The 114169-nt window shown below is 71.5% G+C and carries 101 protein-coding genes, 1 tRNA gene and 2 pseudogenes (2 of these 104 cut by a window edge); 41 read left to right on the plus strand and 63 right to left on the minus strand.

Annotated features, from left to right (window positions below; translation table 11 throughout):
* Positions 1-64: the 5' end (the start) of an SDR family NAD(P)-dependent oxidoreductase gene (locus ACZ7J0_RS00790; RefSeq protein WP_470882825.1), read on the minus strand. 1403 nt of this gene lie to the left of the window's left edge; the window shows 64 of its 1467 coding nt (coding positions 1-64); its start codon is at positions 62-64; its stop codon lies off the left edge, out of view.
* A gap of 129 nt (positions 65-193) precedes the next feature.
* Positions 194-973 (minus strand): (2Fe-2S)-binding protein, encoded by a 780-nt coding sequence (locus ACZ7J0_RS00795; RefSeq protein ID WP_470882826.1) that lies wholly within the window; start codon positions 971-973, stop codon positions 194-196.
* 136 nt (positions 974-1109) lie between these two features.
* Between ACZ7J0_RS00795 and ACZ7J0_RS00800 the strand changes: the two genes are divergently transcribed.
* Both ACZ7J0_RS00800 and ACZ7J0_RS00805 read left to right on the plus strand, forming a co-directional pair.
* Positions 1110-1799 carry a carbonic anhydrase gene (locus tag ACZ7J0_RS00800; protein WP_470882827.1) on the plus strand — a complete coding sequence of 230 codons (690 nt, stop codon included), beginning with the start codon at positions 1110-1112 and terminating at the stop codon, positions 1797-1799.
* A gap of 81 nt (positions 1800-1880) precedes the next feature.
* The gene (locus tag ACZ7J0_RS00805; RefSeq protein ID WP_470882828.1) at positions 1881-2870 is read left to right on the plus strand and encodes a DMT family transporter; all 990 of its coding nucleotides are present in this window, start codon (positions 1881-1883) and stop codon (positions 2868-2870) included.
* Here the strand turns inward: ACZ7J0_RS00805 and ACZ7J0_RS00810 are convergent.
* The 5 genes from ACZ7J0_RS00810 to ACZ7J0_RS00830 form a co-directional block, all read right to left on the minus strand.
* Positions 2751-4028, minus strand: coding sequence for a transglycosylase family protein (locus ACZ7J0_RS00810; protein WP_470882829.1), 1278 nt, complete (start codon positions 4026-4028; stop codon positions 2751-2753). The two genes, ACZ7J0_RS00805 and ACZ7J0_RS00810, sit on opposite strands and share 120 nt — an antisense overlap.
* Positions 4029-4588: 560 nt before the next feature.
* Positions 4589-5269: an aspartate/glutamate racemase family protein gene (locus tag ACZ7J0_RS00815; protein ID WP_470882830.1), complete on the minus strand. Its 681-nt coding sequence runs from the start codon at positions 5267-5269 to the stop codon at positions 4589-4591.
* Positions 5266-5610, minus strand: a complete 345-nt coding sequence (locus ACZ7J0_RS00820) for a GNAT family N-acetyltransferase (protein WP_470882831.1) — start codon at positions 5608-5610, stop codon at positions 5266-5268. The genes ACZ7J0_RS00815 and ACZ7J0_RS00820 overlap by 4 nt, the downstream gene beginning before the upstream one ends.
* A gap of 42 nt (positions 5611-5652) precedes the next feature.
* Entirely contained in the window at positions 5653-6081 is a 429-nt protein-coding gene (panD, locus tag ACZ7J0_RS00825) for an aspartate 1-decarboxylase (protein ID WP_470882832.1), read from the minus strand.
* 571 nt (positions 6082-6652) lie between these two features.
* Entirely contained in the window at positions 6653-7201 is a 549-nt protein-coding gene (locus ACZ7J0_RS00830) for a winged helix-turn-helix domain-containing protein (RefSeq protein WP_470882833.1), read from the minus strand.
* A 462-nt stretch (positions 7202-7663) separates the two neighbouring features.
* Between ACZ7J0_RS00830 and ACZ7J0_RS00835 the strand changes: the two genes are divergently transcribed.
* Together ACZ7J0_RS00835 and ACZ7J0_RS00840 are read left to right on the plus strand one after the other, a co-directional pair.
* Complete coding sequence (locus tag ACZ7J0_RS00835; RefSeq protein ID WP_470882834.1) at positions 7664-8122, plus strand: RrF2 family transcriptional regulator; 459 nt, start codon at positions 7664-7666, stop codon at positions 8120-8122.
* A 540-nt stretch (positions 8123-8662) separates the two neighbouring features.
* Complete coding sequence (locus ACZ7J0_RS00840; protein WP_470882835.1) at positions 8663-9769, plus strand: ABC transporter substrate-binding protein; 1107 nt, start codon at positions 8663-8665, stop codon at positions 9767-9769.
* A gap of 78 nt (positions 9770-9847) precedes the next feature.
* Here ACZ7J0_RS00840 and ACZ7J0_RS00845 read toward each other — a convergent pair whose 3' ends face one another.
* The 10 genes and pseudogenes from ACZ7J0_RS00845 to ACZ7J0_RS00890 form a co-directional block, all read right to left on the minus strand.
* On the minus strand, positions 9848-10750 hold the full coding sequence (locus ACZ7J0_RS00845; RefSeq protein WP_470882836.1) for a glutathione S-transferase C-terminal domain-containing protein: 903 nt from the start codon (positions 10748-10750) through the stop codon (positions 9848-9850).
* Between the two features lie 457 nt (positions 10751-11207).
* A pseudogene (locus ACZ7J0_RS00850) lies at positions 11208-11348 on the minus strand (TauD/TfdA family dioxygenase); the annotation flags it as partial.
* A gap of 152 nt (positions 11349-11500) precedes the next feature.
* Positions 11501-12058, minus strand: a complete 558-nt coding sequence (gene ssuE, locus ACZ7J0_RS00855; RefSeq protein ID WP_470882837.1) for an NADPH-dependent FMN reductase — start codon at positions 12056-12058, stop codon at positions 11501-11503.
* Positions 12059-12098: 40 nt separating this feature from the next.
* Positions 12099-13166 (minus strand): LLM class flavin-dependent oxidoreductase, encoded by a 1068-nt coding sequence (locus ACZ7J0_RS00860; RefSeq protein WP_470882838.1) that lies wholly within the window; start codon positions 13164-13166, stop codon positions 12099-12101.
* Positions 13167-13184: 18 nt separating this feature from the next.
* Positions 13185-14168 carry an ABC transporter substrate-binding protein gene (locus ACZ7J0_RS00865; protein WP_470882839.1) on the minus strand — a complete coding sequence of 328 codons (984 nt, stop codon included), beginning with the start codon at positions 14166-14168 and terminating at the stop codon, positions 13185-13187.
* Between the two features lie 47 nt (positions 14169-14215).
* Positions 14216-14983 (minus strand): amino acid ABC transporter ATP-binding protein, encoded by a 768-nt coding sequence (locus tag ACZ7J0_RS00870; RefSeq protein WP_470882840.1) that lies wholly within the window; start codon positions 14981-14983, stop codon positions 14216-14218.
* On the minus strand, positions 14980-15927 hold the full coding sequence (locus ACZ7J0_RS00875) for an amino acid ABC transporter permease (protein WP_470882841.1): 948 nt from the start codon (positions 15925-15927) through the stop codon (positions 14980-14982). The genes ACZ7J0_RS00870 and ACZ7J0_RS00875 overlap by 4 nt, the downstream gene beginning before the upstream one ends.
* Positions 15928-15930: 3 nt before the next feature.
* The gene (locus tag ACZ7J0_RS00880) at positions 15931-16884 is read right to left on the minus strand and encodes an ABC transporter substrate-binding protein (RefSeq protein ID WP_470882842.1); all 954 of its coding nucleotides are present in this window, start codon (positions 16882-16884) and stop codon (positions 15931-15933) included.
* Positions 16881-17405, minus strand: a complete 525-nt coding sequence (locus tag ACZ7J0_RS00885; RefSeq protein WP_470882843.1) for a GNAT family N-acetyltransferase — start codon at positions 17403-17405, stop codon at positions 16881-16883. The genes ACZ7J0_RS00880 and ACZ7J0_RS00885 overlap by 4 nt, the downstream gene beginning before the upstream one ends.
* On the minus strand, positions 17402-18529 hold the full coding sequence (locus ACZ7J0_RS00890) for an LLM class flavin-dependent oxidoreductase (RefSeq protein ID WP_470882844.1): 1128 nt from the start codon (positions 18527-18529) through the stop codon (positions 17402-17404). Before ACZ7J0_RS00890 ends, ACZ7J0_RS00885 begins: the two co-directional genes overlap by 4 nt.
* A gap of 577 nt (positions 18530-19106) precedes the next feature.
* Here ACZ7J0_RS00890 and ACZ7J0_RS00895 point away from each other — a divergent pair.
* From ACZ7J0_RS00895 to ACZ7J0_RS00930, 8 genes are all read left to right on the plus strand, one after another.
* A complete protein-coding gene (locus ACZ7J0_RS00895; RefSeq protein WP_470882845.1) occupies positions 19107-20120 on the plus strand; it encodes an amino acid ABC transporter permease in 1014 nt (337 codons plus the stop codon).
* Complete coding sequence (locus ACZ7J0_RS00900) at positions 20117-22156, plus strand: FAD/NAD(P)-binding protein (protein WP_470882846.1); 2040 nt, start codon at positions 20117-20119, stop codon at positions 22154-22156. Before ACZ7J0_RS00895 ends, ACZ7J0_RS00900 begins: the two co-directional genes overlap by 4 nt.
* A 267-nt stretch (positions 22157-22423) precedes the next feature.
* Positions 22424-23191, plus strand: a complete 768-nt coding sequence (locus ACZ7J0_RS00905) for a GntR family transcriptional regulator (RefSeq protein ID WP_470882847.1) — start codon at positions 22424-22426, stop codon at positions 23189-23191.
* Between the two features lie 82 nt (positions 23192-23273).
* Positions 23274-23501 carry a 4Fe-4S dicluster domain-containing protein gene (locus ACZ7J0_RS00910; RefSeq protein ID WP_125741086.1) on the plus strand — a complete coding sequence of 76 codons (228 nt, stop codon included), beginning with the start codon at positions 23274-23276 and terminating at the stop codon, positions 23499-23501.
* 14 nt (positions 23502-23515) lie between these two features.
* Positions 23516-24856, plus strand: coding sequence for an ABC transporter substrate-binding protein (locus ACZ7J0_RS00915; RefSeq protein WP_470882848.1), 1341 nt, complete (start codon positions 23516-23518; stop codon positions 24854-24856).
* The gene (locus tag ACZ7J0_RS00920) at positions 24853-25752 is read left to right on the plus strand and encodes an ABC transporter permease (RefSeq protein WP_470882849.1); all 900 of its coding nucleotides are present in this window, start codon (positions 24853-24855) and stop codon (positions 25750-25752) included. The genes ACZ7J0_RS00915 and ACZ7J0_RS00920 overlap by 4 nt, the downstream gene beginning before the upstream one ends.
* Positions 25749-26504 (plus strand): ABC transporter ATP-binding protein, encoded by a 756-nt coding sequence (locus ACZ7J0_RS00925; protein WP_470882850.1) that lies wholly within the window; start codon positions 25749-25751, stop codon positions 26502-26504. The genes ACZ7J0_RS00920 and ACZ7J0_RS00925 overlap by 4 nt, the downstream gene beginning before the upstream one ends.
* Before the next feature lie 24 nt (positions 26505-26528).
* Complete coding sequence (locus ACZ7J0_RS00930) at positions 26529-29261, plus strand: fumarate reductase/succinate dehydrogenase flavoprotein subunit (protein ID WP_470882851.1); 2733 nt, start codon at positions 26529-26531, stop codon at positions 29259-29261.
* 116 nt (positions 29262-29377) lie between these two features.
* Here the strand turns inward: ACZ7J0_RS00930 and ACZ7J0_RS00935 are convergent, their stop codons facing one another.
* The 15 genes from ACZ7J0_RS00935 to ACZ7J0_RS01005 form a co-directional block, all read right to left on the minus strand.
* Positions 29378-30007, minus strand: coding sequence for a hypothetical protein (locus ACZ7J0_RS00935; RefSeq protein ID WP_470882852.1), 630 nt, complete (start codon positions 30005-30007; stop codon positions 29378-29380).
* A gap of 14 nt (positions 30008-30021) precedes the next feature.
* Positions 30022-30537: a hypothetical protein gene (locus tag ACZ7J0_RS00940; RefSeq protein WP_470882853.1), complete on the minus strand. Its 516-nt coding sequence runs from the start codon at positions 30535-30537 to the stop codon at positions 30022-30024.
* A 5-nt stretch (positions 30538-30542) separates the two neighbouring features.
* On the minus strand, positions 30543-31739 hold the full coding sequence (locus ACZ7J0_RS00945) for an MCE family protein (protein WP_470882854.1): 1197 nt from the start codon (positions 31737-31739) through the stop codon (positions 30543-30545).
* Entirely contained in the window at positions 31736-33025 is a 1290-nt protein-coding gene (locus ACZ7J0_RS00950; protein WP_470882855.1) for an MCE family protein, read from the minus strand. Before ACZ7J0_RS00950 ends, ACZ7J0_RS00945 begins: the two co-directional genes overlap by 4 nt.
* A complete protein-coding gene (locus tag ACZ7J0_RS00955; protein WP_470882856.1) occupies positions 33022-34167 on the minus strand; it encodes an MCE family protein in 1146 nt (381 codons plus the stop codon). Before ACZ7J0_RS00955 ends, ACZ7J0_RS00950 begins: the two co-directional genes overlap by 4 nt.
* Positions 34164-35147 carry an MCE family protein gene (locus ACZ7J0_RS00960; RefSeq protein WP_470882857.1) on the minus strand — a complete coding sequence of 328 codons (984 nt, stop codon included), beginning with the start codon at positions 35145-35147 and terminating at the stop codon, positions 34164-34166. The genes ACZ7J0_RS00955 and ACZ7J0_RS00960 overlap by 4 nt, the downstream gene beginning before the upstream one ends.
* The gene (locus ACZ7J0_RS00965; RefSeq protein WP_470882858.1) at positions 35144-36190 is read right to left on the minus strand and encodes an MCE family protein; all 1047 of its coding nucleotides are present in this window, start codon (positions 36188-36190) and stop codon (positions 35144-35146) included. The genes ACZ7J0_RS00960 and ACZ7J0_RS00965 overlap by 4 nt, the downstream gene beginning before the upstream one ends.
* Entirely contained in the window at positions 36187-37419 is a 1233-nt protein-coding gene (locus ACZ7J0_RS00970; RefSeq protein WP_470882859.1) for an MCE family protein, read from the minus strand. The genes ACZ7J0_RS00965 and ACZ7J0_RS00970 overlap by 4 nt, the downstream gene beginning before the upstream one ends.
* A 6-nt stretch (positions 37420-37425) precedes the next feature.
* The gene (locus ACZ7J0_RS00975) at positions 37426-38244 is read right to left on the minus strand and encodes an MlaE family ABC transporter permease (protein WP_470882860.1); all 819 of its coding nucleotides are present in this window, start codon (positions 38242-38244) and stop codon (positions 37426-37428) included.
* Between the two features lie 2 nt (positions 38245-38246).
* Entirely contained in the window at positions 38247-39017 is a 771-nt protein-coding gene (locus ACZ7J0_RS00980; RefSeq protein WP_470882861.1) for an MlaE family ABC transporter permease, read from the minus strand.
* The gene (locus tag ACZ7J0_RS00985) at positions 39014-39946 is read right to left on the minus strand and encodes an ABC transporter ATP-binding protein (RefSeq protein ID WP_470882862.1); all 933 of its coding nucleotides are present in this window, start codon (positions 39944-39946) and stop codon (positions 39014-39016) included. The genes ACZ7J0_RS00980 and ACZ7J0_RS00985 overlap by 4 nt, the downstream gene beginning before the upstream one ends.
* Positions 39947-40044: 98 nt before the next feature.
* A complete protein-coding gene (locus ACZ7J0_RS00990; RefSeq protein ID WP_470882863.1) occupies positions 40045-41064 on the minus strand; it encodes an RNA polymerase sigma factor in 1020 nt (339 codons plus the stop codon).
* 60 nt (positions 41065-41124) lie between these two features.
* Positions 41125-42165 carry a lytic transglycosylase domain-containing protein gene (locus ACZ7J0_RS00995; RefSeq protein WP_470882864.1) on the minus strand — a complete coding sequence of 347 codons (1041 nt, stop codon included), beginning with the start codon at positions 42163-42165 and terminating at the stop codon, positions 41125-41127.
* Between the two features lie 333 nt (positions 42166-42498).
* Positions 42499-44145, minus strand: a complete 1647-nt coding sequence (locus ACZ7J0_RS01000) for a trypsin-like serine protease (protein WP_470882865.1) — start codon at positions 44143-44145, stop codon at positions 42499-42501.
* Positions 44146-44260: 115 nt separating this feature from the next.
* Entirely contained in the window at positions 44261-44785 is a 525-nt protein-coding gene (locus ACZ7J0_RS01005) for a hypothetical protein (RefSeq protein WP_470882866.1), read from the minus strand.
* Between the two features lie 616 nt (positions 44786-45401).
* Here ACZ7J0_RS01005 and ACZ7J0_RS01010 point away from each other — a divergent pair.
* Positions 45402-48770, plus strand: a complete 3369-nt coding sequence (locus ACZ7J0_RS01010; RefSeq protein WP_470882867.1) for an ALF repeat-containing protein — start codon at positions 45402-45404, stop codon at positions 48768-48770.
* 202 nt (positions 48771-48972) lie between these two features.
* Here the strand turns inward: ACZ7J0_RS01010 and ACZ7J0_RS01015 are convergent, their stop codons facing one another.
* From ACZ7J0_RS01015 to ACZ7J0_RS01030, 4 genes are all read right to left on the minus strand, one after another.
* Complete coding sequence (locus ACZ7J0_RS01015; protein ID WP_470882868.1) at positions 48973-50250, minus strand: DUF6545 domain-containing protein; 1278 nt, start codon at positions 50248-50250, stop codon at positions 48973-48975.
* A 13-nt stretch (positions 50251-50263) separates the two neighbouring features.
* Entirely contained in the window at positions 50264-50776 is a 513-nt protein-coding gene (locus ACZ7J0_RS01020) for a toxin-antitoxin system, toxin component (RefSeq protein WP_470882869.1), read from the minus strand.
* A 114-nt stretch (positions 50777-50890) separates the two neighbouring features.
* Positions 50891-51628 (minus strand): hypothetical protein, encoded by a 738-nt coding sequence (locus ACZ7J0_RS01025; protein ID WP_470882870.1) that lies wholly within the window; start codon positions 51626-51628, stop codon positions 50891-50893.
* 196 nt (positions 51629-51824) lie between these two features.
* Positions 51825-52682 (minus strand): SDR family oxidoreductase, encoded by an 858-nt coding sequence (locus ACZ7J0_RS01030; protein ID WP_470882871.1) that lies wholly within the window; start codon positions 52680-52682, stop codon positions 51825-51827.
* Positions 52683-52825: 143 nt separating this feature from the next.
* On the opposite strand from ACZ7J0_RS01030, the gene ACZ7J0_RS01035 reads away from it, so the two are divergent.
* The gene (locus ACZ7J0_RS01035; RefSeq protein WP_470884072.1) at positions 52826-53164 is read left to right on the plus strand and encodes a winged helix-turn-helix transcriptional regulator; all 339 of its coding nucleotides are present in this window, start codon (positions 52826-52828) and stop codon (positions 53162-53164) included.
* A 68-nt stretch (positions 53165-53232) separates the two neighbouring features.
* Here ACZ7J0_RS01035 and ACZ7J0_RS01040 read toward each other — a convergent pair whose 3' ends face one another.
* A complete protein-coding gene (locus tag ACZ7J0_RS01040) occupies positions 53233-54168 on the minus strand; it encodes a LysR family transcriptional regulator (RefSeq protein WP_470882872.1) in 936 nt (311 codons plus the stop codon).
* A gap of 139 nt (positions 54169-54307) precedes the next feature.
* Between ACZ7J0_RS01040 and ACZ7J0_RS01045 the strand changes: the two genes are divergently transcribed.
* On the plus strand, positions 54308-55552 hold the full coding sequence (locus ACZ7J0_RS01045) for an MFS transporter (RefSeq protein ID WP_470882873.1): 1245 nt from the start codon (positions 54308-54310) through the stop codon (positions 55550-55552).
* A 148-nt stretch (positions 55553-55700) separates the two neighbouring features.
* Here the strand turns inward: ACZ7J0_RS01045 and ACZ7J0_RS01050 are convergent, their stop codons facing one another.
* The 4 genes from ACZ7J0_RS01050 to ACZ7J0_RS01065 form a co-directional block, all read right to left on the minus strand.
* Positions 55701-57776: a SpoIIE family protein phosphatase gene (locus ACZ7J0_RS01050; RefSeq protein WP_470882874.1), complete on the minus strand. Its 2076-nt coding sequence runs from the start codon at positions 57774-57776 to the stop codon at positions 55701-55703.
* A gap of 200 nt (positions 57777-57976) precedes the next feature.
* Positions 57977-58228: a hypothetical protein gene (locus ACZ7J0_RS01055; RefSeq protein WP_469121843.1), complete on the minus strand. Its 252-nt coding sequence runs from the start codon at positions 58226-58228 to the stop codon at positions 57977-57979.
* 164 nt (positions 58229-58392) lie between these two features.
* On the minus strand, positions 58393-59352 hold the full coding sequence (locus tag ACZ7J0_RS01060; RefSeq protein WP_470882875.1) for a hypothetical protein: 960 nt from the start codon (positions 59350-59352) through the stop codon (positions 58393-58395).
* A gap of 299 nt (positions 59353-59651) precedes the next feature.
* Positions 59652-60182, minus strand: coding sequence for a DoxX family protein (locus ACZ7J0_RS01065; RefSeq protein WP_470882876.1), 531 nt, complete (start codon positions 60180-60182; stop codon positions 59652-59654).
* A gap of 169 nt (positions 60183-60351) precedes the next feature.
* On the opposite strand from ACZ7J0_RS01065, the gene ACZ7J0_RS01070 reads away from it, so the two are divergent.
* A complete protein-coding gene (locus tag ACZ7J0_RS01070) occupies positions 60352-61047 on the plus strand; it encodes an HdeD family acid-resistance protein (protein WP_470882877.1) in 696 nt (231 codons plus the stop codon).
* Between the two features lie 174 nt (positions 61048-61221).
* Positions 61222-61644 carry a DUF350 domain-containing protein gene (locus tag ACZ7J0_RS01075; RefSeq protein ID WP_470884074.1) on the plus strand — a complete coding sequence of 141 codons (423 nt, stop codon included), beginning with the start codon at positions 61222-61224 and terminating at the stop codon, positions 61642-61644.
* 191 nt (positions 61645-61835) lie between these two features.
* On the opposite strand, the gene ACZ7J0_RS01080 is transcribed toward ACZ7J0_RS01075, so the two are convergent.
* From ACZ7J0_RS01080 to ACZ7J0_RS01095, 4 genes are all read right to left on the minus strand, one after another.
* Entirely contained in the window at positions 61836-62333 is a 498-nt protein-coding gene (locus ACZ7J0_RS01080) for a hypothetical protein (RefSeq protein WP_470882878.1), read from the minus strand.
* Positions 62330-63763: a WGR domain-containing protein gene (locus tag ACZ7J0_RS01085; RefSeq protein ID WP_470882879.1), complete on the minus strand. Its 1434-nt coding sequence runs from the start codon at positions 63761-63763 to the stop codon at positions 62330-62332. Before ACZ7J0_RS01085 ends, ACZ7J0_RS01080 begins: the two co-directional genes overlap by 4 nt.
* Positions 63764-63870: 107 nt before the next feature.
* Positions 63871-65433: a glycoside hydrolase family 71 protein gene (locus tag ACZ7J0_RS01090; RefSeq protein WP_470882880.1), complete on the minus strand. Its 1563-nt coding sequence runs from the start codon at positions 65431-65433 to the stop codon at positions 63871-63873.
* A gap of 107 nt (positions 65434-65540) precedes the next feature.
* Positions 65541-66596 carry an LCP family protein gene (locus ACZ7J0_RS01095; protein ID WP_470882881.1) on the minus strand — a complete coding sequence of 352 codons (1056 nt, stop codon included), beginning with the start codon at positions 66594-66596 and terminating at the stop codon, positions 65541-65543.
* 342 nt (positions 66597-66938) lie between these two features.
* Here ACZ7J0_RS01095 and ACZ7J0_RS01100 point away from each other — a divergent pair, with 342 nt between their 5' ends.
* Complete coding sequence (locus ACZ7J0_RS01100; protein WP_470882882.1) at positions 66939-68318, plus strand: sugar transferase; 1380 nt, start codon at positions 66939-66941, stop codon at positions 68316-68318.
* 18 nt (positions 68319-68336) lie between these two features.
* On the opposite strand, the gene ACZ7J0_RS01105 is transcribed toward ACZ7J0_RS01100, so the two are convergent.
* The gene (locus ACZ7J0_RS01105; protein WP_470882883.1) at positions 68337-69281 is read right to left on the minus strand and encodes a GDP-L-fucose synthase family protein; all 945 of its coding nucleotides are present in this window, start codon (positions 69279-69281) and stop codon (positions 68337-68339) included.
* A gap of 89 nt (positions 69282-69370) precedes the next feature.
* Between ACZ7J0_RS01105 and gmd the strand changes: the two genes are divergently transcribed.
* From gmd to ACZ7J0_RS01120, 3 genes are all read left to right on the plus strand, one after another.
* Positions 69371-70384, plus strand: coding sequence for a GDP-mannose 4,6-dehydratase (gene gmd / locus ACZ7J0_RS01110; protein ID WP_468703318.1), 1014 nt, complete (start codon positions 69371-69373; stop codon positions 70382-70384).
* Between the two features lie 193 nt (positions 70385-70577).
* Entirely contained in the window at positions 70578-73304 is a 2727-nt protein-coding gene (locus ACZ7J0_RS01115; RefSeq protein ID WP_470882884.1) for a CBM96 family carbohydrate-binding protein, read from the plus strand.
* A gap of 81 nt (positions 73305-73385) precedes the next feature.
* The gene (locus ACZ7J0_RS01120) at positions 73386-74069 is read left to right on the plus strand and encodes a hypothetical protein (protein WP_470882885.1); all 684 of its coding nucleotides are present in this window, start codon (positions 73386-73388) and stop codon (positions 74067-74069) included.
* Positions 74070-74177: 108 nt separating this feature from the next.
* Here the strand turns inward: ACZ7J0_RS01120 and ACZ7J0_RS01125 are convergent, their stop codons facing one another.
* A complete protein-coding gene (locus ACZ7J0_RS01125; RefSeq protein WP_470882886.1) occupies positions 74178-75293 on the minus strand; it encodes a glycosyltransferase in 1116 nt (371 codons plus the stop codon).
* Complete coding sequence (locus ACZ7J0_RS01130; protein ID WP_470884075.1) at positions 75290-75826, minus strand: WcaF family extracellular polysaccharide biosynthesis acetyltransferase; 537 nt, start codon at positions 75824-75826, stop codon at positions 75290-75292. The genes ACZ7J0_RS01125 and ACZ7J0_RS01130 overlap by 4 nt, the downstream gene beginning before the upstream one ends.
* Before the next feature lie 113 nt (positions 75827-75939).
* Here ACZ7J0_RS01130 and ACZ7J0_RS01135 point away from each other — a divergent pair, with 113 nt between their 5' ends.
* Positions 75940-77460 (plus strand): hypothetical protein, encoded by a 1521-nt coding sequence (locus tag ACZ7J0_RS01135; protein ID WP_470882887.1) that lies wholly within the window; start codon positions 75940-75942, stop codon positions 77458-77460.
* Here ACZ7J0_RS01135 and ACZ7J0_RS01140 read toward each other — a convergent pair.
* From ACZ7J0_RS01140 to ACZ7J0_RS01150, 3 genes are read right to left on the minus strand one after another with little or no spacing between them, the layout of a single operon-like run.
* Complete coding sequence (locus tag ACZ7J0_RS01140; RefSeq protein WP_470882888.1) at positions 77433-78668, minus strand: MATE family efflux transporter; 1236 nt, start codon at positions 78666-78668, stop codon at positions 77433-77435. The genes ACZ7J0_RS01135 and ACZ7J0_RS01140 overlap by 28 nt on opposite strands.
* The gene (locus ACZ7J0_RS01145; RefSeq protein WP_470882889.1) at positions 78665-80359 is read right to left on the minus strand and encodes a tyrosine-protein kinase domain-containing protein; all 1695 of its coding nucleotides are present in this window, start codon (positions 80357-80359) and stop codon (positions 78665-78667) included. Before ACZ7J0_RS01145 ends, ACZ7J0_RS01140 begins: the two co-directional genes overlap by 4 nt.
* Positions 80356-81561 carry a glycosyltransferase family 4 protein gene (locus tag ACZ7J0_RS01150; protein ID WP_470884077.1) on the minus strand — a complete coding sequence of 402 codons (1206 nt, stop codon included), beginning with the start codon at positions 81559-81561 and terminating at the stop codon, positions 80356-80358. Before ACZ7J0_RS01150 ends, ACZ7J0_RS01145 begins: the two co-directional genes overlap by 4 nt.
* Before the next feature lie 186 nt (positions 81562-81747).
* On the opposite strand from ACZ7J0_RS01150, the gene ACZ7J0_RS01155 reads away from it, so the two are divergent.
* Positions 81748-82242: an FAD synthase family protein gene (locus ACZ7J0_RS01155; RefSeq protein WP_470882890.1), complete on the plus strand. Its 495-nt coding sequence runs from the start codon at positions 81748-81750 to the stop codon at positions 82240-82242.
* Here the strand turns inward: ACZ7J0_RS01155 and ACZ7J0_RS01160 are convergent.
* The 3 genes from ACZ7J0_RS01160 to ACZ7J0_RS01170 all read right to left on the minus strand — a co-directional run bounded on the left by ACZ7J0_RS01160 (position 82202) and on the right by ACZ7J0_RS01170 (position 85378).
* The gene (locus tag ACZ7J0_RS01160) at positions 82202-82924 is read right to left on the minus strand and encodes a CDP-alcohol phosphatidyltransferase family protein (RefSeq protein ID WP_470882891.1); all 723 of its coding nucleotides are present in this window, start codon (positions 82922-82924) and stop codon (positions 82202-82204) included. The two genes, ACZ7J0_RS01155 and ACZ7J0_RS01160, sit on opposite strands and share 41 nt — an antisense overlap.
* A gap of 90 nt (positions 82925-83014) precedes the next feature.
* Positions 83015-83887 carry an alpha/beta fold hydrolase gene (locus tag ACZ7J0_RS01165; RefSeq protein ID WP_470882892.1) on the minus strand — a complete coding sequence of 291 codons (873 nt, stop codon included), beginning with the start codon at positions 83885-83887 and terminating at the stop codon, positions 83015-83017.
* A gap of 360 nt (positions 83888-84247) precedes the next feature.
* Entirely contained in the window at positions 84248-85378 is a 1131-nt protein-coding gene (locus ACZ7J0_RS01170) for a DUF2235 domain-containing protein (protein ID WP_470882893.1), read from the minus strand.
* Between the two features lie 135 nt (positions 85379-85513).
* Between ACZ7J0_RS01170 and ACZ7J0_RS01175 the strand changes: the two genes are divergently transcribed.
* The 6 genes from ACZ7J0_RS01175 (at position 85514) to ACZ7J0_RS01200 (ending at position 94224) form a co-directional block, all read left to right on the plus strand.
* Positions 85514-86698: a caspase family protein gene (locus ACZ7J0_RS01175; protein WP_470882894.1), complete on the plus strand. Its 1185-nt coding sequence runs from the start codon at positions 85514-85516 to the stop codon at positions 86696-86698.
* Positions 86695-88032 (plus strand): hypothetical protein, encoded by a 1338-nt coding sequence (locus ACZ7J0_RS01180; RefSeq protein ID WP_470882895.1) that lies wholly within the window; start codon positions 86695-86697, stop codon positions 88030-88032. The genes ACZ7J0_RS01175 and ACZ7J0_RS01180 overlap by 4 nt, the downstream gene beginning before the upstream one ends.
* Positions 88029-89069: a ComEC/Rec2 family competence protein gene (locus ACZ7J0_RS01185; RefSeq protein ID WP_470882896.1), complete on the plus strand. Its 1041-nt coding sequence runs from the start codon at positions 88029-88031 to the stop codon at positions 89067-89069. The genes ACZ7J0_RS01180 and ACZ7J0_RS01185 overlap by 4 nt, the downstream gene beginning before the upstream one ends.
* A 110-nt stretch (positions 89070-89179) precedes the next feature.
* Positions 89180-91642 carry a SpoIIE family protein phosphatase gene (locus ACZ7J0_RS01190; protein ID WP_470882897.1) on the plus strand — a complete coding sequence of 821 codons (2463 nt, stop codon included), beginning with the start codon at positions 89180-89182 and terminating at the stop codon, positions 91640-91642.
* A complete protein-coding gene (locus tag ACZ7J0_RS01195; protein ID WP_470882898.1) occupies positions 91639-94071 on the plus strand; it encodes a SpoIIE family protein phosphatase in 2433 nt (810 codons plus the stop codon). The genes ACZ7J0_RS01190 and ACZ7J0_RS01195 overlap by 4 nt, the downstream gene beginning before the upstream one ends.
* Before the next feature lie 79 nt (positions 94072-94150).
* Positions 94151-94224: transfer RNA gene (locus tag ACZ7J0_RS01200), tRNA-Pro, on the plus strand.
* Positions 94225-94329: 105 nt separating this feature from the next.
* Here ACZ7J0_RS01200 and ACZ7J0_RS01205 read toward each other — a convergent pair.
* Together ACZ7J0_RS01205 and ACZ7J0_RS01210 are read right to left on the minus strand one after the other, a co-directional pair.
* On the minus strand, positions 94330-94545 hold the full coding sequence (locus ACZ7J0_RS01205; protein WP_470884139.1) for a hypothetical protein: 216 nt from the start codon (positions 94543-94545) through the stop codon (positions 94330-94332).
* A 163-nt stretch (positions 94546-94708) separates the two neighbouring features.
* Positions 94709-94831: pseudogene (locus ACZ7J0_RS01210) on the minus strand (helix-turn-helix domain-containing protein); the annotation flags it as partial.
* 176 nt (positions 94832-95007) lie between these two features.
* Here ACZ7J0_RS01210 and ACZ7J0_RS01215 point away from each other — a divergent pair.
* The 4 genes from ACZ7J0_RS01215 (at position 95008) to ACZ7J0_RS01230 (ending at position 99360) form a co-directional block, all read left to right on the plus strand.
* Positions 95008-95673 (plus strand): DUF4097 family beta strand repeat-containing protein, encoded by a 666-nt coding sequence (locus ACZ7J0_RS01215; protein ID WP_470882899.1) that lies wholly within the window; start codon positions 95008-95010, stop codon positions 95671-95673.
* 57 nt (positions 95674-95730) lie between these two features.
* Complete coding sequence (locus tag ACZ7J0_RS01220; protein WP_470882900.1) at positions 95731-96948, plus strand: serine hydrolase domain-containing protein; 1218 nt, start codon at positions 95731-95733, stop codon at positions 96946-96948.
* A gap of 383 nt (positions 96949-97331) precedes the next feature.
* On the plus strand, positions 97332-98642 hold the full coding sequence (locus tag ACZ7J0_RS01225; RefSeq protein ID WP_470882901.1) for an SgcJ/EcaC family oxidoreductase: 1311 nt from the start codon (positions 97332-97334) through the stop codon (positions 98640-98642).
* 226 nt (positions 98643-98868) lie between these two features.
* Complete coding sequence (locus tag ACZ7J0_RS01230) at positions 98869-99360, plus strand: DUF309 domain-containing protein (RefSeq protein ID WP_470882902.1); 492 nt, start codon at positions 98869-98871, stop codon at positions 99358-99360.
* A 27-nt stretch (positions 99361-99387) separates the two neighbouring features.
* Here the strand turns inward: ACZ7J0_RS01230 and ACZ7J0_RS01235 are convergent, their stop codons facing one another.
* The 7 genes from ACZ7J0_RS01235 to ACZ7J0_RS01265 form a co-directional block, all read right to left on the minus strand.
* Positions 99388-100020: a LutC/YkgG family protein gene (locus ACZ7J0_RS01235; RefSeq protein ID WP_470882903.1), complete on the minus strand. Its 633-nt coding sequence runs from the start codon at positions 100018-100020 to the stop codon at positions 99388-99390.
* Positions 100017-101435 (minus strand): LutB/LldF family L-lactate oxidation iron-sulfur protein, encoded by a 1419-nt coding sequence (locus tag ACZ7J0_RS01240; RefSeq protein WP_470882904.1) that lies wholly within the window; start codon positions 101433-101435, stop codon positions 100017-100019. Before ACZ7J0_RS01240 ends, ACZ7J0_RS01235 begins: the two co-directional genes overlap by 4 nt.
* Positions 101432-102148: a (Fe-S)-binding protein gene (locus ACZ7J0_RS01245; RefSeq protein WP_470882905.1), complete on the minus strand. Its 717-nt coding sequence runs from the start codon at positions 102146-102148 to the stop codon at positions 101432-101434. Before ACZ7J0_RS01245 ends, ACZ7J0_RS01240 begins: the two co-directional genes overlap by 4 nt.
* An 82-nt stretch (positions 102149-102230) precedes the next feature.
* A complete protein-coding gene (locus ACZ7J0_RS01250; RefSeq protein ID WP_470882906.1) occupies positions 102231-103448 on the minus strand; it encodes a cytochrome P450 in 1218 nt (405 codons plus the stop codon).
* A gap of 288 nt (positions 103449-103736) precedes the next feature.
* Positions 103737-104108: a DUF488 domain-containing protein gene (locus tag ACZ7J0_RS01255; protein ID WP_470882907.1), complete on the minus strand. Its 372-nt coding sequence runs from the start codon at positions 104106-104108 to the stop codon at positions 103737-103739.
* Between the two features lie 41 nt (positions 104109-104149).
* Positions 104150-104386, minus strand: a complete 237-nt coding sequence (locus ACZ7J0_RS01260; RefSeq protein ID WP_468703363.1) for a hypothetical protein — start codon at positions 104384-104386, stop codon at positions 104150-104152.
* Positions 104387-104569: 183 nt separating this feature from the next.
* A complete protein-coding gene (locus ACZ7J0_RS01265) occupies positions 104570-105184 on the minus strand; it encodes a TetR/AcrR family transcriptional regulator (RefSeq protein WP_470882908.1) in 615 nt (204 codons plus the stop codon).
* A gap of 156 nt (positions 105185-105340) precedes the next feature.
* Here ACZ7J0_RS01265 and ACZ7J0_RS01270 point away from each other — a divergent pair, with 156 nt between their 5' ends.
* From ACZ7J0_RS01270 to galE, 8 genes are all read left to right on the plus strand, one after another.
* Positions 105341-106165: a phosphatase PAP2 family protein gene (locus ACZ7J0_RS01270; RefSeq protein ID WP_470882909.1), complete on the plus strand. Its 825-nt coding sequence runs from the start codon at positions 105341-105343 to the stop codon at positions 106163-106165.
* Positions 106162-107202, plus strand: a complete 1041-nt coding sequence (locus ACZ7J0_RS01275; protein ID WP_470882910.1) for a DMT family transporter — start codon at positions 106162-106164, stop codon at positions 107200-107202. Before ACZ7J0_RS01270 ends, ACZ7J0_RS01275 begins: the two co-directional genes overlap by 4 nt.
* Positions 107203-107320: 118 nt before the next feature.
* Positions 107321-108331, plus strand: coding sequence for an SPFH domain-containing protein (locus tag ACZ7J0_RS01280; RefSeq protein WP_470882911.1), 1011 nt, complete (start codon positions 107321-107323; stop codon positions 108329-108331).
* Positions 108328-109227 (plus strand): hypothetical protein, encoded by a 900-nt coding sequence (locus tag ACZ7J0_RS01285; protein ID WP_470882912.1) that lies wholly within the window; start codon positions 108328-108330, stop codon positions 109225-109227. The genes ACZ7J0_RS01280 and ACZ7J0_RS01285 overlap by 4 nt, the downstream gene beginning before the upstream one ends.
* 170 nt (positions 109228-109397) lie before the next feature.
* Positions 109398-110267 carry a GNAT family N-acetyltransferase gene (locus tag ACZ7J0_RS01290; RefSeq protein WP_470882913.1) on the plus strand — a complete coding sequence of 290 codons (870 nt, stop codon included), beginning with the start codon at positions 109398-109400 and terminating at the stop codon, positions 110265-110267.
* Between the two features lie 472 nt (positions 110268-110739).
* Positions 110740-111732: a UDP-glucuronic acid decarboxylase family protein gene (locus ACZ7J0_RS01295; RefSeq protein ID WP_470882914.1), complete on the plus strand. Its 993-nt coding sequence runs from the start codon at positions 110740-110742 to the stop codon at positions 111730-111732.
* Between the two features lie 125 nt (positions 111733-111857).
* Positions 111858-113714, plus strand: coding sequence for a glycosyltransferase family 2 protein (locus ACZ7J0_RS01300; protein WP_470882915.1), 1857 nt, complete (start codon positions 111858-111860; stop codon positions 113712-113714).
* 49 nt (positions 113715-113763) lie between these two features.
* A protein-coding gene (gene galE, locus ACZ7J0_RS01305) for a UDP-glucose 4-epimerase GalE (RefSeq protein WP_470882916.1) crosses the window boundary here: on the plus strand, positions 113764-114169 show its beginning. It continues 623 nt past the right edge of the window; 406 of the gene's 1029 nt are visible here — the first part of the coding sequence; its start codon is at positions 113764-113766; its stop codon lies beyond the right edge, outside the window.

The raw sequence follows: 114169 nt of genomic DNA on the forward strand, positions 1-114169 counted from the left end.
AGACGGCCAGGCGCTCGGGGTCGATGCCCGGCCCGTACACCTGGGTCTCTTCTGTCACCGTCATGGCTGTCGCGTTCCTCGATCACTCGTACGTGCGCACATCACACACTTCAAAAGCGGAACTTTACGTGAGCGGGGGCCCTGGACGCCAAACGGAAAAGGGAGCGGGGTTCCGGCGGGCCCGTCGGCCCGCTCAGGCGCCTGTGCGGTGCGGCGGCCGGTCGAAGACGCAGTCGCCGCAGAGGCCGCCGCCCGGACTGCGGTAGAAGAGGCAGCAGGTCGTGCGCCGGAGGGCGGGGCCCTGGACCGTACCGGCCAGATCGGGGTGGGCGAACAGCTCGGTGGCGAGCGACGCGGCCCGCTCGGCGACCTCCGGGCGGTGCCGCGCGCGGGACCAGCGCGTCAGCTCCCGTACGGATCCGGCGAGGGCGGAGCCCGCGTTGCCCCAGAGCAGCCGGGGCGAGATCCGGTCGTCGCGCCGCAGGGCCTCCCCGAGCGGGACGAGATGGCCGTACTGGACCACGGCGCGGATCTCCTCGGCGGTCCCGGGCCTGCTCGCCCGGCCCGACCACCACAGGTCGTCCGGAGAGGTGAGCCGCCCGTCCCAGTGGAGGGTGTCCGGCTCGATGTCGGGAACGACACCGTGGAGCACCGCGGAGCCCAGAGCGACCGACCAGAGCCGCGCGGCGAGCCCGAGGTGCGCGAGCGAGGCCCCGACGCGACGCTCGGGGACGCCCAGCCGGTCGACGACGGTATCGACACGGGCGGCCAGGGGGCCGGACGGGCCGCCGGGCGCGACCTGCGACGCGGTGCCGGGCGGGGGGCCCGGCGGGGCGCCTGGTACGCCCGGAGGGCGAGCGCCGGGCGCGTAGACCTCCGACAGCGGGACGTGTGCGTCGGCCTCCGGAGGGGTCGTGCGCAGGGCGAAGAAGCCGCCGACGGAGGCCGTTTCCGCGAGATCCTCCTCGTGCACTTGTTCTCCTCCTCCGCAAGCCGGACACGCGTCCGATAACGATCCGGTAAAGGCCGGGCCAAAGCCTCACGTCCGGACACCGGCGGCCCGTGACGCTGACGGCGTGAATCATCGCAGCCGACGTTCCGTCCTGACCATGACCGCCACCGCCGCACTCGCCGCCACCGTGCCCGCCGCACGGGCGGCGGCCCCGGCGCCCACGACACCCCCGGCCACGCCGTCCGGCGTCCCGGGGGCCGATCCCGCCCGCGCGCTCGCCGCGTTACGGGCGGGCAACGCCCGCTTCGCCGCCCTGCGCCAGCGCCATCCGCACGAGGACGCCCACCGGCGCCGCGAGGTGGCGACGGCGCAGCACCCCTTCGCGATCGTCATGGGGTGCGTCGACTCGCGCGTCCCGCCGGAGCTCGTCTTCGACCAGGGGCTCGGCGATCTGCTCGTCATCCGCTCCGCGGGACAGGCCCTGGACGAAGCGGTCCTGGGCAGCATCCAGTTCGGCGTGGAGGAGCTCGCCGTACGGCTCGTCGTCGTCCTCGGCCACGAACGCTGCGGCGCCGCGGCCGCCGCCGTGGAGTACGTGCGCACCGGCATACCCGCCGAAGGCCATCTGGCGCGGGTGGTGGAGGAGGTGGCCCCGGCCGCCCGGGAGACCCGGGACCTGCCCGGCGACTGGGTGGAGAACACCGTGCGAGCCAATGTGGCCCGGATACAGCGGCGACTGGAATCCGATCACGCGTTCGACGACGCCGTCGTGGTCGGCGCCCGGTTCGACCTCGACACCGGCCGGGTCGCCTTCGGCCCCGCGCCACACCCCCACCCCCGGACGTAGTCCCGTACTCCTACGGCAGTACGACCGATTGCGTGCTCAGGGACGACGACGTCCAGGCGCGTCACGCGTCACAGTTGACCCATGAGCCCCCTCGCGCTGTCCGTGCTTCTCGCCCTGGTCTCCGCGGTCGCCTACGCGGCCGGGGCGATCGTCCAGGAGCGCGTCGCGGCCACCGCGGGCAGTAGGGCGTACGCGCCCTTGCGCAACGGCTTCTGGTGGGTGTCGGTCCTGCTCAACGGAGTGGGAGCGGCCCTGCACGTGGCGGCGCTCGCCTACGGGCCGCTCAGCGTCGTCCAGCCGCTCGGCGCCCTGACGATCGTGTTCGCGCTGCCGATGGCCGCGCTCTTCGTCGGGCGCCGGGCGGGCGCCCCCGCCTGGCGCGGCGCGATCATGGCGACCGTGGGCCTGGCCGGGATGCTGACCCTGACCGGCCCCTCCCACTCGCGCACGCTCGACGGCGACGAGCGGCTGGTACTGGCCGTCTCGGCCTTCGCGGCGGTGGGCCTGCTCTTCCTGGCCGCGCTGCGCACGCGCCGCCCGGTGGTGCGCAGCGTGATCCTGGCCGGCGCGGCGGGCGTGGCGTTCGGCAACGCCTCGGTGTTCACCAAGATCGTCGCGGTGGACTGGACGGCGCGCGCCCCCCTGGGGCAGTGGCCGAGCATGCTGGTGACGGCCGGCTTCGCCGTCTCGGGACTGCTGCTCTCCCAGGCGTCCTACCGGGGCGCCGGACTCGCCGCCCCGCTCGCCACCGTCACCGTCGTGAACCCGGTGGTGGCCGCGGCGATCGGCCTGACCCTGTTCGGCGAGGAATTCCGCTACGGGTCGGGCGGCAGCGTCATCGCGCTGAGCTTCGGGGTGGTCGCGGCGAGCGGGCTGGTCCTGCTCACGACGGAGCGGCTCTCCGCCCCCCGCGACGCACCCGCCAGGACACCCTTCGGCGACCGGGCCGGCTCAGAGCGAGACGCCCCCCGACCGGAGATAGGCGACGGGGTCGATGTCGGACCCGTATCCGGGACCCGTCCGCACCTCGAAATGGAGATGCGGTCCGGTGCTGTTGCCGGTGGAGCCTGAACGGCCTATCCGCTGCCCGCTGTTGACCGTCTGCCCCGCACGGACGTTCAGCGCGGAGAGATGCGCGTACTGGCTGTACTTGCCGTCGTCGTGCCGGATGACGATCTGGTAGCCGTACGCTCCGCCCCAGCCGGCGGAGACCACCCGGCCCGGGGCGACGGCCTTGACCGACGTGCCGGTGGGGACGGGGAAGTCGACCCCGGTGTGATAGCCGCTGGACCAGGAGGAACCGCTCTTGTGGTAGGGCGTTCCGGTGCGCGCGTCCACGGGGGCGCTGAAGCCGGTCCGGTGTGTCTCCCGGGGTTTCTGTGGCGCCGGTTTGGTGACCGGCTTGGCGACGGGACGGGTCTGCGTGACCGGCTTCGTCACGGGCTTGGTGCTCGTGGGCGGCTTCGTGGTCGTCTTCGGCTTCGGCGACGGCCCGGGCCTGGTCCCGGGGGGCGTGGTGCCCGTTCCGGGCGCGGGCGGGCGGGGCGCCGCGATCCTCAGCGTCAGCTTCTGGCCGGGGTGAATCAGATCGGGGTCGCTGCCGACGACGGTCCGGTTCGCCTCGTACAGCGGCTGCCAACCGCCCTTGACCCGCTTCCTCTCGGCGATGGCGGAGAGCGAGTCACCGGGCGCCACGGTGTAGCTCTGCCGGACGGTCGGCACGGTGGTCGGCGTCGCCGGCGGCGGGGTCGTGGCGGGTCTCTTGGGCTGCGAGGAGCTGCCCGAGCGCGTCTGGCGCGGCACCGACGTGGTCCCCCGGCGCTTCTCGGGCGCGATCTCGGGGGCGCTCCCGCCGCGGGTCAGGCCGGCGCGCGTCGAACAGACCGGCCAGGCACGCGGGCCCTGCCCCTTGAGGACCTTCTCGGCTATCGCGATCTGCTGGTCCTTGGAGGCGAGATCGGCACGGGGCGCGTAGTGGGTACCGCCGTACTGCTCCCAGGTGGACTGGCTGAACTGGAGTCCGCCGTAGTACCCGTTGCCGGTGTTGATCTTCCAGTTGTTGGTGGACTCGCAGGCCGCGACCTTCTCCCAGACGTCCACGGACGCGGCGTGGGCGGTGCCCGCGCCGATCAGGGGAAGCGCCATACCCGCGCCACCCGCGGTGAGGGTGAGCGACGCCCGGTTGATGCGGCTCGGCTGGTACCGGCGGTGTCGTCCGCGTAAGGCCATTGGGACCCCCCTATTACGCCTCGGCAGCCGCCAAACCTAGGCGCTCGGAACGGGCCATGACAAGGGGGCGGACGGAGCGTCAGGCTCCGTCCGTCTGTACTTCCTTGGGCCCAGGAGGCCCTCCGCCGGCTGCCTCCGCGCCGGTCGCCGCCGGGGCGTCGCGACCGTTACGGCTCGGGTGCGGGCGACGGAGTGGGGGTGGGTTCGGGTTCGGGGACGGGGGTCGGCTCCGGCGGCTGCGGAATCGGGTCGGGCGTCGGTACCGGCGGCGGGGTGGGCGTCGGCACGGGCCCTGGCGTCGGCGGACCCGGTTTCGGCGGCGGAGTGGGGGCGGGCCCCGGGGGCGCGGGGGTCGGCGGCCCGGGGGTGGGCGGGGGCGGCACCGGTCCCGGCGTGGGGCCGGGGGGAACCGGTCCCGGAGGCGGGACGGGCGACGGGGGCATGGGATTGGGGTCGGGCTGGGTCATGAGAGGCCCCTCAGATTGGTCGGCCACGTCTCTCGGCAGGCCGTGCGTCTCCAGGTTCTCCCGTTGCGGCTTCCCCGGCGCGCCGGGTTCCACTCATCGGCGTACGGCTTCGGCCCCCGCCGCGAGACCGAGGCGCGGGCTGGACAGCACGGGGATCGTGGTCCGCGCCCGGCCGGCCGCGTCCGCCATCGAGGCCTGCGCCAGGACGACGACATCGGCCTCACCCAGCGGCACGGAGTCGACGGCGGCGGCCACGGCGTCCAGGTAACCGTCCCGGTCACCGGCCTCGAACAGCGTCCAGGCACCCTCGACCAGCAGGGTGCTGATGCGCGGAGTGCGGAGCCGCGCGGGGCTGGTCCCCCTCATGCGGTCCCCCGGCGCGCGCCGGCCCGCCTCTTCCTGGATCAGGGCCACCGTGGGCCCGAAGGTGCTCTCCACCGAGGCGACCACCACGACCCGCCCCGCTCGGGCGGCCCGCTCGGCCATCGGCCGGTCCACCCGCAGCACGGGCACACCGAGCCCGCGCGAGGCGGCCTCCGCCACCCCGCCGATCGTGGAGCAGGTGCACAGCACCGCCGAGGCCCCTTCCGCCACGACGCCCGCGAGGGCCGCCGCGACCTGGTCCTCGACGGCGCCCGGGCCCCTCTCCCGGGCCCGTACGAGCAGTCCCTCGGCGACGACGTGCCGCAGGACGAGTCCGGGATGCTCCCGGTCGCGCAGCGCGTCGAAGACCGGCACGTGCACCGGTGAGGTGTGCAGCAGCGCGAGCGTCACCAGAGCTCCGGCGTCGCCTTCAGCTCACTCTTGGCGGCTTGGACCACGTCCTCGGCCGGCCACGGAGCCTCGTCGGGATGGCGCTCGGCCCAGGCCGCGGCGTACGGGCAGAGGGGCACGACGGGGACGCCCTCGCGGGCGGCGATCCGGTAGAACTCCCTGACCAGGGACCCGGCGATGCCCTTGCCCTCGTTGCCCTCCTCGACCACCGTGTGGACGGCGACCAGCGCGTGCGGCTCGGCGCCGAGCACGAAGTAGACGACGCCGCCCACATAGGTGTCGTTCGCGTACGCCTCCAGCCGCCCCTTCGCCCGGTCGTCGCGGATGTCGAGATCTGTCATACCGTCCCCCTCATGCCTCGCGGCCCTGCCGGGCCCCGCGTCTCAGACCCGCGACGCCGCAACGGCGTGCGGGCTGCGCGCCGTGTCGCTTCCGGGCACCGGCTCGGATGCGTCGGCTCCCAGCTCCACGATCTCGTTGTCCGCGTCGACGTGTACCACACGGGGCACGAGCGACCGCGCCTCGGCGTCCTCGACTTGGGCGTAACTGATGAGAATCACCAGATCACCGGGGTGGACGAGATGAGCGGCGGCGCCATTGATCCCGATGACTCCGGAGCCGCGCTCGCCCTCGATGACGTACGTCTCCAGGCGGGCGCCGTTGTCGATGTCGACGATGTGGACGAGCTCGCCGGGGAGGAGGTCGGCGGCCTCCATGAGATCGGCGTCGACGGTGACGGATCCGACGTAGTGCAGGTCGGCCTGGGTCACGGTGGCCCGGTGGATCTTGGATTTGAACATTGTACGCATCATCGAGGTACTCCTGGAGCTAGGCTCCCTGCCTGCGTTTTTGCAGGTCAAGGGCGGTTTCCCTACCTTACAACGAGTCGCATGTCCGGTCAGCTTTCACCAGATTTTTAGGACTGACGCTGACCAATCGCTGACTTTTCTGACGCACCGTCAGGTGTTGCGGGAGAGCTCGCCTGCCCTCCTGGACCTCACCGCGACGACTGCCCAAGCCTACGCAGCAGCCTCCGAAGGATGTCCGTGATCACCGTCACTCTGGCGGCCTGGGCCGAGGTCGGGAGGTTCAACAGGAATCCGAGGGGCCGAAGCGGCGCGGCAACCTAGCCGCACCGCGACGAGCACCGCCTCGTACGTGCCGGTCTGCTCGGCAACTACCGCCGGGACATCGGCTGGGGCCGCGGCCGCACGCCCGGCGCCCGCCTCGCGGTCGGCGCGCCCCTCGCCGCCCAGGCAACGAAGGCCGTGCCCTGCCCATCACCTCCTGAAGGAGCCGGAGAGACCACCCCAACCCGACCGAGCGCGGCGGCCCGGCGCACTGGACGCCGGACCGCCGCGCTCGACGGTGCGTGGTGAGTGGCTACCGGTGGTCGGGGACGTACTTGTAGCCGACCCTGCGGATGGTGACGATCCGGTCCCGGTACGCGGGGCCGAGCTTGCGGCGAAGCCGGGCGACGTGGACGTCGACGGTCCGGCCGTCGCCGATGTGGTCGTAGCCCCAGATGGCGGCCATGAGTGCCTCGCGCGTGTGCACGGCGTGGGGATGCGCCAGAAGGTGGGCGATGAGGCCGAACTCCAGGTAGGTGAGGTCGAGTTCACGTCCGTCGACCTCGATGGTCCGGCGCGTCTCGTCGACACGGATGCCGTCGACCGAGTCGGGGGCCGCGCTGGGAGCCGGTTCCGGTTCGGGGGCCGGGCGGGGTGGCGTCCTGGCGACGAGCGGATGCACCTCCGGGCGTACGCCATGGGCACGGAGCAGTGCCACAGGGTCGACGGTCTCCGGCAGGTACACGAGATACCCGACCGTCCCGGAGCCGGGCGCGGCGGGCACGATCCGCGGTCGGTCGCCGACGAGGCGGAGGCGCGGTTCGGGAACGGGACGCGTGGAGGTGGGGACGGCGGTGGTCACGTGAAGCCCCTTCGGCTGGTCAGGGTGGAGTGCGATCGGGCACCGGGAACGTCGGGCCCGCCCGCACGCATGCAGCATGGAAGCGCCGACATCGGCGGCGACGCGTGAGAGTCGAGCCCGTGCCGCCTCGCAGGAGGCCGGCCGGTCGCGAAAAGGAGAAAGGTGAAGAAAGAGGCACAGGGAAGGAGGAGCGGGACGCAAGCGCCGCCGCGCGGGGAGACACCCCGGTGAGGATCCCTGGCGAAGAAACCCTAGCCGCGTCGGCAGACCGCACTGGCCACGAGACGGAAGTCAACGTGCCTGCGGCGTACGAGCAACGGCTGCGAAGGGGACATGCCGCCATCGTGGTGCGCGCCACGGCGACTCGTCAATACTTCCCTACCGATTACATGGGAAAACGTGGGGACGCGCACCGATCGGGCCCGGCGGAATCACCGCCGGACCGTACGAGATAATGCCCGCATGCGGATCTCAGCCCGAGCGGACTACGCGGTACGCGCAGCCCTCCTCCTCGCCGGCGCCCAGAAGGGCACGCCCCTGAAGGCGGAGGCCCTCGCCGAGGCGCAGGAGATTCCGCACAAGTTCCTGGAGAGCATCCTCAACGACATGCGCCGCGACGGGCTGGTGGTCAGCCAGCGCGGCGCCAGCGGCGGGTACCGGCTGGCGAAAGCACCGGAGGACATCTCGGTCGCCGACGTGGTGCGCGCGGTCGAGGGACCGCTCGTCTCGGTACGGGGCGTGCGGCCGCCGGACCTGACGTACCAGGGCCCCGCCGAGGCGCTGCTCCCGCTGTGGATCGCCCTGCGGGCGAACGTGCGCCAGATCCTCGAAGGGGTCTCGCTCGCGGACATCGCGTCGGGCCGACTGCCGGCCTTCATCCACACCCTGGCGGAAGACCCCGCCGCCTGGTCCAACCCCTGAGACGTCGGCGGGCTCAGCCCGCTGCGAGTCTTGCATCGTGAGGCCGGACCGTCCGGCATGTGAGCCATCGGGGACCACTACCTCGACAGTCCCCACCGCGCGATGGCCGCGGCCTGCCCCTGAGAGGCGTCACGCACGAGGGGAACGCGTTGCGATCCGCCAACGCATCCCACGAAGCGAGATGCTGCGGTCCATCATCCGAACACCCTCTTGGGGCGACCGTCCCTTTCTGCCACCATCCCTAGCAACCGACTGGGAAAACTAGGGATTGCGAGGGAGTCATGCGAACGGCCCATCACGCGACCCTCCCCCGTCTCACGTCGCGTCGCCACATCGACCTCGGCCATACGTCCAGCGCCATCTGTCGCCGCGCCTGAGACCGTCCCAGGGAACCGGCACCCGGCCATGCCCGTGCCTCACGCCTTCAGCAGGGCATGGGGTGACACAGGCATGCGACTTCCGCGCCTTTGCCGTTCTCGTCGGCTTCACCCCCCGCATTCACCGCACCTGCCGATCGCCTCATCCTCGAGAGGACACCCCGTGTCTGCCGCAAGACCGCTCTCCACCCTGCGCACCCTCGCCGCCCTGTCCGCTCTCCCCCTGCTTCTGACCGCCTGCGGCTACGGATCCGCGTCCACCGACAACGACAAGAAGGCCGAGGTCGCGGCGGACGGCAAGAAGCTCTCCGCCGACAAGGTGCGCATCGGCTACTTCCCCAACCTCACGCACGCCACCGCCTTGATCGGCGACCAGCAGGGCATCTTCCAGAAGGAGCTCGGCGGCACCCAGCTGAAGGTCTCGACCTTCAACGCCGGCCCCTCCGAGATCGAGGCGCTCAACGCCGACTCCATCGACATCGGCTTCATCGGTCCCTCCCCTGCCATCAACGGCTACACCAAGTCCAAGGGCAAGAACCTGCGCATCATCGGCGGTTCGGCCTCCGGCGGGGTGAAGCTGGTCGTGAACCCCGACAAGATCAAGACCCTGGACGACGTCAAGGGCAAGAAGATCGCCACCCCGCAGCTCAGCAACACCCAGGACGTCGCCTTCCTCAACTGGATCTCCGAGAAGGGCTGGAAGGTCGACGCCCAGAGCGGCAAGGGCGACGTCTCCGTGGTGCGCACGGACAACAAGGTGACCCCGAACGCCTACAAGTCCGGCTCGATCGACGGTGCCTGGGTGCCGGAGCCGACCGCGTCCAAGCTGGTCAGCGAGGGCGCGAAGGTGCTCCTCGACGAGGCCGACCTGTGGCCGGACAAGAAGTTCGTCATCACCAACATCATCGTGTCGCAGAAGTTCCTCAAAGAGCACCCGGACGTCGTCGAGGCGGTCCTGCGCGGCTCGGTGAAGACCAACACCTGGATCAACGCCAACCCCGACAAGGCGAAGACCGCCGCCAACGCCAAGCTGAAGGAACTCACCGGCAAGCCGCTCGGCGACGCGGTGATCAACGGCGCCTGGCCGTCCATCACGTTCCTCGACGACCCGCTGGCCGCCACCCTCGACGCACAGGCGCAACACGCCGTGAAGGCCGGCCTCCTCAAGCAGCCGGAGCTGAAGGGGATCTACGATCTCAGCACGCTCAACAAGGTCCTCAAGGCCGAGGGCAAGCCCGGGGTCGCGGACGCCGGACTCGGCGTGAACTAGGCTTCTACGAAAGCGAATCCCTGGAGGGTGACGGCGAGTTCGTCACCCTCCTGGCGTTCTCGGGCCGCGATCGAGTTCTCATCGACCGGCGTTCTCTTCGAGTGGGTCGAGGCGTTCGAGGACCCGCCGGCCCGCGCCCAGGGCTCGCTCCGCCTCCCAGTCCACGATCCGGATCGCCGCGCCGGCGGCCTCCCGGCCCCGGCAGTGGACGTGGTGTCGCAGCACAATCGCCTCCAGGTCGAGGTGGGCGCCGAAGGCGTGGTGCCGCGCGAGGCGGCGCGCGTAGGCCCACACGTGAGGGTGGTCGGTGATGCGGTGCACCGCGGCGGCGTCCAAGTGCCAGCGGTGCACGGTGTCCAGTTGTACGAGCGTCACCCACACCTGCACGTCCGCGAGGGTGAGGTCGCCGCCGAGTACGTGATCGTGTCGGGACAGGCGGCGCTCGAGCACGTCCAGGGCGTGCAGCAGGGTCCGCAGTGCCTCGCCCCGCGACCCGGCGTCCGTGTCGACTCGACCGGCGCGCTGCGCGGCGCCGTTGATCCCCTGCTCGCAGAGTCGGCCGACGGCTGCGATCTCGTCGTCGACCCCGTGGGGATGGAGATCGAGCCCGTGGCCGGCGAACTTCCGGGCCAGGTCGCTGAGGATGTCGGCAACATGCGTACTGACGATCCGTCCGGTCCAGTCATCGCTGAGCACCGGCGCCACCGCCGGGCCGGGATGCCGGTGCGCGCTCGCGTCGTACAGCGGACGCAGCGCCAGGTGTCCGCCCTCGCATGCGTCGGGCACGGCCGGCAGCAGCCTGACGGGAAGAACGCCGTCGAGGCCGATCAGGCTGTGGGTGACGGCGATCTGAAGGCAGTACGGACAGGACAACGCGAGGTGAAGCCGGTACCGGTGCGGCTGGGCGGGGTAGCCGCTGCGGGCGTCACCGCCGATCCTGCCTCGGAAGGACGGCACGGCGGTCGGATACGTGGCGGGCATGCGTCTCCCTTGGGGTGGTTGCGCTGGGGGCGTACGGCGGTGGAGCACGACGGCGTCGGCGTGTGCTCACCGAGAGGGACGGGGAGTTCCGGAGCAGACCGATTCCGACCCAAGAAAGGAACGACAACGACGTGGAGTTCAGGCTCCGTCGGCCGAAGGGGAGTCCGCGACTCGGGTGCGCTGCGGATCCGCCGCGCTGCATACGCGCAACAGGTCGATGTGACGCCGGGACGTCAGCAACGTCAGCGAGCGGAGTACGAGGGCGCCCGCGGCGGGGTTCGGCACCGAGCAGCCCATGATTTCCCACCTCTTCGCTAGGAATCTCATTCCGCAGTGTCGGGGCGCTGCGCAACCACGTCAAGAGCGCACCCCGCAGGCACGTTTCCACGCACGCGACCGCCCGGCGCGCGCCTCGGATCGGGTGCGCACCGGGCGGTCGTGGTGTGGGTCGGACTTCCGCGAGCGCGGTGTCGGTGGATGCGCCCGATGCGATGCCGTAGGCCGACTCGGGCACCGTCTCCGGGGACAGCAGAACCGAGGGTCGGCCGTCCACGCCGATCGGGACGTCTCCGTCGACGGTGACGCGGCGCAGGCGACGGCGACGGCGACGGCGACGGGAGGTTCGCCCCAGGGAAATCGCCGTAAGCGCGCTGTTCGCGGCTCTCGCCGCCCGTGACGACGTTGATGAGCAGCCGTCCTCTCGTCTGCCGCCGGAAGGTGGCGGCCATCTGCGCGGCCGGGCCGGCGTGCTCAGCCGACGGCGGCCAGCAGGGCCGTACGACCGCCGAGGGCGGCGGAGAACTGGTCCGTGACATGGGCGAGCCCCTCGGCCGGGCCCGGCGCGACGGTCAAGGTGCCGTCGTCCCCCACGGAGAGGTCCTTGTCGAGCGTGAACCAGCCCTGGACGATGTGCGCGGCGCCCATGGAGCTCAGCACCGGGCGCAGCGCGTAGTCGATGGCCAGGACGTGGGCCGTGCTGCCGCCCGTGGCCAGCGGCAGCACCGTCTTGCCGGTCAGGGCGTACTGCGGGAGGAGGTCGAGCAGCGACTTGAGCAGGCCGGAATAGGCGGCCTTGTAGACGGGCGTGCCGATCACGACGCCGTCCGCTCGCGCGAAGAGCGCGGCGGCCTCGGTGATCGCCGGGTGGCGCACGTCGGCGCCGAGCAGGGCCTCGGGAGGCAGAGTGCGGACATCCAGCGGGATCACCTCGTGACCCTCAGCAGCGAGACGGCGGTCCAGGTGACGCAGGAGGCGTGCGGTGCGGGAGGTGGCGGAGGGACTTCCGGAGACGGACAGGACGGTGGCCATGGGCGGACCTTTCAGTACCGGGCGGGACTTTCAGATGGGTCTACGGCTGCTGCCACAGAGTGGTGGGAGCCTCGCGCCGCACGACCGGAGCGATCTCCTCAGCGAATCGGCGCAGTTGGTCGATCTGCTCGGACGACGAAAGACCCGAGCTGTCGACGGTGATGGACTGCAGGTCGTGGCGGTACGCCTGGTGGAAGCCGAGGATCTTGTCGATGATCTGCTGCGGGCTGCCGATGAGATGAGGGCCGTCCGCGACGGCCTCCTCGATGGTGCGGAAGGGTGTGTTGTAGCCGGGCTTGCCCTCCAGCTGCGGCTTGTAGGTCTGACGGACCCGGGCCTCGTAGAAGTCCCTGAAGCGGGAGATCGCCTCCTGGGTGGTGTCGGCGATGAACAGTCCTCCCGATCCCGCACCGACGTGGGCGGTGCGCGGGTCGTGACCGTATGCCTCGAAGCGTTCGCGGTAGTGCTCGATGAGCCGGGTGTACGCCGCACGGGGCTGGATGGCGTTGGCGCTGAACAACGGGTCGCCATGCCTGGCGGCCAGCTCAGGGGAGTTGAGACTGGTGGCCGAGCCGTGCCAGACGCGCGGCGGGCGGCCTTCGTAGGGCCGGGGCACGGTGGTCGTATCCGATAGCGGTGGGCGGAACTTGCCCTGCCACGTGACCTTCTCCTCGCGCCAGAGCCTGCGCAGCAACTCGTACTTCTCGGTCTGGTAGTCCCACTGGAGGCCCTCGTCGAGGCCGAAGAGGTCGAAGTGGCCCGCTTCCGCGCCCTTGCCGATGACGAGTTCGAGCCGGCCGCGGGAGAGCTGGTGCAGAGTGGCGTAGTCCTCGGCGATGCGCACCGGGTCCGCGATGGCCAGGACGGTGACACCGGTGAACAGCCGGATGCGGGACGTGCGGGCGGCCAGGGCGCCGAGCAGCGCCGTGGGGCTGGACGACAGGAACGCCCCGGCGTGCCGTTCACCGACCGCGTACGCGTCGAAGCCGAGCTCCTCGGCGGCGACGCCCGTCTCCACGACCTCCGCCAGCCGGTCTGCGGCGGAGCCGAGTTCACCGGTCAGCGCGTGCGGGGCGTGGCCGACGATCGTGAGGACCTGGAACCTCATGCGAAACCTCCCTGGTGCCTACTTGTTGATCTTGGGCAGTCCGGGCGGGTTGATCTGCGACGAGGTCACGGCCTCATCGGACAGTCCCCACCGCTCGAGGACCTTGGCGTAGGTGCCGTTCTCGATGACCTCGTTGAGGGCCTCGGCGAGCGGCTTGGCCAGGCCGTTGTCCCTCTTCGTGGTGGCGGCGATGAGGCCCTGGAGAGTGGCGCCGGCCCCGGAGTAGGTGCCGACGACCTCCGTCTTGCCGGTGGTGGCGGCGTGGTACGCGGCGGTCGGATTGGGCCCGAGGTAGAGGTCGATGCGGCCGGACTGGAGGGCGAGGTAGGTGTCGCTGTCGTTCTGGTAGTACTTGATGTCCACCGGCTTGCGGCCGGCCCTCTCGTTCTCCTGGCTCCACTCGACGAGCAGCTTCTCCTGGTTGGTGCCGCTGCCGACGGCGACGCTCCGGCCCGCCACGTCCGCCGGTCCGGTGATCTTCAAGCCGCTGCCCTTCTTCGCCTCGAAGCCGAGGTTGTCCTCGCGGTAGGTGGCGAAGTCGTACTTCTCCTTGCGCTCCTCGGTGACGGTGATGTTGCTGAAGCCGACGTCGTACTTGCCGCTGTCGAGGCCGACGAAGATGTTCTCCCAGGAGACGGTGTTGATGTCCGGCTTGAGGCCGAGGACGTCGGCGACCAGATGGGCGAGGTCGGTCTCGACGCCGATCACGGTCTTGTTGTCGGTGGCGCGGAAGGTGAGCGGCGCGGCGGATCCGGAGGAGTCGACGATCTCCAGGGTGCCTCGCTTGCGGATCTCCTCCGGGACCTGGGCTGCGATGGAGTCGACCTTGGCGGTGGTCACGCGGTTCTGGTCCGGGCTCAGGTTGATCTTCGTCGTGCCGCCCTTCGCGGCCGCGACCTCTGTGGTGCCGCCGTCGGAAGGGTTGGCGCAGGCGGCGAGGACGAGGGCCGAGGCGAGTCCGAGCACGGCGGCGACGGTGCGGCGGGCGAGGGCGGTGGACACGGTGGTTCTCCTTGCGTTGCGTGGGGTGGTGCGTCGGCGCGGGCTGGTCAGAGGACCTTGGAGAGGAAGGCGCGGGTACGGGCGTGCCGCGGGTCGTCCAGGACGGCCGCGGGCGGACCCTGTTCCACGACGATTCCGTCATCCATGAACACGACCGTGTCGGCGACCTCGCGGGCGAAGCCGATCTCGTGGGTGACGACGATCATGGTGGTGCCGGTGCGGGCCAGGTCCTTGATGACGTCGAGGACCTCGCCGACGAGTTCCGGGTCGAGTGCCGAGGTGGGCTCGTCGAAGAGCAGCACCTTCGGTTCCAGGGCGAGTGCGCGGGCGATGGCCACGCGCTGCTGCTGGCCGCCGGAGAGCTGCCGCGGGTAGGCGTCGGCCTTGTCGGCGAGGCCGACCCGCGCGAGGAGCCGGCGGGCGGTCTCCTCCGCCTCCTTGCGCGGGCGGCGCAGTGCGGAGACGGGGGCCTCGATCAGGTTGTCCAGCACGGTCAAGTGCGGGAAGAGGTTGAAGTTCTGGAAGACGAACCCGATGTGGGTGCGCTGTTTGAGGACGTCCTTCTCCTTCAGCTCGTGCAGCCTGTCGCCGTGGCGGCGGTAGCCGATGAGCTCGCCGTCGACGCTGATCCAGCCCCGGTCGACCTTCTCCAGGTGGTTGATGGTGCGCAGCAGGGTGGACTTGCCGGAGCCGGACGGGCCGAGGATCACGGTGACCTCGCCGGCGCGGACCCTGAGGTCGACTCCGCGCAGCACCTCCAGCGGGCCGAAGCTCTTGTGGACGGCGCGGACGTCCACCATCACGTCGGTGCTCATCGGCTCTCTCCCAGGGACAGGTGGTGGACGAAGCGCCGGGCGCGCTGGAGTTGGGTGGGCGGCGGGGTGCGGTCGGTGCCTCGGGCGTAGCGGCGCTCCACGTAGTACTGGGCGACCGAGAGCAGGGTGGTCAGGACGACGTACCAGGCGGTGGCGACCAGCAGCAGCGGGATCACCCGGCCGTTGCGGCCGTAGACGACCTGCACCTGGTAGAACAGCTCGCCGATGGACATCACGTAGACCACCGAGGTGCCCTTGAGGAGGCCGATGGTCTCGTTGCCGGCGGTGGGCAGGATGGCGCGCATGGCCTGCGGCAGCACGATGCGGCGGATCTGCCGCAGCCGGGGGATGCCGAGTGCCGCGGCGGCTTCGAGCTGTCCGTGGTCGACCGCGAGGACACCGCCGCGGACGATCTCGGCCGCGTAAGCCGCCTGATGCAGCGTCAGGCCGATGATCGCGGCGCCGATGGTGCCGATGAGGGTGTTGCTGTCGACGGACCAGAACACCGGCCCGAAGGGGATGCCGATGCCCAACTCCTCATACAGCGCACTGAGGTTGAACCAGAACACCAGCTGGACGATCATCGGTATGGACCGGAAGATCCAGACGTATCCCCAGGCGACGGTCCTGAGCACCGGGCTGTGCGACAGCCGCATGAAGGCCAGGACGGTGCCCAGCAGGAATCCCAGGACGGTGGCGTAGGCGGTGAGCTGGAGAGTCACCCAGACGGCCTGGACGATGGTCTCGGACAGGACGTAATCGCGGAAGACGTGCCATTCCCAGACGGGATTGGTGGCCAGGCCGTGCGCGAACTGGGCGAGCAGCACGATCACGGCGGCGGCTGCGACCCAGCGGGCGTAGTGGCGGGCGGGCACGACCTTGAGGGTGGTGGCCGGGTTTTCGGCCGCTCTCGCGGCCGGTTCGACGATGGTGTCGCTGCTCATGGGTCACCTGTGCTCGGGCGGGTTGATCTTCGACGCGTCGATCGCGGAGGCGGTGGTTCCCCACTTCTTCAGGATCCTGGCGTAAGTCCCGTCGCTGATCAGCTGGTTGACAGCAGCCTGGAAGGCCGTGGTGAGGGGGGAGCCCTTCGTGAAGGCGAAGCCGACGTCGAGCCGGTGGTATTCGCCGAGGAAGACGGTCTGGGCGGCGGGCTGGGCCGCCTGGTAGCGCAGGCCGTTGATGGTCGACATCACGACGTCGATGCGGCCCTGCTGGAGCGCGGTGAGGGTGGCCGCGTTCTCCGAGTAGACCTTCACCTCGTAGGGCTTCTTGCCGGCCCCCGCGCAGACCCCCTTACGCGCGGTGAGGGTGGCCGCGAAGGTCGTGCCGGCGCCTGTGCCGATCGTCAGCCCGCACAGCTGAGTGAGGTCGGTGACCCTGTCGCCCAGGGTCGCATTGCCCTTCTTCACGGCGAATCCCTGGCCGTCGTTGATGTACGTGACGAAGTCGATCGTCTTCAGGCGCTCGGCGGTCACGCCGAAGTTGCCGGTGCCGACGTCGTACTTGCCGCTGCCGAGCGCCGGCAGGATCGTCTCGAAGGAAGCGTCCTGGCGCTCCAGCTTCACGCCGAGGACCTTCGCCACCGCGTCGGCGAGGTCGATGTCCTGGCCGGCGGGTGCCTTGTCCGTGCCGTTGGGGTAGTACGCACCAGGCGGGAATCCGATCGAGCTGCCCACCCTCAGCGTCCCCGCCTTACGGACGTCCGCGGGCAGCAGGGCGGCGACGGCGTCCACCTTCCGTACGCCGGCCACCGGGTCGTCGGCCGGTGCGGCGGGTGCCTGGGCTCCCACCGTCGCCGTGCCGTCGGTGCCGCCGGAGCCGCAGGCGGTCAGGGCCAGGAGCGGCAGCAGTGCGAGGGCGGCCGCGCTGCGGAGACGGCCTCTGGTCGCGGTTTTCACAGGTCGACGGCCTTTCCTGTACGTGCCTGGGCGGGAAGGTGCTTCTCGAACGGGAGCGGTCCGATGGACTCCGGATCGGCATCGGTGGCGAACAGCGGTGTGTAGCCGGTGGCCAGGTACAGGCTGCGCGCCTCCGGCTGGCGCGGGCCGGTGGTGAGATGGATCCGCCGGTAGCCGCGCGTGGTCGCCTCCCACTCCAGCTCGGCCACGACCTGCCGGGCGAGGCCCCGGCGGCGGTGGGCGGAGTGCGTCCAGATCCTCTTCAGCTCGGCCGTGGTCGTGTCGTACCGGCGGAAGGCGCCGCCCGCGACAGCCTGGCCGCGCTCCAGGAGGAGGAGCAGGACACCCCCGTACGGAGCGGTGAACTCCTCGTCGGGATAACGGGCGAGCTCGGCGTGGGCGTCCTTGCCGTAGCGAGCCGAATACTCGTCGCCGAGCTCCCGTAGCAGGGGCTCCACACGTGGGTCGGAGACCAAGACGTGGACGACCGTCAGCTCGGGGAGCGGTGCCGCGGAGCTCACTCGCCCACCGCCGCAAGGGCCTTGGGGCCGCGTGCCGCCCGCTCGGCATCGCGCTTGGCGACCTCCTCGCGGACGAGGGGGATCACGTACCGGCCGAAGTCGATCGCGTCGTCCAGCAGGTCGTAGCCACGGGCGGAGAGGATGTCGACGCCGAGGTCGTAGTAGTCAAGGAGCGCCTGGGCGACCGTCTCGGGGGTGCCGACCAAGGCGTTGGAGTTGCCGGCTCCGCCGGTCGCGGCGGCGGTCGGGGTCCACAGGGCGCGGTCGTAGCGCTCCCCCGCCTCGGCGATGGCGATCAACCGCTGCGAACCAGTGTTCTCGGGAGCGCTGTCGCGGTGGTGCCGTACCAGCCCCGTCTCGCGCCGCTCCCGGATGGCGCCGACCGTGCGACGGGCCTTCTCCCACGCCAGTTCCTCGGTCGGGGCGATGATCGGGCGGAAGGCCACCTGGATGCGCGGCACGTCAATCCGGCCGGCCGCCCGAGCTGCGGCCTTCACGGCCTCGATCTGCTCGGCGGTCTTCGCCAGGGGCTCGCCCCACAGGCAGTAGATGTCGGCCTCGGCGCCTCCGGCGGCGTACGCGGCGGGTGAGGATCCACCGAACGAGACGCCGGGGCGCGGCTGCTGGACGGGGAAGACGTCGCTGACGAAGTCATGGAAGCGGTAGTGCTCGCCCTCGTGGTCGAAGGGTTCGTGAGTGGTCCAGATCTTCTTGATGAGCTGGATGTACTCGCGTGTGCGGGCGTACCGCTCGTCCTTGGTGAGGGTGTCGCCCTCACGGCCCTGCTCGTGGTCGTTGCCACCGGTGATGAAGTGAACGGTGAGCCGGCCCTCACTGATCTGGTCAAGGGTGGCGAAGGTCTTGGCGGCGAAGGTCGGGTAGGAGACGTTGGGCCGGTGAGCGAGCAGGATCCGCAGCCGCTCGGTCCGGCTCGCGATGTACGCGGCGGCCGGCGCGGGGTCCGGGGAACTGGAGCCGTAGGCGAACAGCACCCGGTCCCAGCCGTGGTCCTCGTGCGCCCGGGCGAGCCGGAGCGTGTACTCCTTGTCGAAGGCGGCGCCGGAGCGCGGGGTGGTTTCGGATCCATCGTTGGTGGCGGCGATGCCGAGGAACTCCACGGGCATGACAGAGAGGGCCTTTCGGAAGCGTTGCCGGACGCGAGCAGGACGAAGCGGCCTGCCGCGAGGCATGAGTGATGGATCGTCAGTAAGACGGGGCGCAACGGTGAGCCGGCGTGACGACGTCGGGCGTCGGAATCAGGGAGCTGCGGCAGCGCGCGTGAAGGGAGAACTCGGCCCGCGACGGGGTCACCGAGGGAGGGAAGGGCCGGTCAGACGGCCCGCTGCCGAGTCAGGCGCAACAGGAGGCGGACCACACCCGACCGAAGTCGATGTGGTCACGCGAGACCAAGCGCTGCTGGGCATCCATGCGATTACTTGAGCAGTACATCGTGTGTCTCGTCAACCAGCGACCGGCTACCGAACCGGTGTTCACAGGCCCGTCATACGTGGTTGACAGATCCGCGAGCCATCCACACATACGATCGATGGAGGGCGGGCCCGCTGTGCGCGTGGCTCTCTCCGGCCGCGTTGAGGGACGCGGCGAGCGTGACGACACCGGCCCCGGCGCACCGTACCCGCGTACGGATGCCACCGGCATGGTCACCCACGCCCACACCTCCCTCCCCCGGAGCGCCTCACGATGGTCACGCCCGCCGATGTCACGTCCACCACCACTCCTGCTCAGAAGCCCCTCAAGGCAGTCGACCCGCCCGGCACCGACCTGCCGCGGATCGTGCCGCGCCGGCGCGTCGGGCGCTGGGGCACCGCCGCCGTGGCGCCGCTGGCCTTCGCCATGGTGCTCAACTCCGTCATTCGCAACGACGCGTTCCAATGGGACGTGGTCGGCCGGTACTTCACCACCGCCGCCGTGCTCGACGGACTGCTGCTGACGCTATGGCTGACCGCCGTGGTAATGGTGCTCGGCTTTCTGCTCGGCATCCCGCTCGCGGTGATGCGGCTGTCAGGCAACCCGGTGCTGCGCACGCTCAGTTGGGGTTACGTGTGGATCTTCCGGTCCACGCCGCTGCTCGTGCAGCTGCTGTTCTGGTTCAACATCGGTGCCCTCTATCCGACGCTCGGTCTCGGCATCCCGTTCGGGCCGCGGTTCCTCACCGTCCAGACGGTGAACCTGCTCGGTCCCACCCTCACCGCCGTCATCGGCCTGACCCTGCACGAGGCCGCGTACGCCGCCGAGGTGGTGCGCGGCGGCATCCTCTCCGTGGACTCGGGCCAGACCGAGGCCGCCCAGGCACTCGGTCTGAGCAGGCTCCGTACGCTGCGCCGGATCGTCATCCCGCAGGCGATGCGCTCCATCGTCCCCACCGCCGGGAACATGCTGATCGGCACGCTCAAGGGCACCAGCATCGTCAGCGTCCTGGCCGTGCACGACCTGCTGTACTCGGTACAGCTGGTCTACAACCAGACCTACCAGGTGATCCCCCTGCTGATGGTCGCCACGCTCTGGTACGTCGCGGTGACCTCCGTGCTCGGCGTCGGTCAGTACTACGTCGAGCGGTACTACGCGCGGGGCTCCGCGCGCAGGCTTCCGCCCACTCCGCTGGAGCGGCTGCGTGCCCGTATGACCGCCCTGCGCCGGCAGTCGCGCCGGGCGACCGCCGCCGACACACGACCCGCGCCCGGCGGTGACCGATGAGGGCGAGGCCCGCGGCCGCACTGGTCGTCGTCGGCGCGGGACCGCGCGCCACCGGGCTGCTGGAACGCATCGCCGCCAACGCCCCCGAGCTGTGGCAGGGCGACAAGGACTTGCACATCCATCTCGTCGACCCGCATCCCCCGGGCCCGGGGCGGATCTGGCGGCACGAGCAGTCCCCGCTGCTGCGGATGAACTCCATGGCCGAGGACGTCACCATGTTCACCGACGAGACGTCCACCCTCGACGGCCCCGTCCGACCGGGACCCTCCTTGGCGGAGTGGGCCGCCCAGTTCACCGACGCGGGCAACCCGCGCTTCGCGCCGTACGCGGAACCGGCCGACCCGCAGGTTCTGGCCGAGCTGCGCACGCTCACCGGGACCGACTTCCCCACCCGACGGGCTCAGAGCGCCTACCTCGACTGGGTGTTCCGGCGAGTGCTGGCCGAACTCCCGGCGTCGGTCACCGTCGAGTGGCACCGCACGACCGCGACCGCCGTCACGGGCCTCCCGGATGGCCTCCAGCACGTGCACCTGGCGGACCGCGTCTCTCCGCTGAGCGCGGACCTCGTGGTCCTCGCGCAGGGCCACCTGGCGTCCGCGCCGAGCCCGTCGCACCGTGCCCACGCGGCCTTCGCCCGCCGGCACGGCCTCTTCCATCTCCCGCCGGACTTCTCCGCCGACACCGACCTGTCCGCACTGCGGCCCGGCGAGCACGTCGTCCTGCGCGGATTCGGTCTTGCCTTCATCGACCTGATGGTCCTGCTCACCGAGGGCCGGGGCGGCTCCTACCGCACGGAGCCTGACGGCACGCTGCATTACCTCCCCTCCGGCCGCGAGCCGATCCTGCACGTCGGGTCACGACGCGGGGTGCCCTACCACGCCAAGACCGGCTACCGGCTCCAAGGCCCCCGGGCTTCGCTGCCCCGGTACTTCGGCCCCCAGGCGATCGACGCCCTTTGCGCCGAAGAGCGTCCGCTGGACCTGCGCCGCGATGTATGGCCGCTGATGGCCAAGGAGATCGGCTTCGGCCACTACCACGAGCTGTTCCACGCCCACACGGAGCGGACGGCCGTGCCCTGGGACGAGTTCCTGACCGCGTACGACCGCCTCGACTGGTATTCCGACGCGATGACGGACCTGGTCGCCACCGCGGTCCCCGACCCGGCGGACCGCCTGGACTTCGAGGCCCTGGACCGTCCCCTTGACGGCCTCGACTTCCCCACGGCGGACGCCTTCCAGGCCCATCTGCGCGACTACATCGCCCAGGACGTCGCCCGCCGCGAGGACGCCGAGTTCAGCGCCGACCTCGGGGCCTTCCTCGCCCTGCTCTCGGTCTACGGGCAGCTGCCGCGGCTGGTGTCCACGGGCCGGCTCACGGCCCGCTCGCTCGGCGACGGCCTCGACGGCTGGTGGCACGGCTTCTTCAGCTTCCTCGCCTCCGGTCCTCCCGGCCTCCGGCTGCGCCAGCTCCTCGCCCTCTCCCGTGCGGGGATCGTCCGATTCCTCGGTGCCGACGTCCGCGTCGACACCGACGAGACCACGGGCACGTTCTCCGCGACGAGCCCCACGGTGCCCGGCCACTCGGTCCGCACCACAGCACTGGTCGAGGCGTACCTGCCCGGCCCGGAACTCGACCGCACGGAGGATCCGCTGCTGCGGCATCTGCACCGCGTGGGCGCGCTCGCCGAGGAGGTCGTCACCGATCCGGACCACACCCACCGCTCCGGCCGGTTCACCGTCGTCGCCGCGGACGCCCACGTCATCGACCCGGGGCTCGGCGGCCCCCACCCCCGCCGCCTCGCCCTCGGCGCCCCCACCGACAGCCGCGCCGTGGCCGCCTTCACCCGCCCCCGCACCAACGCTCCCGCCTTCCGCCAGAACGACGCGGTCGCCCGGGCCCTGCTGCGGGCGCTCGACGCGGATCCGTTCCCCGGCTCCCCGGGAAGCGGACCGGAAGCCGAACACCGTCGTCAGGGGGAGACGGCCCGGTCCGGCGCCGACCGTGTGCTGACCACGAACCGAGCGCCACGGCTCTGACCGGCACACCTGTCCCTCGCCTGCCATGACCCCACCGGCCTCCGCCGCCTCCTGCCCCGGGCCCGCCCACCAGAGGCCCGTCGGAGGCCGGTGGGCGAGTCACCGTTCGCATCGTGGTCGCCGGGCCGTCCACGTAGTGGGCGGCCCGGTGGCGTTTCTCGCTCCTCTTCCTCCGAAACCGCAGGTCAGAGCTGGCACACGCGGTCCATCAGGTGGCGCAATACTGCGGCAACACCGTGGGGACCGCCGGCCCGCTACGTTCCTGCCATGCCATCCGAACCCGCCCCCGCCGCCCTCCCGGTCGCCGCCGCGCGCCGCCGTCGGCTGCGTGCGGACCAGGCCCGGCAGCTCGCCGACCTCCTGCGCCACCAGATCCTGGCGGGCGGCTTCCCCGGCGGAATCCTGCCGCTCGAGGACGTGATCGCCACCGACTACCGGACCAGCCGCAACACCGTCCGGCAGGCCCTGGACCTGCTGCGCGGCGAGCAGCTCATCGACCGGCAGCCGGGCGTCGGCACCGTGGTGGTCTGTGAGAAGTACCCACACGGCCTGGACCGCCTCCAGGGACTGGCCGAGACCCTGCACGAGCACGGCCGGGTCACGAACGAGGTCCGTACGGTCGGGCCGGTGACCGCCCCAGGCCCGGTGGCACACCGGCTGGGCCTGCCGGAGCACACCGATGTGCTCTGTATCGAGCGGCTGCGTCGCCTGGGCGGCCTGCCGCTGTCCCTCGACTTGTCCTACCTGCCCATGGACGTGGGCGGTGAGCTGCTCGGCTGCGACCTCGAGAACACGGACGTGTTCCGGCTCCTGGAGTCCCTGACCGGCGGCCCACTGGGCCATGCCGAGATCACACTCGAGGCGGTCAACGCCGACGCACACTCCGCCGCGGTGCTCCAGGCCCCGCGCGGGGCCGCCGTACTGATGCTCGAACGGCTGACCCATCTGCCCGACGGGCGGCCGGTGGACCTGGAGTTCATCCGGTTCCGCGGCGACCGCATCACCATGAGCGGTGTGCTGCGCCGCTCCCTCTGAGCACCTGAGCCCTTCCCTCGTTCCCTTCTTCCTTTCCTTCCTCCTTCTCCGTTCCCCGCCCTCCGGGCCCTTGGAGCCAGCCATGCCTCTTGTTCCTCAGCGCGCCGACGTGCCCGTGACCATCGACGAGTCCAAGTGCATCGACGGCTGCACGCTCTGCGTCGACATGTGTCCGCTCGACTCGCTCGCGATCCGCGAGGACAACGGCAAGGCGTACATGCACGTGGACGAGTGCTGGTACTGCGGCCCGTGCGCCGCGCGCTGCCCCACCGGCGCGGTGACCGTCAACATGCCCTACCTGCTCCGGTGAAAGGCCCCCATCCCATGCGTCGCAGAATCATCTCCCCCGCCGTACCCATCGCCCTGCTTCTCCCCTTGGCCACTGCCTGCGGCGGCGACGGCGAGGCGGGTGGAGCGTCGAAGACGGTGACGGTGACCGTCGGCTACCAGTCCAAGACCATCAACACCGTCACCGCCGGCACCCTGCTGCGCTCCCTCGGCTACTTCGAGGAGGAGCTGGCGGCGCGTGGCAAGAAGGAGGGCGTGACATACAAGGTCGAGTGGCAGGACTACGCGACCGGCGCCCCCATCACGGCCCAGATGACCGCGGGGAAGGTCGACATCGGTTCGATGGGCGACTTCCCGCTGCTGATCAACGCCGCTCGGGGCAAGGAGCTGAAGCAGCCGACCCGGCTGGTCTCGGTCACCGGCTACAACCTTCGCGGCGGCCTCAACACCGTGGTGACCGCGCCGGGCTCCACGCTGGAGTCGCTGGCCGACCTGCGCGGCAAGAAGGTGTCCACCAGCGTGGGCTCCGCCGCTGACGGAACGCTCGTACGGGCCCTGCAGCGCGCGGGAATCGACCCCGACAAGGGCATCCAGAAGCTCAACCAGCAGCCCAGCGTGGGCGCTTCCGCCCTGCAGGCGGGCAGCGCGGACGCCCTGTCGCAGTTCGTGGCCTGGCCCGGCCAGTTGGCCTTCGAGGGCCGGGCGAAGGCTGTGTACGACGGGGCCGAGCTGAATCTGCCGACCTTCCACGGAGTGACCGTGCGGCAGAAGTTCGCCGGCGAACGGCCAGGTGTGCTCGACGACTTCCTGAAGGCGCAGAAGCGGGCGACCGACCACCTGCGGGCGAAGCCGGTAGCGGCCGCCGAGGCGGTGGCGAAGGAGACCGGGCTGCCGGCCGAAGTGGTCTACCTCTACAACGGCGCGAACGGCATCGCCACCTTCGACCCGGCCCTGCGCCCGGAGCTGATCGCCGCACTGAAGGAGGACGTGCCGGTGCTGAAGGCTGCCGGGCTGGTGGGTGACGTCGACGTGGACGCCTTCGTCGACCCGGCGCCGCTGAAGCGGGCCGTTCAGGCCACCGGGTACCCGAAGGCGAGCGCCGCCAAGCCCGAACTGTGGCTGAAGGGCCAGACCACCACCCGCACCTTCGACAGCCCCAAGGAGCTGCTGAAGGCCGCCAAGGGCGCGGACGTGCGGGCCGCGTACGTGCCGGACGCGCTGACCGGCACCCTGTGGTTCGCCGACAGGGCGGTGTGGGTGGCGGATGGCGCCGAGCTGCGCGCCTTCGTCACGCCTGCCAGTGCCAAGCGGTACGTCGACGGTCATGCCGGGGCACGGATCATCCGGTACGCGGAAGCCGTGGGGCTCGCGTCATGAGCACGGGCCGTTGGCTGATCCGCGCCGCCTCGCTGGCCGCGGCCCTTGGGCTCTGGCAGCTGCTGACCTCGCTGGACGTCAACCTGTGGCTGCGGTTCGAGCAGTTCCCGACGGTGGACGAGGTGGCCTCCGCCTTCGCCGACCGCCTCGGCACCGGCCCGTACTGGCAGGACCTCGGCCACAGCCTCCGCCGGATCGCGTTCGGCTTTCTGCTGGCCGCGGTGTCGGGGGTGGCCGTCGGTACCGCGATCGCCCGGTCCCGGTGGGCCGCCGACCTGCTGGGCCCGCTGGTGGAGGTGGTACGTCCGGTGCCGGCCATCGCCCTGGTTCCGGTCGCCATCCTGCTCCTGCCCACCAACGAGCAGGGCATCGTGTTCATCACGTTCACCGCCGCCTTCTTCCCTGTGGTGGTGTCGACCCGGCACGCGGTCCGGGCCCTCACACCAGCCTGGGAAGAGGCCGTGCTCACCATGGGCGGCGGCCGGCTACGGGTGCTGTTCTCGGTGGTACTACCCGGCGCCCTGCCGGGCATCTTCGGTGGCCTCTCGGTGGGCATCGGCGTCTCGTGGATCTGCGTGATCTCCGCGGAGATGATCTCCGGCGAGTACGGAGTGGGCTACCGCACCTGGCAGGACTACACGATCGTCGACTACCGGGGCGTCTTCGTCGGCATGGCCACCATCGGAGCCCTGGGATGGCTCACCTCGACAGCGGTGGAACTGCTGGGCCGCCGCGCCACCGCCTGGCTGCCCCGTCCGGCCGGACGGGGCGCCGCCGGGGCGAAGCGTCCGGCGCTCCGCGGGGCTGGTCGCACCCCCGCGCAGACCGGTTCCGGACACGCCGCCACGCCCACCTCGACAGTCACCGCCGTTCCCCGGAAGGAGCCGGTCCCATGAGTACCGCGACCCTGCCCACCACCCCCGCCCGGCCGGGCGCCGAACTCGCCCTGCACGACGTACGGCTCGGCCACCCGGACGGCGCGGCTCTGCCGGGCAAGGTCACGCTGCGCATCGCGCCGGGGGAGCTGCTGGCCGTGGTCGGGCCGTCCGGCTGCGGGAAGTCCACCCTGCTGCGCACCCTCGCCGGCCTCCTGCCCCCGCTGGAGGGGCAGGTCACCCAGGACGGTGAACCGGTCGCCCGGCCCGTCGCCGACCGGGCGCTGGTCTTCCAGCACGACGCCCTCCTGCCCTGGCGCACTGTCCGCGCCAACGTGGAACTGCCGCTGGCGATCCGCCGGGTCCCCCGGGCCGAGCGGCGGCGTACCGCGGCCGCGTGGCTGGACCGGGTCGGGCTGGCCGAGCACGCCCACAAGCTGCCGCACCAGCTGTCCGGCGGTCAGCGGCAGCGGGTCCAGCTGGCCCGCGCGCTGGCCGGCCGGCCCCGCGCGGTCCTGATGGACGAACCTTTCGGCGCACTCGACGCGCACACCCGGGCCGAGATGCAGGACCTGCTGGTGGACATCCTGCGGGGCACGGGCGCGACCGTCGTCTTCGTCACCCACGACGTGGACGAGGCCCTCCACCTCGGCGACCGGGTCGCGCTGCTGAGCTCCGGCCGGGTGCTGGACGTCCCGCACCCGCGCCTGCGCGACGCTCAGCACGCCCCCGCGACCGCCGACCTGCGCCGCCGCATCCTCGAATCCCTCTGAAAGGCACTTCCCGTGGAGACCCTGGTGGACACTCCCCTGCCCGTTCCCGCCCTCGCCGACGCGACCGAGCTGTCCTGCGACGTTCTCGTCATCGGAGGCGGGACCGCCGGCACCATGGCCGCACTGACCGCGGCCGGACGCGGTGCGCAGGTCCTGCTGCTGGAAAAGGCGCACGTACGGCACTCCGGCGCACTCGCCATGGGCATGGACGGGGTCAACAACGCGATCATTCCGGGACGGGCCGAACCCGACGACTACGTCGCCGAGATCACGCGCGCCAACGACGGCGTCGTCGACCAGTCCACCGTCCGGCAGACCGCGACCCGCGGCTTCGAGATGGTCAAGCGCCTGGAGTCGTACGGGGTGAAGTTCGAGAAGGACGAACACGGCGAGTACGCGGTCCGCCAGGTGCACCGTTCCGGGTCCTACGTCCTGCCCATGCCGGAGGGCAAGGACGTCAAGAAGGTCCTCTACCGGCAGCTGCGGCGGCGCGAGATGCGGGAGCGGATCCGCATCGAGAACCGGGTCATGCCGGTCAGGGTCCTCACCCACCCGGACGACGGCCGGGCCGTCGGCGCGGCCGGGTTCAACACCCGCACCGGGGAGTTCGTCACCGTCCGGGCGGGCGCCGTGGTCCTGGCCACCGGGGCCTGCGGCCGGCTCGGCCTGCCCGCCTCCGGCTACCTGTACGGGACGTACGAGAACCCGACGAACGCGGGCGACGGCTACGCCATGGCGTACCACGCGGGGGCCGCGCTCACCGGCATCGAATGCTTCCAGATCAACCCGCTGATCAAGGACTACAACGGGCCCGCCTGCGCGTACGTCGCCAACCCCTTCGGCGGCTACCAGGTGAACCGGCACGGCGAGCGGTTCGTGGAGTCGGACTACTGGTCCGGGCAGATGATGTCCGAGTTCGCGGAGGAACTCGCCTCCGACCGGGGCCCGGTGTTCCTGAAGCTGAGCCATCTGCCCGAGGAGACGATCGGCGCCGTCGAGACGATCCTGCACTCGACGGAACGGCCCACCCGCGGCACCTTCCACGCGAACCGCGGCCACGACTACCGCACCCACGACATCGAGATGCACATCTCGGAGATCGGACTGTGCGGAGGACACTCCGCCTCCGGCGTACGGGTGGACGCACACGCCCGCACCACCGTGCCCCGGCTGTACGCGGCCGGCGACCTCGCCTGCGTACCGCACAACTACATGATCGGCGCGTTCGTCTTCGGCGACCTGGCCGGCGAGGACGCCGCACAGTACCGGGCATACGAGGGAGAGCTGCCCCCCGACCAGCTGGCCGCCGCCCACGAGCTCGTCTACCGGCCGCTGCGCAATCCCGACGGGCCGCCACAGCCACAGGTGGAGTACAAGCTGAGGCGGTTCGTCAACGACTACGTGGCGCCGCCGAAGTCGGGGGCGAAGCTGTCCCTTGCCGTGGAGACGTTCACCCGCATGTCGCGGGAGATCGCCGGGATGGGCGCGCGCACGCCGCACGAGCTGATGCGGTGCGCGGAGGTCACCTTCATCCGGGACTGCGCGGAGATGGCCGCCCGGGCCTCGCTGGCCCGGACCGAGTCCCGGTGGGGGCTTTACCACGAGCGGATGGACCACCCGGAGCGCGACGACGCGGGCTGGCTGCACCATCTCGACCTGCGCAAGTCGCCTTCCGGGGCGATGGAGTTCACCGCCCGGCCCGTAGAGCCGTACGCGGTCCCGGTGCCGGAGTTCGCGCCGGCACCGGGGCCGGAGCGCCATCTGGGCGAGGTCACGCTGGTGCCGGTGGCCACGGCCGGTCCTCGGGACGCCGCCCCAGCCGCCCGCCCGGCCGCACCCGCGGCGGAACCCGTCCCGGCCTCGGTCCCGGAGGTCTCCGCGCCCAGCCCGGCCCTGCTCCGCCTCCTCGCCCTCGCCGAGGAGTCCCCCGACCTGGACGCGCTCCGCCCCTATTTGGCCGATGTCGACCCCGGGGTGCGGGCGGCGGCCGTGGCGGCGCTCAGCGAGACCATGCCCGCCGGTGTCGGCCCCGCGCTCGCCGCGTGCCTGCGGGACGCCGCGCCACGAGTCCGGGCCGCCGCCGCGGCCGCGCTGCGCGAGCTCGTCGAAGTGCTTCCTGCCGAGCCGGAGCTGGGGGCCGCGTTGCGGGCGGCGCTTGATGTCGCCGACCCGGTCGTCCGCGCCGCCGCGCTCGACGTGCTGCGGGCGCTACGGCTGGGCGACGCCGGGGTGTACGCCGCCGCGCTCGACGACCCCGACATCGAGGTCCGCACCACCGCCGTCCGTGCCCTCGTCTCGGTGGACGCGGTGCCGGAACTGGCGGTGGCGACCGCCGACCCGGCCCGTGAGGTCCGGGTCGCGCTGGCCCGCGGCCTCGCGGCCGTGCAGGACCCGGCCCCGGCCCCGCTCGACCCGCTCCTTGACGACGCCGACCCGCTGGTCCGGGGCGCCGCCCTGGCCGCGCTGGCCGCCACCGGCTGCCCGCCCCGCTACGCCGCGCGGGCCGCGGCGGCGCTCGCCGACCCGACGTGGCAGGTCCGAGCCGGCGCCGCGACCGCCCTGCGGTCAGCCCTGCCCGCCGAGGCAGTCCCCGCCCTCGCCAAGACCTTGGCCGACCCGAACGCGGATGTCCGCAAGGCCGCCGTCCTGTCCCTCCTCCACCACCGCGCCGTCCCGGAAGCACGCACCGCCCTCGCCACGGCTACAACGGACCCAGACGCCGACATCCGCGCTTACGCATCCCGCGCGGCCGGCTGACCCCACGGTGGCACGGCTGGAGTGACCGCCTCCCTGCGGATCACTCCAGCCAGCCCACGGCCGCCGAAGCGCAGCCGAGGACGACATGGTCCGCCCGGTCCCCCACGTTCTTCGGGCTACAGCGCGTCCAGGGCGCTGACCTTCCAGCCCTGTGGGGTGGGGATGAGCGTCATCCGCACGCGGTTGAGGTCGAGGCGCGGGGTGGAGACCTGTGTGCTGGTGGTGAGCTGGTTCACGAAGAGCAGGACGACGACCTCGTCCGGGGAGGCCGACACGACCGACGCCGCCGGGGCGGCGTCGCCGCTCGGGGGCTTCGCGACCGTGGCCCTGACCACGCCGCGGTACTGCTTGGCGGTGGGGGCGACCACGGTCTGGGTGGTCTTGGCGTACTCGTCGAGGAACGGGTTGGTGAGATGGGAGCGAGCCGCGGCGAAGTCGCGGTCCAGGTGGCGGTAGTCGTACGACAGGACGGCCGGGGCAGCCTTGTGCGCCGCGGTGAGCGCGGCCGTGCGTGCCTGGGCCGTGTGTTCGGCCTCTCGGTACTTCCAGCCGAGCGTGGCGGTGGCGGCCACACCCAGTACGACCAGGACGGCGAGCACCGCGCCGAGCCGGCCGTGGCGACCGCCCCTCTGGGAGGTCGGCTCGGGGTCGGGGGTGGCCTCGGGCTCGTTCGGCTGCCGTGCGGCCTTCTCGGCGCGTTTGGCGGCGGCGCGGAGGGTCGCCGCTCGCAGGGTGGGGTTCGCCACGGTTCTGTCTCCTGTCAGCCGACGAATTCGACGTTGGACGTCAGCCATCGGCCGTCCTCGAGGACGAGGTCGAGCTGAAGGCGGTAGTTACGGGACGTGCCCCCGGGGGCCGCGACGTTGGTGACCTTGCTGTCGGCCACCACCAGGACGCGGGCGGTCCGTTCGTCGGCCCGCGCGATGCCCGCGTCGAGGATCTGTCCTTCGGACACCGACTTGTTGTCGGCGACGATCTTCGTCAGCTGCGTGGTCTGGGCCGCGAACTGCTTCTTGAAGTCCCCGGTCGCGCCATTGAGGACGTTCTTGCTGTCACGGTCGTAGTGCCGGTAGTCGAGCGAGGTGAAGTTGAGCGCCGACTGGCGGGCGGCGGCCAGGATGTCCTGGTGCCGCCCGTCCTCCTCGTGGCGCTCGTACAGCCGAACACCCAGCCAGCCCGAGGCGGCCGTCAGGACGGCGGCCAGGACGGCGAGTGCCGCCCCGGCCCGCCGGTGGCGCAGCGGCCGGGCCGCGTGGGTGAGGAGTGCACGGGTCATGCCGTTCATGCCATGGGTCCCACGAGCAGCCATTGCCAGGAGTCCTTTCCGAATACCGTCTGTGCTCCGCCCGTCGAGCCGATCTGAACGGACCTTCCGGGAGCGGGAGCGTTCTGGGCGCCGCGTACGGAGGTCTTGCCGCCACGCGGGGCCGCGCAGTGGGCGTCGGTGTTGGCCCGCCGGTCGGAGGTGTCGGCGGGGTCGCGGCGCTGGGTGGTGCCGTATCCCTGACGGCAGGGCGGCGGGTCGTCGGCGTTGACGACCATGCCGAAGTGAGTGGTGCCGTCGCCGGGGACCACGGTGTAGCTGCCCGCGACGACCACGGGGAAGGTGACCAGGGTCTGTTCCACGCCGGGCAGCCGGGCGAGGGTGATCTGGCCGCCGCTGATCAGGTTGCCGAGGAGGACCGGGAGGTGGGGCCTGTTGTCCTTCATCAGCGCGTCGACCTCCCGGGCGGCGGAGGTGCCGCTTGCCATCAGGGATCGGAGGTCCCCGTCGCTCGCTTTCAACTGTGCGGTGAGCACGGCCAGATCACGGGAGAAGGAGGTGATCGCCGAGCCCTGGTCGGCCTGCGTCTTGAGGACCTTCCTGGAGTCCTCGATCAGCGCGATCGTCTCGGGAAGCGCGCCGGACGCCGACTCGACGAGAGCGTTGCCCGAGTCCACGAGCCGGGTCAGATGCGGGCCGGTGCCGGAGAACGCCTTGCCGAGTTCGTCGACAGAGATCCGAAGGTCCTGCTTGTCCACCGATTCGACCAGCCGGTCCAGGCTCAGGATCATCTCGGTGGTGGGCACCGGCACCCGGGTGTTCCGGCGCGGGATGGTGCTGCCGTCGCGCAGTTCGGGGCCGTTCGCGGAGCGCGGCTGCAGGTCCACGTACTGCTCGCCGACGGCCGAGCGGTTCGCCACCACGGCCAGGCTGTCCGCCGGGATGGTGGGTGAGTCCTCCAGGCGGAGCGCTACCGACACGCCGCCGGACGCGGTCAGCCGCAGCTCGCCCACGCGGCCCACGGGTACCCCCCGGTAGGTGACCTCGGCGCCGGAGTAGATGCCTCCGGAGTCGGCGAATTCGGCCCGTACGGTGTACCCGCGGTTCAGGAGGCGGTCCACGAGGCCGGTGTATTCGGCACCGACGTAGGACACGCCGACGGCGGTGATGAGCGCGAAGGCGAGCAACTGGGCTCTGACCGTACGGGTGATCACGGCACCAGTCCCTTCATCAGCAGCTCGGCGAGGGCCAGGCTGACGCCGGGCGGGAAGGGGCTGTCGCCCTGACGGTGGTACGAGACGGGATCGGCCGGTGTGCAGAGCGGCAGGCACTCCAGGTCGGCGTCGCCGCGGGGAGCTTCCGGAGCGCTGGGGGTCCCCGAAGGGAGAGGGGCCTTGGGGAGCGCGGGGGTGGGGACGCCGGGGAGCGAGGGAGCGGTGGGCAGCCCGGGAGCCACGGGGCTTCCCGGCTGCTGTCCGGGCGTCCCGGGCTTCGCGGGCTCGTCGGCCAGGTTGCCGTAGACGCTGCGCACGTCGAGATCGGCGGTGACCTTGAGGTTGACGAAGTCCCCCTTGATCGCGTCGACGACGTTCCGCGGGAAGGGATAAGTCGTCAGGAGTTCGAGGGCGTTGGGCAGATCGGCGCCCGCCTTGTTCAACTGGCGGAGGGTCGGCTGAAGTGCGCGGAGATTGGCGATCACGTCGGCCCGCGACGCGTTGATCACCTTCGTACCGGTCTTGCCGAGCTCGGACAACGACGTGAGCATGGTGGTCAGCTTGGTCCGCTGGTCGGCAAGCACCTTCAGCGCAGGCGGCACAGTGGTGAGGGCCTGGCCGATGGTCTTCTTCTCCTTGGCGAGGGTGGCGGACAGCTTGTCGATGCCCTCCAGTGCGCGGACGATCTCCTTCTTCTGGGCGTCGAGGCCACCGATGAAGGTGGTCAGCTCGCCGAGCAGGGACTTGACCCGGTCCTCCCGGCCCTCCAGCGCCTTGTTCAGCTCCGTGGTGATGGTCTTGAGCTGAGCGACGCCACCGCCGTTGAGCAGCGCCGACAGGGCCGACAGAACCTCCTCGATCTCCGGGTTGCGGCCGGAGCGGGACAGCGGGATCCTCGCGCCGTCGTCGAGTCTGCCGACCGGCTTCTCGGCTCTCGGTGCCGACAGCGACACGTACTTCTCGCCGAGCATGCTGGTCTGCCGCAGTTCGGCGATCGCGTTGCCGGGCAGCTTGACCGAGTCGGCGACGCGCAGCCGGACACGGGCGTGCCAGCCGACCAGTTCGACCTTCTCGACGGCGCCGACGGTGACGTTGTTCACCTTCACCGTGGACTGCGGTACGAGATCGAGGACGTCCCGGAATTCGACCGTGACCCGGTAGCTGCTGCCGTCGGCGGCCGCGCCGCCTGGCAGCGGAACGTCGTAGAGGCCGTTGAACTCGCAGCCGGTGGTCAGCAGGAGTGAGCCGGCGGCGCCCCACAGCGCGGCCTTGCGGGGAGCTCTCATGTACGGGCCTCCAGGATGCCGCCGAGCGTCTTGTCCATCGAGGGCGCTCCGGTCACAGGAAGCGCCGCTCCAGTGACCGGGTCGCCCTCGGGCAGCTCGGGCAGGGAGTCGAAGAGCTTCTTCAGGTTCCGGCAGTCCGTGCCCTTCTCTCCGGTCGTCTTCAACAAGGAGCACAGCAATGCGGCCGGGTCCTGGAGCTGCTCGGGGTTGCCGCGGGTGTCGAGGGTGCCGGAGGCCGGGTTGTACGCGTTCTGCAGATTGGAGAGACCGGCGGGGACGACGTCGAGGAGCTCTTCGAGGGCGGCGCGCTGTGTGACCAGCACCTTCGTCACCTTGGAGAGGCCCTTCACATCGGCGGTCAGTGCCTTCCTGTTCTTCTTCACGAAGTCGGACACGTCGGCGAGTGCCGCCGCCAGGTGCGTGATCGCCGCGGCGAGGTCCTTGCGCTCCCCGGCCAGCTGCTCGGCCACCTTGGCCAGGCTGCCGTTGAACGACCGGACGGAGGCGTCGTCGGCCGCCAGCGCGGCGGTGAAGACCTGGAGGTTCCGTACGGTCCCGAACAGGTCCTGCCTGCCGTCGGACAGGGTGGTGACGGCCTGCGAGAGGTCCTCGACCGTCTGGTGGAGCCGCGTGCCCTGTCCCTGGAGGTTGTCCGCGCTGACGGCGAGCAGCCGGGACAGCGAACCGTCCTTGTTGGCCCCCTGGGGGCCGAGCGCGTCCGAGGTCGTTCGGAGGCTGTCGAAGACGCGGTCCAGTTCGACGGGCACGGCCGTGCGGTGCAGCGGGATGACGTCGCCGCTCTTCATCGCCGGGCCGCCGCGGTGCACCGGGAGCAGCTGGAGGTAACGGTCACTGACCACCGAGGAGTTGATGATCGCGGCCTTGGCGTCGGGCGGCACCTTGTATGCGGCCGCGTACTCCAGCTCGACGCGGACCCGGTCGCCCTCCGGCATGATCTCCTTGACCTCGCCGATGCGGACGCCGAGTACGCGCACGTCGGAGCCGGGGTAGATGCCGACCGTGCGGGGGAAGTAGGCGGTCACCTGGACCGTGGGCTCCTGGGGCAGGCACACGACGGTGAGTACCCCGGCCACGGCGAGGAGAGTGGCGAGCGCGATACCGCGGATGATCCGCCTGTTCATCGTGATCCTCCTGTCCGTGGGGTCACCGGTGTGGGGGCGACCAGGTTCTGGATGTAGCTGTCGAACCAACGGCCGTTGCCGAGGGTGTTGGTGAAGACCCTGGCGAAGGGGCCGAGGAGCTGCACGCTGCGGTCGAGGCTCGCCTGATTGCGTTCCAGCATCTTGACCACGGTGTTCAGGCGGGTGAGTGCCGGTCCGATCGCCGCGCCGTTGTCGGTGACCAGCCCGGAGAGCTGGACGCCGAGCGCGACGGAGCTCTTGAGCAGCGCGTGGATGACCTTCCGCCGGGACTCGATCTCCTTGAACAGCTTGTCGCCGTCCTTGAACAGCTTGCTGAACTCCCCCTTCCGGGCGGCGAGTACTCCGGTGACGCCGTTCGCGTGGTCGAGGAGTTCGCGCAGCGCCTCGTCGCGGGAAGCCACGGTGCGGGAGATCTTCGAAAGCCCCTGGATGGAGGCTTTGACCTCGGCGGGCGAGTCCTCGAAGGTGGTGGAGAGGGTGTCGAGGGCCGTGGCCAGTTGCTGCTTGTCGATCTGTTCGGTGGTGGTGGTGAGGTCGCTGAAGGCCTGCACCACGTCGTACGCCGGGACGGTCCGGCTCAGCGGGATCTCGCTTCCCGGCTTCAGCCGGCCGGTGCCTTCCGGCTCAAGGGCGAGGTACTTGGCGCCCAGGATCGTCTTGATGCGGATGGACGCGCCGGTGCTGGTCCCGAGCTCCGGGTCTCCCTCGACCCGGAAGGTCACTTTGACGTGGTCGCCGGCCAGCTCGACCTCGTCGACCTTGCCCGTCTTGACGCCGGCGATCCGCACCTCGTCGCCGGGCCGCAGTCCGCCTGCTTCGGAGAAGGCCGCGCTGTACGTGTCGCCACCGCCGATCAGCGGAAGGCTCTCCACGTTGAACGCGGCCGCGATCAACAGCGCGAGGGTCGTGAGGCCGACCGCCCCGATCGTCGCAGCATTATGTTCGCGGAAGGGGATCACCGGCCGCACCTCGCCCGGGCGACGTGGAGTTCGGGCGTGATGACCTCGTTCGTCTTCGGGAGCACGATCCGGCCGTCGAAGTCGCAGAGGTAGAAGTTGAACCAGGAGCCGTACGACGCGGTGCCGGTCAGCTTGTCGAGCTTGTTCGGCAGCCTCTGCAGGACGCCCTCCACGGTCTTCTCGTGGTCGTTCAGCGTTCCGGTGAGCTTGGCCAGCTCGGCGATATCGGTCTTCAGCGGCGGCCGGGCGTCCTTGAGGAGACCTGAGGTGGCCTCCGTGAGGCCGTTGATGCCCGCCAGCGACTCCCCGATGGGCTTGCGGTCGGCCGAGAGACCCGAGATCAGCCGTTGCAACTGGGTGATCAGGCCGGAGAAGCGGGTGCTGCGCTGGTCCACCGTCTTCAGGACGGTGTTGAGGTTGGTGATCACGGACCCGATCAGCTTGTCGCGTTCGGCCAGGGTCGTGGTGAGCGAGGCCGTGTGCGCGAGCAGGCTGCGGACCGTACCGCCCTCGCCCTGGAGGGTCTTGACGATCTCGGTGGCGAGCTGGTTCACGTCCTCGGGGCCGAGCGCGGCGAACAGTGGTTTGAACCCGTTGAGCAGCGCGTTGAGGTCGAGCGCCGGTTCGGTACGGGAGAGGGGAATCCGGCCTCCGGGAGCGAGCCGCTTCCCGTTCCCCGCGCCTTCGGTGAGGGCGACGTACCGTTGCCCGACCAGGCTGCGGTAGCGGATGACGGCGCGGGTGCTGGTGAGCAGGGGCCGGTCGCGGGAGACACTGAAGGTGATTTCGGCGAGCGCCCGGTCCGTGATCCGGATCTCTTCCACCTCCCCGACCCGCACGCCCGCGACCCGGATGTCGTCGCCCTCCTCCAGGCTGGTGACATCGCTGAACACGGCGGTGTACGTCTCCCGTGGGGTGAAGGAGAGGTTGACGATGGTGGCCGCGAGGACGGCGGTCGCCGCGATGGTCACCACGGCGAAGATGCTCAGCTTGATCAACTGGGGCGCTGTGGCCCGGGCGTTCGTACGTGTCCTGGGACTCATGCGTGGCTCACCGCCGTCCCTCGTGCCAGCGGTCCGAAGAGCAGGGTCGTGACGGCCGGGACCTCGTCGGCGGGCACGCCCATGACCGGGGCCACGAGCGAGGCGACGGCGTGCTGTTCGGCCGGTGTCCCGGATACAGGGACGGCTGCACTCTGTGCCGACGTACCGTCGTTGAGCTTGATCGGCGGTGCCGGGATGTGCGGGTGGGGCAGACCTCTGCAGTTCGGGCCTGAGCGGTCGGCATAGCGCGGTTCCTCGCCGGGTCGGTAGGAGGGTCGGGGGCGGACGAACTCCAGGGTGATGCGCATCTTTCCGCCCCTGAAGGCCTCTTCGGACGCCGCTTCCTGGCGCACCAGACCGGCCAGCAGGCACGGATACTCCGGCGAGTAGCGGGCGAAGAGGGACAGCGTGGGACGGGAGACGCGGCCCAGGGTGATGAGCCGGGCGGTGTTCTCGTCGAGTACGCCCTCCGTGGTCTCCGCGGCGGTGGCGGTCCAGGTGAGGAGCGAGGAGAGCTGCTCCTGCTTCTCGACGATCGTCCGGCTGGTGGTCAGGGTGTTGTCCAGGATGCGCAGCAGGTCGGGGGCGGCCTCGCCGTACACCTCGGCCACATCGGCGAACCGGGAGATGTCCTCCTTGAGGGAGGGCAGATGCGGATTGAGCCGACGCAGGTAGGTGTCGAGGCGGGTGAGGTTGTCGCCGATGCCCTCGCCCCGCCCTTCGAGCGCGGTGGAGAACGCGGAGAGTGTGGCGTTCAGCTTCGCGGGCTGCACGGTGCGGAGCAGCGGCAGCAGGTCGTTCATCAGCCGCTGGAGTTCGATGCCGACCGTGGTGCGGTCCTGGGTGATGACGTCACCGGCGCGGATGGGCCGGGTGGACGACGTGGGTGGCGCGACCAGGTCGACGTACTTCTCGCCGAACAGGGTCTTGGGCAGCAGCCGTGCGTGGACGTCGGCCGGGATGAGGGAGACGTGCTCCGGCTTGAGCGCGATGCCGAGCGTGGCCTTCTCGCCGTCGGCCCGCACCTCGCGCACCTCGCCGACGAGCAGCCCGCGCAGCTTGACGTCGGCGCGCGGTTCCAGCTGGTTGCCGAGGGTGTCTGCCTCCAGGGTGATCCGTACGACAGAGGTGAACGCCTGCTGGTAGACGGCGACGGACAGCGAGAGCAGCAGGGCGACGACGACGATGAAGACGATCCCGTACAGCCTCAGTCTGATGGTGCGACGCATCGGCCCCTACCCCGCTATCCGTACGGTCGTGTGGGCGCCCCAGATCGCCAGGCTGAGGAAGAAGTCGAGGACGTTGATGGCCACGATGGACGTCCGTACACCGCGCCCGACCGCGACGCCGACGCCCGCCGGGCCGCCGCTCGCGTAGTAGCCGTAGTAGCAGTGGACCAGGATGATCACGAGGGCGAAGACGATGACCTTGCCGAAGGACCACAGCACGTCGACCGGCGGCAGGTACTGCTGGAAGTAGTGGTCGTACGTCCCGCTGGACTGGCCGTAGTAGCCGGTGGTGATGGTCCGGGCGGCGAAGTAGGAGGACAGCAGCCCGATCACGTACAGCGGGATCACCGCCACGAAGCCGGCGATCATCCGGGTGGTGACCAGGAACGGCAGCGAGGGGACGCCCATCACCTCCAGCGCGTCGGTCTCCTCGCTGATCCGCATCGCGCCGAGCTGGGCGGTGAATCCGGCGCCGACCGTCGCCGAGAGTGCGAGCCCTGCGACGAGTGGGGCGATTTCGCGGGTGTTGAAGTACGCGGAGAGAAAGGCCACGAAGTTGGAGGTGCCGAGCTGGTTGAGGGCGGCGTAGCCCTGGAGGCCGACCTCGGTACCGGTGAAGAAGGAGAGGAAGGCGATGACGCCGACCGTGCCGCCGACGACGGCCAGCGCGCCGCGGCCGAAGCTCACCTCGGCCAGCAGGCGGAGGACTTCCTTTTTGTAGCGGCGCAGGGTGCGGCCGGTCCAGGCGAGGGAGCGGCCGTAGAAGACCAGTTGCGTGCCCAGCTCCTCCAGGGAGTGGAGTGGGCGGTCGAGAAGTCGTCGCACAACTAACCCCTCTGCGGAACGATTTGGAAGTACACGGCGGTCAGGACGAAATTCGTCACGAACAGCAACATGAAGGTGATGACTACGGACTGGTTCACGGCGTCGCCGACGCCCTTTGGACCACCCTTGGCGGTCAGACCCTTGTACGAGGCAACGATCGCGGCGATGGCGCCGAAGACGAGCGCCTTCAGTTCGGCCGCCCACAGGTCCGACAGCTGGGCGAGGGTGGTGAAGGAGGCCAGATAGGCGCCGGGAGTGCCGTGCTGCAGGACGACGTTGAAGAAGTAGCCGCCGGCCACGCCGACCACTGAGACCAGACCGTTGAGCAGCACCGCCACCAGCATGGTGGCCAGCACCCGGGGTACGACGAGGCGGTGGATCGGGTCGATGCCGAGGACCTGCATCGCGTCGATCTCCTCTCGGATCTTGCGCGCCCCGAGGTCGGCGCAGATCGCGGTGCCGCCGGCGCCCGCGATGAGCAGCGCCGTGACGATGGGGGACGCCTCGCGCAGTACGGCGAGTACGGAGGCGGCGCCGGAGAACGACTGGGCGCCGAGCTGCCGGGTCAGGCCGCCGATCTGGAGCGCGATGACGGCGCCGAAGGGAATGGACACCAGGGCGGTGGGGAGGATGGTGACGCTCGCGATGAACCACGCCTGCTGGATGAACTCCCTTACCTGGAAAGGGCGTCGGGGGAGGGTTCGCAGAACGTCGAGGGCCATGGCGAAGAGGTTGCCGGAGTGGCGGAGGGCACCTGTCGGGGAGAGGCTCATGCGTCAGCCGCCTCCGTTGCGCGGAGCTTCGCCTCACGGTCGGCGATCGCCTGCCAGCGGGGCCGCCGGGTGATCCCGGGGCTCGGCAGCAGACGCGGGGTCATGGCGGGGGTGGGGTGGTCACCGTCGCCCAGGTCGGCAAGCTCCTGCTCGACCTGGGCGGCGTCCTTCTCCTCGGCCATGCCGATCGGCCCCTGCATACGGCCGTTGAGGAACTGCCGCACGACGGGCTCGTCGCTGGTGAGCAGCTGCTCGCGCGGGCCGAACATCACCAACTCGCGGCGGAAGAGCAGCCCGATGTTGTCCGGGACCTGGCGGGCCGAGGCGATGTCGTGGGTGACGATCAGGAAGGTCGCGTCGATCTGCGCGTTGAGGTCCACGATCAGCTGGTTGAGGTAGGCCACCCGCACCGGGTCGAGCCCCGAGTCCGGCTCGTCGAACAGGATGATCTCCGGGTCGAGCACCAGTGCCCGTGCCAGCCCCGCCCGCTTGCGCATGCCGCCGGATATCTCGCCGGGCAGCTTCTCCTCTGCCCCGATCAGACCGACCATGTCCATTTTCTCCAGGACGATCCGTCGGACCTCGCTCTCCGGTTTGCGGGTGTGTTCGCGCAGCGGGAAGGCGATGTTGTCGTAGAGATTCATCGACCCGAACAGGGCGCCGTCCTGGAACAGCACGCCGAAGAGCTTGCGCACCTCGTACAGGTCGTGTTCGCGGAGCTTGGTGATGTCCTGCCCGGCGATCCGGATCGATCCCCGTTCCGGCTTGAGCAGGCCCACGAGTGTCTTCAGGAACACCGACTTGCCTGTCCCCGAGGGGCCGAGCATGACGGACACCTCGCCGGCGGGCAGTGTCAGCGACACGTCCTGCCAGATGACCTGGTGGCCGAAGGACTTGGTCAATCCTTCCACGCAGATCTCGACACCCATCCGGTTCACCCTTCAGCGGGAGCAGCTCGTACGACTGCTCTACGGGGAGGGGCGGCGGGTCCGTCGCGGAGAATCGAAGATTTTTTACGCGTCGGACATCAGGGGCGTACCGAGGTGTGGGGCACGGCGTCCGAGATGGCCTCCGCGGCAGCACCGGCGTCGGGGAGCGTGAGCGGAAGCGACGGTGCCGATACGGCGTGGGTGGCCGGCAGGGACGGCAACGGGGCAGACACTTCGGGCACGGCGACTTCCGGCAGGGCCACCTCGGGCACTGTCACCGTCACCGGAGCCGGCGAGGGCTTGTGCGGGAGGGCTGTCGGCAACGGCGAGGCCTCGGCGGACGGCGGCGTCGGCTCTACGGAGGGGGCGGCGGCCGGCAGCTCGTAACCGGCCTTCGCCTCCCCCACCTCCACCGCCCCCGAGGCGGGGCGGGCGGGGCGCGCCGCATCCGTCTCGTACGCGAACGGGATGATCAGGCCCACCACGGCCAGGGTCGCCGCCGCCGATGTCGCGACCAGGGCCTGGGCGGACATACCCGCCTGGCCCGCCTGGTCCCGGCCGCGCCCGATCAGCCACAGGCCGAGCGCCAGGGTGCCGGCCAGCGAGTTGCGCAGGGTACGACGTGCCCTGGCCAGCAGGGACTCGACCGCACGACAGCTGAGACCCATCTCGCGGGCGATCTGCTCGACGTCCCGATCCTCCGACCTCAGCCTCAGCGCCTCCGCCTGACGGGCGGGCAGTTCCCTGCTGCGGAACGCCACCCACCGCGCCTCCGCCCGGTCGCACACCACCTCCTCGACGGGCACCGGGCCAGGAGCGGTCAGCTTCGGAGCGCTGCCCACCTCGGCCTCGCGGTGGACCTGCCGGTACCGGTCGACGCACAGGCGCATGGTCACCGTCGTCAGCCACGCGCCGAGCCGCGCCTCGTCCAGGTGTGTGTTCTGCGCGCCGCGCAGCATCGCCTCCTGGACGGCGTCCTCGGCGTCCTCCACGCTCATGGACCTGCGGCGCGCCACCTTGAGCAGCTGCTCGCGATGGGTCCACATGCGCTGCCACCGCAGGTGGGCCGCCTGGTCCCCCGGTCCGGTCGAGTGGGCAGGATGCCTGTCCGTCGTCATGACCGGGGACGTTACCGCCGGGTATCCAGTGGTGGGGAGGGGGCGGCGGCCGAGTGAGTCCTAACCGTTGCCGGAAGGCTGCCCGGCGTCGGGAAGGACACCGTCACCGGGAAGCCCGACGTCGGGGCCAGGGGTCGTGACCAGGGAGGGCAGAGGCTTAGGCGCGTTCGTCGGCGCGGGTGTCGGCGAGGGCTTGGGGTTCGGCTCGCGCGTCGGCCCGGGAGCGGACGAGGGCGTGGACGCCGACACGGAGGGCGACGCGCCGGAACGCGGCCCGGCCGTCCCGGTCCGTGCCCTGTCCGGGAACGACCCGGACGAAGTACCCGTGCCGGAGTCCGCAGAGACATCGGTACCGCTCGGATCCGGCACCACCCGGTGTCCGTCCCGGAAGTAGCCGTACCAGGACAGAACGACACTCAGGTACTCCTGGGACCGGTTGTAGGCGAGGATCGCGCGGTCGAGGTCGTGCGGCCGGGAGAGGTCGCGGCCGCCCGCGCACAAGTAGCGCCCGGCCGCGAGCGCCGCGTCGTGCACGTTGTGGGGATCGGCCCTCCCGTCGCCGTTGCCGTCGGCGGCCCACCTGGCCCAGGTGGAGGGGATGAACTGCATCGGGCCGACGGCGTGGTCATAGGACCGGTCGCCGTCGTACGCGCCACCGTCGGTGTCGCGGATCAGGGCGAAGCCCCGGCCGTTCAGCTGCGGTCCGATGATGGGCGTGTACGTCGTGCCGTCCACGTTCACCCTTCCGCCGCGCGCCTGGCCGGACTCCACCTGCCCGATCGCCGCGAGCAGTTGCCAGCGCAGGGCACAGCCCGGCGCGCTCCGCGCGAGCGCCGCTTCCGCCCGCCGGTACGCGGCGAAGACCGTGGCCGGCAGCGCCCCGCGGTCGGCGTCCGCCAGGAAGGGGGCGCGGGCCGGCGAGGTGCCGAGGGGGTTGTGCACCCGCAGCGGGGGCAGTTCGCTCAGATAGTGCCCATCACCCGAAGTATCCCGATCCGGTGCCGTTTCAGCCTCGGTGGCGGCAGCCCGCCCCGCGACACCCGGCGCCTGTGAGCCGGTCAGCGCCGCCATGGCCATCGCGGCGACCGCCGTGGCCGTCACCCCTCTGTGTACTCGTCCTGAAAACCGCCGCGCCATTCGCCGGTCCCCTCCCACTCGCGCCGTTTCTGCCGACTGCTCTACGGGGCGAGGGGGCGGGTCCGTCGCGTCGATCGCCGGATCTTTTTCATGGGATCGCGCCGCCCACGGCCTGCGCAGCGGAGTTCGGCGAAGGGGGTCCGGTATCCCGGCCCTGGCGCAGATGAATGGGGGCTGCCCGGGCATTCCGTCACGTCGCGTCCTGGTCGCAGCCGGGCAGTCCAGGCATGGCTGTGCCCCGCCCACCGCCCCCGAAGGGGACGGGGCGGTGGGCGGGAGCGGGGAGCCGGCTCGGTATCAGAGCGTGCCGGCGAGGGCGATGGAGCCGAGCGGGGTGGCGGCGATGCCCTTGATCGTGGGCACGGTGACCGGAGTCGTGAAGATGGCGCCGGCGGTGTTGCGGCTGGTGAACACGACGCGGTTGTCGCTGGTGGTGAAGGCGATGTCGACGTCGCGGTCGACGCCGGCCGCACCCACCGACTTGACGGTGATGTTGCCGAGGTGCGCGGTCAGGTCCTTGACCGGGCTCCAGGAGCCGCTGCCGAGGCGGGCGGTGTAGTACTGGCGGGTGCCGTTGTCGGTGGCGAAGATGATGTGGGCGTTGCTGCCCATGCCGGCCATGGCCACGGACGTGATCGGGCCGGTGGCGCCGGCGACCTGGGCGACGTCGCCCCAGACGGTCCACTGCCCGGCGGTGGAGCGCAGGGTGTGGTAGGCCTTGCCGCCGGTGACGGCGATGACCTGGAGCTCGCCGCCGGTGTTGGCGGTGGCGATCGAGGTCACGCCGCTGATGGGGCTGCTCACGGAGGCGACGTCACCGAAGGGGGCCCAAGTGCCGTTCGCGCGGCGCACGGTGTGGAAGACCTTGCCGTTGGAGACCGCGATCACCTGGATCTCGGTGCCGGTGGACACGGCGGACACCTGGGTGACGTTGGTGAGCGCGCCGGCCTCGCCGAAGACGTCCCCGAAGGTGCCCCACGTGCCGTCCGCCTTGCGGATGGTGTGGTAGATCCGGCCGTTGGTGCCGAGCGCCACCACGTGGGTGTCGCCGTTGATCCCGGCGACGGTGGCCGTGCGGATACCGCCGATGTCGCCGGCCTTGGTCTGGACGTCGGTGAAGCCGGTCCATGCGCCGTCATCCATGCGGATGCCCTGATAGAGGGAGGTGCCCGCCTGGACGACGGCCTCGGTCTTCCAGCCGGCGGTCAGCGAGCGGACCTCCGCGGACCACGCGCTCAGGTTCTCGGCCCGTGCGGCGATGGCCCCGGTGCGGGTCTCGGTGGCGGGAGCGCCGAGGCAACCACCCTGCCAGGAGCGGCTGTTGACGCCGACGAGCTGGCCGGCCGCGTTGAGGAGGGGACCGCCGGTGTCGCCCTTGCAGATGGCGTCGGTGCCCTTGCCGGTGACGGTGACGGTGCCGTTGTCGGACGCGTTGGTGGTGAAGGTGCCCGTGTGGACCTTGTCGGGGACCCACTCGGTCTTCGTACGCCCGAACCCGGCCGCGGTGAGGTCGGTGCCGGCCGCGGGAACCGCGGGGGCGAACCTGGTCCACGGGAGACCGGTGGCGGCGGTGGCCAGGCGGGCCAGGACCAGGTCGCGGTCGGTACGGGGCACGAGGTCGACGACCTCGACGGCCTTGCCGTCGGAGAGCGTGGCGATGGACTTCAGCGCCGGCTTGCCGGCCGGGACCGAGGTACCGGGGGTGGTGGCGAAGCAGCTGGCGGCCGTGATGATCCAGTTCGCGTCGACCAGGGTCGCCGTGCAGCCACGGGAGTTGGCCTCGTCGCCGATGGTCAGCTTGACGACGGACTTGTACGTGTCGGCCGGGGCCTCGGGGCCGGTGACCGCCACGGCGGGGACGGCCGAGATCAGGCCTGCGGCGACCGTGGTGGCGGCGACGAGCAGACCGGTTGTCCGCGCCGGGCGCAGACGGGGTGCGAGCATGGTTTTTCCTTCGGTGAACAGTGCCTGGGGAAGCGATCGAGTGCCGTCCGGACGCACGTCCGGACGCCGTTCCTGCCGGCGGTCCTGGCTGACCTCTGCCAGTGCCGTACAGGCGTTACTTGGTGGTCCGGATCTCCATGAGCATGAACTCGCGGCCCTGCTCGTCGGCGCTCTCACCGACCGCGGTCCAGGAGTTCTTGTTCACGTCCCACGTCTTCTCCTCCGCGCCGACCTTCATGTCGACCTGGGCGGAGTAGTCGTTGCCCTTGACGGCGAAGACCGAGGGGATCTCCAGAGTCAGGTAGCCGCTGGTTCCGGTGACCCGGAAGCAGATCTTCTCCTTCTCGCGGGACCAGACCTCCAGGAGGTCGGTCGCGCTCGCGCAGTCGGCGAGGAGGATGTGGCCGTCGCCGCGCTTGAGGGTGATGTTCCGCTCGGCGAGGATCTTGTCGGCGTTCGGGTAGCCGAAGTCCTCGATGGCGTAGCCCGGGCCTTCCTCGGCGATGGCCTTCAGCGCGGTGGCGTCCGTGACGGCCCCGCCCTCGGTGGCACCGCCGGCTCCCGTGATCGCCATCCATGCGAGGGCGCCGGCCGCCGTGGCCGCGGCCACCGTGCGGACGAGTGTCTTACGTGCCTTCATCCCTACCCCAGTCGTAAGTTCCGGTCACTGCCCGGAAGATGCCATACGGATGCGAAGGCTCATGTTCAACCAACAAGAGATGCGCCAAAGACGGGTGGTCTCTTCTTGGAAGCCCCCAACTTCCTCCGGGATCCTAACCGAACACCTGGAGCAGAAATCAAGCCCCGAAAAACGAATGTGACCGCCCGCCAGTTCATTTACCTCATAGGTGACCGCGCGAGGATTTCCGTTCACCGGTGCCGTGCGGTTGGACTCATCGGCAGTGAAGGGCCGTCGGCGAACCCCTCGGGCATGTGATCCAACCCACACGGGATCGAAGCGGTCACCAGGGAATATGCGCCGTTCAGGGAGTTGATGCCCGCTTTGGGTGGCGCGTGGGGCCACCCCGAGGCCCGTCGGAGCTGGGCCAGATAAACGGAAGTTGATTCTCCATCATCTACCGTCTGGTCAAAGCCGCGTGTCCCGCGTAGGGTCATGCTGCGCGCCTCTCGGACCTCGCAATGCGTTCCATGCAATGCGTTCCATGGTTCGGCGAATGAAACGCGACCCACACCTTGCTGCCCTGGCCACGCCGCAGTTTTTGCGGCGTGCCGTGCGCCGATAGCGAAGGACCGTTTTGGACACCATTTATTGGAGTAGGCGGCGCATTCTTGGCGCCATCGCGGCCACTGCTGCCGTCGTCACCACTTCCAGCCTCGTTCTCAACCCCACGGCAGCCTGGGCCGAGACTCCGCCTCCGCAGGACGACCCGTTCCTGCTGCCGGACACCGACCGCGCCAAGGTCGTCAAGGCATGGGTGTTGGGCGGGAAGGCCGTTCGTGCCGCCGCCGCTGCCGCCCTGACCGGGTCCGACGCCGACGTGCAGAACTTCCTGGCCATCAGACTCGCGTCGGAGACCGCGGTGGACAACCGCGCCGCGCTCCTGAGCAGCCTCGCCGTTGCGGGCAAGGGGACCCGTCGTGAGGCGACCGCCGCGCTCAACGGTGGGGACTCCGCCATCTCCGCGTTCCTCGCGGGCGGCTTCAAGACCGCCCACGTGGAGGACCTGCGAGTCGCCACCGCCACGGTGATGTCCACGAGTGGGAAGGCCGTGACCAAGGCGGGCAACGCCGCCCTCACCGACGGCTCCCCGGCCGCGCTGGAGAAGTTCCTCACCACGGACCAGTTCACGGCCCGGTTGGAGGACATGCGCGTCGAGGCCTCCAAGCTCTTGATGCTGGCGGGTCCGGAGGTGCAGAAGTACGCCAACAGGGCGCTGTCCGGTACGGAAGCCGAGGTCGAGTGGTTCCTCGACACCGGCCAGCACATCGCCCGCGCCCGCGACCAGGAGCGGTCCAAGATCGAGGAGCTCCTCGCCGTCGCCCAACGCGAGGGCAGGACAGCCGAATCGAAGACGAAGCAGGCCGAAGAGGCCTCCGCCCGGGCCGTGGAGGCCGCGGCCAAGGCCAAGCAAGCCGCGGAGACCGCGGAGGCCGAGGCCCGCCTGGCGGAGAACGACGTCGTCAAGGCCGCCCAGGCGGCCCGCAAGGCGGCCGAGGCCGCGAGGGGAGCGTCCGACGCGGCGCGGATGGCCACCAACGCCGCCCATGCCGCCATTCAGGCTTCCCGTCGCGCCGCGAACGCCGCCATGGCCGCGAGCCAGGCGGCAGCCGCCGCGGGCACCGCCGCGTCAACGGCGTACAGGGCGGCCATCGGCGCCTCCAAGGACGCCGCTCTGTCCGGCAAGGCCAAGGATGCCGCCGTCTTCGCCCGGAACGTCGCCGCCAAGGCCCGGGCCACGGCGGATCAGGCCGAGCAGGCCGCCAACGCCGCGCAGCAGTGCGCCGACATCGGTGCCAACGCCGCCGGCGCGGCACGCCAGGCCGCCGCCACCGCGGAGGCAGCCCAGAGGTCCGCGGAGCAGTCGGCCGGTGTGGCCCAGTCGCAGGCCGCGGAAGCCACGCGTCAGGCACAGATCGCCACCACGAACGCCCGGATCGCCACCAACGCCGCCGGGACGGCGCAGGCGCTCGCGAGCGCGGCCGCGACCGCGGCGCGTAACGCCCGGAACGCCGCCTACAGTGCGGCCGCCCATGCGATCAAGGCCGCGGAGGCCTGCGACTGGGCCGTCACGTACGCCGGCCAGGCGGTGGACTACGCGAACAAGTCCACCGAGTTCGCCAACGAGGCCACCAAGGCCGCCGACAACGCCACGGCAGCGGTCGTCGAGGCGATCAAGGTGGAGAAGGACGCGCGCGAGGCCGAACAGCAGCGGCTGGACCACGAGGTGCAGCGGGCCATCGAGGAAATGCGCCTGTTCGCCGAGGCCGAGGTCCGTTGGAAGGCGGAGACCGAGGCGAAGCGAGGCCAGGCCGAGCAGACTTCCCAGGCGACGAAGAACCTCATCGCTCAGGCGGAATCGGCGCTGCGGGCCGGAAATCTGACAGCGGCCGCCGCCGTGGGCCGCAAGGCGGCTCTGGCCGTCATGGACTCCCACGGCGTCTGGTCCCGGGAGGCCGCCCAGTTCGCCCTGGCCGGTACGGACGCGGACGTCCACGCCTGGGTCGACAGCGACCGGCAGATCGCACAACGGCAGGACGACCGGGAGTCCACCGTCCACCTCGCCCGGGTCTCCCCCTCGAAGGTCGCCTTCGCCGCGACCGCGGCGCTGAAGAGCAGCGATCCCGAAGCTGCCGCGACGTTCCTCCGCACCGGCGCCATCCAGGCGGCGGGGCCGGACAACCGCGTCCTCGTCACGCGCCTGCTGGCCCAGAAGCCCGGCCGCGCGGTGACCGAGGCGGCCAACGCCGCGCTGGACGCGGGGACGCCCGAGGCGCTGCACCAGTTCCTCGCCGTCACGTTCGAGAAGGCGCAGCGGGAGGACGACGCGGTGGCCACCGCGACCCTCCTCCAGACCGCCGGTCCGTACACCAAGGCCCATGCCCAGGCAGCTCTCGAGGGTCCCGCTTGGATGCGCCGGAAGTTCATCGCCTCCGCCCAGTACGAGACCGCGCAGCTGGACCACGACTTCGCCACCCACGTCGCGGCCATGCAGGGTGCCATCGCCGCCGCCGCGAAGATCGCCGACAAGGCGCAGGAGGATGCCGCCCGCGCCCAGGAAGCGGCGGCCACGGCTCGCAAGGCCGGCGAGGAAGCCGAGGTGTGGGCAGGAAAGGCGCAGCAGGCGGCCACTCGAGCCGCCACCTCCGCCGAGCAGGCGAACGCATACGCGGACCAGGCCGAAGCGTCCGCCCGCAAGGCGCAGGCCTCGGCCGACCAGGCGAAGCAGGCAGCGGTCGCCGCCCGCTTCGCCGCCCGCTCGGCGAACTTCTCCGCCAACCAGGCCATCACGTCCGCCCGCACCGCGATCACCTCCGCCGCCAACGCGAAGGCCTGGGCGACTCAGGCCCGTGCCTCCGCGATCCTGGCGGGCAAGAACGCGGCAGAGGCAGCCGGCGCGGCCGGTGAGGCTCGCCTGGAGGCGGTGCACAAGCGGGAGGCGCAGGACAGGGCAGAGGCCCAGCTGGCCGCGGAAGTGATGGCGGCGGCCGAGGCCGCCAGGACGAACCTGGCCGACGCCTCCGAGCACGACGAGGTCAGGTGGGGTATACCCAAGTCGGAGTGGAAGGCTGCTGCCCACCGCAGCCATGAAATGGCCTTCTACGCCGGCGTGGGCAGCATCGTGGCCGGTCTTGGCGGTGTGGCCGTCGGCTTCACCGGAGTCGGTCTTCCCCTCACCATGGCTCTTGAGACAGTGGCACTCGTCCTGAGTGTGACCGCGGTCGTCTTCGACTTCGCGGCCGCGTTCTACACCGGGATGGGCTACGGATTCAACAGCGAGGAGTTCTACAGCTCCCTCGGCGTCGCAGGGCTCAGCCTCATCACCATGGGGAAGGCGAGGGTGATCGCCACGCTGGCGAAGGACGTCCCCCACGTAGCCAAGGAGCTCACGAGCGCCGCATATGACGGCTTCAGCGCGATCGTCAACCGGCTGACCGCACACTGACGTGGTGACGGACTGAAACGCCCTGTGGGGCCGGCGGCAGAGATGCCGCCGGCCCCACAGGGCGTCAGCACCGGAGCATTCTCGTCCGTGCCTCGTGTGCGCGCGCCGGTACGGCCGGGAGCCACCTGACGGCGGCATCCCCACCAAGTGGCTCCGTCCCTGCCCTTCTGACGAGGTGGCGGCCCGACCCACAAGCCACCACCTAGGCGGCCTCCATGCCGACGGCCCCGTCCGGCGACTGTCCGGAGGGGTGCCGGTCCGGACTCGGGGAATCCGCCGCTCCGGCAGGAGCCCCGTGCGGCGTGACGGCCAGGGCCGGAAGAGCCCGGGAGATGCCGACCAGAAGGTCGCCGTACTCGGCTTCGGCGGCCCGCAGCGCCCGAACCGCCGCCACGCCCTGCTCCCTGTCGGCGGGCATCCCGAGGGCGCGGGCGTCCGCCGCGGCCCTGAACATGGCGGCCAGGCCGAAGGCGACACTCTCGGCCTCCGTCCTGCCCTCGCGGGCGCGGGCGTAGGCGGCCGCCCGTACCTCCTCCGAGCAGTACGCCCCCAGCTCCAGCATCCGGTCGTGGATGTCGGTCATCCGGTCCGTGAGGCGCCGGCCGGGGCCGGCGTACCAGGGAGTGGGGAGCCGCATCCGGCCACGGGGACCACTGACACGACATATCGTCCGCCGCAAGGGGCCCAGGGAGCGCAGAGTCCGCAGAGGCCCGAACAGCCGTGCGGTGATCCAGGGTCCGGCGATGGGCATGAGGAAGCCGACGGCCACGAGGAGGGTGCCGAGACAGGCGAAGGACATGGCCGCCTGGTTGAGCGGTTCCCAGTCACGGCCGGTCCAGGCGGCTACGACCGCGGCGAGCTTCGCCACACCGTAAGTGACGTTGGTGAGGAAGCCGATGGCCAGCACGGTGAGCCCGATGCGCAGCAAGCCTCCGGCCGGTGTCCTCGGCTCGGGGGACTCCCGGCGGATGTCGCGCGCCCAGTTCCAGCACGCGGCTGCCGCCGCGATCGCGGCGGCGGTGGTGGCGAGCAGGCAGAGCAGCACCATCTCGCGCATGAACGGGGTGTTGGCGTAATACGTCTCGAAGTCACGCTGCCGTTCGACCGGCGCCTCGCCCCATGCGAAACAGCCGATGAGCAGGATGGTCACGACACCGTGGCCCCAGATCCAACGCCTGACGCGGCGGCGGGTGTGAGGGAGGACCTCCACGTCCTCGCGCCAGTTCTCCATGAGGACCCGGCAGGCACAGGAGTAGGCGGAGAGAATGCAGTAGACCAGTACCGCCGAGAAGTTGCTGACGCCGGTCATCTCGTTGACGACCGTGATGGTCGGAGGCGCCGAGAAGAAGAACGCCGCGGCCTGCAGGAAGATCACGGCGTTGACGCTGCGGACCACGGGACTGTGCCAGCGCCTCACCAACGAGGGAAGTTTGACGACCAGCACGATGCCGAGCGCGGCCGCCGGGATGTAGAGATTCACGCCTTCTCGCCCGTCATCCTCTGAGCGACGCCCAGATGCGGCCGGGCACCCCGCCGGAGGGTGTCGTGCTACGCCCGCGCGCCAGGTAGGGCCTCACCCGGTCGGCCAGCATCCGGCCGAACTTTTCCGCACTCCGCTCCTCTTCGAGGTCCGGTTCCGTACGGGCGGCGACATAGGTGACCGCGTCGGCAAGGCTCCAGCGGTCACCGAGCATACGGGCCGCGGCCATCGCGCCGGCCGCGCTGCCATGACCGCGGTGCCCCTCCTTGAGATGCCACAACTCATGTCCCAGAATCACGACTTGGTGCAGAGGAGAGGTGTTCTCCTCGAGGGCGATCAGGTCGTAGTCGCCCATGTCCAGCCACAGGCCCGTCACCGTGTCCGGCGGGAACTCTTCGAGCATCAGGCGCACTTCGCGCCCGCTGCTCCGTTCCGCACACGCGCAGAACGCCTTCAGCAGCTCCACGGGTCGGTCGGGAACCGGCTGCGGCAGACCCGTGAACAGCGCGTCGCGATACCGTCTCATCTCGCGCGAGACCCCCACCCCGTGCCACCCGTCCCTCGTGCCGGATGCACAGCCCCCCATGCATCGATCGTTACGCGTTACCGCTGGTGAGACGCGATCCGCACGCCGCCGCGGTCAATCGACGTCATTGTGCACCACCCCGGCCTCGAGGGCCGTGCGGGCCTCCCGGGCGCGCTCCTCCCGGGAACGCCGTGCGACGGACTCGATCAGGGCGATCAGCGGCTGGGCGGTGTCGTCCGGTACGTCGGCCAGAGCCCGGGCAGCGTACGCGACAACGCCGAGTGAGGGATCCACCTCGCTCGCGGGCCCCGCGGTCCGCAGGCGCCGCAGGTCCTGGTCCTGGCGCTCCACGGTCCGCTGCAGCAGGTCCTTGTGGATCTGCTGCAGGACCCGGTCCAGCGCCTCGGCCGGCTCGGCGACCAGAAACTCGATCTTCTCTCCGAAGAAAGCCGCGATCCCGGCGGCGTGGTCGAGGTTCGGCGCCCTGCCCGTCTTGATCATCTTGTCGAGCCACTGCGCGCTGGTTCCCGCGCCGGCCGCGATCTCCGCGATGGAGTAGGCCCGCCTGCTGCCGTCCGGGGCCGCGCGCAGCCGCGTCGCGCGCAGGAACAGGATCCGCTCGACCACGCGCCGGTGGCGCGCCTCCACCACGTCCACACCCGGGCCGGGCTCGGCGGACCCCTCGCCACTCAGCAACTGCCGTACGTCCTCCACGGCCACCCCGGAGGCGTACGACAGTCCGCCCTCGCCCTCCACCCGCAGCACGTCCCCACGGTTCAGTCCCATGCGGTCCAACAGCGAGTCGATCTGACGCACCGTGCCCATCAGGTCCTGAGCAGGCCCATCACTCACAAGTACTCCCGCGGTCATCGGACGAGGCCCTCAAGGCTAGCAACCACCGTTGATCCGTCATCATCCGTCCCCCGGTCACGCCGGCTCCGGGCTCGTTCGGCGCGGCAAGGTCGACGGTGCCATGAACGCAACCGCCCCGGAAGAAGGTCATGACCGCCGTCACTCCGACCACCAAGACCTTCGCGGTCCCCGGGTGTCAGGACGCCAGGGCGGCCTTGATCGACTCCGTGACCGGGGTGGTCGGGCGGCCGATGAGGCGGGCCAGGTCGCCGTTGGTGCCCGCGAGCCGGCCGCGGGCGATGGCCGCGTCCACGTCGACGAGGATCGCCGCGAAGCCCTCGGGGAGTCCGGCGCCGGTGAGGATGGAGAGGTGAGCGTCCGCAGGGACCTCGGTGTACGTGATGGCGCGGCCGGTGTGCGTGGCGACCTCGGCCGCGTACTCCGCGAGGCTCCAGGCGGTGTCGCCGGAGAGTTCGTACGCCTTGTTCAGGTGGCCCTCGCCGGTCAGCACCGCGGCCGCGGCTGCCGCGTAGTCGGCGCGCGCCGCGGACGCGATCCGGCCTTCGCCGGCGCTGGCCACGACGGCACCGTGCTCCAGGACGCTGCCCAGCTGCGCCGTGTAGTTCTCGTGGTACCAGCCGTTGCGCAGGAACGTGTACGGCAGGCCCGCGTCCAGGATCGCCTGCTCGGTGGCCTTGTGCTCGGCGGCCAGGTCGAAGTCGGCCGCCGGGCCCCCGAGGACGCCGGTGTAGGCGAGCTGCGCCACGCCCGCGGCCTTGGCGGCCTCGACCACGGCGATGTGCTGCGGGACGCGGCGCCCGACCTCGTTGCCGGAGATCAGCAGCACGCGGTCGCCGGCGTGGAAGGCACCGGCCAGGCTCGCCGGGTCGTCGTAGTCCGCCGGACGCAGCTCGACCCCGCGGGCCGCCAGATCGGCGGCCTTGGCCTCGTCCCGGACCACGGCGGCGATCTGCCCGGCGGGCACCCGGGCAAGCAGTTCTTCCACAACGAGGCGGCCGAGCGCTCCGGTGGCTCCCGTGACGACGATGCTCATGATTCTTCTCCTGGGTGGGTCGGCAGCTGTGAGGCCACCCTAGGGAGAGCGCTGTGGATTCGTAAGTACCCACTTTGAAGTAAGGTACAGGTGTGGACGTAAGTAACCAGGTCAAGCCGGTACCACCCGCCGTACGCGAGCCGATGTGCCCCTCACGCGGAGTGTTGGAGCACGTCACCAGCCGCTGGGGCGTGCTCATCCTCGCCGCCCTGGTGGAGCGCTCCTACCGGTTCAGCGAGCTGCGCAGGGAGGTCGGCGGCGTCAGCGAGAAGATGCTTGCCCAGACCCTGCAGACCCTGGAGCGGGACGGCTTCGTCGTACGGGACGCCCAGCCCGTGATCCCCCCACGCGTCGACTATTCGCTCACCCCGCTGGGCCGCGAGGCCGCGGAGCAGGTCTGGGCACTCGCGCGCTGGACCGAGCGCCGTACGCCGGATGTCCTGGCCGCCCGCACCGCGTACGACGAGGCCCGGACCGCCTAGCCCGGCCGTCGGGCCCAGCGCTGGATCGTTCGACGAATCCGCCGTCATGATCGAAGACGCGGCGTCGTTCAGCGCGGAATCACCCACCCCGGCGCCCAGGTCCCGGCGGCGTCGTGGCCGGCCGCTGTGGCGGCGAGGTGGGCGCGGAGGGTGGCCAGCGCGGGGTGGGGGTTGTCGCGGTGCAAGAGGAGCGAGTGCGGGTAGACGGGCGTCGGGTCGGTCACCGGGATGCGGCGCAGGCCGTGGCCGGCGGGCCAGACGAGGCGGGTCTGCTCGCTCATGAAGGTGGCCAGGGCCGGGGTGTCGGCGATGGTGTCGAGGAGCGCGTCGGAGCCGAAGTTGGGGCCTGTCGCCTCGATGGTGAGGCCGAACTCGGCGACGAGGTCGTCGTAGTAGGCGCCCCACTCGGTGCCGGGGACGATGCCGGGCATCCAGATCCGGTGCCCGACCAACTCGGCGACGGTCACCGACCTGGCGCCCGCCAACGCGTGGGCGGGGCCGGTGAGGAGCTGGAGCGGCTCGTCGAGCACCCGGACGGACTCGATGTCCTCGGGAAGCGGCCGGCCGGGCGCGGCGACGGCACGGAAGGACGCGTCGATCGCACCGGAGCGGATGGCGGTGACGGCCGTCTCGACGTCGAACAGCATCATCACGTCGAGGTCGATCTCGGGGCGCGCGCGGTGGAAGCCGCGCAGCAGGCCCGAGGCGGCGCCGCGCGAGTTGATCACGTCGACGCGCAGGGGGCGGTGGCCGGTGCGCACGGACGTGATCGCGCGCTCGGCGACGCGCAGCAGCTCGCGCGCGTGGGGCAGGAACGCCTGCCCGTCGATGGTGAGTTCGGCGCCGCGCGGCGTGCGGGTGAACAGCCGCACGCCGAGGTCACGCTCCAGCGCGGCGACGCGCTTGGAGACGGCCTGCTGGGTGACCGACAGGTCGACGGCGGCCTTCTGGAACTGGCCGGCTTCCGCGATGGCGGCGAAGGTGCGCACTGCTTCGAGATCCACGTCGGCCACCTTAGTGAACAACCCATGGTTGTACGTAGCTGACAGATTGGTTGTTTGACCTGCTGTTGTGCCGCCGGATTAGCTCTCACCGGTCAACGTCGGCTTGTTCGGTTGGGACGTCGAGGGGAGCGCGCCGCGCATGGTGGGCAGGAGACGGCTGGGCCGGCAGTTCGGCTGGCTGTGGGCGGCGTACGCGGTGAGCGCGTACGGGTCCGGGCTGGGGTTCGGGGCATTGCCGCTGATCGCCGTACTGGTGCTGCACGCCGGCCCCGCCGAGGTGTCCGCACTGTCCGCGGTGGGGCCGGCGGTGGGCGCGCTGATCGCGGTGCCGCTCGCGCCGTGGGTGGAGTTCCGGCGCAAGCGCCCGGTCATGATCGCGATGGACCTGACCCGGTTCGCGGCCATGGCGACGATCCCGGTCGCCTACGCCTTCGGCCGGCTCGGCTTCGTCCAGCTGATCGTGGTCTCGATCGTGGTCGCCGCGGCCAAGATCACGTTCGGCGCGGCCGGCGGCGCCTATCTCAAGACCCTCGTCCGGCCGGACGACCTGCTCGTGGCCAACGCGCGGTTCGAGTCCACGAACTGGAGCTCCATCGCGGTCGGACCACCGCTGGGCGGGGCGGCGATCGGCCTGTTCGGGCCGGTCACGACCCTGGTGGCCGACGCGCTCAGCCACCTGCTCTCCGCCCTGGGCATCATCGCGATCCGCGGCCGGGAGGAAGCACCGCAACCAACCGGCAGGAGCCCCGCCCTGGCGGGCGCGGTGTTCGACGGCTGGCGACACATCATGGGCGATCCCGGGCTGCGGACCCTCTACCTCAACAACATGCTCGTCTCCGGTCTGATCATGGCCACCGAGCCGGTGCTCGCCGTGCTCCTGCTTCGCCAACTCGGCTTCGCCCCCTGGCAGTACGGCCTCGCCTTCGCCGCCCCCTGCCTCGGCGGACTCATCGGTTCCCGGCTGGCCCAGCGAGTCGTGGCCCGCTACGGCCGGGACCGGGTCTTCCGGACCGTCGGCACCCTGCGCGCCATCTGGCTGATCGGCCTGGTCTTCGTCCGCCCCGGCGTCGTCGGCCTCGTCACCGTGATGGCCGTCGAGCTGGCGATCATCATCAACATGAGCCTGTACACACCGGTGCTCGCCACCTATCGGCTCGAACGCACGCCCAAGCATCTCGTCGCCCGCACCCTGACGGCCTGGTCGATCGGCCAGCAGGCGTCCATCGCCGTCCTCACCGCGCTCGGGGGGCTGCTCGCCGACCACACCAGCCCACGCGCCGCTCTCACGGTCGCGGGACTGCTCATCCTGACCACCCCGCTCCTGCTTCCCCGACACGACCAGACGTCACGGCACGAGCCGGAATCGGCCCGTAGCCACTCCTGAACCGCACGCGCAGCTCCAGCCCGCGGACCGCGGCTGGTCCGCCGATGCGCGTCCGCGTCGACCAGGCGCACAAGCACGAGCAGGCAGGACACTCGCGGGAGCACTGCTCCCGCTCCTCGATGCCCGACCCCGCCGGGCAGCGTCTGCTTCACCGGGCGTGTGGTGGGGCGCGGTGGACCTCGGCCAGCACGATCACCGTGTCGTCGGTCGGTGCCTCGGGGAGCAGGTTCGCCAGGATCCGGTCCGCCGCCGCCTCCAACTCCTCCGGAAGCGCGTGGAGTTGGGTGCGAAGTGCGTCCATCCCCTCATCGATGTCCCGGCCGCGCGACTCGATGAGACCGTCGGTGTACAGGGCGAGGACCGCGCCGTCGGGCAGCTCGACGTCGGTCGTCCGGAAGGGTACGCCCCCGACACCGAGCGGGACTCCCAGTACGTCTCCGATGACCGTGACCGTGCCGTCCGGGTGGCGTACCAGCGGCGGCGGGTGGCCCGCGTTGGCGAGGCGGGCGCGGCCGGTCGCGGGGTCGTAGAGGAGGTAGAGGCAGGTCGCCAACTCGATGCCGGCCTCATGGGCGCAGGTGTCGAGTTCGGTGAGCAGCTTGGCCGGGTCCTGGACATGGCGGGCCAGCGCCTTGGTGGTGATGCGCAACCGTCCCATGGCGGCGGCGGCCGGCACCCCGTGCCCCATGACATCGCCGACGACGAGTGCCACCCGGTCGCCGGGCAGGGTGATCACGTCGTACCAGTCGCCGCCGACCTCGGTGTGGTGGCTGCCCGGGAGATAGCGGTGCGCGATCCGTACGGAGGGGCTGGTCGCCAGCGCGGTGGGGAGCAGCGCGCGTTGCAGAGTCAGCGCGATGTCCTGGATCCGGCTGTAGAGACGGGCGTTGTCCAGACAGAGCGCGGCGCGGGAAGCGAGCTCGCCGGCGAGGCTCAGATCGTCTTCGGTGAAGGGCGGTCGGGCGGCGGAGCGGCCGAACATGATGATGCCCTGGACCGTGCCCCGTGCGATGAGCGGGGCGAGGAGCAGGTCCGTCAGGCCGCTGCCGATCAGCAGCCGGGCGCGCGCCTGGTGGATGACGGTCCGGGTCATGAACTCGTCGTTCACCGGGACGGACACGGCGTGTCCCGTGTGGAGCATCTGATGGATGCTGGAGCCCGCCGGGTAGGTGACGGTCTCCAGTCCGCCGACGAGTTCGGGAGCCGGAGGGGGCAGGCTGGTGCCGGAGGCGATCCGGCGGGTGACCAGAGGGACATCCGGGTCGAACACCTCCGGTTCGTCCATCCAGTCGACGACTTCCACCACCGACGCGTCGGCGAAGTCCGGCACCGCCGCGTCGACCAGCTCGCGAGCGGTGACGCCGATGTCCAGGGTGGTGCCGATCCGGGCGGCGGCCCGGTCGAGGAACGCCAGCCGCTGCCGGGCGGCCGTCGCTTCCACGATGGCCTGCTCGCGGTCGGTCACGTCCACCAACAGGCCGCCCACTCCCGGCCTGGTGTCGCCTGCCTGACTCAGCGGGAAGAAACTCACCGACCGCACCTGGTCCCGGTCCGGATGGCCGGGGGTACGCAGCCCCACCAGCGTGCTCACCACGGGGCGGCCCTCCACGGCGACGGCCCGCAGCATCCGCTGGTACTCGCCGCCGTCGGAGGTGACCATGAACTCGTCCACGTGCCGCCCGACGTGGTCCTCGATCGGGCTGCCGTCCATGTCGGCGAGCGCCTGATTGAGGTGGACATACCGCAGGTCCTCGTCGAGCATCACCAGGCCGATGGGGCACGTCTCGAAGAGGGCGTCCAGGAAGGCGAGGTTGGTCTTCACCCGGTCGAGCTCGTCACCGCGGCTCGCCAGGCCCACGATCACCGAACGGCCGCTGCCGCCGGTGACGGGGAAGACCCTGAAGCCGCAGTCGAAGACCGTGCCGTCCCGGTACAGCGCCGGAAGGCGGACGCGCCAGTACCCCAGCGTCCGGCCCCGCTCCGCCAGCCGCGCGGCCGCTGCGGGCTCGCCCTTCGGCGGCCCGGGGAAGAGAACGGCGGCGGGCCGGGAGAGCACCGCCGCCGCTTCGTAGCCGAAGAGCCGCTGCGCGCCGGGCCCCCAGTAGCAGATCCGCTCGTCCTCGTCGATGCCGAAGACGGCCACGGACACGTGCTCAAGCAGCGTTCCCGGCTCCGACCAGAGCGGCCCCGGAGCAGGCACGCCCCCCGGCCGATCCGATGGCACGAGATGTCCCCTTCCACGCGAGGCACGCGGCAGCGGGTCCGTCCCAGGAGGGCGGACGGGCTCCTTCAGCAATTCTGCCCGTCATTCCCGGGCCGGACATCACGATGGGGCGACATATCGGGCGCCCTGGTCACAGTGGGTCACGGCAGGTCCGGCTGTGCTTCGGTACGACCTGTTCGACCCGTTCCTCGACAGCGGACTCAGCCCTGGTCCTCCGTGGCCTGCTCGATGAAGTCGACGTCCATCGCGTCGGCCAGCTCCTCCACGCTGGCCGCCACCGCCTCCAGGGTGGGCGCGTCCAGCTCTCCCGGGTCGGCGGCAGCCGCCAGGAGCGCCCTCCCGAGGCCGCGTACCAGGTCGACGGCCTCGTCGGCGGGGATGAAGATGCGGCCGTCGTCGTCCGTGAGCATCGCCGTGATCTGCCCGATGGGCTCCTTGCCGTCGTCGCTCATCGCGTCGGTTCCTTCGGTTCGATCATGGTGTGATCCCCTGTTCGCCCGACTTCTGGGAAGCAGACACTATCCAGCGGCGGCCGGTCCGAAGCGTCCGGCGCGATCATCCGCACGCCCATCGAACCCGGGAGCGCCGGTCCTCACGCACGGCCGCGTGGAGTGGGTCATGCGTCCTCTCCTCCGAGCCGCCGCACCTCGCGGGCAGCCGCGTCGGCGGCCTGGCGGGCCTTCTTCGCCGCGCGTTCGGCGTCACGCAGCAGCTCCGCGGCCCTGTTCGCCTCCCCGCGTGAGCCGCGCTGCTCCTCCTTCGCCTCGCGCAGCAGGCGCTGGAGGTCCGCGACCCGCTCGTCGAACTCGTCGGCCCGCGCGTGCGCCTGCTCCCGCGTCACCTCGGCTGCTCGCAGCGCCTCGTCCCGGGTCTCCGCCTCGCGTCGCGCCTCCTCGGCCGTCGTACGTGCCTTGTCGAGGCGGGCCCGTCGCCGCTCCTCCTCACGGGAGACCGTCTTCGCGGGCGCTTTCGCAGTGGGTTCCGGGGATTTCGGGGATTCCGGGGCGTGCGGGGATGCCGTCGTGGCGGCCTTCGCTGGGGTGCCGGTGGTGGCGTCGACGCTCCGGCGGGGCGGCAGCGCGTCGGGGTCGATTCCGACGAAGCCGACCGGCGCCTCGGGCGTCTTCGACAGCGTCCCGGCCGCCCACTCCTCGGCGGTTTCCGGATCGGAGAGCGCCGCGCGCAGGATCTGCTCGACCTCCTGCCGCACGTCGTCGCTCACGGTCTGGCCGGCCTCCTGGGCCAGCTTGCGCGCCTCGCGCGCGAGAGCCGCGATCACCGCGTACTGCTGGTGCCCGAGCTCCTTCAACTGCGTCCCGTCCAGCGTCTGATGGGCCTCGCGCAACGCCCGGCCGAGCTCAAGGAGCTGCTTGGTCTCGGCGGGTCGCTGGCGGACGAGCAGGTTGGACGCCCATGCCGCGCGCGTCGGCTTGCGCAGCGCCGCGATCCGCTTGGCCGCGGCCGAGTCCCCGGCCTTACGGGCCTCGGCGGCCCGCGCGTCCCGGGCGGCGGTGAATTCCGCCGGGGGCAGCCCGTACAGCTCCTTGACGACCGCGTCCGCGTCTACCCCGGCCATGCGCCATCACCCCCCGCCCGCGAAGGCGGACCACAATCCGCTCGGGCGTCGCCCCTGATGCCCTCGGCGCTCGTGCCCGCGCCCGCGCCCGGGGAGCCGGTGATGCGGGGGGCCGGGGCGGAGGAGGTCGTGGCGGAGGGGCCTGCGGCTCGGGCTCCCGGAGCGCAGGCGGCCGTGGCTGCGGGGCTCGGGCCGCAATAGCCCTTCACGTCGGCGGTCGGGACGCAAGAGCCCGTGACGCCGGCGGTCGGGACGCTGGGGGCCGAGCAGGCCCAGTCGCCCGTACGAGCCTCCCGCACTCATGCGTCGTCCGCGGCGGCCGCCTGTTCCTTCGCCCGCCGGCCGACCACGACGGCGGCCGCGAGCGCGCTCCCCAGGAAGGCGACGGCCACGGTCCACGGCTGGTCGAAGCGGTGGGCCGTGGCGTGGTCGACGGAGTAGCGGCCGGCGCCCGTGATGCCGACGGCGGCCGCGGTGAAGCCGAGGAACGCGGGGTATTCGAAGCCGCCGCCCTGGGCGAAGAACCCGGCCGGAGCGTGGACGGAGACGGCGCCGGCCATGGCTCCGGCCGCGGCGGCGCCGGCCGCCGGGGTCGCCATACCGAGCGCGAGCAGCAGACCGCCGCCGGCCTCGCCGAGCCCGGCGGCGACCGCGCTCACCCGCCCTGGCCGGAAGCCCATGGCTTCCATGGCCTTGGACGTGCCCTCCAGGCCGCCACCTCCGAACCAGCCGAACAGCTTCTGGGCGCCGTGCGCGGCGAGGACCGCGCCGGTGCCGGTCCGTAGAACGAGCAGGCCGAGGTCACGTCGGTTCAGAGGTGCGGGTGCCATGAGGGGTCTCCCGGTACTGGAGGCGTGGGCGTACGGCTTCCACTCTCCGCCGCCCCGCCCGCGGGGCCGGTGCGTTGCTGGTCCACATGGGTGTGCGCGGCCGCCCGCCGCGGCACTCCGACGGACTTGAGCGGTGGCGGTAGCGGGGCCCCCGATCGAACAATCCTTCATGAGCGACATTCACGGCAGCAGGCACGAGACGTTTCCGCGCGACCCGCATTCCGGGCCCGACGCCACATCCCCGCGGTCGCCCACCTCGCCGGGCGACCGCGGGCCGTCGCCCACGACTCCGCCGGAGGGGCCGTTCGGGCTCCTCGGGCTGCTGGCCCACCGCGCCTGGCAGGTCCTGCTCCTCGCGGGGATCGCCGCGTTGGTCCTGGGCGTCCTGATCCTGCTGTGGCCGGGCGCCTCGCTGGTCGCCGCCGGTGTCCTGTTCGGTCTGTATCTGCTGGCCAGTGGGGTGACACAGCTCGTCGCCGCGTTCGGCACCCATGTCTCCACCGCGCTGCGCGTGATGGCGTTCATCAGCGGCGCCCTCTCGATTCTGCTGGGGCTCTTCTGCTTCCGGGGCGCGATGCAGTCGATTCTGCTGCTCGCCCTGTGGATCGGTATCGGGTGGCTGTTCCGCGGGATCACCCAGGTGATCGCGGCGGCGTCGGACCCGGGGGCGCCGGCCAGGGGCTGGCAGGTCTTCCTCGGTGTGCTGAGCGCGCTGGCCGGACTCGTACTGATCGTGTCGCCGTTCGCGTCGGTGGCGGTGCTGACGCTGGTGGGCGGATGCTGGCTGCTGGCCCTGGGAGTCGTCGAGATCGTCACCGCCTTCCAGGTCCGGTCGCGGGTGCGGCGTCTGCGGTCGGACGTCTGAACGCCCCGGCCCCCGACCGGTCCCGGGCGAGCCCCAGCCAGATCCCGAGCCTGCCCCCGAGCCCGAGCCCCGGCCGTCTGATCCGTGCGCTAGATTTTGCCTCTCCCTGACCACGATCGTTTCGGTTCACGATCGATCTCTTCTGCACACGGAGTCGGCATCCCCATGAGCGACATAGGCGACATCGTCAATGGACTTGGCCGCACAACGGCCTACGGCGCTCTCGGGGTCGTGCTGTTGATCCTCGGCATCGTCCTCGTCGACGCGCTCACGCCGGGCAAGCTCGGGCGGCAGATCTGGGAGGAGCGCAACCGCAACGCCGCGGTTCTGCTGAGCTCCGCGCTGCTCGGGATCGGCGGCATCGTCTTCACCTCGATCTGGACGACCTACGACCATTTCGGCAAGGGCCTCGTGTCCACCGCCGCGTTCGGTCTGCTGGGCCTGGTGCTGATGGCGGTGGCCTTCTGGTTCGTCGATCTCGTCACGCCCGGAAAGCTGGGCGCCACGCTGGTGGAGCAGGAGCCGCACCCGGCGGTGTGGGTGACGGCGTCGTGCAACATCGCGGTGGCCGCGATCGTTTCGGCCTCCATCGCCTGAGGGTCCGAGCCACACCGCACGACCCCGGCCCGCCTCGCCCTGCCCCGCCCGGGCCCGCCCCGGCCCGCCCCGGCCCGCCCCGGCCCGCCCCGGCCCGCCCCGGGCAGGCTCCCTCCCCTCTCGGGCCCGGCGCACCCACCGACCTCGGCACGCTCACTGACCCGGCGCACCCACCGACTCGGCGCGCTCACTTACTCGGCGCTCATGGGCTCGACCTCCAGAAAGCGGCGCTTGCGCGGGCCCCGGTAGAGCAGTGCCTCCCAGCCCAGCGCCTCCAGTACCCGGGCGCAGGCGCCCAGTTCCCTCTCCTCCTCCTGCGCGGCCCCGCTGCCGGGCGGCCCCAGCCACTCGACCAGGACCGCTCCCTGCCTGTCGGCGGCGCTCACCCGGTACCCCGTGGCCGTCCGCTGCCCGTCCTCGTCGACCGCGGAGGGAGTGATCCCCGCGGCCTCCAGGGCCAGGGCGACCGCCCGCACCGGACGCGTACGCTCCCAGGCCGCCGGTACCGAGACGGGCGCGAGGGCGCCGGAGTCCCCGGTGCCCGGGCTGTCGGCACGTGAGCCCGTGAGGCGCCGGATCTGCAGCAGTCCGTCGAAGGCCACGCGCACTTCGGCCGCTCTGCGGGCGGCCGCACCGGGCGGCGGGGCCGGTCCTTCCCCGGTCGCGGCCTCGAACGCGTCACCGCTCACAGCAGCCTCCGGATGTCGCCGCGGACCCGGTAGAAGCCCCCGGACGCGGCGTGCAGCGCGTCGACGACGTACCGCGCGCCCGTCTCCCGTATCGCGCGCGGGAACTGGACGTTCCAACTGGGCTCGTACCCCTCCGAGACCACGTGGACGCGGACCCGGCCGGCTTCCTGGACGCACTCCACGATCACCGCGCCCGCCGGCGCCGTCGTCACGGAGGCGACGGAGGCCGCCGCCGTGGCCGGCGCGTACGTGGGCAGCGCGGCGGCGAGCTTCACATCGCGGGCGACCGGGACCGTCCCCTGCTGCGCCGCCGCGATCGCGGCCTCGCTCGCGTCGACGCACACCAGGGAGCCGTCGGTGGTGACGAGGTAGAGCCGCTCGTCCCGGTACTGCATGGAGAGCGCCGAGCCACCGCCCGTGCCGAGCTTCCAGAGCCGGGTGCCGTCCCGGTCGAAGCAGTACACCGACGAGGCGGAGTCCCCGGCGAAGACGAAGCGTCCGCCGGGCGAGGTCGCGCACGAGTAGACGGGGCTGTCGCAGCGGTAGGTCACCTCGATCGCGCCGTCCTCCTTGGCGAGCCGCTGGACGGCGTGGCGCGCGGTGCCCGCGTACACGGCGTCGTCCTCCTGCCAGCCGAAAAGGACCCCGCCCTGAGTGGCGGTGTGCCACAACTCGCCGCCGCCGTCGGGTGCGTAGGCCGTCACGCCTCGCTGGTGCCCGTGGTAGACGGCCCGGTCGTCGGCCCGGACCATCCAGGCGTGCTCGCCCCGGCTGCGCCGGGCCCACTGGTGTTCGTCCTCGTGGTCGATGACGGTCAGCCGTCCGGCCCGGTCCGCGACGTTCAGGACGCCCTCGTGGATGTCGAGCCAGAAGATGTCGACGTCCGCCGCGATGTCGTACGCCGCGAAGGGGAGCTTCGACGACAGGTCGTACACCCGGCCGTCGTCGCATCCGGCGTAGATCCAGAAGTCGTCCGCGACCAGGCACTTGACGCCGTCCGGCAGGCTGAAGCGGGCGAGGACCTCGCCGGTGTGGCTGAGGGTGTAGACGTCGCCGGACTGGTTGCCGACCCAGCAGCGGTCGTCGTCGACGTGGATTCCGAACGCCGAGGAGCCGGTGCGGAAACGCCACAGGACTGGTGCCACCGCGCGGGCGGTCGACGGCGCCGAGGAAACCTGCCGGCGGGTGACCGCGCGGGCCGCTCGCTGCCCCTGTATCGCCGGCGCGTACCCCTTGCGGACCTTCTCGCCGACCTTCTTGGCCGCGGCGGCCTGCGCTTTGGCGGCGGTCGGGAAGGTCGACGCCTGGGTCTGGCCGCTCGCGCCGATCCGGCCGTAACGGACCGACACCACCAGGCCGTCGACGGTCACTTCGTAGAACTTGTGCGCGGCGCCGTCGTCCTGTGACAGCTCCAGATACGTCGTCGACAAGGCAGAGCCCTCCCCCGGGTCGGACACCGCGGCCGATCCGCGCGTCCATGTCGAAAACGTTAGGGGGAGGCACTGACAACGCCCTCGCGCGGTCGTCCGCGCGGCCGTCAGTCCCCGGACCAGCCGCCCCTGCCCGGGCGGCCGCTGGTCACCGCGTAGTACTGAAGGTCCTGGACGTCGACCCGGCTCTCGACCGGATAGCGGCTCCTGACCTCCGCCGTGACGGCGGCGCCGCGCTCGACGGTGGCGCCGCTGAATCCGGCGCGCAGCGGCAGCAGTTCGGCGTGGACTCCGGCGGGAGCCCGGTGGGTGTCCCGCTCCGTCCCGGTCACGGTGTGGACGGTCGCCCGACCGGTGAGGAAGGTCAGGACCTCGACGGTGTCGCGCGGCTCCGCCGTTCCGCGGCGGGGGCTCATCGTCATCTTCTGCTCGCGGACGGGCGGCCGGGTGCTCGCCCACTGGACCCGCGAGGTCAAGTAGACGGTGTCGCGGACGATCCGCGGCCACTGCCCGGTCTTGAAGCGGGTCAGGTAGTAGGAGGAGAGGTCGAGATAGGCGTAGCCGTTGTGGAGCGAGGGAGCGAAGTGGCTGCCCTCGGAGTAGTCGTTCCACGTGGTGAGCTGGACCCAGTCGGCGCCGTCGTCGATCGCGTGGTTCCAGCTGGCCCGCAGGGTCGCCGTGTTGCCGGCCTCGTCGTACACGCGCTGGTTGGGGCGGGCGTCCTGGACGGAGACCGGCTGCATCCAGATCTTGCCGAGGCGGTGGGCGAGGCGCGTGTCGGCGGTGGCGCCGGCCTGGCCGGTATGGCTGCGGCTGCCCCATTCGGAGAAACCGTGGCTGATGGCGGCGAAGCGCTCGGCGTTGTCGCCCAGGTTGAGGAAGAGCGGGACCAGGGCGGTGCGGATGCCCCGGCTGCGCAGCTCGGAGACCGTGCGGGCCCACCAGGCCGGGTCCTTGGCCTCCGCCTTGAACGGCGAGACGACGAGTCGGCCGTCGGCGAGGCGGTGGGCGGAGGGATGGCGGCCCAGTTCGGCGAGCGCCCGGGCCAGCGTCGCCGGATCGGTGTTCAGGGAGGTCATGTCCGGCATCAGCATGATCTTGAAGCCGGGGTCCTCCGCGCGGGCGGCGTCGAGCAGCAGGTCCACCCGTTCCCGGTTGCGCCCCGTCAGGGAGAGGAGGTCGACGCTGAAGCCGTCGAGTCCGGCGGCGCGGGCGGTGCGGACCTCCTGGCGGAGGTTGGCCAGTTCCCAGGCGCCGCCCTTGGGGGCGACGGGCAGGGGACGGTCGCGCAGGAGGCCGCCGTAGGCCTCGTGCTTGCCGTGCTCGCCGTCGGGGTTGAGGTAGTTGCGGCTGTAGTAGTCCTCCTTCGCCGGCCGGTTGTCCAGCGAGAGGGGGTAGGGCGTGAAGTAGTGCGCGAAGACCAGCCGGGAGGAGCGTCGTAGTTCCCGGGTGCCGGGCAGGTCGAAGGGCAGTTCCGTGCCGGGCTTTCCCGCCGCCGACGGGCGGTCCGACGACGGTGGCGGGGGCGGCGGCGCCTGAGTGCGGGCCATGGAGCTGCCGGCCCAGGCTCCGAGGAGGAGGACGCCGAGCAGCAGCCCTGGCAGCAGCCGGCGCCGGCCGCGCGCGCGGTGGCGGCGCGGGGTCGACGGGCCTGCGGGCATGTCCGTCATGGCGTTCCTTCCGGGCTGCGTGAACCGCCGCGGAACCCCCGCGGGCGTGCCAGTAGTAGAACCGATCCGGCGCACCCGTACAACACGCCCCGCCTGCGCGGAAGTCGCTACCGCGTACCGCTTCCGAGCCGGTCGGTGCGGTGACCGGCGACGTAGGCGTCCAGCGTGTCGTTCCGCATCGCGGCCCACAGCGCGCCGGTCTTCTTGTCGTCCAGGAGGACGACGGACTGGCCCTTGATGGTGGGGGTTCCGGCGACGGGGGCGTTCATGAAGACCATGCGGCCGGGGCGGACCTCGCGGGAGCTCCACAGCAGGTCGCGCAGGTCGCCGTCGCTGAGCCGGTCGTCGACGCTCACGCTCGCGGTGAGGTCGTCGAGGAGCTCGGTGGCCTTGACGGGGTTGGTCAGGTTGCGCGGTGTCATGACCTTGGCGAGGACGGCGCGCAGGAAGTTCTGCTGGCGGTGGGTGCGGTCGAGGTCGCCCCTGGCGAGGTGCTTGCGCTCGCGGACGTAGGTGAGGGCCTGGGTGCCGTTCATGTGCCGGACCTCGCCGTCGACGGTCAGGTCGACTCCGCCGACGGAGTCGGTGAGGTTCTTGAAGCCGTCCCAGTCGATGACGGCGAGATGGTCGACGCGCACGTCGGTGAGCCGCTGGACGGTGTCGATGAGCAGCGGCGGGCCGCCCCAGGAGAACGCGGCGTTGAGCTTGGCCGTGCCGTGTCCGGGGACATCGACCCAGGAGTCGCGGGGCAGGGAGACGACATAGGCGTTGGAGTGGTCCGCCGGGAGGTGGACCAGCATCATCGTGTCGCTGCGCTGGGCACCGTACTTCCAGGTGGGCGCCTTCGCGTCCCTGCCAGTGGTCGGGAGGTCGGACCGGCTGTCGACGCCGACGAGCAGGAACGTCTCGCCTCCCTTGCCGGCCGGCGGCCGCTCAGCGCCGGGCGCCGGGCTGGGGAAGACGTTCGGTATGCGCTCGACGCGGCCCGTGTAGTGGTCGACGGCCCACCATCCGGCCCCACCCACCATCAGCACGCCCAAGCCCAGGAGCACGCACGCGCCGAGCAGGACGCGTCCCGGGCTGACCCTTCGGCGACCAGGAGGCGCGGTTTGCGCCACATCGGCGGCCTCCGCCTCCGTGACCGGCTCGTCCCCCTCACGCACCTGCGCCCCCTCCCACAAAGGGGACTCACCTGCGTAACCCCCAGTGCGACAGAAGTATCATGCGATTAGCCGTGATCACACCGGCCCCCGTAGTACGAGATGAACACGCCATCACTCAATGGCATCTTTCATGTAAACGGCAGCGGAGGTACGTGTGTTTGTCGTACTGTTCCGCGTTGCGACAGATGTTCATCGATCAGGGGGTTGATGAACAGGATGTCGAACGTCAACACGTGCCGGGGGGGGTACATGTGGCATGCCCGTACAACTGAGACCGCTGCGCCTGGAGAGACCAGGTCCAGACCGGTCCACCCACATCCACGCGCCAAGGCGCGCTGGTACATGCCCGCCGCGCTCACGGTGGACATCGCCGGTGTGGGACTGCCCGTCGCGCTGATCCTGCGCGCCGAGCACCAGCCGTACGCGCTCGTCTGCGCGTTCGCGGCCGCCGTGGCCTGGGGCCTCATACGCCTCGTCCGTCACCGGTATCTCCGCAGGGAGCTCGGCGAGTCGCGCGGCAGCCTGCCCGTGCTGCACGACTGGCTCATCCTGCTGGGCGTGCTCGCCGTGCTGCGGGCCGCCGCCGATCTGCACCACCCGCCGCTGCTCTGTCTGCTGGCGCTGCTGCCGGCGCCCGTCCTGACGCTCGTCTGCCGCAAGGCGACCTATCACCACCTGGTCGCGGCGCGGCGCGAGGCGCAGGTCGTCACGCGGGTCCTGCTGCTCGGAGAGCCGACGGCCGCGGGCGATGTGGCCGAGCATCTCGCCGGGCGCACCGACCATCCGTACGTGGTGGTGGGCATCGTCGCGATCGGCGAGGGTCCGGTGCGGACCGGTGCGCCGGTCGCCGCCCGGCTCAGCCCCGCGATGCCCGGCGCGCCGGACGAGGACACCGCTCCCGTCCTGACCGCCGCGCGCGAGCTGGAGGCCGATGTCGTGCTGGTCGCCGCCGGCGCCCTCATGGCGGGCGAACGGTTGCGCAGGCTCTCCTGGGGTCTGCACGACGCCGGGGCGGAACTGGCGCTCGCGCCGGGGCTGGTGGAGTTCGCCGTCAAGCGGCTAGAGACCACGTCGGCGGCCGGGATGGCGCTGCTGCGGGTCGCGCCGCCGGTGCGCAGCGGAGTGCAGCCGTTCCTCAAGTCCGTCATGGACCGGGCGGGCGCCGCGCTGGGCCTGATCCTGCTGTCGCCGCTGTTCCTCGCGATAGGGGCCGCCGTGCGGCTCACGTCGACGGGCCCGGTGTTCTACCGCCAGGAGCGCATAGGCCAGGACCGTGTGCCGTTCGTGATGTGGAAGTTCCGGACGATGTTCCTGGACGCCGACGCGCGCAAGGCGGAGCTGACGCAGGCCAATGAGCACGACGGGCTGATGTTCAAGATGCGGCGCGATCCGCGGGTCACCCGGGTCGGCCGGCTGCTGCGCCGCACGTCGCTCGACGAGCTTCCCCAGCTGATCAATGTGCTCTGCGGTTCGATGTCGCTCGTCGGCCCGCGCCCGCCGCTGCCCGAAGAGGTGGCGCGTTACGACGAGGTGGAGCACCGGCGACTGACGGTCCGGCCCGGAATGACCGGCCTGTGGCAGATCAGCGGGCGCTCGGACCTGTCGTGGGACGAAACGATTTCCCTTGATCTCCACTATGTGGACAACTGGTCGTTCACCAGCGATGTCGATGTGATGGCCCGTACGCTCCGCGCCGTCGTCGACGGTCGCGGCGCGTACTGACGGGCCGTGCGCATGAGGTCAGTTCTGCTCGAGCCACCAGGCGTACGTGGAGGCGATGCCGTCCCGCAGCGGGATGCCGGGCTTCCAGCCGAGGCCGGTGAGCCGGGACACGTCCAGCAGCTTGCGCGGGGTGCCGTCGGGCTTGGTCGTGTCCCAGGCGAGCTTTCCGGTGAAGCCGGTCACCTCGGCGACGGTCTCGGCGAGTTCGCGGATGGTCAGGTCCTCGCCGCAGCCGATGTTGACCGGTTCGTTCCCGTCGTAGGAGCCCAGCAGCACGGCGCAGGCCGCCGCCAGGTCGTCCACGTGCAGGAACTCCCGGCGCGGGGTGCCCGAGCCCCACAGCTCGACCTGCTCGCGCTCCTGGGCCGCGGCCTCGTGGAAGCGGCGGATCAGGGCGGGCAGGACGTGGGAGGTCTCCAGGTCGAAGTTGTCGCCGGGTCCGTAGAGATTCGTCGGCATCGCCGAGATGTAGGACGCGCCGTACTGCTTCCGGTACGACTGGACCTGCACGATGCCGGCGATCTTCGCCAGCGCGTAGGCCTCGTTCGTCGGCTCCAGCGGTCCGGTCAGCAGCGCGTCCTCGCTGATCGGCTGGGGCGCGAGCTTCGGATAGATGCAGGACGAGCCGAGGAACAGCAGCCGGCCGACGCCCGCGGCGTGCGCTCCCGAGATCACGCTCAGCTGGATGCGCAGGTTGTCCTCGAGGAACTGCACCGGGAAGGTGCTGTTCGCCATGATCCCGCCGACCTTGGCGGCGGCGAGGACGACGGCGTCCGGCCGGACGTCCTTCAGGAACGCCTCGGTCGCGGCCCCGTCGCGCAGGTCCAGCTCGTCGCGGCCCCGGGTGATCACCTCGTGGCCGTCGGCGGTCAGCCGCCTGGCGACGGCGGATCCGACGAGGCCTCGGTGGCCCGCCACGAAGATCCGGGCGTGCGTGGGCAGGTACGGCAGCGATGCAGTCATGGACGGGATCATGCCAGGCCCCGTTTCGCCGCTGGGGGCATACCCCGCTTTTTTGTACGAATGACACTCTCTTTCTGGGGGAAACCCGCATGAGCAAGACAGCACTGATCACCGGCGTCACGGGACAGGACGGTTCGTACCTCGCGGAGCTGCTGCTCTCCAAGGGCTACACGGTGCACGGGCTCGTGCGGCGCTCGTCCAGCTTCAACACCGAGCGCATCGATCACATCTACCAGGACCCGCAGCAGGCGAACCGTTCGTTCGTGCTGCACCACGCGGACCTGTCGGACGGCGTCGCGCTGGTGAACCTGCTGCGTGACATCCAGCCCGACGAGGTCTACAACCTGGGCGCGCAGTCCCATGTCCGCGTGTCCTTCGACGCCCCGCTGTACACCGGCGACGTGACCGGCCTCGGCGCGCTGCGGCTCCTGGAGGCGATCCGCGCGAGCGGGGTCGACACCCGGATCTACCAGGCGTCGTCCTCGGAGATGTTCGGCGCCACGCCGCCCCCGCAGAACGAGGGAACGCCGTTCCACCCGCGCAGCCCGTACGGCGCCGCCAAGGTCTTCGCGTACTGGACGACGGTGAACTACCGCGAGGCCTACGGGATGTTCGCCGTCAACGGCATCCTCTTCAACCACGAGTCCCCGCGCCGCGGCGAGACCTTCGTCACCCGCAAGGTCACGCGCGCCGTCGCCCGGATCAAGGCCGGTCTCCAGGACCGCCTCTACATGGGCAACCTCGACGCCGTACGCGACTGGGGCTACGCCCCCGAGTACGTCGACGCGATGTGGCGGATGCTCCAGCAGGACGAACCGACCGACTACGTGGTCGCCACCGGCGTCCCGGCCACCGTGCGCCAGTTCGTGGAGACGGCCTTCGCCCACGCGGACCTGGACTGGGCCGAGTACGTGCGCTACGACCCCAAGTACGAGCGCCCGAGCGAGGTCGACGCCCTGATCGGCGACGCGAGCAAGGCGAACGATCTTCTTGGCTGGAAGCCCACCGTCCTGGTGGAGGAGCTGGCACGGATCATGGTCGACGCGGACATCCGCCAGGTGAACGATCAGCTGGCCGGCGCCACCGTGCGCATCGACCGCTGACCTGCCCTTTCGCACACGCGGCCGACTCGGGACACCTGGGGCGGCCGCTCACCGGCGGGCCACGCGCTCATCCGAGATACCGGATTGGTCAAGTGGGGCGCCGGGTCCGTCATTTCATCGTACAGTTCGCATTCACACATCGAATGTGCACGAATTCTCGCCACATTGAACTGGGCTCACGCCTGGGGGGAACATGCGTAAATCCTGGGGGCTCGCCGCTGCCCTCGTCCTGACGGTTGGCGCGGCCGGGGTCGGAGGGTGGGCCCTGGCACCGCAGGCGGAGGCAGTCACTCCGCCCGTGGCCTTCACCGCGGACGATCTGCCCACCTGGCAGACCAACGGCATCGTCTGGGCGCTGGCCCAGACGAACGACACCGTCTTCGTCGGAGGCACCTTCTCCGAGGTCCGCCCGCCCGAGGGTGCCACCGGCACCCCCAAGAGCGCCGTCAACTTCGCCGCGATGAACGCGGCGACCGGGGCGCCCACGTCCTGCACCCTCTCCTTCACGGTCGCCGAAGGCACCGCGACCGTCCGCACCCTGGTGGTCTCCCCGGACCAGAAGACGCTCTACGCGGGCGGTTACTTCGGCGCGGTCAACGACACGCCGGTCAGCAGCCTCGCGGCGATCGACATCGCCACCTGCGCGCCGAAGGCGAGCTTCACGCCGAGCTTCCCGGCCACCGTGCGCGCTCTGGCCGTCACCGACACCACCGTGTACGCGGCGGGCGACTTCGGCTCGGTCGAGGGCCAGACCCGCGAGCGGTTCGCGGCGGTGAGCACCTCCGGTGCCCTGCTGCCGTTCACCGCCAACGCGGACGAGCCCGGTCGCGCCATCGAGGTCACGCCGGACGGGAAGAAGGTGCTGCTCGGCGGCGACTTCTTCAGCGTCAACGGCTCCAACTCGCACGCGCTGGCCGTGGTCGACGCCACCTCCGGCGCGGTGACGAAGGCGTACCCCAACGGCTTCATCCCGTCGAACTCCGTCGTCAAGGACATCGAGACCGACGGCACCGGCTTCTACACCGGCAACGAGGGCACGGGCGGTGGCGTCTTCGACGGCCGTATCGCCTTCAACCTCAGCGACTTCGAGCAGCGCTGGCGCGACACCTGCCTCGGCGCCACGCAGGCCGTGAAGTCGTACCAGGACGTGCTCTACAGCGCCTCGCACGCACACGACTGCTCCACGGTCGGCGAGTTCCCCGACGGCGCCCGGCACCACCTGCTGGCCCAGCCCACCACGAGCACGGGCAAGCTCGGCTGGTTCCCGGACACCAACGACGGCCTCGGTGAGGGCATCGGCCCGCGCGCGTTCGCCATCTCGGGTTCCGGTGCCACCAAGTACCTGTGGGTGGGCGGCGAATTCACCACCGCCAACGGCTCGGCCCAGCAGGGTCTGACCCGGTTCGCGAGCGGACCCGACACCGGCGCGCCGAGCGCGCCGCAGGTCGGCGCCGCGAGCATCGCGCCGAACCAGGTCCACGTCCGGTGGCGCTCCAGCATCGACCTTGACGACAGCAAGCTGACGTACCGGGTCTACCGCGACGGCTCCAGCACGCCGATCCACACCGTCGAGGGCGAGTCGCTGCTCTGGGCGCGCCCGCAGGTCTCCTTCAAGGACACCTCGGTGCAGGCCGGCAAGACCTACAGCTACCGGGTCACCGCCTCGGACGCCGACGGCAACACCAGCGCGCTGTCCGCCAACGCGACGGTGACCGTCCCCACCTCGGAGGCGGCCTACCCGACCCAGGTGATCGCCGACGGCGCCAACCTGTACTGGCGCTACGACGAGTCGACGACGCCGTTCGCCGCCGACTCGTCCAACGCCAACAACAACGGTCTGTACGTGAACGCGCCGACGCTGCGGCAGACGCCGCCGGCCGTCACCGGCCCCAGCACGGCGGTCGCGCTCAACGGCACGGACGAGCAGATCTACAGCGACCGGCGGATCAACTCGCCCGGTTCCTACACCATCGAGACGTGGTTCAAGACGACCACCAACCGCGGTGGCAAGCTGATCGGCTTCGGCAACAACACCGTCCGTAGCAGCAAGAACTACGACAAGCACCTGTACATGACGAACTCCGGCAACCTGGTGTTCGGTGTGTACAGCGGCAGCACCCGGACGCTGACGACCCTGGGCACCTACAACAACGGCGCCTGGCACCACGTGGTCGGCACCCAGAGCCCGAACGGCATGACCCTGTACGTCGACGGCAAGCGGATCTCGTCCAACAGCGTCGGCAGCAGCCAGCAGTACTCCGGTTACTGGCACGTGGGCGCGGACAACCTGTCCGGCTGGCCGTTCAGCCCGTCGAGCACGTTCTTCGCCGGTCAGATCGACGAGAGCGCCGTCTACCCGACCGCTCTCACCGCCCAGCAGGTGGCCAAGCACTACTCCCTGGCCTCCGCCCCGGCGGACACCGTGGCCACCGTCACCGCCACGGAGGACAGCTACGTCAACGCGGGCGCCGCGGCGACCAACTACGGCACCTCGGGCTCGCTCGCGGTCCGTGGCACCTCGGCGTACGAGTCCTACCTGCGGTTCACCCTGCCGCAGGCCCCGGCCGGCACGGTCCTCAAGAACGCCCGCCTCGCGGTGAAGACCACCACGATGACGGGTGCCGGCACGACGGACGACGTCAGCGTCGTCCCGGTCACCGGTGCGTGGACCGAGTCCGCCGTCACGTACAACAACCGTCCGGCACTGGGCACCTCGCCGGTCGGAACGCTCAGCGGGGCCACGGACGGCTCGACCGTCTACTCGGCCGTACTGGACCCGGCGGCCCTCGCCGGGGAGCTCGGCGGCTCGTACAGCCTCGCGCTGAAGAGCACCGGCACGGACCCGCTGTGGCTCTGGTCGACGGAAGCCGCGGCAGCGGAGGGTACTCCGCAGCTGGTGCTGACCTTCGGCGCCCCGTAACACCCACGCCGAGTCAGTGACAACAGGATGCGGGGCCCGGACATCCGGGCCCCGCATCTCCCGTACCACAGGAGCCCTTTCATGCGTGCCTTCCACCGGCGTCCGGCGGCGGCCGCGGTCGTACTGACCGCCGCTCTGTTCTCCCTGGCCGCCTGCTCTTCCGACAGCGGGCCGACCGCGTCCGCCTCCCCGCGCCCTCCCGCCGCCTCGCGCGGCGCGGCCGACGCGCTGGACGAGGCCGAGGCCACTCCCACCCCCAGCGCCGGCGCCTCCAAGGAGGGCGCGGTGCTCCCGGACCCGAAGCTGACCCCGGCCACCGGGTCGTTCACCTCCGCCCAGAAGAAGTTCCTGAGCGGACGAGTGCCCGCGGACATGGACCCCGCGGCGGTGCTGCAGACCGGGCAGGAGTCCTGCCAGCGTCTCGAACGCACCGCGAAGCGGGACCGGGACGCCGCCATCGGCGCGATCATCGCGGGCGAGATCCCGGACGCCGAGGCCGCCACCACGCATCTGTGCACGGCACAGAAGCCGCTGGTGACGGCGGCCGCCAAGGGCTTCCCCGACGGCACGGAGAAGAAGCCGGCCGCCGGGACCTACCGCGCGCTGACCACCAACTCCGCCTGCACCTGGCGGGCACTGGGCAGCGGCGGCAAGGTGCTCGCCTCCGGTCCCACCACCGGCGCCACGGGCAAGATCACCGCCAAGGTTCCGGCCGGCACCCGGGAGTTCGTCTCCACCGGGTGCTACGCCTGGCTGCCCGCCTGACGAAGCGGGCCGTCCGAGTCACCGGGCCGCGCGTCCTCATCGGGGACGCGCGGCCCGTTCGTACAGCGGCCCGTTCGTCCATCGCGGACCGTTCGTTCATCCGAGGGGTCAGGGCCGCGCGGCCCGTTCGTAGACCCCGAGGAGGGTGTCGAGCACCGACTCCATCGAGAACGCCTCCGTGGCCAGCTTCCGGGCCGCCGCGGAGGCGCTGTCGTTCGCGGCCGGGTCCAGCAGGTCGAGCACGGCGGGCGCGAGCCCGGACGCGTCGGTCACGACCCGCCCGGCGCCCGCGTTCTCGATGTCCCGGGCAAGGCCGTTGGACGTGGTCACGACCGCCGGCGTGCCCACCGACAGGGATTCCAGTACGGACATGGGGAAGGGCTCGTCGACCGAGGGCAGCACATAGACGTGCGCCCGGCCGAGCTCCTCGCGCATCCGCTCGGACGAGAGCGCCCCCGGGCAGGTGACCCGGTCGCCGACGCCCAGTTCGGCGATGAGCGCGTCCACGGACGCGCGCTCGCCCTCGTCGGGTCCGGCCACCACGAACTCGGCGTCCGGGTGGGCGCGCAGGATCTCCGGCACCGCGGCCACGAAGTCCCGGGGGCGCTTGCGGGCCTGGAGCCGGGCGGCGTAGAGGATCCGCGGCGGGCCGCTGAGCGTGGGCCGCGGGTCCTGGCCCGGGACGCCGTTGACGAGGCGTACGGCGTGCTCCAGCGGGTGCCCGACGACGGCGTCGAGGCCGCCCCGCTCATGCCCGGTCAGGTACAGCACGGCCGAGGCGCGACGCAGCACCCGGCGGACCGCCACGGCGTCCAGGACCTTGGCGAGGAGCTTCTCGCTCGGGTCGACCATGCCGTGGGTCTGCAGGACCAGCGGGCGGCCGGCGCGCAGCGCGGCCAGCGCGATCGGCAGGGTCACCAGGTCGCGGGCGAGGTGGACATGGACCACATCGGCGTCGCGCACCAGCCGGCTCGCGCCGGCGAGGAGCGCCGGTGAGGTCATGCCGCTGAAGCCGAGCGGCAGGATGTTCCGGGCCTGGAAGAGACGCGCGGGCACCCCTTCCACGTCGGTGGGCAGGGGACCGTCGAAGCCGTCTCCGAGGGCGGCCAGGCGGACCTGGTGGCCGCGTTCGGCCAGCCCCTGGCAGAGGTTGAGGGCGACTCGCACCGGCCCGCCGAAGGCGTGGGTCGGGCTGTGCAGGGTGACCGCGTGCAGGACTCTCATGCGGGCTTCTCGATCTGTCGGCGGCCGTCGGCGGTGTGCAGGGTGAGTTCGGGCAGGTCGCGGTGGAGCGTGGTGCCCGCGGCGACGACCGCGTGAGGGCCGACGGTGACGCCGGCGAGCACCGTGGCGCGCGCGGCGACCCAGGCGCCGTCCCCGACGGTGATGGGTGCGTTGCGGTAGCGGAAGTCGACCGCACGGTGGTCGTGGCTGCCGGTGCACAGCAGCGCCTCCTGGGAGACGCAGACATGGGCGCCGAGGGTGATCGGCTCCAGGTTGAGCAACCAGGCGCCCTCGCCGATCCAGGTGTGGTCGCCGACGGTCAGCTTCCAGGGCCACAGGACCCGTACCCGGTGGCGTATCAGGACCCCTTCGCCGATCCGGGCGCCGAAGGCGCGCAGCAGCGCGACCCGGAGCCGGGCCGGGCAGAACCAGGCCATGAAGACGGCGTTCATCACCGCGAACCAGAGGGCCTGCGTCAGTTTGCCGCGGCCCTTGTCGTATCCGGCCAGCGTGAAGGCCGTGAGATTGCGCATCATCCACCCCACCGGCGCCTCCCCTGGCGCCCGAACGCTCAGACTAACGGTTGACCGAAGGTGACGGTGAGGGCGTCGGTAGACTGCCGGGGGGTGACTTCTCAGGGGGCGGCATGGCAACGGATGTGCGCGGTACGGCGGGGCCGTCGGCAACGGCCCGGGGCGCCTCCGCGCCCGTGCCCCCGCCGCCGGTACTGCTGGCTCCGCCGGTGTCCCCGCGGACGCTGCTCTCCCGCGCCGCCTCGGTGCCGCTGGCACTGGGTCTGACCGTCTTCATGCCCCTGCTGGTCGCGGTCCAGCCCGGCTCGGGCGTCCGTGACGCGGCGTACTACCTCCAGATCGCGCTGACCATGTACGCGGGCGCCCGCCTCTCGGCGATGATCCTCACCAACCGGCGCAAGCTCCTGCAGGGCTCGTTCTGGCTTTTCGTCTACATGGCGATGGGGGTCGCGCCGCTGGCGCAGGCCGTCCTCGGCCGGGTGCCGACACCGGTCGTCGGACCGCGTTCGGACCTGACCATGGCCGTGGCGCTGGTCCTCGTCGGCTGCGCCGCCTTCGACGTGGGTTCGCTGCTCGCGCGCGGGCGGCCGGGCGGAACGGGACGCGGGGCGCGGCGCCCCGCGCTGGCGCACCGCCGCAGGCTCTACCTGCTGGTGCTGATCGCCTTCGCGTGCAGTGGGTTGTTCGTGATGAAGCTGGGCGGCCCGGCGGTGTTCTTCAGCAGCCGCCAGGAGATCATCGCGGGTATCGAGGAGGCGGGAGTGTCCCAGGCCGACTCGCAGGCCGGTCAAGCGCTCCTGCGCGGCTTCGGGACGGTCCCCGCGCTCATCGCGCTGCTGGCGTACAGCCGTTGGCTGGTCACCTCCTGGCGGGCCCGCCGCTCCCCGGTGGTCATCGGTGTCTTCCTGGCGCTGGTGGGGCTCAACCTGGTGGTCAACAACCCCATATCGAATCCGCGCTACTGGTTCCTCACCGTCATGTTCGCGCTGCTGTTCACCGTTTTCCCGGTGAGCGCGGCGATGTACCGGTCGGCACTGAGTCTGGGCGTCATCATGGCGCTGGTCGTCTTCCCGATCTCCGACCGTTTCCGGTACGACGAGAAGAACTACAAGCCCGTCGAGTCGACCTCGCTGCTCGAACCCCTGGCGATGAAGGACTACGACCAGGTCGGCATGTTCGCGAACACCATCACCTTCGTGGACTCGGGGGCCCGGCACCGGTACGGGCGTCAGCTGGCCGGGTCCGTGCTCTTCGCGGTGCCCCGGTCGGTCTGGCCGGGCAAGCCGCGCGACACCGGCGTGATGGTCGGCCAGTGGATGGGGGCGGTCAACACCAATCTGTCCTCGCCCATCTGGGCCGAGCTGTGGATCGACTTCGGTCCGCTGGGCATGGCCGGCGGTATGGCCGCGATGGGCTACGCCGCGGCGCGCGTGGACCGGCGGTTCGCCGCCCGGGGCACCCGGCGCGCGCCGCCGGGCAGTCTGATCTCGCTGGTGGTGCCGCTGGTGGCGGGCTATTCGTTCATCCTGCTGCGCGGTCCGCTGCTCCAGGCCTCGGGCCGGGTGGCGATCGCGCTGATCTGCATCGCGCTCATCACCACCTGGCGTCAGGACAAGGGCGCCGTACTGCGCTGAGCGTCACTCCGCTCGCTCTCGGGCGCTGTTCGGGCGACCCGCAGCCAGGCGGCGACGGCCTTGAGCGCGGAGCCCGCGGCGAGCCCCCAGGCGGCGCCGAGCGCGCCGGCGACGAGATAGCCCGCGAGCATCAGGGCGACGGCGAGGGCCGAGAAGACGACCTGGACGGAGAGGGTGGAGCGCGGGCTGAGCACGCGCAGGGTGACCAGGGCGCAGGTGCCGAGCGCCATCACGGCGTACTGGGTTCCGGTCGCCGGCAGGAGCGAGGACGCGGAGTTCCAGGTCGCGCCGAGGAGTTGGCGGCCCAGGTGGTCGGGCAGCGCGTACAGGACTGCGGCCCAGCCGAGCGCGACGGTCGCGAGGACGCCACCGAGGGCGGCCGCGGCGCGGCTGGTGGCGCGCTTGGAGCCGAGCCGGCCGAGGACCGGCGGTCCGAAGGCGTTGACGGAGGTGAAGAGCACGTTGAGCGGGCCGAAGAGTGTGGAGGCTCCGCGTAGTGCGCCGACCGCCAGGGGGCTCGCGAGGAGTCCGAGCCCGAGGACGGCGAGCTGGCTGGAGGCGTTGCCGACCGCGAACTCCACCACGAACCGGCGTCCGAGGTGGCCGCGGCGCAGGTAGCCGCGTACGGGCCCGGGGCGGCCCGCGACGAACGGCCGCAGCAGGGCGAGGCCCAGGAGGACGGCGGGCAGCGCGGAGAGGCCCCAGACGACGACGAGGCGCCCCGGTGAGGCGTGGTGCGGCTGGGTCAGGAGCGCGGGGACGACGCACGCCAGGCGCAGCACGTCGGCGGCCAGCGCGCGGTGCGGCTGCCGCAGTGCGGAGAAGCAGTAGCGCAGCCCGTCCTGGACGAGGACGACCGGCAGGACCAGGCCGAGCGCGAGGAAGGCGTGGCCGCCACTGCCGCCCGCGACGGCGCCGCCCAGCGCGAGTGGCAGCGCGACGAGCGCCGAGGCCGCCGCGGTGAAGGTCAGGGCGGAGCGGGCGGCGGAGCCGACCTCGTGGTCCTCGCCGCGCTCCAGGACGACCGTCTGCCCGACGAAGGCCATGTTGAGGCCCAGCAGGACGGTGAAGGTGACGTACACCAGGGAGAACGCGGCGAAACCGTCCGCGGTGGACGCCCTCGCCGCGATCACCAGGACCGCGATGTTGGTGAGACTGGATGCCGCCTGGTCGAGGACCGAGGCGGCGACGGTGACCGAACGTCTCACCGATCGCCCAGGCGGATCGAACGCAGCGCCACGGTGTCGGAGCCGTCGCCCTGGATGACCTGCTCGGGCTCGGAGGGCGCGTTCGGGGGCGCGGGCCGGTCGGAACGGCCCCGGGTGCCACCGCGCTTGGGCTGCTTGGGGGGCTTGCTGCCCCGCCCCGACGGCGGGTGGGTGACGGCCCCGAGCACGGTTCCGCCGGCTCCCGTTATCAGTTCGCGGATGCGCTGGAGGTCGGTGCGGTGGGCGCTGCGCAGATCGCACACGACCAGGACGCCGTCCACCCGGTCGACGAGCGCGAGCGCGTCGGCGTAGGCGAGGACGGGCGGCGCGAGGACCACGACGGTGGAGTTGGGCGAGTCGGCCTCGGCGATGAGCCGGGAGGCACGCGGGGAGGTGAGAGCCCCCGCCACGTTGCGGACCCGCTCGCCCGGTACGAGACCGAAGGAGCCGGACTCGCCGGCGTCCACGGAGAGATGGCGCTGGCCGGGCCAGCCGGCGTCCTCCATGCCCGCCATGTCGATGGGCTGGCTCCAGCGCGGCGCGCCGGTGGCGTTGGCCCGCAGCCGGCCCGCGAGGGTCGGGGTGCGCAGGTCGGCCTCGATGAGCAGCACGTCCTTGCCGGTCTCGGCGAAGGCGGCGGCGAGGTTGGTGGCGACGGCGACGGCGCCGTCGTTGTCGCCGCGGGGCGCGACGACCAGGAGCCTGCGGCGGTCGCCGAAGCGTTTGTCGTAGGCGAGCCGGAAGGCGACGGAGCGGTATTCCTCGCTGATGCGGGGGTCGGCGTGGTCTCCGGCGAGCAGGTTGTCGGTGGCGCCGCGCGGCAGCGTGCCGAGGACGGGGGCGCGCACGGCGCGGGCGACGTCGCCCGCGGAGCGCGGGGCGGGGTCGAAGACGAGACGGACCCAGGCGGCGAGGAGGCCGAGCGCGACGCCGACGAGTCCGCCGAGGCCGAGGCTCATGAAGAGGCTGGGGCCGTCGCTGTAACCGGGCGGCGTGGCCACGCGGATGACGTTGCCGGGGGTCATGTCGAGGGCCTTGTAGCCACTGAGACGGCCCTCGAGTTCGGTGACCCGGTTGAAGAGCTGGACCTTGGCGCCGACCTCGGCGTCGCGGGCCGCCCCCTCCTTCATCCGGTCGACCTTCTTCACCTGCTCGTCGTGCTTGCGGGCGACCTCGTCGAGCTGCTTCTTCACCCCGGCGAGCATGGCGTCGCGCAGGTCGGTCGACTGCTTCTTGCGCAGGTCGAGATAGGACTGGGTGAGGGCGTTGGCCCGGTCCGCCGCCGCCTGCGGGTCGTCGGCGGTGTAGGTGAACTGCAGCACCATGGACTGCGGCGGGTTGGTGACCTGGAGGTCCTTCTGGAGCTTCCCCAGCGTGCCGGTCCAGCCGAGGCGCTTCGCGGCACCCTCGGCGACGCTGGTGCTGAGCGCGGTCTGGCGCTCGGAGCCCATGTTGACGGTCTTGTCCTGCGAGATGCTGGGGTTGAACGGGTCGCTGGTGGGCGCGCGGAGCACGACCTGGCTGGTGGCGACGTAGGTGTCGGCGTTGGCTATGCCGAGCCAGAGGCCGCCGAGCAGCCCCACGCCTATGCCCGCTCCGATGATTCTGCGATAGCGCAGCAGCTGGCGGAACTGGTCCCGGAGCATCTCCGGTTCGTCGTTCTCCACCGACGTTGCGTACGTGGTGCTCACGTGCCCCGTACCCCCATGGCTTCCTCGATCAGAGCATCGATCCGGGCGAGGCCGGCCCGCTTGGTCAGATGGGCCTCGACATGGCGTGGCCCCTGGGCGCCGAGCGCCTCGGCGGCCGCCGGATCGTCCGCGAGTCTACGGACCGCGGCGAGCAGCGCGTCGGGGTCCTCCGGTTCGACGAGCACTCCGGCTCCCGAGCGGCGCACTTCCTGGGCGGTGCCGCCCTCGGAGGCGACGGAGGCGACGACGGGCCGGCCGGCCGCGAAGTACGAGGTCAGCTTGGACGGGACGCTCATGTCGAGGACCGAGGCGCGCTGGGTGACGGCCAGGACGTCGGCGGCCGCCAGGACGTCCGGGAATTCGTCGTCGCCCACGGGAGGCAGGAAGTTCAGGTTGGGGATGCCGGCGGCGAGCGTGCCGAGATGCTCGCGCTGGTTGCCGTCGCCCAGCAGGACCACGCGGACGGCGGGGTCGCGGCGGGCCGTCTCGACGAGGACTTCCAGGCCCTGCTTGAGGCCCATGTTGCCGGAGTGCAGGACGACCGTCTCGCCGTCCGCCCAGCCGAGCCGGGCGCGGGTCTTCTCACGGGGCTCGGTGGGCCCGGTGACGTGCGACCAGTTGGGTACGAGCCGGATGCGGCCGGGGTCGACGCCCATGGCGCGGACCTTGTCGACGAAGGTCTCGTGGATGACGCCCACCAGGGTCGCGCCGCGCAGCGCGTAGGTCTCGGCCTTGGAGGCGAGCGCGGCCGCGCGGTCGCCGCCGCGTATGCCGCTCTGTGCCGCGGCGGCGCCCATGAGGTCCTGGACGACCGGCACGTACGGGATCCGCCAGCGTGCGGCGAGCCGGGCGCCTATGACGCCTCCCGCGAGGCTGGGCATCTGCGAGAGCACGGCGTGCGGTCGGGCGATGCGCGGTGGCGCGACGAGGCCGTGGAGCAGCACGGACGCCTCGAAGGCGCCGCGCTTGAGGGCGGTCTGCCGGGGCGGGACGGTGTGCCGGCGGCGGTGGACGACGACTCCGGCGCGCTCCTCGGTCCGCCGCCAGGCGCCCGCGTAGGCGGGGTCGAGCGACCAGGACGGGTAGTGCGGCATTCCGGCCAGGACGTGCGTCTCATGACCGAGGCTCGCCCAGTGCTCGGCGATCTGGGTGGCGTACGGGCCGATTCCGGCGTGCTCGGGCGCGTAGTTGGTCGACACCATCAGGAGCCGGCGGCGCGAAGTGCCCGCTGTTTCCCGGGTGTCCTTGGATTCCGTCACGCGTGTGATCCCTCTCCCCGTACCTGAAACCGGCCCTTACCCTAATCGTTCACTCACTCTCAACGGAATGTGCACGCTATGGTCGGTGTCTCCGTCGCGCTGGGGAGCGCGACGCACAGGGGGGTACACATGACCGCAAGCAGACCGTATCGCGTCGGATATGCGCCCGGAGCCTACGATCTGTTTCATATCGGACATCTCAACATCCTTCGCCACGCCCGGAGTCAGTGCGACTACCTGGTGGCGGGGGTGGTGTCCGACGAGATGGCGGAGCTGGCCAAGGGGCGGCGTCCGATGATTCCGCTCGTCGAGCGGCTGGAGATCGTGCGCAGCGTGAAGTACGTCGACGCGGCGTTCGTCGAGACCGTGCCGGACAAGCTGGAGACGTGGAAGCAGGTGCGCTTCGACGTCCTGTTCAAGGGCGACGACTGGCGCGGCACGCCGAAGGGCGAAAGGCTGGAGCGCGACTTCGCGGCCGTCGGCGTGGAGATCGTCTACTTCCCGTACACGGTCCACACGTCCAGCACCCAGTTGCGGCGTGCGCTCGACCTCCTGACGCAGGAGGCCGAACCACGCCCCGATGTCAGCGCTGAACTGCGCTCAGTTCCCGGAACCACTTCATGAGGAACGCCAGCAGGAACAGCGCGCTCGCCATGCCGAGGGCGCTGTAGCCCCAGCGGAACAGGTCTCCGCCGCCGAGCAGGAGGAAGACCAGGCAGAAGACGCCGTGGTCGACCGGGAGCAGGGCCACCGCGCGCAGTGTGGACGGCGCGGGGGCCGGGGCGCCCGGCGCCGGCTTGGGCTTCAGCTTCTCGGTGAGCAGTCCGCCGAAGAAGGTGACCACGGCGGCGAACTGGAAGCCCAGCGGCACCAGCAGCCAGCCGTCACCCGAGATCCCGAAGTGCTCCGGGTCCCGGTAGAAGGCCAGCAGGACGGCGGTGTGCAGTGCGGTGATCTTGGCGCAGTCCACCACATGGTCGAGCCACTCCCCCGCAGGGCTTCCGCCCCCTCGCAGGCGGGCGAGTTGCCCGTCGGCGGAGTCGAAGGCGAAGCCCACGGCGAGCCCAAGCCAGACGAGCAGACCGAGAGTCCAGGACGGCGTCCCCCACGCCAGTCCCGCGACCGCCGTGAAGCTGAACAGCGCGCTGATCAGGGTGACCTGATTGGGCGTCAGACCTCCCGCGTACGCACCGGCCGCCAGGTATCGGCCCACCGGGCGGTTCACGAAACGCGAGTAGAGCGAGACGCCCTTCGACGATTTCTGGGCAGATCTCAGCTCGGACAGAGCGGTTCCCACAGTTCCCATGGCCCCCCCGGGTCATCATATGTACGACGTGTCGCCCCATCATCGCAGGCCTCCACCCGTCCCGGGGACGGCGCGGCGGCCGTACGGGCGTCATCCGGCCACGCGCTCGATCCATGCCGTGAGATCGGCGACGACCTCGTCGCGGTTCGTCTCGTTCAGGACCTCGTGGCGGGCCCCGGGGTAGGAGCGGTAGGTGAGGTCGGTGAGCCCTGCCTCGCGGTAACGGGAGACCAGGAGGTCGCTGAGGGCCAGGCCGCCGTTGAGCGGGTCCCGGTCGCCGACGAAGACATAGAACGGCAGATCGGCCGGGATGCCGCGCGGCGCGGCCAGCCGGGGCAGCGCGGCGGCGAGGCCGGCCATGGCCCGGGCGTCGGCGGTGAAGCCGCAGAGCGGGTCGGCGAGGTAGAGATCGACCTGCCGCTCGTCGCGGCTGAGCCAGTCCGCCTCGGTCCGTACGGGCGCGAAGGCCTGGTTGAAGGCGGCGAAAGCGTCGCCCTCCGGGTCTCCCGCCTCCTGGGCCCTGCGCGCCGCGTCCGCGAGGGCTTCGAAGAGCGCGTCCACGGCGGTGGTGCCGGACAGGGCGACGGCGTCGACCAGGCTCGCGTGCTCCAGGACGTACTGCTGGACGGCGAACGAGCCGAGGCTGTGGCCGAGCAGGACGACGGGCAGCCCCGGGTGGCGCTCGCGGGCGATGCGGGTGAGGGCGGCGATGTCCTCGACGAGCTGGTTCCAGCCGTCTTCGCCGAAGTCTCCGGGCTCGGCGTGCATGCTGAGGCCGTGGCCGCGGTGGTCCGCCGCGTAGACGGTGTAGCCGAGCCCGGTCAGCCGCTCGGCGAGCGGCGCGTAGCGGGCGGCGTGTTCGCCCATGCCGTGGGCGATCTGGACGACTCCGCGCGGCGGGTCGATGGGCTGCCACACGTGGACATGGAGGGTGAGACCGTCCCGGGCGGTGAACGTGAACATGCGCTGACTCCTGCGGGCGGGCCCCCTCGGCCGACCCGGGAGGCTTCACGGCCACGGTAGCCACAGCACCTCGCGGGGGCGGCGGGGCCCCCGCGCCGGGCCGCGCCATCGACGCGGGACGGGGGCGGGCCGGTCGACCGAGGGACGCTCGGGGGTACTCGCCGGGGCGGCCCGGGTCGTGGCGCGCGGCTGGCAGGGTCGGGCCCGCAGGCAGAGGCTCGGGTGAACTCGGGTGAACACGGGCCGGCCCGTTCGAGCCGGGACGCTCGAGTCGCGGCGCGCGGCTGTCGCGGTCACGCCCGCTCATGCCGAACGCGTGCTACCGCGCGCAGGGCCCCGGCCCTCGCGCCGGGACGTTCGTCAGGCCGCCGCGCGCGGGCCTGTGGTGTGCTGGGTGAGGGGGTGGGGCGTCAGCCACTCGCGGTCCGCCCAGGACACGCCCTCCGGGATCCGCTCCCCGTACGCCGGGTCGCTCTCGACGCGCTGCCGCACGCTCTGATGGACCGTCGCCTCCGTCGGCACGCGTCGGCGGCGGAAGGTGAGCAGCGCCCAGATCCAGCCCATCCGGTGGACCGCGCCGAGGGCGTGGTCCGCGTCGAGGGACAGGGTCTCGCGGTACGCCTCGGGCAGGAGCAGCAGCCCCTCGTCGAGCGCCCCGTCCACGATCCACTTGAGGGCGACGGCCGGCAGCCTCGGATCGTCCTCGAAGGTTCCGCCGACGTCGGAGTGCACTCCGGCGAACCACACCTCCTCGACCAGCGGTGCGGGCGCGGTCCCGGCCGGAGTGGAGGGCGTGACCAGGTACTCGGCGTAGGGCCGGCGCTTCTCGTCGATGGAGACGGCGTGGCGGACCCTGCGCACATTGGGGATCTTCCTGGTGTAGAGCCAGCGCAGGTTCCAGCGGAGGATCCCGGCCGCCTTCACGGAGTCCCAGAGCCCCATGTAGTCGACGGGAATTCCGAACCGCCCCTCGACCGGCTTGCTGAACGCCCCTGCGAATCGGTGGAGTTGGGCCCAGTCGTCCTTGGTCCAGGTCTTGTTCCTGGCATAGACGGCGATGGCGTAGGGGACCAGGTTCTCGCTGCCGGGACGCAGCAGCCCGGCCGCCTTGAGCAGGCCGGCGAGCGCACGGGCCGTGTACGCGCCCCGGCTGAAGCCGAACACGAGGAGCCGGTCGCCCGGTTCGTAATGGTGCATCAGATAGGTGTAGGCCTCGGCGAGGTTCTGCCTCAGGCCGGAGCCGAAGGCCAGCCCGGCGAGCTTGGACAGACGCCGGGCGGGGGCGGTCCATGCGCCGGCGGCGGAGAAGGTGCCGACGCCGGGGTCGTAGTAGGCGATCTGCCGAGCCGGATCGCGCAGGTCCAGCATTTCGTAGAGCCGTACGACGTTGGTGTTCCCCCTGGCCCGGAGCTGATTGCCCGTCCCGTCCAGGCAGACGACGATGTTCTTTGCCATCACGGCCTCCGAGTCGCCGTCGAGCGGCCAGGACACTTCTCACATCTCCTCATATAATAGAAGCAATGCCTCCAACTGGCCCGGCGACCAACCGGACTGCCGGTTCGACCGGACGGCCGGTGCGGGCGGCCCGAGTCGTTGTGCGAGCCCGTTGCGCGAGCGGAGGGGCCCATGGCTGGTTCCACGGTCCACCTGGAGGAGAACGCCGCCCCGGACGCCGTCGCTCCTCGCACCCACGCGCTGGTCATCGGCGTGGGGAAGTACCCGCACCTCGCGGGCGGCGACAGCCCGGCGGCCGACTCCGACGGGATGCGGCAGCTCTCCTCGCCGCCGGTCTCCGCCCGCGCGTTCGCGACCTGGCTGCTGGCCGAGTACGACGGTCCGGACAAGCCGCTCGGGAGCCTCGCCCTGCTGCTGAGCGAGGAGGCTCCCGAGCCGTTCGAGAATCCGCGGACGGGTGCCTCCCATGAGGTCGAGACCGCGACCATCGACCGGATCGTCGAGGCGGTCAAGGAGTGGAAGCACCGCGGCGACACCCACGAGGACAACCGGCTCGTCTTCTACTTCTGCGGACACGGCGTCTCACAGGGCGACGACATGGCCCTGCTCGCCGCCGACGTCTTCGCCGACGAGGACAACCCGCTCCAGGGCGCCCTCAACTTCCGTGAGTTGATGAACGGGCTGAAGAAGTGCAAGGCGAGTCAGCAGGTGTTCTTCGTGGACGCGTGCCGGTCGAACTCGGACGTCCTCATCGAACAGGCGGGAAACTTCGCCGGTCAGGTGCCGATCGCCGCCGGGACCCGGCCGCTGGGACTGGCCCGCCGGCTGCACCTTCCCTACTACGCCACCCTGGCCGGGGAGAAGTCGCACGCCCGCCCCGGCCAGGTCAGCCTGTTCACGCAGGCCCTGTTGAAGAGTTTGCACGGGCCGGGAAGCGACAACCCCGAGGGCATCTGGCGGGTCGACACCTCGACCCTGCACCGGGCGATCGACCACTTCATGAAACAGCCCCAGTTCGCCGGCACGATCACCGGCGTCCAGGTGCCGGCCGTCGGAGAGCTGCCCGTCTTCGACCTCCACCAACTGCCGGGCGATCCGGTGGTGCCCGTCTACGTCGGCTGCAGACCGCGGGAGGACAACGCTCTCGCCGCCTTCACCTGCCGTCGCCCCGGCCACGAGGACCTGCGGCGCCCGCCGCCCGAGGCCGACGAGGACGAGGACCTGACCGGTGAGTGGTCCCTGGAGCTGTCGTTCGGGATCTACGAGATGGAGGCGGCCGTCGGCCCCCAGGACGTACGGACCAGGTCCGTCGAGGCCCGTCCCCCCTTCCGCCGCATAGAACTGGTCAGGCCATGAGCGCGACCCTCTCCGTCAGCGTCGTCCTGACCACGCACGAGGACGACCTCGCCGACGGCGCCCTGATCGTCGGCGACATCCGCCCGGCGGGCGCCACCGGTCCTGCCAGGCGCAACATCAAGATCCCCTGTGGGACGGCGGTCGCCCCGCTGCGCTACGACGTCGAACCGGGGCGCTACACCGTCTCGGCCACCCTGCCGTCCGGGGCGGTCCTGATGGAGGACGCCGAGGCGCGGGAGGGCGAGGAGACGACCGTCGCCCTCGACGCCTCGGACCCGCCGTACGAGACGCACGCCTGGCAGTACCTGATGGGCAACATCGAGCCGGCCCCCGCCTACCACGACGACCGTGAGGGAGTTCCCGTCCCGCGCTCGCTGGGCGCGCGGGGCATGGGCGCGGTGCGCGCCGAGACCGACGGCGGGCTGATCGAGGAGAGCGCGGCGGACACGCGGGTCGCGGCCGTGTGGGTCGGCAACGGGAAGCCCACCAGCCGGTCCTTCGACTCGCTCCTCGCGCCGGTGTCGGGCGCCGCCGGTCCGACGGGTGCGGCGCGGACGGGTGAGCTCGCGAGGTCGGTCGCGGGGGCCCTCGCGCAGTCGCCGCCCCGGGACCTGCAGGCGCCCGACGTCTCCCCCGACGGTTCGTCACCGCTGTACCGCTTCGGCGCGGACGGGCCGGTGGCGGCGCCGGACAGCCCTGTCGGCCACCACCAGTTCCTGGTGGTCACCTCGGCCGGTCTCGCGCGGCTCGTCACGCTGCCCGCGCCCTGGGGGTCGGCGGTGATCGAGGTCCTGGTCAACACGCGCCAGAGTCCGACCGGCGGCGCCGTCGCCGTGACCGTGCGGGACCCCGCCGTCGGCGCGGGGCTCGGATACATGGCCCAGGGGGCGCTGGACACGGCGGCAGCCCTGTTCACGGACGTCGAGTCGCTGCTCTACAGGTCCCGCAACCCGCTCGCGGCGGCGGCCGGGGCCTATGTCCTGGTGGGAACGGACCTCACGAACGAGCCGGCGTACTGGGACCCCTGGCTGGAGCATCTGCGGGAGCGCTTCGGCTGGATGAGCGACGGATCGGTCCTGCGGGCGACGCGGCAGCTGCGCCGCGCGAGGACCGACGCGGACGTCGGGCGGGCGCGGGACGGACTGGTCGAGGCCTTCGACCGCGGTGTGCCGTTCTACACGCTCGGCCTGAGCTGGCTCATGGACGGGCTGTCCGAGTTCCCGCAGGACCCCGAGTGCGTACGGAGGCTGGATTCGGCCCGCAGGCTGTCGTGGCGCGTGGACATGCGCGAGCCGTTCGTGATTGTCGACATCGGTGGAAGGAGGCCGGGATGATACGGCTCACCATGCTGCCCGGCGAGGACGGCGACTGTCTGCTCCTGGAGTACGGCGACGGGGACTTCCTGCGGCGCGTGCTCATCGACGGCGGGCGGACCGGTACGTACTCCCGGATCAAGCCCACGCTCGCCGGGCTCGACGGGCTGGTCGACGTCCTGGTCGTCACCCATGTCGACCAGGACCACATCCTGGGTGTCCTGGCCCTGCTGAACGACCCCGACCGGTCGGTGGAGTTCGGCGACGTGTGGTTCAACGGCTTCGACCAGCTGCGCGACTCCGAGGGCTTCGGACCGCAGGACGGCGAACTGCTCACCACCGCGCTCCTGGAGCAGCGGATTCCTTGGAACGACGCCTTCGGCGGGCGGAGCATCGAGGTCGGACGCCCGCTGGACTGGTTCGACGACGGCTCCACGATGGAGGTGCTCTCCCCGGACCGCACGCTGCTGGAGAATTTGATCGACGACTGGGTGGCGGAGTGTGCGCTGCACGGGCTGATCCCGGGTGTGGACCCGGTCGAGGAGATGCTCCTGCCCGACGTCGAGAGCTTCGGGCCGGTCGACATCGACGCGCTCGCCGACTCGCCGTTCAAGCGCGACCCCTCCAAGCCGAACCGGACGAGCATCGGGTTGCTGTTCGAGTTCGAAGGCACGCGCCTCGTGTTCACCGGTGACGCCGACGACCGCCGCCTGGTCGCCTCGCTCCGCCCGCGCGCCGAGGCGGAGGGCGGCCGGATGCGGCTCGACGCCCTCAAGGTCGCCCACCACGGCAGCCGTTTCAACATCTCCAGTGAGCTGCTCGGCCTTCTCGACTGCGACCGCTATCTGATCTCGACCAACGGCGCCCGGCACAGGCATCCGGACGACGCGGCCGTCGCGCGGATCCTGAAGCACGGCGGCCCCGAGAAGACGCTCTTCTTCAACTACCGGGGACGGGCGGCGCTGTGGGACGTCGACGACCTCAGGGACCGGTTCGGATACGGCGTGGTCGCACCGTCCGAGGCCGATGAGGACGGCTTCGTCACGCTGGAGTTCTGACCGTGCTCCGCCGCTGCTCCGAGATGCGCTCCACGGCGGCCCGGGAGCATGCTGGCAGTGTGACCTCGTACGGCGCGGTCGGGCCCGCCCCGCCGACCGAGAAGGCGACAATGCCCGGAAGACCGCACAACGACGGGCGGGTACCGGACGAACTGGCCCTGGTGCTCGCCCAGGGCACGGTGAACGGGATCGAATCCGTCGGTGGGTACGCCGGCGGTGTCTATCTGCGCTCGCGCACGCCGGGGCTGCTGCGCCTGGCGGTTCTCGCCGGCCTTCCGGGCCAGATCTTCCGCCCCTGGTGGCGGATGCATGTGAACCGCCCCTACCCGGTGGCCGAGGCCCACCGCTCGGGGCAGGCCGTCCACCTCGCTGACGCCGAGGAGGCCATGCGGCGGTTTCCGCAGCTCATGGCGGGTCTCCCCTTCCCCTTCGGCTCGCTCTACGCGCCGGTGGGCGACGGCGACGACAAGTACGGGGTCCTGGTGGTGCTCCGGGCCGCCACCCCGGGAACCCCGGTCAGCGAGGACCACCGCCGGGCGCTGGACGCGGCGGCACACCGGACTGCCGTGCTGCTCACCGAGCTGGCCGCGCAGGGCGCTGCGGTCGAGTGGGAGACCGAACCGGTGTGCGTGCAGCTACCCGCGGTCACCACCCCGCCGGTGCGGATCGGCTACTTCGACTGGGACCTGGGCACCGGATCGGTCGCCGCCGACGAGGGGCTGTGCGCCATCCTCGGCACCGATCCGGCGCGCTTCCCCGGCACCATCGAAGCCCTGGCAGCCCGGCTGGCTCCGGAGGACGCGTACGGGCTGTGGGCCGTCGCCCGCCAGTCCGCGGAGTCGGGCCTGCCCGCCTCGCGCCGGATGCGGCTGCGCGGCCCGGACGGCCGGCCGCACCTGCTGGAGCTCTCGGCCAGCGCGGATCCGCCCGGCGCCGGGCCGGGGTCGCGACTGACCGGATTCCTGGTGGATCTCGGCACTGGTCCGGTCGTGGCGGAGGCGACGGACCGGCTCCCCCGGGCCGTCTTCTCCATCGACCGGCTCGGGCGCATCACCTACGTCAACCGCCACTCGGAGAAGCTGCTCCGGTACTCCGGGTCCGAGCTGACCGGCCGGGTGCTGTGGGAGGCCCTGGCCTGGTTCGGGCACCCGGCCTACGAGGAACACCTGCGGGCGGCGCTGCTCTCCGACGAACCCGTGCACTTCCTGGCCCGCCGCACGGCCCACGAGTGGCTGTCGGTCTCCCTCTATCCCGGCCACGACGGGGTGACCGTGCTGCTCACCCCGGCGGAGACCCCCGCGTACGCGCCCGGGTCGGTCACCCGGCCGGCGGCGGGCCTCGGCTCCCCGGCGGACCGCGCCTCCGCGCTCTACCGCCCGGTCGCGCTGGCCATCGCCCTGACCGAGGCGGTCACCGCCCGCCAGGTGTCCGCCGTGGTCACCGAGGAGCTGCTGCCGGCGTTCGGCGGCCGGCAGCTGGCGATCTACCTCCTCCAGGAACGGCACCTCTATCTGGCCTGGGAGACGGGTTTCCCACAGGGGTTCCTGGACCGCTTCGACGGCGTGGGACTGGAGGCCCATCTGCCCGGTGTCGAGACCCTCACCACCGGCCGGCCCCTCTTCTTCGAGTCCATGGAACACCTGGCCGCCGCCTATCCGGGCATCCCGATGGACTCCAACACCGGCGCCAGGGCCTTCCTGCCACTGATCGCCTCCGGCCGGCCCGTCGGCTCCTGCATCCTCGGCTTCGACCAGCCCCGCGGCTTCAGCCCCGAGGAGCGCACGGTCCTCACCGCCCTCGCCGGGCTCATCGCGCAGGCACTCCAGCGGGCCCAGCGCTACGACACCGAGGTCGCCCTCGCCCGCGGCCTCCAGGACGCCCTGCTCCCCCACCGGCTGCCGGTGCGCGACCTCGTCGACACCGTCGGCCGGTACCTCCCCGGAACCCAGGGCATGGACGTCGGAGGCGACTGGTACGACGTGATCGAGACCGGCCGCGGTCTGCTGGCCCTGGTGATCGGCGACGTCCAGGGCCACGGCGCGGCGGCCGCCGCCACCATGGGTCAACTGCGCAGCGCGGTACGCGCGTTCGCCCTGAGCGGTCACCAGCCGCAGGAGGTGATCGGCGGTACGAACCGGCTCCTCATCGACCTCGACCCCGGCCAGATCGCCAGCTGCTGCTACATCGTGCTCGACCCCGAGACCGGCGTCACCCAGGCCGTACGGGCGGGGCACCCGCAGCCGCTGCTGCGGCATCCCGACGGCACCACGGAGGTCGTGGAACTTCCCGGCGGGATCGTGCTGGGCGTGGACGACGGGGCGACGTACCCCGTCACCGAACTGGTCCTGGAACCGGGGGCGGTCCTGGCCCTGTTCACCGACGGACTGGTGGAACTCCCGGGCGCCGACATCGACCTCGGCATCGAGCGGCTGCGCGACGCGCTCTCCGCGATCGACCCGAGGGCCGCGCTCGTGGACTCCGCGGACCGTTTGATCCGCAGGGCCCGCCAGGCCACCGACCGGCCCGACGACATCGCGCTGCTGCTGGCCGCCCGCTGGGCGGAGGGATCATGAGCGGCGGGGAGGTCGCCAAGGACCTCGACTTCCTCGGTCCCCTGGACGTCTCCCGGGCGGCGACGGCCGTACTGGACGCCGCCGGCACCGTCGTCGGCTGGAGTCCGACGGCCGAGGAGCTGCTCGGATATCCCCCGGAGGACGTACTGGGACGGCCGATCGGCGAGTTCCTGGTGGAACGCGAGGGGCGGGCGGAGGCGGATCTGCCGGGCGCCGCCCACTTCAGCCGCCAGGTGCTGCGTCTGCGGCACCGTGACGGCCGTGTCGTCCGCGTCATGGCGGCCACACGTGCGCTCACCACCTCCGACGCCGGGCCCGCCCGGCTGCTTGCGGTCGCCGACGCCGCGGAGACCGAACAGTGGGAGTCCCTGCGGTCGATGCTCCGGGGGCTGGCCACCCAGTCCCCCGTCGGGCTCGCCCTCTACGACCAGGACCTGAAGGTGGTGTGGACGAACGCCGCGCTCGACGAGGAGATGGGCAACTCCCAGTACGCCGGTCTCGGCCCCGACGACATGGTGAGCCATGGCGAGGTGCTCTCCGAGGGGCATCCGGCGACGCTGGAGGAGATCATGCGGGAGGTGCTCGTCACCGGCGAGCCCGTGATCGAGCTCCACTACCGGGGGCGCCCGCCCTCCGACCCGGACCACGACCACGTCTGGTCGTGCTCCTACTACCGGCTCCAGGCCTCTTCCGGTGTGTCCCTCGGGGTGTGCGAGGAGACCGTGGACATCACGGACCGGTATCTCGCGCGGCAGCGACTGAACCTGCTGGTGCGGGCCGGCGTCCGGGTCGGCACGACCCTGGACATGGCGCGCACGGCCGAGGAACTCTCCGCGGTCGCGGTGCCGCAGTTCGCCGACGAGGTCACGGTGGACCTGCTGGAGTCCGTACGGGAAGGGAAACGGCCGCGGCCCGGCACGGCGTCCACCGGGCGCCTGGTCCGGATGTCCGGGGACGCGCCGGACACGACCGAGGCGACGATCGAGTACGCCCCCGACTCACCGCAGGCCCGCGGCCTCGCCTCGGGCCGGCCCGTGCAGCAGTGCCCGGAGGGCCCGGAGGCACCGCTGCGCCTGGCCGTGCCGCTGCGCGCGGAGGCGGGCACACTGGGTGTGGTCACCTTCGCCTGGCACCACCGTCACGAGCCCTTCGCCGAGGACGAGCTGGCCGTGGCCGAGGAACTGGTCTCGCGGACCGCCGTGTGCATCGACAACGCCCGCCGCTACGCCCGCGAGCACTCCGCCGCGCTGACGCTGCAGCGCAGCCTGCTGCCCCGGAGCCTGCCGCGGCTGAGCGGCGTCGACGTCGCGTACCGCTATCTGCCCGCGGACAACAAGGTGGGCGTGGGTGGCGACTGGTTCGACGTCATCGCCCTGTCGGGTACGCGGGTGGGTCTGGTCGTCGGCGATGTGGTGGGCCACGGGCTGCGCGCCGCCGCGACCATGGGCCGACTGCGCACGAGCGTACGGGCGCTCGCCCGGCTGGACCTGGCGCCCGACGAGCTCCTCGCGCGGCTCGACGAGGCCGTCGGACAGGAGGCCAACGAACGCGAGACCGTCCGGGGCGAGGGCGGCGCGGAACCGGGCGAGGAGGAGCAGCCGTACGACGAGGCGATCGGCGTGACCTGCCTGTACGCCGTGTACGACCCGGTGTCCGGTCAATGCAGGATGGCGCGGGCCGGCCATCTCCTGCCCGCTGTCGTCAACCCGGGCACGGGTTCGGTCACCTTGCCCGACCTGCCGGCCGGCCCACCGCTGGGCCTCGGCGGTCTGCCCTTCGAAACGGCGGACCTGAGCCTGCCCGAGGGCAGCCTGATCGCCCTGTTCACCGACGGTCTCGTCCGCAGCCGGGAGCGCGACCTCGACGACCAGCTCGACAGTCTCCGCGCCGTTCTCGCCGATCACCGCCGTCCGCTGGAGCAGCTGTGCAACCGGGTCGTCGACACGCTGCTGCCGGGCCCGGTGGACGACGACACCGCGCTGCTGCTCGTCCGTACTCACAAGCTGGGAAACCATCAGGTGGCGCAGTGGTCCCTGCACGCCGACCCGGAGGTGGTCGGCGTCGCCCGCAGCGTCGTCACCAGCCAGGTCGCCGCGTGGGGCCTGGAGGACCTGGCGTTCACGACCGAGCTGGTGGTCAGCGAGCTGGTCACCAACGCCATCCGGTACGCCCCTTCGGGCCCCATCCGGCTGCGCCTCATCCGCGACCGCAGTCTGATCTGCGAGGTGTCCGACTCCGGCCACACCTCTCCGCATCTGCGGCGCGCCGCCAGCGACGACGAAGGCGGCAGGGGCCTCTTCCTCGTCGCGCAGATGACCCAGCAGTGGGGCACGCGCTACACCTCCACCGGCAAGACCATCTGGGTGGAACAGTCGCTGGCCGGCAACGGGCACGGGGAGACGCCCGCCGCGGCCCCGTACAGCGCGTGACCGTGCGTCCGTCCTTCCCGTGGAGTGAGGTAATGTTCTCTTGCGCGCCGACACCGGGGGACCCCCGGCTGAAGCGCACCGGGACGTGGCGCAGCTTGGTAGCGCACTTGACTGGGGGTCAAGGGGTCGCAGGTTCAAATCCTGTCGTCCCGACTTTTCGAAGTCGCAGGTCAGGGGCCGTTTCAGAGAGATCTGAAACGGCCCCTTGATCGTTTTTGGGGCCAGTGGGACCGGCTCGCCTTGACCGTCGGCGGGCGATCACGATCGGACTCGGCAGGGACCGCGGGGCGCGCCCCGTCCCGCGAGCCGGTGGTCGGCGGCCACGGCAAGGACGCGCGGGTCGGTGCACAGGCTGGGACCGACGGTGAAGTCCGGCTCTTCCACCGGCAGCCAGACGCTCTGGAGTCCCCATTGCGGGTACCGCGCGCGGAAGGCCTTCCAGTAGGGGTGCAGATCGGCCATGTTGAAGGGCATCAGGCTGAGGCGGAGCTGTGCCGTGATGCCGCGGGCCGCCAGCCGGGCGCGCTCCAGGGATTCGTGCAGGCCCGCGTAGACCGGCTGCAGGTCGTCGCGGAGTGCCGGCCTCGGTCAGGCGAACCGTGCGGCTGGTGCGGGTGAACAGCTCGGCGCCGATGCGCCGCTCCTGCTTCTTGATGGCCTGGCTGACGCGTGCCGGGGAGACGGGCAGCCGCTGCGCGGTCCGACCGAAATGCAGTTCCTCCGCCAGCACCAGGAAGATCTCGATGTCCCGCAGCTCCATGGGCCCCCAACCCCCGTCGATAACCCAGCGGTTATCGAACCGCGCGGAAGTATGGCTTGATCATATGCACGGATCGCAAGATCGTTTGAGGCGTGCACACACGCGTGAAGAACCGTGAGAACGCCGCGTTCGTCCGGCCCGATGAGCGGCGCCATCGACCTCAAGGAGAACGCCCCATGCAGAAGTTCAAGACCCCCGGCACGATCGCCGCCGTTGTGGAGATACCTGCCGGACGCATAAGCCTCCTCGCTGCCGACCGCGCCGAGACCACCGTCGAGGTACGTCCCGCGGACCCCGGCAAGGGCCGCGATGTGAAGGCCGCGGAGCAGACCACGGTCGAATTCGGCGACGGCGTGCTGCGCGTCATCGCGCCGGAGGCGAGGAACCAGGTGCTGAGCAGCCCCGGATCCGTCGAGGTGACGCTTCAACTCCCCACCGGCTCACGCGTCGAAACCACTTCCGCCGCCGCAGAGGTGCGCACCGAGGGCCGGCTCGGCGACGTCGTCGTCCACGGCGCCCACCGCCGCATCGAGATCGCCGACGTGGAAGGCCTGCGCCTCACCTCCGTCGACGGCGATGTCCACGTCGGCAGGCTGGGCGGCCCCGCGGACATCTCCACCGAGCGGGGCGACATCACCATCGGCGAGGCGGTGCGCGGCACAGTGGTGCTCCGCACCCAGTACGGCGACATCTCGATCGCCGCCGCCCCCGGCGCCTCCGCCACGCTGGCCGCCGACCCCCGCCACGGTCGCGTCAGCAACGCCCTGAAGAACAACGGCTCCCCCGTGCTGGAGATCAGCGCCACCAGCGGCAACGGCGACATCTCCGCCCGCAGCCTCTGACCCCCTCATCCGTCACTCCTCCCCCGACACTTCCACCCGACCAGGGAGCACCCCACCATGTCCCAGTTCACCTCTTCAGGGCAGCGCAAGATCCGCGACGTACTGGCCCGCCACGTCGACTCCGGCAAGATCCCCGGCGTCGTCGCCCTGTACAGCAAGGATGACGAGACGCACGTCGAGACGCTCGGCGCGATGGAGCACGACAGCAGCGCGCCGATGCGCCGGGACACCATCTTCAGGATGGCGTCCACCTCCAAGCCGGTCTCGATAGCGGCGGCGATGGTACTGCTCGACGAGTGCCGACTGCGGCTGGACGACCCGGTGGACCGGTGGCTGCCGGAGCTGGCCGACCGTCAGGTGCTGAAGGCGTTCGACGGCCCGATCGACGACACGGTCCCGGCACACCGTCCGATCACCGTCCGGGACGTGCTGACCTCCACCTTCGGCCTCGGTATGGACATGACCTCCATCGGTACGCCGATCATGAACGAGGTCTTCGCACAGGGGCTGACGCCCAACCTGCCCACGCCGATGCCCGAGCAGGACGAGTGGATGCGCCGCCTGGGCGCCCTGCCGCTGATGCACCAGCCCGGAGACCACTGGCAGTACCAGCTCGCCAGCGACCTGGCCGGCGTACTCGTCTCCCGGGTGACCGGCAAGACCTTCGAGGAGGCGCTGCGCGAACGCGTCTTCGGCCCGCTGGGGATGGAGGACACCGGCTTCCACGTCCCGGACGACAAGATCGACCGGCTGCCGGTCCTCTACGCGCCCGACCCGGAGTCCGGCGAGTTCCACGTATGGGACGAGTCCAAGGGCGGCCGTTGGAACATCCCTCCGGCGTTCCATGGCGGTGGCGGTGGTCTGGTCTCCACCGCGGACGACTACCACGCCTACTTCAAGATGCTGCTGAACGGCGGCAAGCACGGCGGCGAGCGCGTGCTGTCCAGGCAGGCGGTGGAGCTGATGACCACCAACCGCCTCACCCCCGCGCAGAACGCCGCCCGCACCGAGCTGGCCACCAACAACGTCCACATCTCCTTCGGCCAGGGCCAGCACGGTGGTTGGGGCTTCGGCATGGCGGTGCGGACCTACCGCGGCGACTACGCTCCCGTCGGCCAGTTCGGCTGGGACGGCGGCGCCGGCACCTCCACCTATGCCGACCCCGTGAACAACGTCGTCGGTATCCTCCTCACCCAGGTCGGCACATCGGTCCCCGACTCGGTCCACCTGATGCACGACTTCTGGACCACTCTGTACCAGGCGATCGAGGACTGATCCCCAGCACGAGCTGGTCGCCGCGCACTTCGACATGGTCGGCAAAGGCGGCCGAGGACTGTGACGTGCTGGTGGCGAGCGGTCTGATGCCGGCCGGCGCCCGCTCGGTGGCCGCGAAGCTGCTCCTCGACACGGAGCACGCCGCGCCCATGAGCCGCGAACAGACTCGCCCGTCCTGCTCGAGGCGATCGACACGCGCTGACCGGACCCGATGTCGGTCTCGACCTGTTCGGTGAGCTCACCGGGTCGCTGGTCACTGAAAGCGATCCAGGGCGTCGCCGGACACCTGATCAATCTCTGCCTCGAATTCCTGCGCGGATTCGAAGCAAGTCAACCCACCATCAAATGAGACGAAACGTTTCGTTTCTCAAGACAGGGATGTCATGAAGGTTCTGCTCACCGGTGCCACCGGCTACATCGGCTCCGCCGTCACCGAGCACCTCGCCGCCGCCGGCCACGAGGTCGTCGCGCTCACCCGTGGCGCCGAGCCGCAGCCCGGCCGGGCCTGGCACGCCCAGCTGGTCGGCGACACCGCGGACCCGGCCTCGCTGGCCGGCGCGGTCACCCCCGCGATCGAGGCCGTGATCCACCTGGCTCCGCCGAGCGGCGACGCGGACGTCGACACCGCCGTCATTGAGGCGCTCGCCACTCCGCTCCGCGGTACCGGCCGCCCGTTCGTCTACACCAGCGGCGTCTGGGTTCTCGGTGCCACCGGCGAGGCCCAAGAGGTCGGGGAGGAGGCCCCGACCGACCCGATCGGCATCGTCGGCTACCGCCCGCGGATCGAGCAGCGGGTGCTGGCGGAGGTCGCCCAGGGCGTGTGCGCGGTCGTCGTCCGGCCCGGCATCGTGTACGGCCGCGGCGGCGGCATCCCCGCCATCCTGGTCGACCGGGCCCGCGGGCAGGGAGCGCCCGAGTACTACGGCGAGGAGGGCGTGCGCTGGCCGACCGTCCACGTGGACGACCTGGCCGAGCTGTTCGTGGCCGCCGTCGAGCGGGCCGGGGCCGGCACCGTCTGGCACGGCGTCGGCGAGTCGGCCGTCCCGGTCCGTGACCTCGCCCGGGCCGCCGGCCGCGCGGCCGGAGTGCTCGTCGCCCCGCACGCGGTACCGGTTGAGCAGGCCGCGGAGGTCTTCGGCCCGCTCTTCGCGGACGCGCTCGCCCTCGACCAGAGCGTCAGCGGCGCCGCCGCTCGTACCGTCCTCGGCTGGCGGCCGGGCCGGCCGGGCGCGGTGGCCGAGCTGGTGTCGGGCTCGTACCGGCCGGTCGAGGTGTTCGGCGCCCCAGAGGGCCCGGAGACCGACGCCGAAGTGACCGCGATTCGCCGCCTGGTCGCCGAGGTCGAGCACGCCCAGCAGAACGAGCTGGTCGACCGGTTCTTGAGTGTCTTCCGCCGTCAGGACCCGGTGTGGACTACCGGCCACGGCAAGCGGCTGTCGGGCTTCGAGGAGATCGCGACCTTCACCCAGAAAATGCTGCCCGGTGCGACGGCCGAGTCCACCGCCGTCTACGACGTCGAGCGCGTGCTGTTCCTGCGGCCCGACGTCGCCGCGGTGAACGTTCGCCAGCAGCCGGTCCGCCACGACGGCACCCGGATCGCCGACCGGCCCGAGGGCCGCCCGTTCTACATCCTCGTCAAGGAGGACGGCGCCTGGCGCATCGGCGCCGCCCAGAACACCGTCGCCGTCGACTGACCATCTGCACGGCTCGCGGTGCAGGCTCCGACCGGATCACCGAGCTCGACTTCGGGGTCGCGGCGACGTCGAGGCCACTGCCCGAACCCGCCAGCGGCTGACGCGCGCCCGCGCGTCGCAGGAGCGGATTGCCGTCCAGCTCGCGGGCCGTGGAGGGTCGCCCCGCGACGGCTGCCTCTGCGGTCCCGCGCCCCAAGACGGCGCTGGGGCGGGTCACAATGAGGGCATGAACAGCACGCCGGGCAAGCCGCCGAGGGACCGGGACGAGGAGGGGCGGGCGCGCAGCGCGCGGCCCCGGGACGGGCTCGGCCGGCCGCTGCCGTACGGCGCGCCGGGCGTCGAGCGGCAGCCCGAGGGCGTGGCGCGGACGCCCGACCAGACGCTGGAGGAGGCGCAGCGGCTGCTCGCGGAGGGAATGCCGTTCCACGCGCACGAGGTCTTCGAGGACGCCTGGAAGTCGGGGCCCGAGGGCGAGCAGGCGCTGTGGCGGGGGCTCGCGCAGCTCGCCGTGGGGCTGACGCACGCCGCACGGGGCAACACGGCGGGCGGTGCGCGGCTGCTGTTGCGCGGGGCGGGGCATCTGGCGGGGCGGCCACAGCTGTACGGCATCGACGTGCCCGGACTCGTGGCGTGGGCACGGGAGCTGGCGGCGCGGCTGGAGAGTGCCCCCGACAAGGCGGTGGACGCGGCGGCCGAGGCGCCCCGGCTCACGGGCTGAGGGCCGGCTCATGGCGGAGGGCCCGGCTCACGGCATCAGCAGGATCACCTCCAGGGTGCGGGGGCCGTGGACCCCCTCGACGCGGTCGAGTTCGATGTCGCTGGTCGCGGAGGGGCCGGAGATCCAGGTCAGCGGGCGGGTGGGGTCGAGACGCGCCAGGGCCTGCGGTACGGACGCGACGACCTGGTCCAGGGCCCGTACGACACAGATGTGCAGGTCGGGCACGAGGGTGAGGGCGCGGCGGCCCTGCCCGGGGCCCCCGTCGAGGACGAGGGTGCCGCTCTCGGCGATGGCCAGGGCGCAGCCGGTCACCACGGCGTCGGTGGTGTCGAGCGCGTACGCGGTGAGAGGACCGGAGTCCTCGCGCAGCTCGGCATCGGTGGCCGCCGGCCAGGCGTCGGGCAGGCCGGGCGGGAGGGCGACGGAGCGGGCGCCGCGGGCGGCCAGCAACCGGGCGATCAGCGCCGGGAGTTCGGCCTCCTTGGCGCGATGGACGTGCGCCCGGTAGTCGGTGAGGTTCTCCTGGAGCAGATCGAGGACCAGCGCCGGGTCGTCGGGTGTGTGGGTGTGGAGGTAGTCACGCGCGGGCCCGGGGGCGGGAGGCGCGTCGGCGACGGCGGCGCGGATCCGGGCGAGGACGCGGTGGCGCGAGGCGCTCATGAGCGGTTCTTCTTCCACCAGTCACGGAAGGGCTCCGCGGGCAGTTCGGGCAGGTCACGGCTGTCGGTCCAGGCACTCGCGCCGGGCGGTCTCGACGGGTGCGCCGCGCGGGTCCTCGACGCGAGGCGTTCGGCCGCCCCGAGTGCCGCCGGGTGGTCGAGGATCCAGCCCGCGGCCTTGATGGCCGCCTTCTCCAGGCGGTGCCCCCTGCCGCCCCGGTCGGCGACCTTCTCGCGGAGGTGGACGAGGACCTCGGGGATGTCGATGGCGACCGGGCAGACGTCGTAGCAGGCGCCGCACAGCGACGAGGCGTAGGGCAGCGAGGCGTCGATCTCGCTGCCGATGCCGCGCAGTTGGGGGCTGAGGATGGCGCCGATGGGGCCCGGGTAGACCGAGCCGTAGGCGTGTCCGCCGGCCCGCTCGTACACCGGGCAGACATTGAGGCAGGCCGAGCACCGGATGCAGCGCAGTGCCTGCCGGCCGACCTCGTCGGCGAGGGTCGCGGTGCGGCCGTTGTCGAGGAGGACGAGGTGGAAGGTCGTGGGGCCGTCGCCGTCGGCGGTGCCGGTCCACATCGACGTGTACGGGTTCATGCGCTCGGCGGTCGAGGAGCGGGGCAGGGTCTGGAGGAAGACCTCCAGGTCGCGCCAGGTGGGCACGGTCTTCTCGATGCCGACGACCGAGATCAGGGTTTCGGGGAGGGTGAGGCACATGCGGCCGTTGCCCTCGGATTCGAGGACGACGAGGGTGCCGGTCTCGGCGACCATGAAGTTGGCGCCGGAGATGCCCACCTTGGCGCGCAGGAACTTCTCGCGGAGGTGGAGACGGGCGGCTTCGGCGAGGTCGGCGGGCGTGTCGGTCAGGCCTTCGGGTGCGGGCCTGCCCCAGGCGGCCATCTTCTCCGCGAAGATGTCGCGGATCTCGCCGCGGTTGCGGTGGATGGCGGGGACGAGGATGTGGGAGGGACGGTCCTCGCCGAGCTGCACGATGAGTTCGGCGAGATCGGTCTCGTAGGCGGCGATGCCCTCGGCCTCCAGGGCTTCGTTGAGGCCGATCTCCTGCGTCGCCATCGACTTGACCTTGACGACCTCCGCCTCGCCGGTGGCCTTGACCAGGCCGGTGACGATGCGGTTGGCCTCCTCGGCGTCGGCGGCCCAGTGGACGGTGCCGCCCGCCGCGGTGACGGCGTCCTCCAACTGCTCCAGATACCGGTCGAGATGACGCAGCGTATGGTCCTTGATCTGCTTGCCGGCCTCCCGCAGCCGGTCCCAGTCCTCGAGTTCGGCCACCGCCGCCGCGCGCTTGTCGCGGATGGTGTGGGTGGCGTGCCGCAGATTGGCGCGCAGGGTCACATCGCGCACAGCGCTCTTCGCGGCGTCCGGGAACGCCGGCATTCCGAGATACGTGCCGCTCACAGCAGAGGCTCCTCTTCGGTGCTCGCCAGGATCTCGGCGATGTGCAGAGCGCGCAGGGGGGCGCCCTGGCGGCGCAGAATGCCGTCGATGTGCATCAGGCAGGAGTTGTCGGCACCGCACAGGACGTCCGCTCCGGTCTCGGTGGCACGGGCGACCTTGTCCTGGCCCATGGCGGTGGAGACGTCGGCGTTCTTGACGGCGAAGGTGCCGCCGAAGCCACAGCACTCCTCCGCTCCGGGCAGTTCGCGCAGTTCCAGTCCCTTGACGGCTTCCAGGAGACGGCGGGGTCTCTCGCCCAGGCGGAGGGCGCGCAGCCCATGACACGACGGGTGATAGGTGACCGTGTGCGGGAAGAACGCGCCAACATCGGTGACACCGAGGACGTCGACCAGGAACTCGGTGAGTTCGTACGTCCGGGGCCCGAGCGCGGCGGCCTCGTCGCCGAATCCGGCGTAGTGGTGGCGGACCATCGCCGCGCACGATCCGGAGGGGGTGACCACGTACTCGTACCCCTCGAACGCCCGGACCGTGCGCCGGACGAGCGGCTCGGTCTCGCGCCGGTAGCCGGTGTTGTACGAGGGCTGGCCGCAGCAGGTCTGGGCGGACGGGAAGTCGACCTCGACGCCCAGCCGTTCCAGAATGCGGACAGTGGCCACTCCGGTGGACGGATAGACGGCGTCGTTGACGCAGGTGACGAAGAGGGCGACGCGCATGACCGCAGGATATGCCGGGGATCCGGGGCGGGGTAGGACCCGTGGCGATCTCCGCCCCGCTCCGCGCCCGGGGGCCCGGTGTTCACCAGGTGAGATGGAGCTCTTCGGGTGAGCGATGGATGAGGGTGGGCCGCATGACGACCTCATGGTCCTCGTCGAGCCGCAGCCCGGGGAACCTTCGGGTGAAGATCTCCAGCGTCATCCGGAGTTGCTCGCGGGCCAGCTGGGATCCGGGGCAGCCGTGAACGCCGTGCCCGAAGGCGACGTGCCGGGCGCGGGGGCGGGTGATGTCGAAGGTGTCGGGCCGCTCGTGGCGCGCGGGGTCGCGATTGGCGGAGCCGTAGGCGACGAACACGGTCGCTCCCGCGGGCAGTTGGGTCCCGGCGACGGTGACGGGCCGGGTGGTGGTGCGACGGAAGCCCTGAACGGCGGTGTCGTATCGGGCGGCCTCCTCGACCGCCGCGGGTATCAGATCCGGCCGCTCGCACAGCAGCTCCCACTGGGCGCGGTGGCGCAGCAGCTGGAGCAGGGTGGTGCCGAGCAGCGCGGTGGTGGTGAGGTGCCCGGCGATCAGGAAGTTCTGCAGGTTCGCCACGAGCTCGTGGCGCTGGTCGAGCGTGAGATCGCCGCTGCCGGGCGCGAGCGCGGCGACCATGAGGGAGCAGAGGTCGCCGCGGGGGCCGCGCCGGGCGGCGCGCGCGCAGCGGTCCAGCAGGTGCTGGAGGGCGACCACGTCCCGCGCGGCGGCGATCTGCTCCTCCTCGGCCATGGGGCGGAACAGCAGCTGTTCGGCGCGGTGTCCGCCGTGCACGGCGGCAGGGACGTCCTCGGGGTCGAGTCCGACGAGCCGCCCGACGACGGCGCCGGGTAACCGCCGCGCGTAGGACTCCATCAGCTCCGTGCGGCCGGCGTCGGCGAACGCGTCCGCCAGCGCCTCGGCCCGTTCGGCGGCGAAGGGGACGAGTGCGGCGATCCGGGCCGCGGACAGGGCGTTGTTGAGGGGCGCGCGGTGGCGCCGGTGGGCGACGCCGTCGGTGGAGACGACGGTCGGCGTGTTGCCGAAGCCCTGCGCGAGGACGGCGAGGGCGGCGGGTGAGGGCAGGACGTCGGGGCGCAGGGCCCCGACCGAGGAGAAGTCGTCGGCACGGAGCAGTACATGGCGTACGTCGGCGTCCCTGGCGACGAGCCAGGCGTCGAACTCCGGGACGAAGGTCAGTCCTTCCGCCCGTCGGGCCCGTTCGTAGAGGGGGTAGGGGTCTCGCTGCAGCTCGTCGAGCAGGTCGTGCTCCTTGGCTTCCACGCGGGCCTCCGGACGGGGTGGCGGTGAGGTGGACGGTCCGGCCATCGTGACCGCGCCCGGAGGGCGATGGCTACGCCTCCGCCGCGGTTTCGGCCTGAACTGCCGGGTCCGGAAAAGGAACTGCCCCGCGGCACCGGTTCGCCGGACTGTCGCGAGGCGGCTCGGGGCGGCACGGGGGGCGGCCGGGGACGGGCGAGGACGGCGAAGAACGGCCGGGGGTGCCGGGGGTCGACGAAGAGCGCCCGGGGACGGCGAAGAGGCAGGGAGGCAGGTAGGCGGGGAGGCGGGTCAGCCGCGCCGCGTCAGGTGCCTCAGGAGTACGGAGGTGTGGCTGCGGTCCGGGTCCTTGGCGGCGGTGAGAAGCGTCAGCGGCCCCTCGGCGGCAAGGGCTCTCAGCCGGTCGAGGGCCTCGGCGGCCTCGGGCTCGGCGAGTTCGCCCTCGTAGCGCCGGCAGAACTCCTCGTACTGCCCCTCCGTGCCGTGGTACCAGCGGCGCAGCTCCGTCGAGGGGGTGAGGGCCTTCGGCCACTCGTCGATCCTGGCGTCCACCTTGGTGAGGCCGCGCGGCCAGAGCCGGTCGACGAGGACGCGTGCGCCGTCGTCGGGGCCGGGCGGGTCGTAGATCCTGCGGACGCGGACGTCAGGGGTGGATCGCTGCATGTGCCCAGGGTGCACGACCCGGGCGGCGGGGGCGATCCGGGTCAGTCGTCCTCGAGCGGCGTGTCGTCCACGTGGCGGCGCTGTGCCTCGCACAGGGCCCGGTAGCGGCGCCAGGCCGACCAGCCTCGCTGCTTGAGGTCCCTCTCGGCCGTGGCGAAGGAGCAGCCGCCGACGATGTACTCCATGAAGTGCGCGACGCCCAGTTCGAACTCGACACCGCGGTCGACGCCGCGGCGGCGGCCGACGGAGCGGCCCAGGTACTGCGTTGCACTGGACATTCGACGCGTCCCTCCGGTCTTCGCTCCCCCGTCTTCCTCTGGCGCCGCCCACTCTGGCGCAGGGAGCACGGCGGGTGCGGAGACATCGGTTGACCATCACCCGTCGAAATTCTGAACGGAAGGGGCGGCTCGGCCGCGCGTCACTCCGGCGGGCCACGGGCGCGCGGGCCCGGCCCGGGGCGGCTATCCCGTCGGCTCTCCGCTGATCCCGAGGGCGGGGAAGAGCACCGACTCGACGAAGACCGGCAGGGCCCCTGCTTCCGCGAGGCGGTCCTCGAAGAGCCGCTCGACCCGCAGGACGCCCAGGAAGCAGGGGGCGACGAAGCCGATGGCCGCGTTGTCGGCGTCGACCTCGCCGCGCTCCACGCCGCGTCGCACCATCGCGTCCAGGGCGGCGACCTCCGGGGCGAGGACCGTCTCGCGCAGCGCTTCGCGCAGATCCGGGTACTGGATGTACGCCTGGCTCACGGCTTCGACGAGGGCGGTGTCGCGCTCGCAGCGGGAGGCCGCGGCGCGCGCCGCCTCCCGCAAGTCTCCGGCGAGCGAGCCGGTGTCGATTCCGGTGAAGAAGGAGCGGCGGCTCTTGTCCAGGGCGGCCGTGACCAGCCGGGGCTTGGTCTTCCACTGCCGGTACAGGGTCGCCTTCCCGCACTTGGTACGGGCAGCGACGCCTTCCATCGTCACCGCGTCGTAGCCACCCTCGCGGAGCAGGTCGAGGACGGCTTCGTACAGCTCCCGCTCCCGCTCGGGCGTGATCTTGCTGCGGCGCGCGGCGGCGGTGGCGGCCTGCGTGGACATGCGCTTCCTCCGGGGCGGGCGAGGGCTCTCTGCACATACGAGGGTAGGGGGCGCACAAACGAGACGCAAACGTATCGAGACGCTTGCGTCTCGATAAAATCCGATCTACGCTTCAATCCGTTTGCTGCCGATTGAGGGATAAAAGGGGCCGCGCACATGGCTGCCGGGATACGCGGAGCACGTCCAGCAGGACGGGAGGTGACCGCTACCCCGAGCGCCGCGACCGCCGCGAGCCGGCCGTCTCTCGTACGGGAGCTGCTGCTGGTAACAGCGCTCTTCCTCGTCTACAAGGTCGGACGGCAGGTCGCGAACGGTCACGAGACCCGCGCGTTCGACAATGCGGACCACGTCTGGGACGTGGAACGGACCGTCCATCTGCCGGCGGAGACCTCGGTCCAGCGGGTGCTGCTGCACAGCGAGCCGCTGATCCACGGTGCCAACACCTATTACGCGGCGGTGCACTTCCCGGCCACCGTCGCCTTCCTCGCCTGGCTGTACTGGCGGCGGCCCGCCCACTACGTGTGGTCCAGGCGGGCCCTCGCCCTCGTCACCGCCGCCGCGCTCGCCCTCCATCTGCTGGTGCCGCTGGCCCCGCCGCGGATGCTCACCGTCTCCGGCCTGGTCGACACGGCGCGGGTCTACGGGCCGTCCGTCTACGGTGCGACGCCCGAGACGGACACCATGGCGAACCAGTTCGCCGCGATGCCGTCCCTGCACGTCGGCTGGGCCCTGATGGTCGCGATCGGCCTGATCGCCGCGACGAGGAGCTCCTGGCGGTGGCTATGGCTGCTGCACCCGCTGGTGACCCTGCTGGTCGTCGTCGGGACCGCCAACCACTACTGGCTCGACGCGCTGGTGGCCGCGGCGCTGCTGGGCGCCGTCCTGGCGTTCGTTCGCGCTCCGGGCGCGACGCGTACGTCCACCCGCCACATCGCACCGCGCCAGGTGAGGGCCGAGCCGGCGGTCGGGGTGTCCCGATGAACGGCACGGCGATCGCGGTTCTCCTCTCCCTCGTCTCCGCGGCGGGTTACGCGCTCGCGGCGGTCACCCAGGTGCGGCTGGCCGAGGCCGCGAGCGCACGGCCGGAACGGGGCCGACTGCGAGGCCTGCTGGCCCGGCCGCTGTGGTGGTGGGCCGTCGGCCTGAACGCGGCCGGAGCGCTCGCCCATGTGGGAGCGCTGCACTACGGTCCCCTGACTCTGGTCCAGCCACTGGGCGCGCTGACCCTGGTCGCCGCGCTGCCCCTGGGGGCGTACCGCGCGCGGCGCCGGGTGACCCGGCGCGAGTGGCGCGGCGCGCTGGCGACCCTGGCCGGACTGGTGGGGCTCGTCGCGGTGACCGGGCCCGCCACGCCCGGCGATGCGCTGTCCCCACGGGAGGCGCTGATGGTGGCCGCCGCGACGGCGATGCTCATCGCCGCGCTGGCACGGCGCGCCTCCGGCTCCGGCGCGGGTGGCGGGGGCCTCGGACACGCCGGCGCGTCCGGCATCGCGTCGGGCGTCGCGTCGGCGCTGACCCAGACACTGACCGCTTCGCCGGCCCTCGAACTCCCGGGAGGTCCGGCGACGTGGTGGCAGACGACGCTGCTCGCCGTCCTCATCTCCGGCTTCGCCGTCGGCGGGCTGCTGCTCTCGCAGGCCGCCTACCGCGGTGGCCTCGCCGCGCCCCTCGCCGTCGTGAACCTCTCCAATCCGGCGGCGGCCGCGGTCATCGGCCTCGCGCTGCTCGGGGAGAGTTTCCGCGCCGGGGTGTGGGGCTGGCTGATCGCGGGGGCCGCGTCCGCGCTGGCGGCCCGGGGGGTCGTGCTGTTGACGGCCGGCCATGGCGACGGCCCGGACCCGGCGCCGGAGGGCTCGGTGGGGTCGGGCCCGGAGACAGCCGGGGTGCCCACGGCCCGTACCAGTGAGGCTCAGGCGCAGGCCCCGGCCGCGTCACCCCAGGGCAGGGCCTCGCTCGCCGCTCAAGTCCCGGCCCCCGCCGGGGGTCCGGTTCCGGCTCCGGCGGGTCTTGCGAGCTGACGCGCCATCGACAGCCGGCCGTGAGGCACGAGCACCCCAGCGACCCTCTCGATTTCGTCATCTTGACGACAAGCAGAGGAGCCCACTATCGTCGCACTGACGAAAAGGGGGCCCTCTCATGGCCGACATCACCCGCCGGTACGGCTGGCGCCATCTCCGCTCCGCCCACACCTCCCATGTCCGCCACCACCGGCGCGGCAAGCTGGTGCACGACGGTCCGGGGCTGAGCTTCTGGTTCCGGCCGCTGACCGCCGCGCTCTCGGAAGTGCCGGTGGACGACCGCGAGTTGACGATGTCCTTCCACGCCCGCACGTCCGACTTCCAGGACGTCGGCGTGCAGTCGACGGTGACGTACCGCATCAGCGAACCCGGCACGGCCGCCGCCCGCCTCGACTTCTCCGTCGACCCCGACACGGGCGCGTGGCGCGGCGCTCCGCTGGAGCAGATCTCCACCCTGCTCACCGAGAGCGCCCAGCAGCACGCGCTCGCCATCCTGGCCCGCACCACGCTGGCGGCGGCCCTGGTCGACGGGGTCGCGTCCGTACGGGACAGGATCGCCGCCGGTCTCGCCGACGAGCCGCGGCTGCCCGCGACCGGGATCGAGGTCGTCGCGGTCCGGGTGGTCGCGATCCGCCCCGAACCGGAGGTCGAGCGCGCGCTGCGCACCCCGGCGCGGGAGCAGATCCAGCAGGAGGCGGACCGCGCGACCTACGAGCGCCGGGCCGTCGCCGTCGAACGCGAGCGGGCCATCGCCGAGAACGAACTGGCCAGCCGCATCGAACTCGCCCGCCGCGAGGAGGATCTGGTCGAGCAGCGGGGCACCAACGCGCGACGCGAGGCAGAGGAGAACGCCGCCGCGGACGCGGTACGGGCCGAGGCCGAGGCGGCACGTGCCGTGCGGCTGGCGAGGGCCGAGGCGGAGGCGGCGCGCGAGGTGGGCGAGGCGAAGGCCCAGGCGCAGGCCGCCTGGCTCCGCGTACACGGTGAAGTGGACCCCGTGACCTTGCATGCGCTCGCCGCCACCCGGGCCGCCGAGAACCTGCCGCGCATCGACAGCCTCACCCTCTCCCCCGACGTGCTCACCGGCCTGCTCGCCAAGCTGGGCCGACCGGACGCCGAGCGGTCATGAGCCTCGCGCCACGCGCGGTCGTCGTCCACCGGACCACCGAGTACGAGGAGTTGCTGGCCCGCCACGGCACCCATGGCCAGGCCGCCTTCTTCCTGTCCAGCCGGGGCCGGTCCATCGAGGACGTGCACGAGCGGCATCAGCGGGCGCGGCGGGCGCTGGCCGAGGTGGCGGCGGCCGTGCCCCTGCAATGGCGCCAGGCGCGGGTGGAGCGCGGCGACCTCGACCGGTTCCTCTTCGGCCCCGAGGACGTGGTGGTCGTCGTCGGCCAGGACGGCCTGGTCGCCAACGCCGCCAAGTACCTGACGGGCCAGCCGGTCGTCGGCATCGACACCGACCCCGGCCGCAACCCGGGCGTCCTGGTCCGCCACCGGGCCGCCGACGCGGCCGCGCTGCTTCCGGCGGCGACCGCCGGGGCGACCGCCGTCGAGGAACTCACGATGGTGGAGGCGGTCACGGACGACGCCCAGCGCCTCCTGGCGCTGAACGAGATCTACCTCGGGAGCGTCGGGCACCAGACGGCCCGCTACCGCCTGGCGCCCGACGACGCGCGGGACGCGGCGGAGGCGCAGGCGTCCTCCGGTGTCCTCGTCGGCACCGGCACGGGGGCGACGGGCTGGCTGCGCTCCCTGTGGCAGGAGCGCAGAGGCGGTGTTCCACTGCCGGACCCGGCGGCCCGTCGCCTCGCCTGGTTCGTACGGGAGGCCTGGCCCTCCCCCGCCACGGGCACCTCGCTCGTCGAGGGGGTCCTGGGGGGCGCGCAGCGGCTGCGGCTGACGGTCGAGTCCGACCGGATGGTCGCCTTCGGGGACGGAATGGAGTCCGACGCACTGGAGTTGACGTGGGGCCAGACCGTCCGGCTGGGGGTGTCCGACACGGCCCTGCGCCTGCTGGGGTGACGGTTCTGTCGCCACCACCGCGAAGCCCGAGGCCGTCCGGCGGTGACGGTTCCGCCCCCACCGGGGACGCGACGCCCCGGACCCCGTCCGGCGCGAAAGGGCCCATCGGCGCCGTTCCCTCCTTGGCCCAGCGCGGGCGGCTCTGCGAAGATCCAGGCGGAGGCGATCACATGACACTGTCACCCGGCGCACGGCTCACGGTCTCACCCGCGACGCCCGAAGAATGGCGCCTGGTCGTCGAGTGGGCAGCCGCCGAGGGCTGGAACCCGGGCCTGTCCGACGTCCCGTCCTTCTTCGCCCAGGATCCCGGGGGATTCTTCATCGGCCGGGTCGACGGGGAGCCGGTCTCCGCGGTGTCGGTCGTCAACTACAGCGACGACTACGCCTTTCTGGGGTTCTATCTCGTCCGGCCCGACCAGCGAGGACGCGGTCACGGCATCGCCACGTGGACACATGCGCTCGCGCACGCCGGCGACCGGACGGTCGGTCTCGACGGCGTTCCGGCGCAGCAGGACAACTACCGTCGTTCCGGCTTCGAACTCGCCCACCGCAGCGACCGGTTCGTGGGCCCGGTTCCCTCGGGCGGGGTGGCGCCGGCGCCGGGCGTGGTCCCTGCGGAGGAGGTCGGCCTCGCGGCCCTCACCTCGTACGACAGCGGCTGCTACCCCGCCGAGCGCCCGCTGTTCCTGGAGCGCTGGCTGACGACCTCCGGCCATCGTGCCCTCGCCCGGGTCGTGGACGGACGCCTGACCGGGTACGGAGTGGTGCGCCCGGCCCGGGAGGAGGCCCGAGTGGGGCCTCTGTTCGCCGACTCGGCCGACGACGCCGGGGTTCTCCTCGACGCTCTCGCCGCTCACGCGCGCGCGATGGGCGCGGAACGGATCGCCGTCGACATGCCGGAGTCCAACCCGGCGGCCGCGCGCCTGGCCGCGGAGCGGGGGCTGGAGCCGTCCTTCGCGACCGCCCGGATGTACACGGGCCCGGTCAGGCCGTTCACGGGCGACCGGGTCTTCGGCGTCACCACGCTCGAACTCGGCTGAGCACGGCGGAACCCGGTTCGCGCCGGCCCTCCTCACTCACAGGGCCGGCTCCCAGTCCTCCTCGCTCACAGGGCCGGCTTCCAGTCCTCCTCGCTTCCGTGACCTTCCGTGACCTTCCGTGGCCCCCGGGACCCGGGCGACTGCCAAAGGACTCCGCCGCGACCGCGGTGCATACCGCACGGTCGGTAATCCGGCCAGTGGGAGTCCTCCGTCCGCCGACGCGCGCGGCGGCAGTTCACACGGGCGAGTGATGCGCCCGCACGTGTGCGCGCGAGAGCCGCCGACGTCCATGGCACCCGCGCCACAGGCCTCACCGCACGATCCCCGCGGCATCCCCCGGCATTGGCCGTACCGGCCAGACAGCGGATTATCCGGATTACCACTCAGGAGAGCCTTCTATCCGCCCATATGATTTTCAAGCGGTTTCCGGAGAACCGCTCCCCTTTCACTCCTGCATCCCTGGAGAAAACCCATGCGCGTTGCTGTAACCGGTGGCGGCGGATTTCTGGGCTCTCATTTGTGCGAGGCCTTGCTGCGGCGCGGAAACGCCGTGGTGTGCCTGGACAACTTCTCCACCGGGCAGCCCCAGAACATCGCACACCTGCGGGAATTCCCCGCGTTCGAATGCATGCGCGTCGACGTGACCGACGCCGTGGACATCCCCGGCCGGCTCGACGCCGTCGCGCACCTCGCCAGCCCCGCCTCCCCTCCCGACTATCTGCGGCGGCCGCTGGAGACCCTCGCCGTAGGCAGCCGCGGCACCGAGAACATGCTGCGCGTGGCCCAGCGCCACGGCGCCCGTTTCCTGCTCGCGTCGACGAGCGAGGTCTACGGCGACCCGCTGGTCCACCCCCAGGACGAGGAGTACTGGGGGAACGTCAACCCGGTCGGCCCGCGCAGTGTGTACGACGAGGCCAAGCGGTACGCGGAAGCGGTCTCTCTCGCCTATCGGCGCACGCACGGCGTCGATGTGGGAATCGTCCGCATCTTCAACACCTATGGGCCGCGGATGCGTCCGCACGACGGCCGTGTCGTCTCGAGCTTCATCACCCAGGCGCTCAGCGGAGAGCCCCTCACCATTTACGGAGACGGCAAGCAGACCCGCAGTTTCTGTTACGTCGACGATTTGATCCGCGGCATTCTCGCCATGCTGAACTCACCCGAGACCGGTCCCCTCAATCTCGGAAATCCCGAGGAGCGGACGGTGGGCGAACTCGCGGAACTCGTGCTCCAGGTGACCGGCTCGACGTCGGACATCCAGTACCACCCGCTGCCCACGGACGACCCGACGCGTCGACGCCCCGTGATCACCCGCGCCACCCGGCACCTCGGCTGGTACCCGGAGGTGACGGTCGAGGACGGGCTGCGCAGGACTGTCGACTGGTTCATGAGCCGGCCGCAGGAGATCGCCGCCGGCGCGGTGGCGATCCGCGGCGGACAGCTGGACACCGTCCCCGTCCCGTAGCACCCCGCGGCCACACGGCAGCCGGCGCGGCGCTCGCGCCGGCTGCCGGGGCTGGGGCGGACCTCCCAGCGACCGCTCGCGTCCGCCGAAGACCTCCTCAGCAGATTTCCCACGGAGCACGCACCATGACGCAGGCCGAGCCACGTCCAGTCCACGCGACCGACACACTCGACTACCGTCCCCCGGACACACTGCGGGACGAGATCCATCAGCTCTCCGCGGGAAACGTGGTCCGCATCCCGCCCTCCGGACCCGAGTTCGCCCTTCCCCCTCGGACGCTGCCGACGCGACCCAGGAGCTTCGTCCCCCAGCTGCGCCGCGCCGACCGGCTGAAAATGCTCCTGATGATCGTGGGCTGGCTCGCCTCCTTCGTCTGGTTCTGGGCGTGGTGGCTCCAGCCGGAGCACCGTATCGAGTGGGTCGGCTTCGCGTTGAACAGCGCCCTGCTGATGTACCTCTGCCTGTTCGCCGCGTACTTCCTGCTGACGGCCATCCGGGTGCGCCGCTTCAACCCGGCTGTGGCCGTGCCCCCGCTGCGGACCGCCTTCGTGGTGACGCGCGCTCCGTCCGAGCACTGGTCGGTGGCCCGGACGACCCTCACGGCCATGCTCGGCCAGTCCTTCCCCCACCCGTACGACGTCTGGCTGTGCGACGAGGACCCGTCGGACGAGATCCTGCTCTGGTGCCGGGAGAACGGCGTGAGGGTGTCCTGCCGACGTGGTGTCACCGAATACCACCGGCAGACCTGGCCGCGGCGGACGCGGTGCAAGGAGGGCAACCTCGCCTACTTCTACGACCACTGGGGCTACACGGAGTACGACGTGGTCGCCCAGCTCGACTGCGACCACGTCCCGCACCGGAACTACCTCACCAAGGTGGTACGACCGTTCGCGGATCCGGCGATCGGGTACGTCGCGGCGCCGAGCGTCTGCGACACCAACGCCGAGTCCTCCTGGGCGGCTCGCGGGCGGCTGTACCGGGAGGCGATGTTCCACGGCGCCTTTCAGCTCGGACATTCCGAAGGCCTCGCCCCGCTCTGCATCGGCTCGCACTACGCGGTACGCACCGCGGCCCTGCGCGACATCGGCGGGCTCGGACCGGAGCTGGCCGAGGACTTCTCGACCACGCTCCTGCTCAACTCGGCCGGATGGCACGGCGCGTTCGCCATCGACGCCGAAGCCCACGGCGAGGGACCCCTCACCTTCGCCGCCATGGCCACGCAGGAATTCCAGTGGTCGCGCAGCCTCGCCGCGCTCCTCCTCGGAGGCGTCCAGAGCCACTTCGGCCGCATGAGCCGCCGAATGCGCCTGCGCTTCTGGTTCATTCTGCTGTACTACCCGCTCATCGCCGCGACGGGACTGGTGGGTGCGGCGATGCCGCTGGTCGCGGCCGTCACGAACGTCTCATGGGTCGACGTCAACTACTTCGAGTTCCTCTGGCACTTCTGGCTCATGTCGCTCTGGGGGCTCCTCGTCACCGCCCTGATGCGCCGCCGCGGTCTGCTGCGACCGTACGACGCGCCCCTCTTCAGCTGGGAGGGTTCGCTTTTCGTCCTGGCCCGCTGGCCCATCGCCGCCTGGGGCACCGCCGCCGCGCTGGTGCAGAGGATGCGGCCACGCCCTGTCACCTTCAAGGTGACGCCGAAGACCCGCAAGGCTCTCGATCCCCTGCCCCTGCGGCTCGTCGCCCCCTACCTCGTGATCACCTCGGTCCTGTCGTCGGCGGCGGTGATCGGCGAACTCACCGGGCCGGCGGTGGGCTACGTCTTCCTCTGCATCCTCGGATCGGCGTCGTACGCGGTGGTCAGCCTCTCCGTCGCGGTGCTCCATGTGGCCGAGACGGCCAGGGCGTCCGGCATCCGCTTCTACCGGGCCCTGGTCACGGCGCGTCTTCCGCTGTTCGCCGGGGTGGTGACGCTGCTCCCGCTCGCGCTGGCGATCGCCCTGTATCCGCTGTACGTGACCGGAGTCATGGGCTGGTGACGCCGGCCGCTCCACCGAAATCCCGTCGTGCCAAGAAGAGAGGTAACCCATGTCCGGTCCCACCACCGTGCTGGTGACCGGTGGTGCCGGTTTCATCGGCAGCCACACCTGCGTCGAACTCCTGGCACACGACTACGAGGTCGTGGTCGTCGACAACTACTCCAACAGCTCCCCGGGCGCCCTCGAGCGGGTCGCCAAGGTCGCCGGCCGGCCCCTGGCCGGCGTCTACGAGGCCGATCTCCTCGACCGGCGCGCGCTCGCTGAGGTGTTCGGGAAGCACCGCGTCGACGCCGTCATCCACTTCGCCGCGAAGAAGGCCGTCGGCGAGTCGGTGGAGCTGCCCGTCGAGTACTACGACACCAACGTCGGGGGCACGACCGCACTGCTGCGCGCCATGGGCGAACACGGTGTGCGCCGTCTGGTGTTCTCCTCGTCGTGCTCGATCTACGGCAACG

The organism is Streptomyces sp. NPDC038280, from assembly GCF_055600045.1.

Bases quoted from the DNA above. Each gene is read 5' to 3' on its own strand.
- ACZ7J0_RS01000 (WP_470882865.1), bottom strand. From the start codon at position 44,145: ATGCTCGCACCCCGTCTGCGCCCGGCGCGGACAACCGGTCTGCTCGTC.
- ACZ7J0_RS01125 (WP_470882886.1), bottom strand. From the start codon at position 75,293: ATGAGAGTCCTGCACGCGGTCACCCTGCACAGCCCGACCCACGCCTTC.
- ACZ7J0_RS01055 (WP_469121843.1), bottom strand. From the start codon at position 58,228: ATGAGCGACGACGGCAAGGAGCCCATCGGGCAGATCACGGCGATGCTC.
- ACZ7J0_RS01195 (WP_470882898.1), top strand. From the start codon at position 91,639: ATGAGCGGCGGGGAGGTCGCCAAGGACCTCGACTTCCTCGGTCCCCTG.
- ACZ7J0_RS01290 (WP_470882913.1), top strand. From the start codon at position 109,398: ATGACACTGTCACCCGGCGCACGGCTCACGGTCTCACCCGCGACGCCC.
- ACZ7J0_RS01035 (WP_470884072.1), top strand. From the start codon at position 52,826: ATGTGCCCCTCACGCGGAGTGTTGGAGCACGTCACCAGCCGCTGGGGC.
- ACZ7J0_RS01265 (WP_470882908.1), bottom strand. From the start codon at position 105,184: ATGTCCACGCAGGCCGCCACCGCCGCCGCGCGCCGCAGCAAGATCACG.
- ACZ7J0_RS00965 (WP_470882858.1), bottom strand. From the start codon at position 36,190: ATGAGTCCCAGGACACGTACGAACGCCCGGGCCACAGCGCCCCAGTTG.
- ACZ7J0_RS01070 (WP_470882877.1), top strand. From the start codon at position 60,352: ATGAGCGACATTCACGGCAGCAGGCACGAGACGTTTCCGCGCGACCCG.
- ACZ7J0_RS01280 (WP_470882911.1), top strand. From the start codon at position 107,321: ATGGCCGACATCACCCGCCGGTACGGCTGGCGCCATCTCCGCTCCGCC.
- ACZ7J0_RS00990 (WP_470882863.1), bottom strand. From the start codon at position 41,064: ATGACGACGGACAGGCATCCTGCCCACTCGACCGGACCGGGGGACCAG.
- ACZ7J0_RS01115 (WP_470882884.1), top strand. From the start codon at position 70,578: ATGCGTAAATCCTGGGGGCTCGCCGCTGCCCTCGTCCTGACGGTTGGC.
- ACZ7J0_RS01235 (WP_470882903.1), bottom strand. From the start codon at position 100,020: ATGAGCGCCTCGCGCCACCGCGTCCTCGCCCGGATCCGCGCCGCCGTC.
- ACZ7J0_RS01105 (WP_470882883.1), bottom strand. From the start codon at position 69,281: ATGACTGCATCGCTGCCGTACCTGCCCACGCACGCCCGGATCTTCGTG.
- ACZ7J0_RS01120 (WP_470882885.1), top strand. From the start codon at position 73,386: ATGCGTGCCTTCCACCGGCGTCCGGCGGCGGCCGCGGTCGTACTGACC.
- ACZ7J0_RS01185 (WP_470882896.1), top strand. From the start codon at position 88,029: ATGATACGGCTCACCATGCTGCCCGGCGAGGACGGCGACTGTCTGCTC.
- panD (WP_470882832.1), bottom strand. From the start codon at position 6,081: ATGATGCGTACAATGTTCAAATCCAAGATCCACCGGGCCACCGTGACC.
- ACZ7J0_RS01060 (WP_470882875.1), bottom strand. From the start codon at position 59,352: ATGGCCGGGGTAGACGCGGACGCGGTCGTCAAGGAGCTGTACGGGCTG.
- ACZ7J0_RS01020 (WP_470882869.1), bottom strand. From the start codon at position 50,776: ATGAGACGGTATCGCGACGCGCTGTTCACGGGTCTGCCGCAGCCGGTT.
- ACZ7J0_RS01135 (WP_470882887.1), top strand. From the start codon at position 75,940: ATGGCAACGGATGTGCGCGGTACGGCGGGGCCGTCGGCAACGGCCCGG.
- ACZ7J0_RS00985 (WP_470882862.1), bottom strand. From the start codon at position 39,946: ATGGGTGTCGAGATCTGCGTGGAAGGATTGACCAAGTCCTTCGGCCAC.
- ACZ7J0_RS00810 (WP_470882829.1), bottom strand. From the start codon at position 4,028: ATGGCCTTACGCGGACGACACCGCCGGTACCAGCCGAGCCGCATCAAC.
- ACZ7J0_RS01230 (WP_470882902.1), top strand. From the start codon at position 98,869: ATGAACAGCACGCCGGGCAAGCCGCCGAGGGACCGGGACGAGGAGGGG.
- ACZ7J0_RS01300 (WP_470882915.1), top strand. From the start codon at position 111,858: ATGACGCAGGCCGAGCCACGTCCAGTCCACGCGACCGACACACTCGAC.
- ACZ7J0_RS00805 (WP_470882828.1), top strand. From the start codon at position 1,881: ATGAGCCCCCTCGCGCTGTCCGTGCTTCTCGCCCTGGTCTCCGCGGTC.
- ACZ7J0_RS01215 (WP_470882899.1), top strand. From the start codon at position 95,008: ATGCAGAAGTTCAAGACCCCCGGCACGATCGCCGCCGTTGTGGAGATA.
- ACZ7J0_RS01065 (WP_470882876.1), bottom strand. From the start codon at position 60,182: ATGGCACCCGCACCTCTGAACCGACGTGACCTCGGCCTGCTCGTTCTA.
- ACZ7J0_RS01225 (WP_470882901.1), top strand. From the start codon at position 97,332: ATGAAGGTTCTGCTCACCGGTGCCACCGGCTACATCGGCTCCGCCGTC.
- ACZ7J0_RS01205 (WP_470884139.1), bottom strand. From the start codon at position 94,545: ATGCCCTTCAACATGGCCGATCTGCACCCCTACTGGAAGGCCTTCCGC.
- ACZ7J0_RS01245 (WP_470882905.1), bottom strand. From the start codon at position 102,148: ATGCGCGTCGCCCTCTTCGTCACCTGCGTCAACGACGCCGTCTATCCG.
- ACZ7J0_RS00920 (WP_470882849.1), top strand. From the start codon at position 24,853: ATGAGCACGGGCCGTTGGCTGATCCGCGCCGCCTCGCTGGCCGCGGCC.
- ACZ7J0_RS00905 (WP_470882847.1), top strand. From the start codon at position 22,424: ATGCCATCCGAACCCGCCCCCGCCGCCCTCCCGGTCGCCGCCGCGCGC.
- ACZ7J0_RS00890 (WP_470882844.1), bottom strand. From the start codon at position 18,529: ATGCCCGTGGAGTTCCTCGGCATCGCCGCCACCAACGATGGATCCGAA.
- ACZ7J0_RS00895 (WP_470882845.1), top strand. From the start codon at position 19,107: ATGGTCACGCCCGCCGATGTCACGTCCACCACCACTCCTGCTCAGAAG.
- ACZ7J0_RS00980 (WP_470882861.1), bottom strand. From the start codon at position 39,017: ATGAGCCTCTCCCCGACAGGTGCCCTCCGCCACTCCGGCAACCTCTTC.
- ACZ7J0_RS00800 (WP_470882827.1), top strand. From the start codon at position 1,110: ATGACCGCCACCGCCGCACTCGCCGCCACCGTGCCCGCCGCACGGGCG.
- ACZ7J0_RS01180 (WP_470882895.1), top strand. From the start codon at position 86,695: ATGAGCGCGACCCTCTCCGTCAGCGTCGTCCTGACCACGCACGAGGAC.
- ACZ7J0_RS00915 (WP_470882848.1), top strand. From the start codon at position 23,516: ATGCGTCGCAGAATCATCTCCCCCGCCGTACCCATCGCCCTGCTTCTC.
- ACZ7J0_RS00875 (WP_470882841.1), bottom strand. From the start codon at position 15,927: ATGAGCAGCGACACCATCGTCGAACCGGCCGCGAGAGCGGCCGAAAAC.
- ACZ7J0_RS01190 (WP_470882897.1), top strand. From the start codon at position 89,180: ATGCCCGGAAGACCGCACAACGACGGGCGGGTACCGGACGAACTGGCC.
- ACZ7J0_RS00835 (WP_470882834.1), top strand. From the start codon at position 7,664: ATGCGGATCTCAGCCCGAGCGGACTACGCGGTACGCGCAGCCCTCCTC.
- ACZ7J0_RS00970 (WP_470882859.1), bottom strand. From the start codon at position 37,419: ATGCGTCGCACCATCAGACTGAGGCTGTACGGGATCGTCTTCATCGTC.
- ACZ7J0_RS00955 (WP_470882856.1), bottom strand. From the start codon at position 34,167: ATGAACAGGCGGATCATCCGCGGTATCGCGCTCGCCACTCTCCTCGCC.
- ACZ7J0_RS01295 (WP_470882914.1), top strand. From the start codon at position 110,740: ATGCGCGTTGCTGTAACCGGTGGCGGCGGATTTCTGGGCTCTCATTTG.
- ACZ7J0_RS01275 (WP_470882910.1), top strand. From the start codon at position 106,162: ATGAACGGCACGGCGATCGCGGTTCTCCTCTCCCTCGTCTCCGCGGCG.
- ACZ7J0_RS01160 (WP_470882891.1), bottom strand. From the start codon at position 82,924: ATGGGAACTGTGGGAACCGCTCTGTCCGAGCTGAGATCTGCCCAGAAA.
- ACZ7J0_RS00940 (WP_470882853.1), bottom strand. From the start codon at position 30,537: ATGACCCGTGCACTCCTCACCCACGCGGCCCGGCCGCTGCGCCACCGG.
- ACZ7J0_RS01155 (WP_470882890.1), top strand. From the start codon at position 81,748: ATGACCGCAAGCAGACCGTATCGCGTCGGATATGCGCCCGGAGCCTAC.
- ACZ7J0_RS01220 (WP_470882900.1), top strand. From the start codon at position 95,731: ATGTCCCAGTTCACCTCTTCAGGGCAGCGCAAGATCCGCGACGTACTG.
- ACZ7J0_RS01175 (WP_470882894.1), top strand. From the start codon at position 85,514: ATGGCTGGTTCCACGGTCCACCTGGAGGAGAACGCCGCCCCGGACGCC.
- ACZ7J0_RS00820 (WP_470882831.1), bottom strand. From the start codon at position 5,610: ATGACAGATCTCGACATCCGCGACGACCGGGCGAAGGGGCGGCTGGAG.
- ssuE (WP_470882837.1), bottom strand. From the start codon at position 12,058: ATGGCCACCGTCCTGTCCGTCTCCGGAAGTCCCTCCGCCACCTCCCGC.
- ACZ7J0_RS01255 (WP_470882907.1), bottom strand. From the start codon at position 104,108: ATGCAGCGATCCACCCCTGACGTCCGCGTCCGCAGGATCTACGACCCG.
- ACZ7J0_RS01260 (WP_468703363.1), bottom strand. From the start codon at position 104,386: ATGTCCAGTGCAACGCAGTACCTGGGCCGCTCCGTCGGCCGCCGCCGC.
- ACZ7J0_RS00910 (WP_125741086.1), top strand. From the start codon at position 23,274: ATGCCTCTTGTTCCTCAGCGCGCCGACGTGCCCGTGACCATCGACGAG.
- ACZ7J0_RS00860 (WP_470882838.1), bottom strand. From the start codon at position 13,166: ATGAGGTTCCAGGTCCTCACGATCGTCGGCCACGCCCCGCACGCGCTG.
- ACZ7J0_RS00900 (WP_470882846.1), top strand. From the start codon at position 20,117: ATGAGGGCGAGGCCCGCGGCCGCACTGGTCGTCGTCGGCGCGGGACCG.
- ACZ7J0_RS01005 (WP_470882866.1), bottom strand. From the start codon at position 44,785: ATGAAGGCACGTAAGACACTCGTCCGCACGGTGGCCGCGGCCACGGCG.
- ACZ7J0_RS01150 (WP_470884077.1), bottom strand. From the start codon at position 81,561: ATGGTGTCGACCAACTACGCGCCCGAGCACGCCGGAATCGGCCCGTAC.
- ACZ7J0_RS01030 (WP_470882871.1), bottom strand. From the start codon at position 52,682: ATGAGCATCGTCGTCACGGGAGCCACCGGAGCGCTCGGCCGCCTCGTT.
- ACZ7J0_RS01045 (WP_470882873.1), top strand. From the start codon at position 54,308: ATGGTGGGCAGGAGACGGCTGGGCCGGCAGTTCGGCTGGCTGTGGGCG.
- ACZ7J0_RS00950 (WP_470882855.1), bottom strand. From the start codon at position 33,025: ATGAGAGCTCCCCGCAAGGCCGCGCTGTGGGGCGCCGCCGGCTCACTC.
- ACZ7J0_RS01090 (WP_470882880.1), bottom strand. From the start codon at position 65,433: ATGACGGACATGCCCGCAGGCCCGTCGACCCCGCGCCGCCACCGCGCG.
- ACZ7J0_RS01100 (WP_470882882.1), top strand. From the start codon at position 66,939: ATGCCCGCCGCGCTCACGGTGGACATCGCCGGTGTGGGACTGCCCGTC.
- ACZ7J0_RS01270 (WP_470882909.1), top strand. From the start codon at position 105,341: ATGGCTGCCGGGATACGCGGAGCACGTCCAGCAGGACGGGAGGTGACC.
- ACZ7J0_RS01130 (WP_470884075.1), bottom strand. From the start codon at position 75,826: ATGCGCAATCTCACGGCCTTCACGCTGGCCGGATACGACAAGGGCCGC.
- ACZ7J0_RS00870 (WP_470882840.1), bottom strand. From the start codon at position 14,983: ATGAGCACCGACGTGATGGTGGACGTCCGCGCCGTCCACAAGAGCTTC.
- gmd (WP_468703318.1), top strand. From the start codon at position 69,371: ATGAGCAAGACAGCACTGATCACCGGCGTCACGGGACAGGACGGTTCG.
- ACZ7J0_RS00925 (WP_470882850.1), top strand. From the start codon at position 25,749: ATGAGTACCGCGACCCTGCCCACCACCCCCGCCCGGCCGGGCGCCGAA.
- ACZ7J0_RS01285 (WP_470882912.1), top strand. From the start codon at position 108,328: ATGAGCCTCGCGCCACGCGCGGTCGTCGTCCACCGGACCACCGAGTAC.
- ACZ7J0_RS00845 (WP_470882836.1), bottom strand. From the start codon at position 10,750: ATGCCCGCCACGTATCCGACCGCCGTGCCGTCCTTCCGAGGCAGGATC.
- ACZ7J0_RS01165 (WP_470882892.1), bottom strand. From the start codon at position 83,887: ATGTTCACGTTCACCGCCCGGGACGGTCTCACCCTCCATGTCCACGTG.